Source organism: Bifidobacterium sp. UTBIF-68 (assembly GCF_006408855.1).
GTDB lineage: Bacteria > Actinomycetota > Actinomycetes > Actinomycetales > Bifidobacteriaceae > Bifidobacterium > Bifidobacterium reuteri.
Map to the genome: position 1 here is coordinate 1 of NZ_JFAN01000012.1, position 100,518 is coordinate 100,518.

A 100,518-nucleotide genomic window follows, 5' to 3' on the forward strand; every position below is an offset into this window, starting at 1 on the left:
GGCGGCTGTATGTTCGCGCCTCAACGAATACGCCGCAAACATACAGCCGCTTTGATGGTCATAACAGACCGTATGTTCGCGGCACCTGCGTTTGAACGCGAACATACGGTCGTTTGGCGTTATATCAGTGGCTCTTCCGCCTAGATGTTGGTGGTATGTATGCCGGTCGTATACCTACATACGGAAAAGGTGCTTCCTTCCTCAGTCAGGAGGGAAGCACCTTTTCCGCCGAAAGCGGCTGGTCAATGACACCTGACAGGTATGTCAGTCGATGAGCTTGTAGCCGTGGGACGCCACGACCGACTTGAGTTTCTCAAGATAGGTTTCGGCGGCCTTGGACAGCTTGGCGCGTTCGTTGGTGATCCAGCCGAGCAGCATCGTCTCATCGGATTCCAGCGGGACCGTGACAATCTTCTCGTTGTTGAGGTCGCCGTTGTCGATGCCGGTGCACACCGTGTAGCCGTTCAGGCCGATGATGAAGTTGAGGATCGTGGCGCGGTCGGTCACGTTGATCTGCTTGGGGGAGTACTCCGGCCAGACAGCCTCCTCGTAGAAGTAGAACGAACCTTCCTCACCCTGCTCGTACTGCAGGAACGGGTAGGGCTTCAGATCCTCCATAGTGATGACCTTCTTGGCGGCCAGTGGGTTGTTGCGCGAGATGAACACATGCAGCGGGGCGCGGAACAGCGGATGGAACTCGAGATGCTTCTCGCGCAGCAGCTTGCCGAGCACGTCCTTGTTGAAGTCGGACAGGTAGATGATGCCGATTTCGGACTGCATGTTGGCGACCTGGTTGATGATGTCGCGCGTGCGGGTCTCGCGGATGGTGAACTCGTATTCATCGGACTTGATGGAGTTGATCATCTCCACGAACGCCTCGACGGCGAACATATAGTGCTGCGTGGAGACCTGGCACAGCTGCTTGCGCGGCTTGGCGTGCTTGTAGCGCTCCTCAAGCAGGTCTGCCTGGTCAAGCACCTGGCGCGCGTAGGTGAGGAACTCCGCGCCGTCCACGGTCAGGGCGATGCCCTGCGAGGAGCGGGTGAAGATCTCGATGCCGAGCTCGTTCTCCAATTCCTTCACGGAGGAGCTCAGGGCGGGCTGGGAGACGTACAGGGCGTGCGAGGCCTCGTTCATCGAACCGCATTCGACGATTTTGACGATGTATTTGAGCTGAAGCAGAGTCATAAGCAACGGTTATAGCATCGGGCATGGTCGATGGGTTCGGTTATAGCCAGTTGTTTCCATGTTCCAGTCTGTCCTGTGAGATACGGATAGCGGTGAAACATGCGGTCTGTATGCCGGATGACTGCTAACCTGTTGATGTCGAAATCCACGAAATGGGGGAAGCAGGCCTCGAAATCCGCGGATGACAACGAAAACACGAAAGGTGGAACGGGTGGAAACCGTCAAGGTGCTGATGCGGCACATCGGGGAATTCAGGCGGGATGCCATCCTGACCCCGCTGGTGATGATTGGCGAGGTCATATGCGAGATGATCGTGCCGCTGCTCATGGCCACGCTCATCGACGACGGCGTCGAGAAGGGGGATATGGGCGTCATCGTGCGCACGTCGCTGATTATGCTCGTGGTCGTGCTGTGCGGCCTGACGGTCGGATGTCTCGGCTCGGTGTTCGGCTCGAAGGCCGCCGCCGGCTTCGCGAGGAACCTGAGGCAGGACCAATACGACAACATCCAGACCTTCTCGTTCACCAACATCGACCGGTTCTCCACGCCGAGCCTCGTCACACGCCTGACCACGGATGTGATGAACATCCAGAACGCGTTCATGATGATCATGAGGATGGTTCCGCGCGCCACGAGCTCGCTGATTGTCGCGATGTGCATGGCGTTCGTCGTCTCGGGGCGCATGGCCCTCATCTATCTCGGCGTCGTGATCTTCCTCGGCATCGTGCTCGGCGTGCTCATGAACATCGCCGCGCGCTTCTTCCGCCGCGCGTTCCCCGAATACGATGTGCTCAACGAGAACACCGAGGAGAACATCACCGCCATCCGCGTGGTCAAGGCGTTCGACCGCGGCGACATGCAGAACGAGCTGTTCCGTACGATCTCCAAGCGCATCTACGACATCTTCATGAAAGCCGAACTGACCCTCGCCGCCGTCAACCCGGTCATCCAGCTCACCGTCTGGGCCTCGATGCTGCTCATCAGCTGGTTCGGCGCGAACCTCATCGTCGCGGGCGACCTCACCACCGGCGACCTGACCTCCCTGCTCATGTACTGCATGAACATCCTCATGAGCCTTGTGATGCTGTCGATGACCATCGTGATGATCACGATGTCGTCCGCCTCCGCGCGCCGTGTGGCCGAGGTGCTCACCGAACGGGTCGACATGCCCGTGGCTGAGCATCCCGTCATGGCCGTCAAGGACGGGGCCATCGACTTCAACGACGTCGATTTCAGCTACCCCAAGGTCACGCTCTCCGAAAACGATCCCACCGCCAAACGTCGCGCCAACATGGCCGCGAGGATCACCGGTACGAGACGACGCGAGCGCGTGCTCGACGACATCGACCTGCACATCCCCTCCGGCGCGGTCGTCGGCGTGATCGGCGGCACCGGTTCGGCCAAGACGTCGCTCGTCAACCTCATCCCTCGCCTCTACGATGTGACCGGCGGCGAGGTCATGGTCGGCGGCGTGGACGTGCGCGACTACGACCTCGACACCCTGCGCGACAACGTCGCCGTCGTCCTGCAGAAGAACGTGCTGTTCTCCGGCACCATCGCCTCCAATCTCAAGTGGGGCGACCCGAACGCGACGCTCGAGGACATGCGCCGCGCCTGCCATATCGCCTGCGCCGACGAGTTCATCGACCGGATGCCCGACGGCTACAACACCGTGGTCGAACAGGGAGGCCAGAACCTGTCGGGCGGACAGCGGCAGCGCCTGTGCATCGCCCGCGCCCTGCTCAAACACCCCAAGGTGCTCATCCTCGACGACTCCACCTCCGCAGTCGATACCGCCACCGACGCGCGCATCCGGCACGCCTTCGCCACCGAGATGCCTGAGGTCACCAAGATCATCATCGCCCAGCGCGTCTCCAGCGTGCAGGACGCCGACATGATCGTCGTCATGGACGACGGGCGCATCCACGGCGTCGGCACGCACGCCGAACTCGTGGCGAGCGACGATATCTACGCGAGCATCGTCGAACTGCAGACCAAGGGCGGCGGCGACTTCGACGAGGCCGCGATGGGCGACCATGACGAAGCGCATGACGAATCGCACGATGAATCGGAGGTGAAGTGATGCCGGGGCCAAGGGGCAATGCGGGCAGGAACGCGGCCGCAGCCAAGGACTATCTGAAGATGGGCCACCCGTGGCGCACGTTCACGCGCCTCATGGGCGACCTCTTCTCGCACTACGGCGTGCAATACGCGCTCATCATGGCGTGCATCCTCGCCACCGTGTTCGCCAACGTGCGTGGCAACCTGTTCATCCAAAGGCTCATCGACGACTACATCATGCCGCTCGTCCACGCGAATCCCGCCGCACGCGACTTCGGCCCGCTGCTCGGGGCCATTCTTGGCCTCGCGGGCCTGTATGCGGTAGGTGTCGCGGCGACGGCGGTGCAGTCCGTGCTCATGGCGTTCGTCACCCAGGGATTCATGCGCCGGCTGCGCAACCGCATGTTCGGCCACATGCAGAAGCTGCCGCTGGGTTATTTCGACACCAACTCGCGCGGCGACGTGATGAGCCTGTACACCAACGACATCGACACGCTGCGCCAGATGGTCTCCCAGTCCATCCCGCAGATCCTCACCTCGGTGCTCCAGCTTGCCATGGTGCTTGTATCGATGATCTACCTGAGCGTGCCGCTGACCGGCGTGATGCTCGTCATCGCCGCGATTATGGTGCTGCTCACCAAGGTGCTCACGGGCCGCTCCGGCGCGCATTTCTCGCAGCAGCAGAAATCGGTCGGCAAGCTCAACGGCTTCGTCGAGGAGATGATGAGCGGGCAGAAGGTCGTCAAGGTGTTCACGCACGAGGATGCCGCCAAACGCGACTTCCGCGAAGTCAACGAGAAGCTGTACGACGCCTCCAACAAGGCGAACAAGTTCGCCGGATACTTGGGGCCCATCAACAACCAGCTCGGCTACATCGGCTATGTGATGTGCGCGCTCATCGGCGGGGCGCTCGCGATGACCGGCGCCACGGGACTCACGCTGGGCGCGCTCGTGAGCTTCTTGACGTTCGTCAAGAGCTTCACGATGCCGATCTCCCAGGTCTCCCAGCAGCTCAACTCCATCGTCATGGCGCTGGCCGGCGCCGAGCGCGTCTTCGCGCTGCTCGACGAGCGGCCCGAGGGCGACGACGGCCGCGTCGCGCTCGTCAACGTCACGCGCGACGACTCCGGACGCCCAGTCGAATCTCGGGAACGCACCGACGACTGGGGGTGGAAGGACCCCTCCGACGGGCATATCACGCCGATGCGCGGCGATATCCGGCTCGACCATGTGAACTTCAGCTACGTGAAGGGCAAGGAAGTGCTCCACGACATGACGATGTTCGCCAAGCCCGGCCAGAAGATCGCGCTCGTAGGCTCCACCGGCGCCGGCAAAACGACGATCACCAACCTCATCACCCGCTTCTACGACATCGACTCCGGTTCAATCACCTACGACGGCATCGACATCCGGAACATGCGCAAGGGCGACCTGCGCCGGTCTCTGGGCATGGTGCTGCAGGACACGCACCTGTTCTCCGGGTCCATCATGGACAACATCCGCTTCGGACGGCTCGATGCCACCGACGAGGAGGTGAAGGCTGCCGCGCGCCTCGCCAATGCCGACGCCTTCATCGCCAAGCTGCCCGACGGCTATGAGACGCAGCTTGCGGCAGACGGCGCGGCCCTGAGCCAGGGACAGCGGCAGCTCCTCGCCATCGCGCGCGCCGCGGTCGCCGATCCGCCCGCGTTGATCCTCGACGAGGCGACCTCGTCGATCGACACCCGCACCGAATCGCTGGTTCAGCACGGCATGGACGAGCTGATGAAGGGGCGCACCACGTTCGTCATCGCGCATCGCCTTTCGACGATCCGCAACGCCGACTGCATCATGGTCATCGAGGCCGGGCGCATCATCGAGCGCGGCACCCATGACGAGCTCATCGCCTTGAAGGGACGGTACTACACGCTGTACACCGGGCTCAAGGGGTGATGGAAGGCCGTGCCGGTGGGCACGGCCGAAAGCGTTACAGCGTTATATCGTTACAGCGTTACAGCCGCACGCCGAGGTTGGCGAGGGAGTCACGCGCCGCGATGGCCCCGGAGAAGAGGATGCCGTGAATGCCCACCTCGTTGGCTCCCACGATGTTCTTGGCGGTGTCGTCGAAGAAGACGCAGCGTTCGGGCGTGAGGCCGAAGCGTTCCATGGTCAGGTTGTAGATGTCGGCGTTCGGCTTGTGCATCTTCTCCATGCCGGAGACCACCGTGCCGTCCAGCAGCTGTTCGAGGCGAGGGAACTTCTCGAAGGCCAGATGGAAGGTCTCGTGCGACCAATTGGTCAGACCCCACACGCCGTAGCCGTGGCGCTTGAGGTCGGCGAGCAGCTCGGTCATGCCCGGCAGCGTGCGCGGCAACGCATCCGCGTAATGCTCGATGTAATAGCGGAAGATCGACGCGATGTCCTCGCCCTGCTCGCGCACCACATCCGGGTAGATGCTGTCGAAGTCCTCGCCGGCGTCCATACGGTCCTCATAGCGGAAAAAACCATGCGGATCGTCGGGCGCGCAGATCGCGGACACCACGTCATCCGCGAATCGTCCGGTCAGGCAGGCACGGGTGTCCCAATCGATCAGTACGCCGCAGAAATCGAAGATTACATCAGTGATGGTGGCGGGGGAGTCAGCCATACAAAAGCTCCTTGCATATCCCAAGAAAGGTTCCGGGAACCAGTGTACGGGAGCGACGGATATCGGGGGAGCGGCGGACGGCGTCGCGAGCCTTGCTCACAGTATCCATGGCGGAAAGGATAACTGAGTAGCCTGGTTTGGCCAGCGTCCTCGCCACACTGCATTCCCTCAATGACGCATCGTTCGACTGTTCGCGAACGTCCAGCCAAACGTCCAGCCAAACGTCCTGGCGAACATGAAAACAGTCATCGAATGCTCATCTGACCAAGATAGAAATGAAGGTGTTAGCGATGTGTTAGGAAATCGCCGCAGTGCGATAACGGGCATGTATGTAAGCCGTAAAAACCGTCACAAAACCATCACCGAATTCATAAGCTTGAGAATCGCAATGACCCGATGGTGTAGTCTGGGCTGCCCTGAACGGGGAAGCCGGAATGCTCTATCGGGTTTGTTCGATAATGAAGGAGAAAGCATGCCCTGGTGGGTTGATGTTGCCTATGTTGTCGGCACGGTAGTGTTCTTCGTTCTCGTTGATCTGTTCGGAAAGTGGGTTGACAGACTATGATGACGTTCTTCACTGTGCTGGGTGTCGTACTGGGGATCGTGGGCATCGGCTACATGATCTACTCCCTGTGCCGTCCTGAGAAATTCTGACGACCGAGCCAAAGCAATACAGAAATCCCGATGGATCCAGCCGCAGACAGCCGCAGACAGCCGGAGAGAAGAGCCTGCAATACAGGACGAAGGCTGCACAACAGTCTTGCTGCCTGACATCGGGAAAAGGAAACAAAGGTTCATCGCATGGTATATGTGTTTGCTGTTATGGCGTTCGCGCTGATCGCCATAATCCTCGCGGCCATCTACAAGCCGCTGGGTGATTACATGTTCAATGTGTTCACGTCCGACAAGGATCTCTTCTTCGAGAAGTGGATCTACAAGATCATCGGCGTGGACTCCAAGAAGGGACAGACCTGGAAGGCATACCTGCGCGGCGTGCTCGGCTTCTCCCTCATGAGCGTCTTGGTGCTCTACCTGCTCCAGCGCGTGCAGCAGTGGCTGCCGTTCTCGCTGGGCTTCCCGAACGTCGAAGGCCCGTTGGCGTTCAACACCGCCGCTTCCTTCGTGACGAACACCAACTGGCAGTCCTATTCGCCTGACGTCACGCTCGGCTACACCGTTCAGTTCGCCGGCCTCGCCGTGCAGAACTTCGTGTCCGCGGCCGTCGGCATCGCCGTGGCGATCGCGCTGGTGCGCGGCTTCGCATGGCGCAAGTCCGAGACCATCGGCAACTTCTGGGTCGATCTGACCCGCTGCACGCTGCGCATCCTCATGCCGATCTCCATCGTCATGGGCATCATCCTCATTGCGCTCGGCGTGGCCCAGAACTTCGCCGGCTTCGTCAACGTGACCACCGTCGCAGGTGGCCAGCAGACCATCATGCAGGGCCCAGTGGCCTCCCAGGAGGTCATCAAGGAGCTCGGCACCAACGGTGGTGGCTTCTTCAACGCCAACTCCTCGCACCCGTACGAGAACCCGAACATGTGGACCAACCTCATCGAGATCCTGCTCATGCTGTGCATCCCGGTGGCCCTGACCCGCACCTTCGGCCGCATGGTCGGCGACATTCGCCAGGGTTACGCGCTGCTCGGCGCGATGGTGATCCTCTTCGGCATCAGCTTCCTGTGCGTCGTCACCGCCGAATCCTTCTCCAACGACCCGATCACCTCCCTGACCGGCGGTTCGATGGAAGGCAAGGAGACCCGCTTCGGCATCGTATGGTCCGGCCTGTTCGGCACGACCTCCACCTCCACCTCCACCGGTGCCGTGAACTCCATGCATGACTCCTACACCGCGCTTGGCGGCATGATGTATATGCTCAACATGATGCTCGGCGAGGTCAGCCCGGGTGGTGTGGGCGCCGGCCTGTACGGCATTCTGGTGATGGCCGTCGTGGCAGTGTTCATCGCAGGCCTCATGGTGGGCCGTACCCCTGAATACCTCGGCAAGAAGATCGGTCCTCGCGAGATGAAGATGGCTTCGCTGTACTTCCTCGTCATGCCGATCACCGTGGTCGTGGGCGTCTCCCTGAGCTTCGCGCTGCCGTTTGCCCGCCAGTCGATCTTCGACACGTCGCTCAACAACAGCGGCAACCACGGCTTCTCCGAAGTCGTCTACGCGTTCACCTCCGCTGCGAACAACAACGGTTCCGCGTTCGCCGGCATCACCGCAGACACCCCGTGGCTTGATACCGCGCTGGGTCTCGCCGTGCTGCTTGGCCGCTTCCTGCCGATTGCCCTGGTGATCGCTCTCGCCGGCTCCCTTGCCAAGCAGGACAAGGTGCCGGTGACCGCAGGCACGATGAAGACCGACAATGGTCTGTTCGTGGTCCTTCTGGTGTTCGTAATCTTCCTTATTTCCGCGCTGACGTTCTTCCCGACTCTTGCTCTGGGACCGTTGGCAGAAGGTTTGGTGGCCTGATATGACTTCCGCAATTGCGAATGACGTCGCGAACAACGCGGCTTCCATCGCGGACGACGTCAAGAAATCCAACAACAAGTCGCTGGGTGCCATGCTTGGCAAGAGCCTGCCGGATGCGTTCCGCAAGTTCGACCCGCGCAACATGTGGCACAACCCGGTCATGTTCATCGTGTGGGTAGGCGCTGCATTCCTGACCCTGCTGGGCATCTTCCAGCTGTTCGACGCCTCGCTGGCCAACGGCGAGCCGGTCTACTTCACCTGGATCGTGGCAATCGTGCTGTGGGCCACCGTGCTCTTCGCCAACCTCGCCGAGGCCGTGGCCGAAGGCCGTGGCAAGGCGCAGGCCGACGCATTGCGCAAGACCCGCACCACCACGCCCGCCCACATCGTCAAAGGTTATGACGAGAAGAACGACCCGGATGCCCGTGGCCCGGAAAAGGGTGAAGGCTCCGCCTACATCGAGGAGATCCCGAGCTCCGATCTGAAGCTCGGCGATGTGGTGGTCGTCTCCGCCGGCGAGCTGATCCCGGGTGATGGCGACATCATCTCCGGCATCGCCTCCGTGGACGAGTCCGCCATCACCGGTGAATCCGCCCCGGTGATTCGTGAGTCCGGCGGCGACCGTTCCTCCGTGACCGGCGGCACCCGTGTGCTCTCCGACCGCATCGTGGTCCGCATTACCCAGAAGCCCGGTGAGAGCTTCGTCGACAAGATGATCGCCCTGGTCGAAGGCGCGAACCGCCAGAAGACCCCGAACGAGATCGCCCTGGACGTGCTCCTGAGCTCCCTGACCATCATCTTCCTCGTCGTGGTGCTGTGCATCAACCCGCAGGCATCGTCCGTCGGCGCCTCCGTGAGCCTCACGGTCCTGATCGCCCTGCTGGTCTGCCTGATTCCTACCACCATCGGCGCCCTGCTCTCCGCCATCGGCATCGCCGGCATGGACCGTCTGGTGCAGCACAACGTGCTCGCCACCTCCGGTCGCGCCATCGAGGCCGCCGGCGACGTGACCACCCTGCTGCTCGACAAGACCGGCACCATCACCTACGGCAACCGTCAGGCCTCCGAATTCCATGCCCTGCCCGGCGTGGACCATGACGAGATGGCCAAGGCCGCAGCGCTGAGCTCTCTTGCCGACGCCACTCCGGAAGGCCAGTCCATCGTGGCCCTCGCCAAGTCCGAAGGCTTCGAACTTGATGAAGTGCCGGGAGCCGTGGACGTGCCGTTCACCGCTGAGACCCGCATGTCCGGCCTTGACCTGCCGAACGGCGACCGCATCCGCAAGGGTGCCACCTCCGCCGTCGAGACATGGATCGACAAGGAAGGCGGCGTCATGCCCGTCGAGGTCCGTGACGCCCTGCACGAGAAGGTCAACTCCATCTCCGGCCAGGGCGGAACGCCGCTGGTCGTCGCCGAGCAGTACGCCAACGGCGAGGTTAAGGTCCTGGGCGTCGTCCAGCTCAAGGATGTCGTCAAGAAGGGTCTGAAGGAACGCTTCGCCGACCTGCGCAAGATGGGCATCCGCACCGTCATGGTCACCGGCGACAACCCGTTGACCGCCAAGGCCATCGCACAGGAGGCCGGTGTCGACGACTTCATCGCCGAGGCCAAGCCTGAAGACAAGCTCGCCTACATCAAGAAGGAGCAGGCCAAGGGCCAGCTCGTCGCCATGACCGGTGACGGCACCAACGACGCCCCTGCCCTTGCCCAGTCCGATGTCGGTGTCGCCATGAACTCCGGCACCTCCGCAGCCAAGGAAGCCGGCAACATGGTCGACCTTGACTCCGACCCGACCAAGCTGATCGATATCGTGGCCATCGGCAAGCAGCTGCTCATCACCCGTGGCGCCCTGACCACCTTCTCCATCGCCAACGATGTGGCCAAGTACTTCGCCATCATCCCGGCCATGTTCATGGAGAAGTTCCCCGGCCTTGGCGTGCTCAACATCATGGGTCTGCACAGCTCGCTGTCCGCAGTGCTTTCCGCGATCATCTTCAACGCGATCATCATCGTGCTGCTGATTCCGCTGGCCCTGAAGGGCGTCAAGTACCGTGCCGAAGCCAGTGAGAAGATCCTGGGCCGCAACCTCAAGGTCTACGGTCTGGGCGGCATCATCGCCCCGTTCATCGGCATCTGGATCATCGATCTGTTCGTCCGCCTGATTCCGGGCTTCTGATCGAATCCGCTGAAATAAAGGAAAGATGTCATTATGAAATCATCAATGTCATTGAATCTGCGCAGCTACTGGGCCGGTTTCAAGGCTGTGATCGTCTTCACCGTCATCGTTGTCGTCTACACGTTCGTGTTGGCCGGTATCGGTCAGCTCGGCATGCCGGACAAGGCCAACGGCTCGATGATCACCAACGCTCAGGGTGAAGTCGTCGGATCCTCGCTGATCGGCCAGTCCTTCACCGATGAGAATGGCGATGCTCTGCCGCAGTACTTCCAGTCCCGTCCGTCCGCGGCCTCCGACCCGAACAAGGAGGAGGACAACCAGGGCTATTACGGCGGCGCTTCCTCCGGCACCAACAAGGGTCACGCTGACGAGGACCTCATCAAGAGCACCACGGAACTGCGCAAGGCCATTGCCGAGCGTGAAGGCGTGAGCGTCAAGGATGTTCCCGCCGACGCCGTGTCCGCTTCCTCCTCCGGTCTGGATCCTGAGATCAGCCCCGAGTACGCGGCCATTCAGGTCAAGCGTGTCGCCAAGGAGCGCGGTCTGAGCGAAGAGCAGGTCGAGAAGCTGGTCAAGGAGAACACCACCGGACGTGGTCTCGGCTTCATCGGCGAGTCCACGATCAATGTGGTCAAGCTGAACCTCGCGCTCGACGAGCTCGAGTAACGGTTCGACTGTTCGCAAAACAACAAGTTGCAACCGATCATCAGGGGTGATGGTGTGCATTGCATGCGCCATCACCCCTGATGGTGTTTATCGTATACAGTCATAGATAAGGGATTCCATCATCCATCGGGGGAAGGCAAGGTATGGCAGAGGCAAGGGGTACATTCAGGGTGCTGCTGGGTGCCGCGCCCGGTGTGGGCAAGACGTGCGCGATGCTCAAGGAGGGGCATCGTCTTCAGGAGGACGGCAAGGACGTCGTCATAGCGTTGCTGGAAACCCACGGACGCACCGCCACGGCGAAGGCGGCCCTCGGACTCGAACAGGTCCCGCGCAGGCGCGTCCGGTATCGTGGCATGTGGCTTGAGGAGATGGATCTCTTCAAGATCATCGAACGTCACCCGCAGGTGGCGCTGGTCGATGAGCTGGCGCATACCAACGCGCCCGGCTCGGTGCATGAGAAACGTTGGCAGGATGTCGAGGATCTGCTTGATGCGGGCATCGATGTGATCACCACCATCAATGTGCAGCATATCGAATCGTTGAACGACGTAGTCCGTGAGATCACCGGCAGTACGCAGAAGGAGACCGTGCCCGACAAGGTCCTGCGCTCCGCGACCCAGGTCGAACTTGTCGATCTGCCGCCGGAAGGCCTGCGCGAACGTCTTTCCGCAGGCCTTGTCTATAAGCCGGATCGCGTTGATGCCGCGCTCAGCAACTACTTCCGCGTCGGCAACCTCACCGCATTACGTGAGCTTGCCCTGTTGTGGCTTGCCGGACGCGTGGATGAAGCGCTGAAGGAGTACCGCGACGAGCATCACATCAACGCCAAATGGGAGACGCGCGAACGCGTGATTGTGGCACTGTCCGGCGGACCCGAAGGCGAACAGCTGCTCAGACGCGGCGCGCGCGTGGCCCGGGCTTCGGGAGGTGGCGATCTTATCGCCGTGCATGTGACGCCGGAAGACGGTCTGGCCGGTTCGAACCCTGCGCTACTGATCAAACAACGTCAGCTGGTGGAGGAATTGGGAGGCACCTACCATCAGATCGTGGGCGAGGACATTTCCGATGCCCTGCTGGACTATGCACGGGCGAACAACGCCACACAGGTGATCGTCGGCGTATCGCGGCGAGGCATGTTCGCCAGATGGTTCGGTCGCCCCTCCACGCCGAACGGCATCATAGAGAAATCCGGCGATATCGACGTGCATATCGTCACGCATTCCTTCGTGAGCAAGGGCATCTCCATGCCCTCCACGAATCGTCAGCCCATCGCGTTGAAACGTCAGGCAGCCGGTTTCGCATTCGCCATACTGTCGGTGATGTTGACGGCATTGGCGTTGTACGAGTTCAGCGAACCGTATTTCGCACAGCGGGACGCATTGATCCTGCAGCTGATGGTGGTGCTGTCGGCGGTCATAGGCGGGTTGGTTCCGGCCATGGTGTGTGCAGTGCTTTCAGGTCTGGTGCTTGATTTCCTGTACACGGTGCCCATCGGGACGCTGCACGTCGTGCATGCCTCGGATGTGATGACCATCATCCTCTATGTCATCGTGGGCATCATCGTCTCCGCGGTGGTCGATCGAGCCGGCACCATCGCGCGTCAGGCACAACGCGCCAGCGCCGAGTCGGAGACCCTGGCCAGCGTGGCCGGAGCGGTGCTGCGCAGCGATGACCCGTTGCAGGCCATCGTCCATCGCACGCGGGAGGCGTTCGGTTTCAGCTGCGTGCGCGTCGTGCAGGACAAGCGTGTCATCATTTCGGATGGTGAGCCCGGCACGAGAATGGATAACGAGGACGGCTCGGATGTCTCCTCGCCCATCGAGGAACCCGAGACTGTGTCGCTATCGGATCATGGGCCGAAGCTCAAGTTGTATGGCAAATCCATCGAGGCATCGGACCAGCGCATGCTGCTGGCGATCCTCTCGCAGATCCAGACCGTGCTCGAACATAAGGATCTGGAGCGCAAAGCCAGCGAAATCGGGCCGTTGGCCGCCGCCGAAAAGGTTCGTACCGGCCTGCTGAACGCGGTGAGCCACGATCTGCGCAGGCCGCTCGCCTCGGCCACTGCGGCGGTGTCGGGATTGCAGCGCATGGGCGACACCATGAGCGAGCACGATCGCAAGGAACTGCTCAATGTGGCGTCCAACGGGTTGAAGCAGCTCACCAAGCTCGTCACTGACCTGCTGGATGTCTCGCGCATACGCGAAGGTGCACTGCCCTTGTCTTTGGTCGCCACCGACGTGGGGGAGGAGATCATCCCCCTGTTCGACGAGCTTGGCATCGGACCATGGTCCATCGATCTGGACATCGCGCCGGATCTGCCGCTGGTCGTGGCCGACCCCGCGTTGCTACGCAGGGCGCTGTCGAACGTGGTGGTCAATGCAATGCGATTCACGCCCGCAGGAAAGCGTGTGCGCTTGTCCGCTTCCGCGTTCAACGGTTTGGTGGAGGTCCGTGTGGCCGATCAGGGGCCGGGCGTTCCCGATGCGCGCAAGAACGACATATTCCTGCCGTTCCATCGTCTGGGCGACACCGACAACACGACCGGACTGGGGCTCGGCATGGCGCTTTCCAAGGGATTCGTCGAATCGATGGGCGGGTCCATCAGTCCTGAGGACACTCCGGGAGGCGGATTGACCATCGTGATCACGCTGAGGGAGGCCGACCATGCCCTGCGCGTGGGCCAGATGATTCCGGCGAACGAGCGCCCGAATCCCGCCGAGATTCTCGAACGGGATACATTGAACGTCTCTGGTGCGGTCTCGGATGTGATTCTGCCGTTGCCTGGACACGGCAATTCCGACGAACGCGGTCTTGATCGGTTCATCACCTATGGCATCATGCGCGGCGGCAAAGAAAAACAAGCCAACGGTACTGCAGCCGCCGCTGCGAAGAAGACAAGCACCACGCAGGTGCAACAGGGCGACGGGGAAGCAGCCGACTCGACTCATGCTCCCGTCCCCGTACCGGCAGTTTCGGACGACAAGGGACATGATGATGCAGATTCATCTGCCGGTCATGCACACAACAGCGAAAAGAAGGAGGCCTGACGATGAAGATTCTCGTGGCTGACGACGATCCGCAGTTCCTGAAGGCGCTGAAGATCACCCTGCATTCGCAGGGATACGACATCGTTACCGCACGCGATGGAGTCGAATGCATCACCGTGGCGGTCGAAGAGCATCCAGATCTGTTCGTGCTTGATCTGGGCATGCCGCGCATGGACGGCATGGGGGTGATCCAAGGAGTGCGAGGATGGACGGATGCTCCGATTCTCGTGGTATCCGGCCGTACCGACGCGCGTGAGAAAGTGGCCGCATTGGACGCAGGTGCGGACGACTATGTGACCAAACCCGTATCCATCGATGAACTGCTGGCGCGTATCCGCGCGTTGTTGCGAAGGGTCGCGCAAGAGAACCCTTCGGACAGCGAAACCCCACTGATCCAGTTCGGGGATATCACCGTGGACCTGAACGCCCATGCCGTGTTCCGCGGGCATAAAGGACGCGAAGTGCGTGTCAGGCTCACCCCTACGGAGTGGAAAGTGCTCGAGGTGCTGGCACGCAACACCGGCAAGCTGGTGACCCGTCAGGATCTGCTCACATCCATTTGGGGTTCCCAGCATGTCAAGGACACCGGATATCTGCGCCTGTATATTTCGCAGCTCCGCAAGAAGATCGAGCCGGATCCCGCGCATCCCAAATACCTGAAAACGGAGACGGGCATGGGGTATCGGCTTGACATCGACGGCGAACCCGAGGTGTAGACGGCCGAATCATCGGAACCGGTGTCGGGTTGTATTGGCGACTATCTCTTGCTTGTGGTCACCTATACAACCCGACACGCTAGGTGGATGCCTAAGCCTGGGCATTCACGCGATGATGTCGGCTATTGCCTCGGGAATCGCCTGAATGACATCACTGGCTACAATGGGGTGGCCCAGAGTCATGAATCGCTGGCGATGTGTGCGGCCGATCAGATCAGGTTCCTGCCACCCCTGTTGCTCGGATTCAGACGCGATGGCCGCCGCCTGCCCATGCAGATACGCTCCGGCGGCCGCGGTTTCTGCTGTCGTGATGGCCTCACCCTGCTGGGCGAGCAGAGCGCCGACCATGCCGGCCAGCACATCACCTGACCCTGCAGTGGCCAACCAGGCGGGAGCGCTGCCGGAGACATAGGTGTGGTCCTCGTCCACCACAATGGTTACCGCGCCTTTAAGCAACACCGTGGCACCGGTCAGCTCATGCGCCCTGCGCGCGCAAGCCAACGGATCCGATTGCACATCCTGTGCGGTAAGACGGGAAGCACCACTGGCGGACGCATGTTGCGGACGTCCTGCATGTGAACCGACACCATGCGCAGCATGGGCGCCGTCAGGCGTCGTGCTCCCGGTCCGTATCGACAACGATGACGGTTCGTCAAGAGGTTCGTCCGGTTGTTCATGAGGGAGCACATCCTCATCTGACGGGATATCGCGAGAGATGCTGTTATTGCGAGCAGCATCGGAGGATGCCTCATCCTCCAGTCTGTTCAGCAATGATGCCATCTCGCCGGCGTGCGGCGTGATCACCACCTGCCCCGGCACGCGGGCGGGAAGCAGATCCAACGCACCGGCATCGACCACGACGGGAGGCATATCGTAGACGATATCATCCGTCGCGGCATCACCGTTCAATGCATAATGCTTCAGCAGCGCCGCAATCGTCTCGCGTTGCGCATCGGCATCCGCCCCGGCAGCGCCTGCGGACGGCACTCCGGAACCGATCACCCAGGATTGCACGTGCCCTTTGCCAATCACCACCTCAGGCATGGCGGACAGCACCATGTTCTGTGCACGCTCCGGTCCCAGATACCGGACCATCCCCGTATTCGTACGGGCAGCCGCGCGGGCCGTCAGCACGGCGGCACCGGGATAACGCTGAGAACCGGTCACCAATCCCACAACACCGCGCGAATACTTGCCATCATCGACATGCGGAAGACGGATGGCGTCAGAGGCGAATGCGCCATCCACCACCTCCACGGCAGGTTCGACCTCATCGATGTCGAATCCGAAATCGACCAGGTCGATACGCCCGCATCCGAATGTTGCCGGCGGCAGTACCGCACAAGGTTTCATCGCGCCGAACGTCACCGTCACCGTGGCGGGGATATAGGGACCGGGCAACGCACCATCGTCCACGCCCACTCCAGACGGAGTATCCACAGCCACGATCAGAGGGAAGTCACCGGACGATTCACGCCCGGGCAACGCCGGTTCGTCAGGAATCGCGCCATCTCGGCCCAACGCCTCCGCCAGCGCAGCAGGGATGCCCCGCAATGCGCCATGCACGCCGATGCCGGTCATCGCATCGATGACCAGATGGGCCCGCGAAGCGACTGAGATGGCGGTCTGCAGCCGTTCTCCGGCCTCGCCGGCGGAGAACCCCGAAGCACAGCCGGGGATGTCGGCAGCCGGATCCAGCACTAGGATCTTGCCGCCTGACCGCACGAATTCGGCGAATCCCGACTCATGCAGAGAACGGCCCACGGCAATGGCCGTGACGGAAGCGCCCTCCTGAGCCAACATGGCGGCGCCGAAGAGGCCGTCGCCACCATTGTCGCCGGCTCCGGCCAGCAGAACGATTGACGCATCTTCCAGAGCAAGATCCTCGTCATCGAGCAATCCGGCAGCCACATGCGCCACAGCTTGCGCCGCCATGCGCATCAGAGGCACGCCCCTGTCCAGCAGAGGGCGCTCCATATCCCGTACGGTCTGCGTATCGTAGGCACTGTGCAGCAACAGTGCACGGCGTTCCGCATCATCGGTGTATTCCATGGCAATCCCCCTTGTGAGAACGGCATGACCATGAATCATTCTAGCCGTCACGCCACCATTCTTCACGCCTTCCGCTACCATGGTCTGTTGGTTTATTCGCAATAGTTCAGGATTCGAAGGAAAGCGGCAGGTGAGGCATGGCGATTGATGCACAGGGTCTGGAGATTCAGATCGGCGCGCGGACACTGCTTCACCCCACGGATTTCCACGTGGCCAAAGGGGACAAGATCGGTCTCGTAGGCCGCAACGGCGCCGGCAAGACGACGCTGACGCGCGTCATCACCGGGGATATGCTGCCCACATCTGGCAAGGTGCGCGTATCCGGCAAGCTCGGTTATCTTCCTCAGGACACGCATGCCGCCGACCCTACGCAGACCGCGCTCGACCGTATGATGAGCGCAAGGGACATCGCCACCATCATCAGCCGGATCCGCAAGGCCGAGAAGGAGATGACCGACCCCGACCCGGATGTGATGAGCAAGGCCATGACCCGGTACGACAAGGCCATGCAGGACTTCGAAAAGGCCGGGGGATATGCGGCCCAATCCGAAGCCACTGCGATGGCCGCATCACTGGGTCTGCCGCAGGATGTCATGGAGCAGCAGCTCGGCACCCTCTCCGGTGGCCAGCGCCGGCGTATCGAACTGGCGCGCATCCTCTACTCCGACGCGGACACGCTCATCCTCGACGAGCCGACCAACCATCTGGACGCGGATTCCATCGAATGGCTGCGTGGCTTCCTGAAGAAATACGAGGGCGGTTTCCTGGTGATCTCCCACTCCACCGAACTGCTCGACGAAACCGTGAACAAGGTGTGGCATCTCGATGCCCAGCTCGGACAGATCGACATGTATTCGCTCGGCTGGAAGGCGTATCTGCACCAGCGCGTCGTGGATGAGGAGCGTCGTCGCCGTGAGCGCGAGGTGGCCGAGAAGAAGGCCGAACGCCTGATGAAGCAGGGCATCCGACTGCACGCGAAGGCCACGAAGGCCGTGGCGGCGCAGAACATGATGCGGCGCGCGGAGAAACTGCTGGAGAACACCTCGGAGGCGCAGAAGAAGGAGAAGGTCGCCGACATCCGCTTCCCGGAGCCGGCCGCCTGCGGCAAGACGCCGATCATGGCCAAGGATATCTCCAAGGCGTATGGCTCCAACATCGTGTTCGCCGGTGTGAACCTCGCAATCGACAAGGGCTCGCGTGTGGTGATCCTGGGATACAACGGCGCCGGCAAGACCACCACGCTGCGTCTGCTGGCTCATCTGGAGCAGCCTGACACCGGATCCGTGGACTACGGCCACGGATGCAAGATCGGCTATTTCGCCCAGGAGCACGACACACTGGACCTCAACGCCACCGTGCTGGAGAACCTCACGCATGTGGCTCCGGAGCTCAACGACACACAGGCCCGCTCCATCCTCGGCTCGTTCCTGTTTTCCGGGGATGACGCGATGAAGCCGGCACGTGTGCTTTCCGGTGGCGAGAAGACGCGTCTGGCGCTGGCTACGCTGGTGACCTCGCGCGCCAACGTGTTGCTGCTCGACGAGCCCACGAACAACCTCGATCCGGCCTCCCGCGAGGAGATCCTCAAGGCCATCGCCAAATACGAGGGCGCGATCGTGCTCGTCACCCACGATGAGGGCGCGGTCGAGGCGCTCAACCCCGAGCGCGTGCTGCTCATGCCCGACGGCGACGAGGACCTGTGGAACGACAGCTATCTGGAACTCGTGGCGGAGGAGTAGCTGGCATATCAAGGCTCCCGCGCCAAGCGGAGCTGTGGCGGAGGTTTGCCGCGGAGGAAACCTCCGCCACAACGGACAATCGACAATCCCATAGGAAAATCAAAGGACCAACGGAGCAAAGGAGCCGATCATGGCAACCCCGACAGGACAGAAGATCGCCATCGTCACCGGCAGCGCCATGGGGCTCGGTTACGAGTTCGCCAGCCAGCTTATCGCCAAGGGCTGGCTCGTGGCGGGCATCGACTTCAATGCCGAGCGGCAGGAGGAGCTGTCCGCGCAATGGCCGGCCGAATCGTACCGGTCTTATGTGGGTGACATCACCGACGAGGCGTTCGTGCGCGCTTCCGTAGCCGACATCGCCGCGCTTGGCCACATCGACCTGCTCATCAACAACGCAGGCCAGCCGTCGTTCAAAGTGCCCACCGCCTATGAGGCCTCCGACGTGGACAAGTGCCTCAAGGGTCTCAAGGGCATGATCCTGTGGACCGTGGAGACGTTGAAGGCCTGCGATGAGCAGAACGTGAAAATCGCGCAGATCATGAGCACCGCGGCCACCCGCGGCAATGCGAACGAAAGCGTGTACTGCGCCACCAAGTGGGGCGAGAAGGGATACACCAAGAGCCTGCAGGCCGCGTACAAGGGCACCAGCGTCAAGGTGGTGGCCGTCTACCCGGGCGGCATCGACACCGCCTTCTACCGCGACAGCCATGACTACGTGTCCGAGGCCAAGCAGCACACGTTCATGCAGCCCGGGCCCCTGGCCGAGGTCATCCTGTTCAACCTCGTCAACGAGGCGAACCTCACCGTCACCGACATCGAGATCAACCGCAACAGCTGAAGCCACTTCCTGGCCACCCGACAGGCGAGTCGGCATGCCGCGCACGCAGTGCGTTCCCAATTGCAGGACACGGACCATGTCGCGTCTCAACGCGAGCTAGTGGATTGTCTCGCCAATAACTACGGATTCCAGCTTGTATCTCTCTCCCAAGTCATTCGCTGCCGGCTCGTCCTGCAAACAGCTCCGCTGTATGCTTCGCGGTGAGCTCGACTACTGCAGGTGGTGCAACGCGCGGATGATTGCGCAACGGTCCTGGGCGGTGCCCTCATCGGCGCACATGGTGGCATACCATCGCGGATTGCGTAGGGTCTCCGTGGCTGAGCCGGACGCGGTGCCTTCTGCATGAATGTCGGCATCCGGTTCTCCGCTGACGACCAGCGTGGCGAGGTCATTGGCGTACTGGAAATGCAGATGACTCAGCAGTCCGCCTTCGGTGAACGCCCTGCGCGAGGGCAATGGCGCGATGGCCAGCAGCCAGCGGAACGGACTGTCCTCGGCATTGGGGTCGTCGGTCGTGAACACGAAAGTCGGGGAGCCTTCCAGGCCATGTTCGATCACATGGTCGATGCGGTAGTCGTAGATGTCGAGGCTGGTGTTGTCCTCGGCGAACCATTCGATGCGAATCACAGCGCTGGCGGCGGCACCGGCTCCGCCCGGCTCGCTCACCCGCCACCATCCGATATGGATGATGTTCTCTGGACTTGTGGTGGCGCACGCCATTGACCAGAATGTGCGGATGCCATGGGCGGCCATCGGCGCCATCCGGGGATCTGCGAGCACCGCCTGCTCGGCGGCCTCCCAGGTTTGCTGGATGGTGGGGTCGTCCGAATCAATGTAATGCTCGAAGCTTTCCCAGTCCCCAAGCCAGTCGGCGATGTCGAACGCCGGTGCGCCCGCTGTGCCTGACATGTTTGTCGCATTCATGATTGGTTCCTTTCCAGATTGATGATACGGTCGCACCAGCCGGCGGCCAGCTCCTCGTCGTGCGTAACCACGAGGATCGCCTTGCCGCGGGCGGCCAATTGACGCAGTAGTCCGCCCACCTGCTCCATGTGGTAACGGTCGAGTCCGCTCGTCGGCTCGTCGAGGATGATGAGGTCCTTGCCGCACATCAGCGCGGAGCCTATGGCGACGCGCTGCTTCTGCCCGTCCGATAGGCTCATCGGATGCCGGTCGGCGAACGCGGTGAGATCGAGGTCGTCCATCACCCGGTCAGCCTGCGCGATTACGGCCGGGTCGGTCTCGTCCAACCCGATCATGAGCTCCTCGCGCACGCTGTCGGAGAACAGCTGATAGTTGACGTCCTGCATCACCATGAATCCGGCGCGCGTGAGGTCACGCGGACGGGCCTTCCGACCGTTGAGCATGATGGTGCCGCCGGCCGGCTTGACGAGCCCGGTCAGTGTCTTCACCAACGTGGTCTTCCCACAGCCGTTGTGCCCCATCAGCCCGGTGATTTCACCGGCGCGGAAGGCCATGTCCGGCACATGCCGCATGAAGCCGTCGCGTCCTCGGTAGCCGATGGCGAGGTCGCGTGTGGCGAGCAGAGGCGTCGCCCCGCTGGAAGAGGAGGGGAATGCTCGCCGCCTCTCCAACTCCGCGATCTGCTTGCGGTACGGTTCGAGGTTGAGCGCGCGCAGACCCATCGCGGCGATGCAGCCGGGGGAGAGAGCGAGGAATTCGCTGGCCTCGTACTCCCTGACGATACGGCCGCCGTCGAAAACCACGTACCGGTCGGCCACACCGTTGAGCCATGCTAGCCGGTGTTCGGCGATGATGATGGTGAGCCCGTCGGCCTTCATCCGCTCGATCATGGTACGCATGTCCGCGATGGCGTGAGCGTCGAGATTGCTGGTCGGCTCGTCCAGCACCATCAGCCTCGGATTCAGCACGCTTGCCGCCGCCATGGCGATGCGCTGCTTCTGTCCGCCGGATAGGTGGAAGATGCTGCGTCCAAGCAGCGGTCCGATGCCGAACCGGTCGGACACCGACGCGATGCGCCGGTTGATGTCGTCCGCAGGCAATCCCATGTTCTCGGCGGCGAATGCCAGTTCGTCGGTGACGTTCGCGTTGAAGTACTGGGTCTTTGGATTCTGGAACACGCTGCCGACCAACGGTGTGAGCCGGTCAATCGGCACGGTCGACGCGTCGAGGCCGCAGGTGATCTGTCGGCCGGTGAACTCGCCGTGGAAGAACTGCGGCACAAGCCCGTTGACTATGCGGGAGTAAGTGGTTTTGCCACAGCCGCTTGCGCCGCACAATACGATGCATCGGCTTTGATGGACGTCCAATGAGACATCGTGCAAGGCTGTTTCCTGTGCATGCTCATATCTGAACGACACGTGGTCTGTTATGGATTCCCGGTTCCGCACGCTCATCTCAATACCCCAGCCATGTCAAGGATGATCGGCACGCTCACCACAACCATCGCCAGCCAGTCGAGGACCCCCATGCGAATCCGTGTGCGTGAGGTATGCGCTCCCTCACGACCCAACCCCTTGGTCAGGGCCGCCACGGACAGGTCCTGCGCCACGGTCGTGGCATTCATGAGCAGCGGTATGAGGATGTATTCCAGCGACTGCGCCGGATGCCTCAGCAGTCCCCAGCCGCCAGCCGCGATGCCTCGCAAAGCCATCGCGTTGCGGATCTGACGGTAATCCTCGGCGATGGTGGGGAAGAACCTGATCACCACCACACAGGGAATCACCACTGCCTCCGGCGCATGCATGCGCCGCATCGAACAGATGAACTCGCTGGCCGACGTGGTGGTGAACGCGTAGGCGCCTGTGATGAAGCAGGGCAACATCATCGCCAGCCCTACCGCCAGCGCCGAAACCACATGCAGCCACGGCAGTCCGAGCGCGTCCGGGTCAAGCAGGCCCAGCGCCGTGAACGCGGCATAGGTGATGGCGAAATTGAGCGTGGTTTTCCATCGTCCGGCCGCCGCCAGTGGGATGAGGAACAGGACGACCATGACGATCTGCGTGGTCAGCGCCACATGGAAGAACAGCATGAGATTGGCCGCGAGCAGCAGGAACAGCTTTGTACGCGGGTCGAGCGTGGGCCGGACGGCATATGCGAACGCCCCCGTCGCCGGTGTAGCCGACGGACGTGAGGCGTTCACTGAAGAATCATTCAGGTTGGCCCGCATCAGACGATGCCGGCCTTGACGAAATGCTTCTTGAGCATCTTCTGTCCGAACCAGCCGCCGAGGGCCGCGCAGACCAGGATCGCGCCCATCGCGAGGAAGAACGAGCCGGTGTTGATATTGGCGAAGACGCCATCGATGTACGCCGCGTCCTTGCCGCGGGCCTGCAGGCTCGCCACATAGGCGTCCTTCATGAACCACAATGGCAGGATCGGGCCGGTCAGGCCGTAGGAGAAGACCATGTAGCTGACGAGCAGCAACACCTTGCTCTTGTACTTGCCGGCGCGCGCGATAAGGTCGGCGGCCACGGGGAAGACGATGCTGGCGATGAACGAGAGCACGAAGTGGCCGGAGACGAACAGGAACAGGCCGATCACCACGCCCATGACGGTGATGCCGCCGAACTTGCCAAGACGTGCTGCGAGCAGCATGTACACGCAGCCGGAGATCAACGCGGCCACGGCAGGAAGGAAGATCGAGCCGAAGCCGCCCATGGCGATGGTGCTCACCAGCGTGGCGATGCACACCATCACGAAGTACAGCGCCGCGAAGACGCCGATGGTGATGAGGTCGGCGACCTGGAGCTTGCCGGGCTTCCTGGCTTCCGGTGCGGACTGAGACACGGACTGCGCGGGCTGGTTCGGGGTTTCTGCGGGTGTATTCGGTGAGGTCACAATGATTCCGTTTCGTATGAGTTCGCGTGAATGTTCGTATGAATGGATAATGGTCCTCTCGCCAATGTATCGGTGATTCGGGGGAAAGGCAATACCTGTTTTACCAACGGCACTATCCGGCCTGTCGCGCCGGATAGTGCCGTTGTCTCGGCTCAGAACAGAATCGCAGCGTGGAATCTATTATCCTCAGTTCGCCCCAGTTCCAATGTGGCGCCCATCGCCTTGCACGCGGCATCCGCGATGGACAGGCCCAGCCCCACGCCGGGCACGGCGCTGATACGCGAATTGGTGCCGCGATGGAACGGCTGCATCAGGTCGTCCAAGTCCTCCGGCAAGGTCTCGTCGGTGGTGTTCGTCACGGTCAGGGCGACGGATCTTCCGCCGGCCGTCATCCCAGGGGTGGCGTTGTCGTCTGCTGTCTCGGCGCCGCCCGGCACCTTCCCGTTTCCGTCGCTATCCGCGCCATGATCAACATCGATGGCGACCTCGATAGAGCCGTCCTGCACGTTGTGCACCGCGGCGTTGCGGATCAGATTGCCCACTGCAAGCGCCAGCAGCGACGGATTGACGGGCACTGTGACTGGATCGGCGGATTCGTCTGGACGGTCGACCCGTACAGTGAGGCTTTGCGCCCGGATGTCCGCGCCGATATCCTCGAGCGCGGCGCCCACGCAATCGTTCAGATTCGCGACGGTGCCGTCCGCCACGGTGCGGTCTGTCAGGGTGTCGTCCGTTATGGTGCGGTCGCCGATGACGCTGAGGCTGCTGCCACGATTGCCGCCATTACCGGTGCCATCTCCTGTGCCATCGAACGCCCCGCTCTGGATGCGCGACAGCGTCAATAACGCCTGCACCAAGGCCGCGCCGCGCCGGTTCGCGGCGAGCGCACGGCGCACGGACGGCTCCACGTCCTTGGGGAACCGGCCTTGGGCGAGCGGTGCGTCGAGGTTAGTTTCCACGGCGGCGATCGGCGTGCGCAGCTCATGCGAGGCGTTGGACACGAACCGTCGTTCGGCCTCGGAGGATGTCTGCACGCGGTCGAGCATGCCGTTGATCGAATCCACGAGCCGGTCGATGTCGTCATGGCCGGGCTTCACGTCGAGCCGCGCGCTCAGGTCGTCCGGCTGCAGCGCCGCCACCTGACGGTCCACGGCGGTCACGCGCCGGGAGAGCACCGTGCCGATGAACCATGCCGCCCCGACCGCGAGCAGACCGAACAGGGCGAGCATCACGATGGACACCGTACGCATCATGCCGGTCAGGGAGTCGGTGACGGCGTTCGCAGTGCCGATGATCACGCCGTTGCTCCGATCGAGGATGAGCGGCTTGTCCTGGGATGCGCTGGATTCGACGTCGTCCCATTCCTGCGTGTTCGCCGGGGAGTACAGTGTCGCCCCCTCAAGGTTGCCGCGCGTGCCCGAGTAGCAGGCCATGGGGATGTCGCCCGTCGGGGCGGCGTCCGAATACTCCTTGCGCGTGGAGACGGAGACGCTGCCGTCGGAGTTCATGCACAGCGACATCATCTCATTCTGTCTTGCGGCGGTGCGGGTCACGATGATGTTCTGTGCGACGATCAACGCCGTCATCATCGCGATGATCGTCAGCGCGACGGCCAAGGTCACCTTCGCGCGGAACGATGAGGGACGCAGCCGGCGGGCCAGGGCGGCGAGACGGTTGAGCAAGGGACGGAGTCCTTGCATGCGGCCGCCCGCAGGGGAGGTCGGGGAGAGAGTTGTCATGACAGCCGGTATCCTTCCCCTCGCGTGGATTCGATGGCGTCGCGGTCGCCCAGCTTGCGGCGCAGCGAATAGATGGTGGTCTTGATCACGTCCGCCGGTTCGGCGGCGGACGCATCATCCCAGACCGTCTCATACAGTTCCTGCACGCTCACATACCCGCCGTCCGCACGCATCAGTTCGAGCAGTACGCCGTACTCCTTGGGCGTGAGTTTGACAAGCGTGCGGCCATGGTCGCGGAAGACCAGCCGGCGCGTGGTGTCGAGCGTCAGATCCCCATGCGTCAAGACCACGGCCGTGGCGTCGGCCCGGCCGGCGCGACGCTGCAATGCCCGGAGGCGCGCCAGCAGTTCCGGATAGGCGAACGGCTTGGTCAGATAATCGTCCGCACCGAGATCGAGCCCGCTCACCCGGTCGCTCACCTCGGCGGCGGCTGTGAGCATGATCACCGCCACAGGCAGACGGTTCGCGGCGATCGTGGCCATCACCGCGTCGCCCGACAGCACCGGCAGGTCGCGATCCAGCAGCACGATGTCGATGGTTTGCTCGGAGATGGCCTGCAACGCCTCGGTGCCGGTCGTGGCCATGCTCGTCGCATACCCCTCGTATCGCAGCGCGTCATCCAACGCGTCCGCCAGCTCACGGTCGTCCTCGACGATGAGAATCCTCATGATTCCGCCCCTTCCGCATGGTTCCGCTGGTCGGGTCTGGCCGGAACCATGTACGTCAATTATCCATCCGCCGTTACTCATCCATCGTTGCGGCACCACGGTAAGGCGAAGGTAAGGGATTCTCCCACCATCGCGCCACCGGTCCGGAGGTGTCATGGAAGCGACGCCGCGATGATGCCGTATGTCACGAAGGATGCGATATCCGCTACCGGCGTGGAACAGGAAGCGAGGGAGCAGCCGATGAACACGGGAAACAGGTTTGCAGGCAATAACGCGACGGCCGATGAGTCGCTGGCTTTGACAGCCGACCGCTACTGCCGGGACGCCCGGCCTTTCAGAACACTGCTGGCGGCCGTTGCCGTCATGACCTGTCTGATCGGGCTTGCCGCTTGTTCGTCCTCAAGCGCCGGAGACGGTACAACGGATGCTGCGCGGGACTCCGATCCGGCATCAGAGACCGGTCCTCAGGCTCAATCGGGCATGTCGTCGGACGGCATGGATGCCGACCCTGTCGCGAACCTCACCACGGCCGAACTGGAGACGATCGCCAAACGATTCACGGCCTGCCTGGTGGAGAAGGGCTTCGACGCGAAGGTGGTTGAAAGCAGCGCGCTGGCATCCATCGGCTCTTCGGAGCCGGCCCCCAAGACCACCGTAGTGGTGCGACGGCTCGACGCGGACGGCACCCCCATCATCCCCGGGCCCGGCACGCAGATCTCCGGCGACTCCGACCCGCTCTACCCGGACGTGATGTACACCATCGTATCCGCGGAAGAGGGAGCATGGGTGGGGTTCCAGAATTCCAAGGCGCTCTCCGGCTCGATCTACGCGGACAAGCAGGCCGACTATGCCGCCTGTGAACAGACGAACCCGGACTTCGCGCAGCCTAACTATGCGACGACCGTCGGATCATCCGATGGTACGGCGGACTCCGAGGCGCAACAGATCCTGATCGATTTCGCCCGTCAGGCCCGCGCGGACGGATTCGACTGGATGCCCGACCCCGCGCCGGGCGAGGACAAGATCGTGGAGATCCCCTCGGACGTCTCTTATCAGGAGCTGCGGCGCTTCTTCGACACCTATTCGGGCGACAAATGGCCCACCCATGACGGCATTCCATTCGGCGTCGGCTGCACCGGCGAATGCGAGGCCTACAACCGCATCCTTGCCGAACAGCCGTAAGGCGAAGGTAAGGCGATCGCTCACCGACACGCCACCAGTCGGGCTATTGAATGGACAGCGATGACAACGGGCCGGACAACAGCCCGTACACACAACCCGAGAAGGAACCCATTATGCGCACTGCAATCGTTGTGCCGACAAGCCTGAACGACAACTGCAAGAACAATTCATCAGGTGGCCGCCCGACCCAGTCCGCCGGACGTCCAAACGCCCGCGCAATCCGCCGTACGCTGGCCCTGACACTCGCGTCCGGCCTGTGCATGGCCGCGCTCGCCGGTTGCTCCTCGCCGTTCGCCGCGAACGGCGGCGACGATACGGGCGTCACCGGTATCGATACGTCCACGAACGGCGGCGGCAATGCAGCCGATGCCCTTCCCACAGATGCGACCGCCAAGCGGTTCCTCTCCTGTCTCACCGGCAAGGGTTTCGATGCGCAGGCGAGCGCGGCCCCCGGCATACCGGATGCGGAAGGCAAGGCGAAGGCGGCGACCTCCAAGAACATGGTCATGCTGCGCATGATCGACGCAAGCGGGCAGCCGGTCGCGTCCGGTGACGGCGGCACGAGCGTGAGCGCCGGCGCCGACACCCAGTCGTTGTACGCGAACGCCATGCTCACCTCCATCGACTATGGCACCGTATGGGTGGCGTTCAAGGACGCCACGGCGCTCGCCGGCTCGCCCTACGAATCGAAACAGCAGGAATACGCTGATTGCGAGGCGAAGAACCCGGACTTCACACAGCCGGCTCAGGATTTCACCGCAGGCGCGCCCACCTATTCCGAGGAAGAGCGGCAGGCGGCGCTCGACTACGCCAAGAGGGCGCGCGCCAAGGGCTTCGGCTGGGTCGCCGACCCGGCCAGTGACGAGCCGACGACGATCCTTATCCCCAAGACGGTCGGCGAGGAGGAGCTGCGGCGCTTCCTCAAGGAATGCCCCGTCGGCGACGCACGCATCGCCTTCGGCTTCGATGGCACGGCCGAGGAATTCGGCTACGACTACATGAAGGTGCTGGACGAGGCGACGGGTGCGGTCTCGTGACGGCACAGTGTTGCGACGGCACGATTTCGCGACAGCACAGGCTTGTGACAACACAGTGGCGTGGCGGCATGATTTCGATGCGATACGCGTCTCATGTGTGCGAGTCCCATCAAATCCTGTTTGACCCAGATTCCGACGCAATGACAGTGAAGGAGCCATAACCATGACACGGACGGAAGCCAGACGGTTTTCGAGTAGTCGGCGGATAGCCACGGTCGTCATCGCGCTCGTCGCAGTGACCGCACTGGCCGTGACCTGCGCCGTCATGAAGCCATGGACGCTCATCGGCCACATGACGGCGGATAGCCAGCAGACGACGCAATCATCCGCACCACGGAAGGTCGATGTGACCACGCTGCGCGCCCAGCCGGTCACTAAAGGCGTGCTCAACGCCGAAACCCGGCTGGGCGCCACCCTGACATATGACACGGCATCCGACTTCGCCGAGGCGACCGGCGTCATCACCCAGTTGCCTGTGGCCGGCAAGCAAATCGGCACCGGCGAACAGGTGTACGAGATGGACGGCATACCCGTGGTGCTCTTCCACGGCGAGCGCCCGTTCTGGCGCACGCTCGACACTGGCACCACGGACGGGCCGGACGTGGCCCAATTGGAGCAGAACCTCGCCGAACTCGGCTACTTCTGGGGCGCGCCGGACAACCATTTCGACGGATACACCAAGGAGGCGGTCCGCCAATGGCAGCGGTGGTCGCTCGGCCTCGACGGGGACGTCGCCAACGGCGTCTTCCAGCCGTCCAGTGTGGCCGTGGCCCCTGCGGCGCCGATCCGCATCAAGACCGTGGTCGCCAAACTGGGGCAGACCAATGTGAGTCCGGCCAGCTATACGGGCGTCACCCTGCACGCGCAGGCCACGATCACCGCCGGACAGGCCGCCACGTTCAAGGCCGGCGACAAGGCGAAGGTCGTCCTGCCGGACAACACCACCCTCGACACCACGCTCACCGCGGTCGATCAAGGTGGTCAGTCCTCCGGCGCGTCCACCGGACAATCCTCCGGCCAGTCCAATGGCAAGGACGGGCAGGTCACCCAGCCTTCGGTGCGCATCGACTTTCCCGATCAGACACAGGTGGCGGAATTCGGGGCCACGGCCATCCAGATCATCGTGCCGAACGCGGACGCCGCGACCGAGGAGACGCTTATCGTACCGGTCACCGCGCTCATCGCATCCGCCGGCGACCAGTACGCGGTCGAGGTGATCAGGGGGGAGTCGCTCGAACGGGTGCCGGTCGAGATCGGGCTCGTGGCCAATGCGCAGGTGCAGGTCCTCAAGGCCGACGGCCTGAAGGTCGGGGACAGGGTGGTGGTCTCATGATGCAGGGAGGTCTCATGAGGCGCGATGATGCGGCGATGGGTGTGACGTGGGGTGGCCTCGCGGCGTGCGACGATCCTGTGGCGTATGACAATCCTGTGACGCGCGAGGATTCCGCAATGCACGCCGATCCCGATTCCGACCGGGGCGGGGACGCGGGGCATCCGCCGTTGCTGACGTTGCGGCATGTGACCAAGGCGTTCGTCGGCAAGGACGGCTCTCCGTTGGAGATCCTGCACGACACGTCGCTGGCGATCGGCCGCGACGAACGGATCGCCATCGTGGGCCCGTCCGGCTCGGGCAAATCGACGCTGCTGTCACTGCTCGGCACGCTCGACATGCCCACCTCCGGCATGGTCGCCTACGACGGTGCGGACGTGGCCTCCATGGGGGAGCGGCGTCGCAGCGCGTTGCGCGCCGAACGCATCGGCTTCGTGTTCCAGCAGTTCCACCTCATCGCCACCGTCTCCGCGCTGGAGAACGTGATGACCGGCCTGCAGTACACCACGTTGCCGCGCAGGGAGCGGCGCCGTCTGGCCGTCGAAGCGCTGGAGCGCGTGGGACTCGGCGAGCGCATGCATCACAGGCCCTCGCAACTGTCCGGCGGCGAACAGCAGCGCGTGGCCATCGCCCGCGCATTGGCCAAACGTCCGGACATCATCTTCGCCGATGAGCCGACCGGCGCCCTCGACACCGCCACCGGGCACGCGATAGTCGATATGCTGCTCGCCGCCGGTAAAGCAGGGGCAAGCCTGGTGGTCGTCACGCATGATCCGAACGTGGCCGCACGGTTCCCCCGACGCCTGCACATCCAGGACGGCGTGGTCACGGAAACGGTCAAGGAGGCGGTCGCATGAACAAGCCTGCAAACGTTCTCACCAACAATGCTGCAAACGGTTGCACCCAGGAAGGCGCAAACGATTGCAGAAGGACTCCTGCGCGAAGGACGATCGGCACCCGCGTCCTCGACCTGCTGCGCACGGCATGGTTCGGGGCAACCGGGCGCATCTCGCGTACGATACTGGCATCCTTGGGCATCGCACTGGGGGTAGCCGCCTATGTGGCCCTCTCCGGCATCGCCGCCTCCAATCAGGCGGCCCTGCTCGCCCGGCTCGACGCGCTCGGCGCGAACCTGCAGGTCGTCACCCCCGGTCAGGATTCCAGCGGACAGTCCGTGCCACTGCCCGAATACGCGCCCGAAACCATCGCCCGTCAGAGCGCCGTCGAACGGGTTGGCGTGTTCCTCACCGCGCCGGACGGGGCGCGGGTGTTCAAAAACGAGCTCGTTCCCTCCACCAACGGCAACGCGCTAGCCGTCATGGTCATGCGCCCAGACACGCTCGACGCGGTCGGCGTCGGCATCGCCCAAGGCCGAGGCATCGACCGGAACAACGAGCATCTGCCGGTCGCGGTGCTCGGCTCCGAGGCGGCATACCGGCTCGGCATCAACGAGCCGGGCGACCGTGTGCTCGTCGACGACGCCTGGTACGGGGTCATCGGCATCCTCGAGGCCGCGCCGCAGGCTCAGGACATCGACTCGTCGGTCCTCATCGGCGCCGACTACGCGCTCGCGCACTATGCGGACCAAGCCGACGACATCGGCCGAATCAGCCGGATCTACGTGCGCACCCGCCCCGGTAACGCGGAGGCGTTGCGGCGCATGATCGCCCACGCGGCCAACCTCTCCGGCGGCAACGTGTCCGTGACTGCGTCGGCGAACCTGTCCGAGGCGCGCAACACCACCAACGACTCGCTGACCGCGCTCGGCCTCATGATCGGCGTGATCGCTCTGGCGGTGGGAGGTATGAGCATCGCCAACATGATGGTCGTCACCGTGATGGAGCGGCGCGGCGAAATCGGCCTGAGGCGGGCATTGGGAGCCACGCGCGGCGCCATCCGCATGCAATTCGTCACCGAGGCGGCTATGCTCTCCGCCATCGGCGGACTCGCCGGCGTGACAGTCGGCGCCGTCACAGCCGTCGGCGTCGCGACCGGCATCGGCCAGCCTCCCGCACTCGACTGGCATGGCCTTCCGACCGCCTGGGCCGCCGCCGTCATGGTCGGCATCCTCGCCGGCATCTATCCCGCCTCCCGAGCCGCCCGCATGACCCCCACCGAGGCATTGCGCGGGGTTGTCATCTGATGCTGTATTCGTTTGATCTGCTTTGTTCTGGCATGTTATAATTTATTCATGCGTGTCAAGGAATGGGCGGCTCGTGAGGGTTTGAACGAGCAGACGGTGTGGAAGTGGTGTCGTGAGAATCGCATGCCCGTTCCGTTCGAGCGTTCGGGGAGCGTGTGGCTCATCCATGATCCCAAGTATGAGCAGCAGTCCGCTCCCGTCGTGGGGTCGCGTACCGTATGCTATGCGCGTGTCTCCTCCGCCGACCAGAGGACGGACCTGACGCGGCAGGCGGACCGGTTGAAGGCGTTCGCCATCAATATGGGTGTCGAATCCCCGGAGGTGGTTATGGAGACCGGTTCGGGCATGAACGACAGGCGGCGTAAATTGAACCGCATCCTCGCGGACCCCACGGTCGGCACCATCATCGTGGAGCATCGCGACCGTCTGGCCCGCATGAACGCCGGACTCGTCGAAAGCGCGTTGAAGGCGCAGAATCGCCGGCTCATCGTCGTGGACGACACCGAACCGGACGATGATCTCGTCCGGGACATGACCGAAGCGCTCACCTCGTTCTGCGCGCGCCTGTATGGCAGGCGTGCCGCACGGAACAAGGCGGAGGCCGCGTTGAAGGCGGCGCGTGATGCTTGAGGCCGTCAAGGTCGCGTTGGACCCGACACCAGCGCAGGAGCGTCTATTGTTTGCGCATGCGGGGGCGGCCCGGTTCGCGTTCAACGCTGGCTTGGCGCACGTCAAGGCGACGATCGACGCACACGGGAAACCGGAGTGGTCGCTGTACGCGCTGCGACGCTGGTGGAACGCCAACAAGAACACGCTGGCCGTGGACAAGGACGGCGTGCCATGGTGGCCGGAGAACAGCAAGGAGGCGTACAACAGCGGACTGGAATCATTGTCCGACGCGCTCATGAACTGGTCGAAAAGCCGGAAGGGGCGACGCAAAGGCCGTCGTATCGGCTTCCCCAAGTTCAGGGCGAAGGACCGGACGACACCCCGGTTCGCGTACACGACCGGCTCATACGGTCTGATCGACAATGATCCGAACGCGTTGAGACTGCCCCGGATAGGGCGCGTGCACTGCATGGAGAACATCACCGCCCGGGTCGGCGACGCTCGGGTGCTGCGCATGACCATCACCCGGCATGCGGGCCGCTGGCACGCCTCGCTGACCGTGGAACGCGCCGACCCCACACCGACCATCCCACCCAAGGGCGGCATGGTCGGCATCGATCTGGGAGTCAAGACGCTGGCCGTATTGTCGGACGGCACCATGATCGCCAACCCGCACACGCTCAAGACAGGCGAACGCCGGTTGAAACACGCCCAGAAGGCGTTGTCCCGCAAGGTGAAAGGCTCGAACCGCCGCCGCAAGGCACGCGAACGGGTCTCGCGTCTGCACGCCCACGTCGCCAACCAGCGACGCGACCTGCTGGACAAGCTCACCACACGACTCGCCTCCACCTACTCGGACATCTCGATCGAGGACCTGAACGTGAACGGCATGATCAGGAACCATCGGCTCGCCAAATCGATCATGGACGCATCGTTCTTCGAGATACGCCGCCAACTGGAATACAAGACCGCACGAACCGGCGCGCGACTCCATGTGATCGACCGCTGGTATCCGTCAAGCAAGACATGCTCGAACTGCGGGAGAGTGAAAGCCAAGCTCTCCCTCGACGAGCGCGTCTACCATTGCGACGGGTGCGGTCTCATCATCGACCGCGACCTGAACGCCGCGATCAACATCGAGGTCGCCGGGAGTGCCCCGGAGACCCTAAACGCGCGCGGAGCGGGCGTAAGACCCGCCACCCTCCGGGATGGCGGGCAATCCGCAGTGAAACGCGAACCAAGCAGCCGCACACGCGGCGTGAGACTTGGAGCGGACACTCGCAAGAGCGTCCTGCAAGCCAAAACAAACTAGCTTGCAACGGAATGAGTCTCCGGCTCATGTGCTAGCGTCGATACGTTGCGATCAATGGAACGTAAAGGAGACGCATGGGCGACATCAGGCGGGAGATGGAACGTCTGCGGCCGATCTACGAGACCGGCGTGCTCCGACTGCTGCTGCGCCAGCACGCCATGCTGTATGTGGCGCTGCTTCGCGCCGCGTTCGACCCATTGACCGGCGAGCTGCCCCGCGAAACCGTGGAGGAGCGCTTCGCGCAAAGTCTGCAGCTGTTGGAGAAGACCGGCGACTACGTACTGCACGACCAATCCTATGGCGATGCCGCGCACCGCATCCTCACCGACCTCACGCGTGAAGGGGAGGGTGACTACGCGTGGCTCGCCAATTCCCATGATGCGGCTTCCCACCGCTTCCTCTACCGGCTGACGGCCCGCGCCCATCGTGCCATCGAAGCCCTGAGCCGTCTGGAAGACCAATCCAGCGCATTGTCCGGCGCGCAGGCCAACAGCATCATCATGGAGATCGAGCACGCACGCATGCAACTGACCGCCGATCCCGGCGAGCGCGTCAGACTGCTCAACAAGGAGATCAAGGAGCGGCAGCATGAGATCAGACGGATCCAACACGGTCAGCAGCATGCCACGCTGAACCGGTCGCAGGTGGAGGACATCATCGCCGTGATCCATAATACGTTGCGCGGTGTGCCGATAGACCTGCGTGAACTGGTGCTCACCGAACGGGACAACGGCGATGCGCTGCGCCGCCGCATGCAGGCCGGAGCCATGAGCGTGGACGACACGCTGAACCGCTACCATGAGGACTATCGCCGTTCATTCCGCGAATCCGATGCCGGACGCCGGTTCGAGGACGCCTTCCAGGTGATCATCACCGATGAAGGACGCCGGCAGATCGACTCCGCATTGCGCGATATTGCCAAAACCCCGTATCTGGCCGGAGACTCGGCGACGCTGCTCGGGCAGATACGTGACGAGCTCGCCCGCATCTACGTAGGGCTGGAAGCGGTCCGCAACCAGATGCGCGTTTCGGATGAAGCCATCAGCCGTCTCGTACGCCAGCAGACCGACACCCGCTACCGCACGATGATGAACAGGCTCAACCGTCTGTATGTGAGCCTCAATGCCTCGGCGCAAGCCCATATGGGCGATGCCTCGCGACCATATGCCACCGATACGGCAAACGCGCTGTTCGCCCCGCTGCCGATGCGACCGGCACGGTCCATGACCCACACCGCGACGCCAAAGCTGAGCGGGGGACCATCGGCACCCGACACCGACATGGTGAGCCTCAAGGACATGGTCACCAGCGGAGGTCCACGGCTCAGGCACATGATCGACCTTATCCGGCGCAATCCCGTCATCCAGGACGGTCTGGTGGATGTGGCCGCCAGCTTCAACCGGCTTCCGGAACGCGAACGACGCGAAAGCGAGCTCGTCGGATTCCTCGGAGGGCTGCCCTCGGCTGCCAAGGGGAACGTCGATGACGGACCGGCAATGGACGCAACCTGGCATTGCATCGCACTCGACGGCTCGGATAGGGATTGGCACACCATCCCCTTGTGGGCGACTTTGGAGGAACTTGACGCTATTGCGGAGGAGGAGCAGGCATGAACGAACCAGTGGCCAACCCATACGCCTTGTTCGAAGGCGATTGCGGCGACATGTCCGCAGACGCGCGCATGGCGGCCATCGCCCTGAAACGCGAGCGCTATATTTCCGGCCGGCTATATGATCTGGTGGACGACAACCGTGATGCAGTGCTGCGCTCGCTGAACAACGACCTGTTGGATCTGGTCGTCAACGAACGATACCGCATCATGTATGCGACACCTGTCGCCGGAGACGACGTGTCGCTGCGTTCGCTCAAGACGCGCTCCAGTCTGAAACGCGAGGAGGCGGCGCTGCTCGCCTTCCTGCGCATCCGCGTGCTCGAATACGAGAACACCCGGGTGGGCCGTGACGAATGGCTGGTGAGCTTCGAGGAGATGCGCGCGGCGCTCGCCTCCGGAGCAGGCTACCTGGCCGCGCGCAACGACGAGGAGGGCGTGCTCAAACAGATTGGCGCCGTCGTATCCTCAATGATCACCTACGGGTATCTGAATCGTCTGGACGACGAAGCCATGTATGTGATCACACCGCTGGTGCCGGTCGTGCTCGACCGCGAGCTCGCCGACACATGGCTGGATGCCGCCGCCCATGATCTTGAGGGACGAGACGAAGAGCGGGACGCTGCGGACGGCGACCGGCCTGCGTCGGATTCCACGCCATCCGACGATGCTCCTGACGATGGGGAAGCCATGCCCGATGAGTCCCTGTTCGCCGAACCGCTGTTCGGAGCCACGAATAATGCCACGGATGGCTCCGGCGAAGACCATGCCCGCAATAGCGTCGAACAGACGGATGCCGACACCGGCGCATCCACCGACTCGGACAAGCAAGGGGAGTGACGATGCCATCCACTGAACTGCATATGATCGCCGACCGATGGATGATGACCAGCCGTCGACTCGTCAACTGGGGGTCCTACGAGGGATACCACGAATTCCGTCCTTCCACGGATTCCGCACTGCCCGTGACGCTGCTCGCCGGCGCCAGCGAATCCGGCAAATCCACATTGGTCGACGCACAGATATCGCTGCTGTACCCGACCGGAACCCCATTCAACAAGGCCTCGAACTCCGGGCGTTCCGAACGCAGCGATTACACATACCTGCGCGGCATGATCGGCGTGACCAGCACCGCCCACGGCGACGAGCCGGTGTATCTGCGCGGACGCGACTCGGCCACCGGCGCACCTCAGGCCGTCTGGGGCGCGATTGTGGACACGTACCGCAACCAGACCACCGGCCAAGTGCTGTCCTGCGCCAAATTCCTGTATCTGATGCCCGGAGACGGCCGCGGAGACATGCGCCGCCAGTACGCGGTATGGGGCAAACCCATCGATCCTAGGCTGATGGACCAATACCGAGAATCCCCCTTCACCCCCGCGCAATTGCGGGCGGCGTATCCCGAATGCCTGACCTTCCCCAGCGCGGAATCCTTCCACAGCCATATCTGGTCCGTCATGGGGTTGAGCGAGGAGGCCTGCCGCCTGCTGCACAAAATACAGTCCGCAGACGCCCCATCACGTCTGGACGACATCTTCAAACAAGGCGTGCTCGGCGTACCCGAGGCGCTGGACCTGTCACGAGCCACCGTGCACGACTATGAACGCTATGCCACGAACTTCCATGCCATGCAGGAGAAAACCGAACGCGTGGAGGCTCTGCACGGCATCCAGCGCGCGTATGACGATTACGCCAAGGCTCGTGGACGCGTACATATGTTCGACACCATCCGCCCGATAGGCACAGGCGCATCCGCATCGCTGCACGACTGGGCGACAGCACGCATGGGCGCGGAAGTCAGCGCACAGCTGCCCATCGACCGCGCCGAAGCGCAGGCTTACGAGACCGAAGCGCGCAACGCAAAACGGAAAGCGGAAAACCTGCAAAGCCGCATCGACATGATCCGCGGCCAGATGCAAGGCCTGGACGGCGGAACCCTCTCCCGACTCGAAATGGAACTGAACCAGACCCGACGCTCCTGCGAGGACGCCGAATCGAACCACGCCCGAATGGAACAGGTGTTCGAATCCGTCGGCGAACAGCTGCCCTCCACCGAACAGGCATGGAACGAGCGGCGCATTAACGCAGTGAACTTCAAACGGTCCTACGACGAACGCGCCACCCGATGCGAGGAACAGCTCACCGCAGCCATCAACGCCCGCGCGGACGCACGCAACGCGATGGAACGGCTGCAACATGACTACGACCGTCAGAAATCCCGTCGCACCCGCATCACCCAACAGATGGACGACAGCCGCGCCATGCTCGCACGCGCCACCGGTCTGTCGCCGGACGAACTGCCCTATGTGGCCGAACTCATGGATGTCCGGGAGACAGAGGAATCCTGGCGACTCGCGATGAACGTGGCCTATGCGCCCATCGCGCAAACCATCCTTGTGGATAAACGGCACGAACAGGGATTCGCCGCCAAGGTAAGCGCCATCGACCCGCATGCCATGACCCGCAGAACCTGGCAGTTCATCGACACCGAACGCGAATACGCCGACGAAGCCACGCAGACCGAAACAACATCGCGAACATCATCGCAGGAATGGCTCTCCGACAAACTGCGCTATCGCGAGGACTCACCGTTCACCGGATGGCTGCGCTCGCAAACCCGGTCCGAACGTCTCGACGCCCTGTGCGTGGACGCCATCGACGATGCCGATCGCGATACACGTCAGATACAGGAGGACGGCCAGATCAAATCCGGCTCACGCGGGCAGCACGGCGTCAAAGACCGTACGCCGATCATCGGTTTCGTCAACGAGGCGTATCTCGCCGAACTCGAAGTGCAGATCGAGCAGTCCTGTCAAGCCTTCCAACAGGCCAGCCGCCAGTACGACGACGCCAAACGCGAGTCGGAAACGCTGCACCGCAGGCTCGAGCTCGCCAACCAACTTGCGTACACCTCATGGGAGCGCATCGATGCGGCGGGCCAGCGCAAGGCCGTCGCCGATATCGAGGCGTCCATCGCCTCGATCAAGGAAGACCCCAAGCTCGCCGAGCTCGCCCACCGCAAAGACGAACTCACCGAGGAACTCGAAAGTGTGGAACACGAACGCATGAACGCCAGGCAGTTGGCGACCGCATGCGCGCAGGCCGTCGAGGCCGCGCTCATCTGGATGCAGCGTCACACCACCGACACGGATGATGGCGGGAAAGGCGACGCCCTCCCATCGGCGGCCGACCTGCCGGAGACGGCGGCGGCAGCGTTATCCGAAGCATATGAGAACCGGTTCGCCGGCATCGATGACCCCGCCCTTCGCGCACACATGATCATCGGAGCCGGAACGCCGGCGACCGGCGGGAAAGGAACCCAATCGCCTGCACCGTCCTTCGCCGAACGAATCATCGCCGGACTGTCCAACGACATCGGCACACGCATCGAGGCGCTCGAGGCGCAGGCCGACGCCGCCCGCACCACCGTGGAATCCAAGATGAGCAACTACATCGCCATCTGGGCGGCTGGGGACGATGCGCTTACGGCCAGTGTGGATGATTACCGGTACTATATGGATGAGCTCGCCAGCCTCTCCCAGCTGGCGGCGACCACGGCCACCGACGCCGAATACGAGCGGTGCCTCGACCAGCTGCTGATGAGCTTCCTGACCATCAAACGCGCCATCGACACCGATGCCGACGACATCCACGACCAACTGGATCGCATCAACGCCATGCTCAAGGGGCAGCAGTTCGGCCCCAAACACGGCAGCCTGTCCCTCCATGCCGATGTGCGCAGCCCCGAGAGCACGTTCTCCCGAGAGCTGCAACGCATCATCGCCAAGCTCAATGCATGGAAGACCGGCGGCAAGACCGCGGACGACCAGGCGCGGCGAGACGGCGCCCACAACGCCTTCGCCGCATGCGCCTCGATGATCACACTGCTGAAAGAGGAGCTTGCGGACGTCAAGGACGCCAACGGCATCAAGCAATACGGCGCCCACAATCTCGATCCGCGCTGCCGCTCCTCGTTCTACGCCATCGTGCATCATCAGGACGGCATGGACGAACGCATCACCTCCACGGGCGGGCGATCCGGCGGCGCGCTGCAGGAGCTCACGTCATTCGTCTATGGCGCCGCGCTGATCTATCTGCTTGGCGGCGGTATGGAGAACAGGCTCAAACCCTGTTACACCACATTGTTCCTGGATGAAGCCCTGATCAAGGCCGACGGGCGGTATACGCAACGCGCCCTCACCGTGCTGCCGCGCCTCGGATTCCAAGTCATCGTATCCGCGCCGGAAAGCAAGACCGGCGAAATCCTCGAAGTATCCACCAAAGCGTACGTCACCTACAAGGATCCCGACACCGGGCTCACGTGCTTGCGGGAAGCCACCGTGGACGACTACGACGACTCCTTCGCCGAGGAGCAGCCGCGCATCGGGGAGTGACCATCGACACGTTTCGAACGCCTGTTCGAAACGTGTCGTGGAATCGGGTATCCTGAATACGGATCAGACGCACGCGCGCCCACAACGACAAGGGTCGGCACCACGCGTGCGGACACATGGAATACGACGGAAGGCGGGACAGCGGTGGTGGCATCGCAGAATGGGGCACGGCATGCGACCGGGGGAACGACCTCGAAGACGGGCAAGGGGAGGAACGGCGAGGTCATTGTCGAAAAGGTGATGACCAGCGACTCGTTCCTCGCGCGCGAGATCAGGAAAGCCCCTCTCGTCGAACATGACGGCACGCTCGTCGCCGACATCTCGCATATCCCGAACGACCTCAAGATCACCATTCAAGGCGCACGCGAGCACAATCTCAAGAACGTCGACCTCGCGATCCCGCGCAATCGCATGGTCGTGTTCACCGGGTTGTCGGGCTCAGGAAAATCCTCACTCGCGTTCGACACCTTGTTCGCCGAAGGGCAGCGCCGGTACGTGGAATCGCTGTCCGCTTATGCACGTCAGTTCCTGGGGCAGATGGACAAGCCGGACGTCGATTTCATCGAAGGTCTGAGCCCCGCCGTCTCCATCGACCAGAAGACCACGAACCGCAACCCTCGCTCGACGGTCGGCACGATCACCGAGATCTACGATTATCTGCGACTGCTGTTCGCGCGCACAGGCATCCCGCATTGCCCCGAATGCGGCGAACCGGTGGCCTCCCAGACCCCGCAGCAGATCGTGGACACGCTGCTGGGATACCCGGAGCGCACACGTTTCCAAATCCTCGCCCCAGTGGTCAAAGGGCGTAAGGGCGAGTTCGTGGACATGCTCGAGCTGCTGCGCTCCGACGGCTACGCCCGTGCGCTCATCGACGGCGAGGTGAAGCAGCTCTCCGATGACATCAAGCTCGCCAAGCAGAAGAAGCACACCATCGAGGTGGTGGTTGATCGACTGGTCGTCAAAGACGGCATCCGCCAACGGCTGACCGATTCGGTGGAGACCGCGTTGAAGCTCGCCAACGGCAGCATCGTCATCGATTTCGTGGACGAGGAGGAAGGCTCCCCGGCACGCAGGCAGCCCTTCTCCGAGCACCGCAGCTGCCCGAACGGACATACGCTGGAGCTTGACGAAATAGAGCCCCGCACCTTCTCGTTCAATGCGCCATATGGGGCTTGCCCGGCCTGCACAGGCCTCGGTTTCAAGCTGGAGATCGACCCGGAACTCGTGATCTCCGACCCGGACAAGTCGCTGGCGGAAGGCGTCATCGAACCGTGGAGCGGCACGAAGATGACCTCCCAGTATTATGGCCACATCCTCGAAGGACTGGCGCGGGACATGGGCTTCTCGATGAAGACACCGTGGAAGGACCTGCCGGCGGATGTGAAGCATGACATCCTGTACGGCCATGATTTCAAGGTCGACGTCTCCTACCGCAACCGGTGGGGACGTCTGCGCGAGTACTCCACCGGGTTCGAAGGCGTGGTCCGCACGTTGATGCGCCGCCATGACGAGACCGACTCCCAATCCATGCGCGAATACTACGAATCCTACATGCGCGAAGTGCCCTGCCAGGTCTGCCATGGCCGAAGGCTCAAGCCCGAGGTTCTGGCGGTCACTGTGGACGGCAAGTCCATCTTCGATGTCTGCGACATGCCAGTAGTGCACGAACTCGCGTGGGTGAACGGCCTCAAACTCGAAGGTTCGGCGCAGATGATCGCCGGAGAGGTGCTGAAGGAAATCAAGGCGCGACTCGGATTCCTCAATGATGTCGGACTGGACTATCTGACGCTCTCGCGCGCCGCCGCCACACTCTCGGGTGGCGAGGCGCAGCGCATACGTCTGGCCACACAGATCGGATCCGGCCTGGTGGGCGTGATGTACGTGCTCGACGAGCCGTCCATCGGCCTGCATCAGCGGGACAACGAGCGTCTCATCGAGACCCTGCATCATCTTCGCGACCTCGGCAACACGCTCATCGTCGTCGAACACGACGAAGACACCATACGTCAGGCCGATTGGGTGGTGGACATCGGCCCCGGTGCCGGCGAGCACGGCGGCGAAGTCATCTATTCCGGCCCCGCCAAGCATCTCATCGAGGCGAAACGGTCCATCACCGGCGATTACATCGCGCACCGACGTGAGATCGCCGTTCCTGCACATCGCCGTAAAGTCCACAAGACCAGCATGCTCAAGGTGGTTGGCGCGCGGGAGAACAATCTCAAGAACATCAATGTGAGCTTCCCCCTCGGCGTATTCACCGTGGTCACCGGCGTCTCCGGTTCCGGCAAATCCTCACTGGTCAATACGATCCTCTACCCGGTGCTCGCCGACAAGCTCAACGGCGCCCGCATCGTGCCGGGCAAGCATACGCGCGTCGAAGGTGTCGATCAGGTGCGCAAGGTCATCCATGTGGACCAGAACCCCATCGGCCGGACCCCGCGTTCCAACCCCGCCACGTACACCGGCGTGTGGGACAAGATCCGCACGCTGTTCGCCAAGACACCTGAGGCGCAGGTGCGCGGCTACGGACCGGGACGTTTCAGCTTCAACGTCAAAGGCGGACGCTGCGAAGCCTGCCACGGCGACGGCACACTGAAAATAGAGATGAACTTCCTGCCCGATGTCTACGTGGAATGCGAGACCTGCCACGGCAAACGCTACAACCGTGAGACCCTGGAAGTGACATACAACGGCAAGACCGTCTCCGACATCCTCGATATGCCCATCGAGGAGGCCGCCGATTTCTTCAAGGCATACACCGGCATCTCCCGGTATCTGAAGACCCTGGTGGACGTCGGCCTCGGCTACATCCGTCTGGGCCAGCCGGCACCCACACTGTCCGGCGGTGAATCGCAGCGTGTGAAGCTCGCCACCGAATTGCAGCGCAGATCCGACGGCAAGACCGTCTATATCCTCGACGAGCCGACCACCGGACTGCACTTCGAAGACGTCAACAAACTGCTCAAGGTGCTGCAGTCCCTGGTCGATAAAGGCAACACCGTGATCGTCATCGAACACAACCTCGACGTGATCAAGGGAGCCGACTGGCTGATCGATCTCGGCCCGGAAGGCGGTGACGGCGGCGGCACCATCGTCACCGAAGGCACACCCGAGCAGGTCGCCGAATGCGCGGACTCCTGGACCGGCCGCTTCCTCAAGCCGATGCTGGATCAGCGGTGACGTGATTGTGCTGCATGAGCATTCATGTCGAGTTGACCTTGGCCGGTAGCGTCATCTGTTCGTAGGATAGGAGGAGGATTATGACGAACGATATTGAACGGCATAGTCCGGATGAGTGGCGAAAGACCGCTGCAGCATTGCAGTCGCGAAACAATGGCCAATCCTCCACAGATGAAGCTATGGTGAACGCGAACGGGGCTCCTCTGCTGGGGGATTCCCGCGATCTGTTCCGCCCGAAGACCTCGGACATCCCTGCCAAACCGGGCGTATACAAATGGCGTGACGGGGAGGGACGCGTCATCTACGTCGGCAAGGCGAAGAACCTTCGCAACAGGCTCACCAATTATTTCCAGCCGCTGTACCTGCTACATCCACGCACACAGACCATGGTGCTTACGGCACGAAGCCTGGAGTGGACCGTCGTGGCCACCGAACTCGAGTCACTGACGCTCGAATACACGTGGATCAAGGAATTCGACCCGCGATTCAACATCCAGTTCCGCGACGACAAGACCTATCCGTATCTCGCGGTCAGCACGGGGGAGCGAATTCCCCGCGTGTGGGTCACCCGGTCGCGCAAACGGCGGGATACCAGATATTTCGGACCCTATGCCAAGGTGTGGGAATTAAGGCATAGCGTCGACAGGCTGTTGAAGACCTTCCCCGTGCGTACCTGCACCGCCAACGTGTTCCATAAGGCGCAATTGACCGGCCGTCCTTGCTTGTTCGCGTCAATAGGCAAATGTTCTGCGCCATGTGTGCAACGTATCGGCCCCGAGGAGCATCGACGGCTTGTCGAACAGCTGGTGGGCGTGATGACCGGCCGCCTTGGCCGCTCATATATCGCACAGCTCACCCGGGAGATGAAGGAGGCCAGCGCCGAACTGGAATTCGAACAGGCGGCCCGGCTGCGCGACCAGATCCAGATGCTGGAAACCGTAGTGCAGCAGAACGCCGTCGTGTTCGATCAGGATGTGGACGCCGACGTGTTCGGCTTCGCCAGCGACGAACTCGAGGCATCGGTCCATGCCTTCTACGTACGTGCCGGGTCCATCCGCGGAGAACGCAATTGGAGCGTCGAACGTGTGGAGGATATCGCCGATGCGGATCTGATGGCCGACCTCATCGTTCAGGTGTATTCCGACGCCGCCGCCGCTCGCAACGCCACCACTGGCGGCGCAGCCATCTCGGAGCGGCGCGAAGCCATCGGCTCGACACAGACCATCACCGCCACCGACGCCACAGCCCGTGCGCAAGCCACCCGCGAGCGCAACAGTAGGCAGGAGACCACGGGACGCATTGACCTGCTCGCCCCCATAGCTCCCGTACCGCGTGAAATCATCGTGCCCATCGAACCATCGCGTCGCCAGGAGCTTGAAACATGGCTGTCCGGACAACGCGGAGGAGCGGTGACCATCCGCGTCGCCTCGCGCGGCGACAAGAGACAGCTCATGGACCGCGCCAACGAGAACGCCAGCCAGGCGCTGCAGCGTGCCAAGATGAGCCGCATCTCGGATATGGGCGCCCGCACCCAGGCGATGAACGATGTGGCGAAGGCGCTTGGCATGAGCGAAGCTCCCCTGCGCATCGAATGCTACGACATCTCCAACACCGTCGGCGGGGCGTTCCAGGTGGCGTCGATGGTGGTGTTCGAAGACGCCATCGCGAAGAAATCCGAATACCGTCGGTTCGCCATCCGCGGCAAGGACGGCCAGGGCGCGGTCGACGATTTGTCGGCGTTGTACGAAACCCTGACGAGACGATTCCGGCATGGCAATATCGCCGGCGATTCAGGCGAGAGCATCGACGCCGAGCAGCGGGTGGCTCACGAGACGGCGGCGATGGATATGGGCACCGGCGACGCCAAGCGCGACGACGCGGCGGATGTCATCCAGCAGAACACCGACCGACGCCATTTCGCCTACAAGCCCAATCTCGTCGTGGTAGACGGTGGGCATCCGCAGGTCATGGCCGCGGCCAGGGCGCTTGCGGATTGCGGCGTGGATGATGTGGCCGTATGCGGCTTGGCCAAACGCCTTGAAGAGGTGTGGGTTCCGGACGACGATTACCCGATCATCCTCAAACGCCAATCCGAAGGCATGTATCTGTTGCAACGTGTCCGGGATGAATCGCACCGGTTCGCCATCACCTACCACCGCCAGCAGCGCCGCAAGGGCGCTCTGCGCAGCGCGCTCGACGAGATTCCCGGCATCGGAGCCAGCTATCAGAAACGACTGCTCAACCATTTCGGTTCGGTCAAAGCCATGCGCGAAGCCGATATCGAGGATTTCATGCAGGTCAAAGGCATCGGGCAGGCCAAAGCGGAAGCGCTGTACCAGGCTTTGCATGCCGCCCAATAGCATGAACGATCATGTCGGCTGACGGCATCTGCCCATGATGTCGGCTAGCATAGGAACAGTTGAAGAGGAGGGGACATGATCAACCATCGCTGTGCGGTGCTCGGCAAGCCCATCGCGCATTCGCTCTCGCCCGTGCTGCACAATGCGGCATACGCATCACTCGGATTGCATGATTGGGCGTATGGCAGGCATGAGGTGGGCGAGGACGATCTTGACGGATTCCTCAAGAACCTCGACCCCACATGGGCCGGGCTCAGTCTGACCATGCCGCTGAAACGGACCATCCAGCCGTATGGCAGGCCGACGAACCTGTGGGCGCGAGAGTTGAAGGTGGCCAACACCGCCATATTCGACTGGTCGCATCCCGTCGATGACCCGCAGTGGGCGCATGGCAGGCCGGAGATCAGACTGTTCAACACCGATGTCATCGGCATACAATTGGCGTTCGACCATGCCAATCGGGAACTCGGCCTGCATCACCGCCCCGACCGCGCCGGCACGGCATTGATTATCGGCAACGGCAACACCGCCACATCCGCGGTCGCCGCCTGTTGCATGATGCAGGAGATCGGCCACATCACTGTGGCCTCCCGTCACCCCGGGAAGAACGCCGCGCTGCGTCCCTTGGCGAGCAAATATCTCACTGGCCACGCCCCCTATGAGGAAATCGATATGGCGGATGACCGGAGGCTGACGGCCACCGCTCAGGGGGCTACGTACGTGATCAACACCATTCCCGGACATGCAGCTGACGGCATCGCCTCCATGCTCGATGAGACCATGCACGCCGCGTCGGATTCCGGCCTCTTGCTTGACGTGGTATACGATCCCCGACCCACCAGGTTGATGAATGCGTGGCGCGATCATGGCGGTCATGCCATCGGCGGTGAGGAAATGCTGCTGTATCAGGCTCTGATTCAAGTGCTGCTGATGACAGGAATCTGGGACAACGACCCGCCCAGCGACGCCGACAATCGTATTCAAGACACCACCACCGAGGACGATCAACTTGAGATAGCGATGCGCAACGCATTGGAGGAGGCACTGTGATGGATCAGCAGGCTGTACATGACGCCGGACAGGAGTCCGGTACGCCGACCGCTAACCGTCCCACTCCGGCCGACGCGTTCGAGGTACTGCTCATCACAGGCATGTCCGGGGCGGGGCGTTCGCGTGCCGCCGGCACTATGGAGGACATGGGATGGTATGTGGTCGACAACCTGCCGCCCAAGCTGCTCGTGCCACTGGTCGATATGATGACCACCTCCGGGTCCGACAGCGGCATCCACAAACTCGCCGCGGTGATTGACGTCAGGTCCCGCAGCTATTTCGATGATTTGTCCGCCGTGCTCAGCCATTTGGACGACCTCGGCGTGAAGACGCGGATCCTGTTCCTGGATGCCAGTGACGCCGTGCTGATCAAACGATATGAATCCGTGCGCCGTCCGCATCCGCTCCAGCACGGCAATCGGCTGATCGACGGCATCCTCGAAGAACGGCATCTGCTCGCCAATCTGAAGGAGCGCGCGGATTGGGTGATCGATACGAGCGCGTTGAGCATCCATCAGCTGTCCACCAAACTGTATGAGACGATGCTCGGGTCAGGCCCCACCACCGTCGCCGTGCATATCTTCAGTTTCGGGTTCAAATACGGCACACCCATCGACGCCGATTTCGTGGCCGATGTTCGTTTTCTGCCCAATCCTTTCTGGGTGCCCAGCCTGCGTGAACTCACCGGACATGACAAACCGGTCGCCGACTACGTGCTGTCCAGCAAAGGCGCCGTGGAATTCCTTGACGCCTATGAGAAGGCCATCGAGACCGCACTTGAGGGATATGCACGTGAAGACAAGCATTTCGTGACCATCGCCATAGGATGTACCGGCGGACAGCATCGCTCGGTGGCCATGAGCGAGGAGCTCGCACGAAGATTGCGCATGCACGGCCTTGATGTCACCGTCTCCGCAAGAGAACAGCATGATCGCCGCTCATCATGAGTGATCACACTGCGAGAAGACGGTGGCCAAAAACCATATCGAACGGGTTTAAATGTCCACGAGATTAGGTATCACGGTAACCCGATGGTTGTCGACGTGCGATGGCACGATGCAGCAGAAGCATTGAGAAGAACGAGACTGTAGGAGGTTGGATCTTGGCTCTTCTGGACGATGTCAAAAGCGAGTTGGCAGCTTTTGATGGCGATTCGCCAGCCGCAATCAAAGCCCAGGCGGCGGCCATGATTCGATTCGGCGGCGGACTTCACCGCATAAAGAACTCATACATAATCCAATTCGAATGCGCCTCGCTCGCGGCGGCCGAGTGGTTGCGAGACACGTTGAAGAACGTGTTCGGCCACGAGTCTGAAATCAAGCATCTGACCCGTCAGGCGCCGAACGGCCCGATGAAGACCTACGTGGTGTTTGTCACCCGCAACGTAGTCGCCTTGGCGTTGCAGACCGGCCTCGTCGATAGGCGCAAACAGCAGGTTCAGGGGCTTCCCGCCGAAGTGGTCAATGGTTCCATCGCTCAGATCAAGGCCGCCTGGCGTGGCGCGTTCCTGGCCCGAGGCTTCCTTTCCGAACCGGGCAAGGCGAGTTTCCTAGAGATTGCATGCCCGTCCGAAGAGGCGGCCATGGCATTGTGTGGCGTGGCGCGTCGTCTGGGCATTCAGGCCAAGCACCGCACGCTGCGCAGTTCCGAGCGCGTTACGTTGAGGGACCCCGATGCCATCGAGCGCATGCTCAAGCTGATGGGCGCCACCCGCTCGGCGAGGGAATGGACCGGGAAGCGATCCGATGGCGAGGCCAGGGGCAAGGCGAATCGCCTGGCGAATTTCGACGACGCCAATATGCGCCGCAGCGCCAAGGCCGCCGCAGAAGCCAGCATCAAAGTGCAGCACGCGTTCGAAGTACTCGGTGACAACATCCCCGAGAATCTGAGGCAAGCCGGCCAGCTGCGTGTCGACCATGTGGACAAGAGCCTCGAAGAGCTCGGCAAGATCGCCGAGCCTCAGATCACGAAGGACGCCATCGCGGGCCGAATTCGCCGGCTGCTCCAGCTGGCCGAGAAAACCGAGAAAGCGCGTGCGGCGGAAGGAAAATAGCTCTTCCCGCCCACTGTGCCAGTGAATTGACCACACCGCATTCGCCCTGCGAGGCAATGCGGTGTTTTGTTCTCAAAAGCCTGTATTATGCGAATTGGCAAAACTGGCCACTTTGGCGTCGAACGTCAAGGAAAGGATATTCATGAAGACACTCAAGGATCTTGGAGATCTCAAGGGTAAGCGCGTTCTGATGCGTGCTGATTTCAATGTTCCGCTGGACGGCACCACGATCACCGATGATGGTCGTATCAAGGCCGCCCTGCCGACCATCAAGACCTTGCGCGAAGAAGGCGCCAAGGTCATCCTGATGGCCCACCTCGGCCGTCCGAAGGGCAAGGTCGTCCCCGAGCTGAGCCTGGCTCCGGTCGCAGCGCGACTCGGCGAGCTGCTTGGCATCACTGTGCCGCTGGCCAAGGACACCTACGGCGAGGACGCTCAGGCCAAGGTCGCCGCCATGAACGATGGCGACGTCGTGCTGCTCGAGAACGTCCGCTTCAACCCGGAGGAGACCAGCAAGGATCCAGCCGTGCGCGCCCCGTACGCCCAGAAGATCGCCGCACTCGGCGAGGTCTTCGTCTCCGATGGCTTCGGTGTCGTCCACCGCGCCCAGGGCTCCGACTACGACGTGGCCGCCGATTTGCCGGCCGCCGCAGGCCTGCTGGTCGAGAAGGAAGTCAAGGCCCTCTCCAAGGCCACCGAGAACCCGGAGCGTCCGTTCACCGTGGTGCTTGGCGGCTCCAAGGTCTCCGACAAGCTCGGCGTGATCGAGAACCTGCTTGACAAGGCCAACCGCCTGGTCATCGGCGGCGGTATGGTGTTCACCTTCCTCAAGGCCAAGGGCTACGAGGTCGGCACCTCCCTGCTCGAAGAGGATCAGCTCTACAAGGTCAAGGGCTACATCGAAACCGCTGAGAAGAACGGCGTCGAACTGGTCCTTCCGACCGATATCGTCGTGAACCCCGGCTTCCCGGCCGGCGATACCCCGGTCGCCCCGGAGGTTGTCGCCGCTGACGCCATCCCGGCCGACAAGATGGGCCTGGACATCGGCCCGGAGTCCCAGAAGCTCTTCCACGACAAGATCGTCGACTCCAAGACCGTCGTGTGGAACGGCCCGATGGGCGTGTTCGAGATTCCGGAGTTCGCAGCCGGCACCAAGGCTGTGGCCCAGGGTCTGGTCGACGCGACCGCAGCCGGCGCCTTCACCATCGTGGGCGGCGGCGACTCCGCTTCCGCGGTCCGCAACCTCGGCTTCCCGGAGGATGGCTTCTCGCACATCTCCACAGGTGGTGGCGCTTCCCTCGAGTTCCTTGAGGGCAAGGAGCTGCCGGGTCTGAAGGTACTCGAGTAGTCGAGCCGTAAAGCAACCAGCCCGAAGGGCTGATTACAGGCGAAGGGGCGGCGACAGCCGCCTTTTCGCTTCGTGGGTCTCCCTCTGCATGAGGGGCCCACGCTCCACAGCATAAGAAGGGGAATCATGGCGTCCAAGCGCATTCCGTTGGTGGCAGGCAATTGGAAGATGAACTTCAACCATCTGGAAGCCACATATTTCGTGCAGAAACTGGTCTGGCTGCTGCGCGACGCGCATTTCGACTTCAAACGGTGCGAGGTCGCCCTGTTCCCCTCCTTCACCTCATTGCGCAGCGTGCAGGTGCTTGTCGAAGCGGACAAGCTGCGCATCAACTATGGCGCGCAATCCGTATCCGTGACCAATCAGGGTGCGTTCACCGGTGATGTGTCGGCGGATATGCTGGCCAGTCTCGGTTGCACCTACGTCATCGTCGGTCATTCGGAACGGCGCAAATATCATCCTGAGGATGATGCGAACATCGTCGATCAGGTTCGCGCCGTGCTCGCGGCGGGGATGCAGCCGATCCTCTGCGTGGGCGAGAGCTTTGAAGAACGCCGCCAGGGCATCGAGCTCGATTTCGCAGTAGGGCAGGTGCATGATGTCACCCGCGACCTGAACACCGACGAAGCCGCCAAGCTCATCGTCGCCTATGAGCCGGTGTGGGCCATCGGCACGGGAATGGTGGCCACACCGCAGACAGCGCAGGAGGCCGCCAACGCCATTCGCGACGATCTCAGATCCACGTTCGATGGGCATGTCGCCGATACCGTGCGCATCCTCTATGGCGGTTCCGTCACCTCGAAGAACGCCGCAGAGCTTATCTCCCAGCCGGATGTGGACGGATTCCTGATCGGTGGCGCTTCGCTCAACGCCGAGGAATTGACAAAAATCGCACGCCTTACGTTGAAAAGCACAAATTTCCGGTCATGATGCCGCGTTTTTCTTCCATATGCGCTATGCTGTTCTTCAGTTCGTTCAAACCGGAGGTACCTAGTGACCGCTCTTAAGATCACGCTAGAAGTCATTGTCGTCTTGCTCAGCTGCCTGCTGACGCTGCTCATCCTTATGCACAAGGGCAAGGGCGGCGGCCTGTCCGACATGTTCGGCGGTGGTCTGACGCAGAACGCGGGCACGTCCGGTGTCGCTGAAAAGAACCTGAATCGTTGGACCGTTGTCATCGCCCTGATCTGGGTTGCTCTGATTATCGGCCTTGACATGATGACGAAGTTCAACATCGGCTGAACATCGTGTAGACATAATGCGACCCATGATCGAATACGATCATGGGTCGCATTCGTTTTCGATATCTTGAGCCATACGGCACCGCCATTTCATAAGCCACGTTGCATAAACACAAGTACGAACAGGACAAATATGGTTACGATGAACCGCAACAAAGTCGTTATCGTCGGCACCGGTCAAGTGGGATCCACTGCCGCATACGCGATAGTCACGCATGGTCTGTGCAATGAGCTGGTGCTTATCGATCATTTCCCGGCAAAGGCGGTGGCGGAGGCGCATGACCTCGACGACGGCAGCGAGTTCCAGGACCGTCATGTCAAGGTGCATGCCGGAGACTACGGCGATTGCAAGGATGCCGACATAGTCGTGATCACCGTGGGGCGCAAGCCGCCGACCAACTCGAATCGAATGGCGGAACTCGGCTTCACGGTCGGTCTCGTGGGAGACGTGGTCGATCATGTGATGGCGTCCGGGTTCAACGGCGTCATCGTCATGGTCTCCAATCCGGTCGATGTCATGGCATGGTATGCATGGAAACGTTCCGGTTTGCCGCGTTCGCAAGTGATCGGTACCGGCACCGCCCTCGACACATCCCGTCTCAAGACCATCATCGGCGAGGAGACCGGATTGGATCCGCGTAACGTGGGCGGTTTCGTAATGGGCGAGCATGGCGACTCCCAGTTCACCGCATGGTCCACAGTATCCCTCGGCGGCAAGCCATTCGCCCGATTCCTCGCCGACAATCACGATCGATTCTCCTCGGTGTCCACAGCGGAAATCGAACACAAGACCCGAACCCGGGGTGATGAGATCGTCGCGGCAAAGCATGGCACCAATTACGGCATCGCCTCCACGGTATCCGGCATCGTACAGACCATTCTGTGGGATGAACGACGCATCGTGCCTGTATCCACATTGCTGGACGGCGAATACGGTGAACATGACGTGTTTCTCGGCGTGCCCACCGAACTGCGGGCGAATGGCGCCAACGAGATCGTCGAACTCGACCTGACCGGCGAGGAGCATGCCAAGCTCCATCATTCCGCCGAACTGGTACGCGACCACTGCAAAGGACTGCTGTGACTGAACCCCTGACCACCAACCCCAAACTGCTCGTCGCCGATTTGGATGGCACGCTGCTGCATGACGCAGCAGTATTTGAAGACAGGTCCATCACTCAGCGCAGCATCGAAGCCATCAACCGCGCCCATGACGCCGGATACCTGTTCGCCATCGCCACCGCCCGTCCGGTCAGTACAGGGTTGAGGTTTGCGCAGATGCTGCCTGCCGATGCGGTGGTGTATCTGAATGGCGCGCTGATCGATTTCGCACCGGGGCAATCCGATTTCGCATCATTGACCTCACCGGCAGCGGATGACGATCCCGATCTGGTCAAAATCGGCTTCCCGTCCGAACGGGCCTGCGAAGTATGCCGCATGATGCTCGAGCACATGCCTGGATTGCAATGCGGCATCGTGATGAACGATGTGCGATACACCAACTTCGATGTCCGTCAGTACTGGAAAACCCAGGAATTCCGCTATACGAACTTCCAAGTCGAACCGAACGGCAATGTGCCTGCCGGAATAGCCGACAAAATAACCGTGTTCCCGGACAAGAGCCAGTGGGATACACTGCGTACATTGATCCCCGACGATTTCACCGTCTCCATCAGCGAGGGCGTGATGTGGATGCTGATGAACCCTCAAGCCAGCAAGGAGCACGCACTCACCATCCTGTGCGATCGTCTGGGGGTGAAGCCGGAGGACACGGTGGCTTTCGGCGATGACCTTATCGACATCAACATGATGCGCACCGCAGGCAGGGGAGTGGCAGTGGCGAACGCCAATCCCAAGGTGCTGGATATCGCGGACGAGGTCTGCCCGTCGAATAACGACGATGGCGTGGCCCAATGGATTGAGACGCGTCTACAGTAAGAAGCATGGATAACAGTCTGCTGCAGCGCCGCGCCTATGGTGCGCTGGCTGGTCTCGCCATCGGGGATGCAATGGGCATGCCCACGCAAAGCATGTCTCCCGACCGAATCCGCGCCGAGTATGGCGTCAAGGCCATACGTACGTTCGTGGATGCGTCACCGAACCAGCCGATAGCACCGAGCATGCCGGCGGGAAGCATCACCGACGACACAGAACAGGCGTTGCTGTTGGCAAACCAGCTCATCGCCGGACACGGCGAGCTCGACATCCATCGGTATGCGCAGTCCCTGCTCGATTGGGAGTCGGCGATGAGGGCAAAAGGCTCCTTGGACCTGTTGGGACCGTCCACCAAGAACGCATTGGCACTGTTCAAGGCAGGTGTGGATGTTGCGACGACCGGCATCGCGGGGACCACGAATGGCGGCGCCATGCGATCATGCCCTATCGGCATCGCCGATCGTCCAAACCCGCATCTGGCCGAAATCGCACGTCGCTCGTCAGTCGTAACGCATAACACCGAGCAGGGCATCGAATCCACGATGCTCATCGCCGCGACAGTCAGCTATGCGTTGGACGGTGCCGAGGCGCGTGAGGCGATGCTGTTGGCATGCAATTATGTGACTGCTTATCTGGCCATGAACCGCTTCGAGGGAAGGATCATTGGCCATTGGACGCCGAAGGCCTCGGTGATCGCCCGCACCCGCTGGGCCATCAATTGGGCGCAGGAGCATGCCGGAGAACACGCCGGCGACATATATGACCATGACATGTTCGCCGATCAGCTGCGGGCGGTCATCGGCACCAGCGTCGAGGCGAACGAATCCGTACCTGCGGCGTTCGCCATCGCCACACGCTATGCCGAGCGTCCGTTCGATGCCATCTGCGTGGCCGCGAATCTCGGCGGCGACACCGACACCATCGCGGCCATGGTCGGTGCCATGCTGGGCGCCGCACATGGCGTGCAGGCATTCCCCGAATCATTGGTCCATACCGTGCAGGAGGTCAATGGACTTGATCTCGCCGGAACGGCCGACGCCTTGCTGCGTGTGAATGAAAGGCTGCAAGCATGAATTCCGAAGCCAACGGCGAGGCCTTGGGCGCCACCACGACGGGATTGGCCAGTGAAGGTCGGGTCATCAGTCTGGGACAGATGCTGGTCGATTTGACGATGCGCATCGACAAGGTGCCTGAACCGGGTGGTGACGCTTTTGCCGACAAGGCCGTGGCACAGGTGGGGTCAAGCTTCAACATTCTCCATGCCGTACGGCAGATGGGCGTGCGTGCGGCACATGGCGGCATCATCGGTACGGGACCATGGGCCAATCAGATACGCCAGGCATTGTCCAATGACGGCATCGAGCATATCGGTCTGACAGATCACACCCGGGATTCCGGCATCTGCATCGCCATGACCGACGCACGGGCCGAACGCACTTTCGTCACTGTGCGAGGCGCCGAGACACAGGGCGATGTACATTGCTTCGATGGGATTGAACCCGCTGACGACGATATCGTGCATATCAATGGATATACGTTCGCCCACCCTACTTCCCGCGGATTGCTGGCCTTCCTGCAGCGATACTGTGAGCATCGGTTCACCACGGTATTCGATCCATCCTCAGTGGCGGCCGGTTCGGAGGATCGACTCTTGGATGCCATTGTGGCCCATAGACCGATCTGGTCATGCAACTATGAGGAGTCATTGGCATTGGCTCGGCGCATGGGATTGTCCGGCGATGCCCTGCACGAGGCAAAGGATACGTGCGCGGCACTCAGCAAGCGACTCCTGGCCCCGGTGATCCTGCGGTCAGGCGCATCCGGCGCCTGGCTATGCGCCGCACCAGGCGAGCCGGCGGAACTGGTGCCTTCTCATCACGTACATGCCGTCGATACGAATGGCGCCGGCGACTGTCACGTAGGCGTGATGAGCGCTGAACTGATCCGAGGCGCTTCACTCGTGGATGCCGTCCGTGTCGCCAATGTGGCCGCAGCGGTTTCGGTGACACGCCGGGGGCCTGCCACATGCCCGTCACGTGGCGAAATCAGTTCCCTGTTGCCATCGAAGTGAGTAGCAAGACATACCGCGATTCCCGTATGTTCAATGGAACACACTAGGAATTGAACTTATTTTGAACCGGGCGTATGCTTTGAACCGTTGTTCAATATAAATTGAACTCAGGTTTGGAGGCATGATGAGCGTATCGGTGTTTGCAGAGCGTCTTCGCAATGCGATGACCAGTAGGGGATTGAAACAGATCGACCTGGTTCATGCCGCGGAGCGCCAAGCCGTGAAAATGGGCAAAAGCCACATCAGCCAGTATGTGGCGGGAAAGACCATGCCCCGTGAGGACGTACTGGAGTTTCTGGCCAATGAACTGGACGTGGACGTCAACTGGCTGCGCGGCGCATCCAGCACGCCCGACATCGTTGGATCGGCGCAACCGGTGACGGCCGCTTCAGATGCAGACAGCCATAGCGACTCGGCCACGCCCATGCCATCCAATCCTGCAACTCCGTCGGAATCCGAGATTCCGGCCGGCCGTCGACGCACATTCGGCAAATCCCACAAGCTTGACAACGTGCTCTACGATGTGCGCGGACCTGTGGTGGACGAGGCGGCACGCATGGAGGCGGACGGCACCCACATCCTCAAATTGAACATCGGCAACCCCGCGCCGTTCGGCTTCCGCACACCGGACGAGGTCGTCTACGACATGGCGCATCAGCTGACCGACACCGAAGGCTACTCTCCGTCCAAGGGCCTGTTCTCTGCGCGCAAGGCCATCATGCAGTACGCGCAGCTCAAGAACCTGCCGAACGTGACCATCGACGACATCTACACCGGCAACGGCGTCAGCGAGCTCATCAACCTGTGCATGTCCGCGCTGTTGGATGACGGTGACGAGGTGCTCATCCCGAGCCCGGATTATCCGCTGTGGACCGCCTGCGTGAACCTTGCCGGCGGCACCGCCGTGCATTACGTATGCGACGAGCAGTCCGAATGGTATCCGGACATCGACGACATCCGCGTCAAGATCACCGACCGTACGGTTGCCATCGTGCTCATCAATCCGAACAACCCCACCGGCGCACTGTATCCGAAGGAAGTGCTCCAGCAGATCGTGGATATCGCGCGCGAGCATCAGCTGATGATCTTCTCCGATGAGATCTACGACCGCTTGGTCATGGACGGACTGAAGCACATCTCCATCGCCTCGCTTGCGCCGGACCTGTTCTGCGTCACGTTCTCGGGCCTGTCCAAGTCCCATATGATCGCCGGCTACCGCGTCGGATGGATGGTGCTGTCCGGCAACAAGCGCATCGCCAAGGACTATATCGAAGGCCTCAATATGCTGGCCAACATGCGCATCTGCTCCAATGTTCCCGCACAATCCATCGTGCAGACGGCACTTGGCGGACACCAGAGCGTCAATGACTACATCGTGCCCGGGGGACGACTGTATGAGCAACGCGAATTCATCTACAACGCCATTAACGCGATCCCCGGTCTGACCGCCGTCAAACCGAAGGCCGCGTTCTACATCTTCCCGAAGATCGACGTCAAGAAGTTCAATATCCGCGACGACGAACAGTTCGCCCTCGACCTGCTTCACGACGAGCGTATCCTGATCACCCGCGGCGGTGGATTCAACTGGGGCGAACCCGATCATTTCCGCATCGTCTATCTGCCTCGTATCGAGGTGCTCAAGGACGCCACCAACAAGATCGCCGACTTCTTCAGCTACTACTGGCAGGCATGAAACCGTTCATGCGCAACCGGTCAGCGATCCGCCCACACCTCTTCGGCTATGGAACGGGCCAGAGCGATCTTGGCCCACTGCTGGTCTTCGGTCAGATGGTTGCCTTCCTCGGTGGAGGCGAACCCGCACTGCGTGGACAGGCACAGGCGCTCCAGCGGCACATACTGCGCCGCCTCGGCGATGCGGGCCTTGATGGTCTCGGGGTCCTCGAGCTCCGGCTTCTTCGACGTGATGAGGCCAAGCACCACCTGCTTGCCGTCTGAGACCTTGGCAAGGGGTTCGAAGTCACCGGAACGGTCGTCGTCGAACTCCAGATAGTAGGCGGCCACGTTCTCCTCGCCGAACAGCACATCCGCCACTTGGCCGTATCCGCCGGCGGAGAACCACTGCGACTGATAGTTGCCGCGGCAGATATGCGTGGTGACCACCATGTCGTCCGGCACTGCGGCGATCACCGCGTTGTTCACCGCCGCATACTGGCGCTGCACGGTCTTGGCGTCGACGCCGAACACGGTGTCCTTGAAGTCCTCGGACACGAACGCGCCCCATGTGCAGTCATCGAACTGCAGCGTGCGGCAGCCCGCTTCGTACAGGTCATGAGCCACCTGGATGTAGGCGTTGGCAATCGCCTCGGCCAGAGCGTCATTGTCCTTGTACGGGTTGTTCGCGTCCTCGGCGATGCCCTGCTGCAGCACGAACAGCGTCTGCGCGGGGGAGGGGACGGTCTGCTTGGCGCGGGTGTTGTCATCCTCGAGCGCCTTGACGAACCGGTAATGCTCCACGAATGGGTGGTGTTCGCCGCTGATCTCGCCGTCCACTCCGGCCGCCTCGACCACGGCCGTGCCATCGGAGCCCTTGAACTGGATGGGAGCCGTGCCGCGCTTGACACCCTGCAGATTCCACATGAAATCAAGATGCCAATAGGCACGACGGAACTCGCCATCCGTGATCGCATGCAGTCCCGCCGCCTTCTGCTTGGCCACCAGATCCACGATGGCCTTGTCCTCCACGGACTTCAACGCATCGGCGTCGATGCGGCCCGCCTCGAAGTCGGCGCGGGCGGCCTTGAGCTCGGCGGGACGTAGATAGCTGCCCACCACATCCGCACGGAACGGCGCGTTCTTCGCATAGGTCATAGTCGTTCGTCTCCTTTGAACTGTTGGTATGAACCAGACCCATCAGAATCCGGCTCGTTCGTTCCAGTCAGCCGCTCCGACGATCGCCCTCGTGACAGCGTCATATGAAACGGCATATGTGACGTACCTTACCCGAATACTCCGCGGTGTGCCTTCGTTCATCTCACCAACAATCCCGACCATTCCACCAACCTGACTGCCGAACGTTAGGCCCGACCGTGAACCCGTCCGTCGGCGGCACCACGGACGAACGAATCAATCACGCCGATCGCAATACCTAGAGCAGCCGGGACCAGCCAGCCGAGCTGATAGGACTGCAGCGGCAACAGTCCCAATACTGCAGCGAGCCACGGCAGCGAGCCGCCGAACACCTGCACCAACGATTCGATACAGCCCAGTACCGCCACAATGCCGACCAGCAGAACGGTCCAGAAGTACACGCGCGGGAAGCGTTCACCGAACACATGATGGGTCAGGGCCAGTAGCACCAGCACGATGGCCATCGGATACAGGGCGGAGAGCACTGGCACGGACACCTTGATGATCGCGCTCAGTCCGGCGTTCGACACCACGAAGCTGAACACGGTGAACAGCACCTGCCAGGTGCGGTAGCTCACCTTCCGGCCGGCGACGGTGGGGAACTTCGCATGGAAATAGGTGGCGCATGTGCAAATCAGCCCAGTGCACACATTCAGGCATGCGATGACGAACACCAGACCGAGGAACACCGTGCCGCCCGCGCCGAACACCGAGGACGTGAGGTTGGTGAGCACCGTGGCGCCCGTGTCCGTCGCGGGATCGATTGAGGCAATTGCACCGGAGACCACGCCCACATAGGCGAGTGCGCCATAGATCAGCACCAGCAGCACGCCGGTGCCGAGGCCCGCGAACGCCGTCTCGCGTTGCACCTGCACCTCGTCGTCCACCTGCTGCGCGCGGATGTTCGCCGAGATCACGATGCCGAAGTACAGGGCGGCCAGCAGATCCATGGTCTGATAGCCGTCGAGGAAGCCGCGAGCCAGCTGATTGGACGCATAGTCGCCCATCGGCTTGGCCGGTGTGCCGATGCCATGCACCAGGCAGGACACGAACAGGGCGGCGATAAGGACGAGCAGCAGCGGGCCCATGAAACGGCCCAGTACTTTGGAGAGCTTTTCGGGATGCTGGGCGAAGGCGAACGCCAGTGCGAAGAACACGAACGAGTAGATGAGTCGTGCAATCCAAACGGAACCGTTCGGCGTGAACGGGGCGACCATCATCTCGAATGAGGTGGTGGCTGTGCGGGGGATGGCGAAGCACGGGCCGATGGTCAGGATGATGGCGACTCCCAGGAACAGTGCGAACCTGGGGGAGACGCGGATGGCCAGTTTGTCGAAGCCTCCAGCGAACGTCACCGCCATCACGCCAAGAATCGGCAGGCCCACTGCCGAGACTATGAACCCGATGGCCGCGGGCACCGCGGCGGAACCGGCCTGAGCGCCCACGAACGGCGGGAAAATCAGGTTTCCAGCCCCGAAGAACATCGAAAAGAATGTGAAGGTCATCGCCAACCGCTGGCGTACATCCAGACGGCGTGTATTCAACTGGCGTGCGTTCGATTGCATGGCGGACATCCTCTTCTCGCGTGTTTGTGATTCGTGCGCACTCCACCATACGCATTGAGGCTCCCGACCGTGGGTCGGGAGCCTCAATGGTTCAGCTATTCAGCCGATATATGGACACGCGATGCGCAACTGAAGGAATCTCAGGCGTTCACACGGTCGATGCCGGACTGCACGTCGGCGAGCACGGAATCCCAGGACTTGATGAAGGCGGCGACACCGTCGGCCTCCAGCTTGTCGGTGACATCCTTGAGGTTGATGCCCAGCTCAGCCAGCTTGTTGATGATGGCGTGGGACTCCTCGTAGGTGCCCTCGATGGACGGAGCGCCGTTGCCGTGGTCGGCCAGGGCGTTCAGGGTCTTCTCCGGCATGGTGTTGACGATGTGCTTGGCAACCAGCTCGTCCACGTACTTGCAGTCGGAGTAAGCCGGGTTCTTGGTGCCGGTGGAGGCCCACAGCGGACGCTGGACCTTGGCGCCCTTGGCAGCCAGGTCGGCCCAACGCGGATCCTCGGCGAACTTCTTCTCGAACAGCTCGTAGGCCAGACGGGCGTTGGCCACGGCGGCCTTGCCCTCGAGGGCCTTGGCCTCGTCGGAGCCGTTGGCTTCCAGCAGCTTGTCCACGGCGGTGTCCACGCGGGAGACGAAGAAGGAAGCGACGGAGCCGATGTGCTTGAGGTCGTGGCCGTTGGCAGCGGCCTGGGCGATGCCCTCGATGTAGGCGTCGATGACCTGCTCGTAGCGCTCCAGCGAGAAGATCAGGGTGACGTTCACGGAGATGCCCTTGGCCAGGGTGGCGGTGATGGCCGGCAGGCCTTCGAGGGTCGCCGGGATCTTGATCATGGCGTTCGGGCGGTTGACCTTCTCCCAGAGCTCAACAGCCTGCTTCTCGGTGGCTTCGGTCTCGTGGGCCAGACGCGGGTCGACCTCGATGGAGACACGGCCGTCGACGAAGTCGGTGGCCTCGGCGATCTCGCGGAAGATGTCGGTGGCGTTGCGCACATCGGTGGTGGTGAGCTCACGCACGGCGGTCTCGACGTCGACCTTGCCGAGCTCCTTGAGCTGCTCGTCGTACGGGCCGACCTGGCTCAGGGCCTTCTGGAAGATGGACGGGTTAGTGGTCACACCGACAACGTTCTTGTTGGCGATGAGGTCCTGCAGGGAGCCGGACTCGATGCGGGAGCGGGACAGGTCGTCCAGCCAGATGGAAACGCCGTTGTCGGACGTGCGCTGAGTTGCTTCAGTCATATTGTTTTTCTCCTTGTTTGAGGCTTCCCTCGTAACGAGGGAAGCCAACAGTTTGTTGAATTATCTGGTGATGATCAGATGATCACTTGGCGGCGGCGACTTCGGCCAGAGATGCCTCGGCGGCTTCGGCCAGAGATGCCTCGGCGGCTTCGACCACGTGCTCGGCGGTGATGCCGAGGTCGATCATGTTCTGTGCGCCGTTGCCCTGCAGGCCGAACTGCTCGATGGAGACGGGCTTGCCGTAGGAGCCGAGGTACTTGTACCACGGCATCGCAACGCCGGCCTCGACGGAGACACGGGCCTTGACGGCGGCCGGAAGCACGGCCTCCTTGTACTCGGCGTCCTGCTCCTCGAACCATTCCATGGAAGGAACGGAGACCACGCGGGCCTTGATGTTCTTCTCAGCCAGGGTCTTGGCGGCGGAGACGGCCCACTGGACCTCGGAGCCGGAAGCCATGAGGATGACGTCCGGGGTGCCTTCGGTGTCGACGAGCACGTAAGCGCCCTTCTTGACGCCTTCCTTGGCCTTGGCGGCGGTCTCGGCGAGGGTCGGCACACCCTGACGGGTCAGCACCATGGCGCCCGGCAGCGTGTTCTTCTTCTCGAAGAAGTAACGGTAGGCCTCAGCGGTCTCGAAGGCATCGGCAGGACGGATGACCTCGAGCTGCGGGATGGCGCGGAAGGAGGCGAGGTGCTCGACCGGCTGGTGGGTCGGGCCGTCTTCGCCCACGGCCACGGAGTCGTGGGTCCACACGTACAGGTTCGGGATCTCCATGAGTGCGGCCAGACGGACGGCGGAGCGCTCGTAGTCGGAGAACATGAAGAAGGTGCCGCCGAACGGACGGGTGTGGGAGCCCAGCAGGATGCCGTTGGTGATGCAGCCCATGGTGAACTCGCGCACGCCGAAGTGCAGCTGGCGACCGAACTCGTTGCAGTTCGGCCACTGAACGGTGGCGCACTCGGCCGGAGCGAAGGTGGCGGCGCCCTTGAGATCGGTCTTGTTGGAGCCACCGAGGTCGGCGGAGCCGCCCCAGAGCTCAGGCATGACAGCGGCGATGGCGTTGAGCACGGAACCAGAGGCGCCACGGGTGGCGACACCCTTGCCGACCTCGAAGGTGGCCTCGAGATCGTCGATGGCCTTGTCGAAGTCCTCAGGCAGCTTGCCGGCCTTGATGCGGTCGTACAGGGCGGCCTTGTCCGGGTAGGCCTTGCGCCAAGCGTCGAACTTCTCGTCCCATTCCTTGTGGGCCTCGAGGCCGCGCTCGGCGACCTTGCGGGCGTGGGCGAGAGCTTCCTCGTCGACGTGGAAGGATTCCTCCGGGTCGTAGCCGAGGATCTTCTTGAGGCCGGCGACGGCCTCGGCGCCCAGCTTGGAGCCGTGGGAGGACGGATCGTTGGTCTTGCCCGGGGTCGGCCATGCGATCAGGGAGTGGACCTTGATGAGCTTCGGCTGGTCCGGAGCGGCGGCCTCGGCCTTGGCGATCACGTCGGCCAGGCCTTCGATGTCCTCCTTGTAGGAGCCATCGGGCTGGATGAAGCTGAATTCGTCGGTGTACCAGCCATAGGCCTGGAAGCGCTTGAGCACGTCCTCGGCCAGCACCAGGTTGGTGTCGCCTTCGATCTGGATGCGGTTGGCGTCGAAGATCACGGTCAGGTTGCCGAGCTTCTGGTTGGCGGCCAGAGCGGCGGCCTCGCCGGAGATGCCTTCCTCGATGTCACCCTCGCCGCAGATGGCCCAGATCTTGTGGTAGAACGGGGAGTCTTCCTTCGGGGTCTCCGGGTCGAGCAGGCCGCGCTGGAAACGCTCGCCGTAGGCGAAGCCGATGGCGGAGGCGAAGCCCTGGCCCAGCGGGCCGGTGGTCATTTCGATGCCCGGGGTCAGGCCGTACTCAGGGTGGCCCGGGGTGCGGGTGTCGGCGCCGCCGCGGAAGTGCTTGAGGTCGTCCAGGGTCACACCGTAGCCGGAGAAGTACAGCTGGACGTACTGGGTGAGGGAGGCGTGGCCACCGGAAAGAATGAAGCGATCGCGGCCTTCCCAGTTGGGATCGTTGGGATCATGCTTGATGAAGTGCTGGTACAGGGTGTAGGCAACAGGCGCCAGGGAGATGGGGGAACCGGGGTGGCCGGAACCAGCCTTCTCAACCGCGTCAGCCGAAAGGACCTTTGCCATCTTGATGGCACGCTCGTCGAGCTCGGTCTCCTTGAATTCGGTCATGGATTTACTTTCCTTCCAATTGGTCGGGCCGCGTATCCGGCTTGTGCCGGGCGCATGACGCCCTCACATTGCGTTTTCCATGCTAGCGTCGCAAGACGACGTTTGTGGTGCATATTTGGCGTGTTTTGGTAGTTTGTGTGCTGTTAGCGTTCACAATTCACATCGCTTCGCTACCGACGAACGCGTTAGCACTCGAAACTCATGAGTGCTAATACAATAAGTACAGGCACGTTTGCCGTTGCCATTGCGGCGTATAGCTTGCAAGACACGCCGATAGGTGCCGGAGTCCCCCTCCGCGTGTCGTTGCTTTGGTCGATGGACAACGTAGGGACGTACCACTACATGAATAATCGGTGAATTGTCGTATATATAAGGAGGCGCGCATGGCGCAATCTAGACGCATGCTGGTGCTGCGCGCCGTGGTCGAAGATTACATTCGCTCCCAGGAACCGGTGGGGTCCACCTCATTGACCAGGGACCATGATCTCGGCGTCAGCTCCGCCACCATAAGGAACGACATGGCGGCGCTTGAAGATGAGGGGTATCTCATCCAGCCCCATACCTCCGCAGGCCGCGTCCCCACGGAAAAGGGGTACCGGTATTTCGTGGATCGACTGGCCACGGTAGTGCCTCTCAGCGAGGCGCAGCGAAGAGGTATCAACAGTTTCCTCTCCGGCTCCGTCAGCCTGAAGGACGCGCTGCAACGAGCCGCCCGGCTGCTGTCGGAGATCACAGGTCAGGTCGCCGTAGTGGCATCCCCTTCGCTCGCCAAGGCGACGCTTCGGCATGTGGAAATGGTCCCGGTCGCAATGACGACGCTGCTTGCCGTGGTCATTACCGATACGGGTCAGGTAGCGCAGCATGGCCTTGCCGTGTCCGCCATGCCGGCTGTCGACGACATCAATCGGATTTCTTCGACAGTCAACGAGCAATGCAGTGGGCTGTCGCTGTCGTCGGCGGCGGAGAAGGTACGCTCCATAGCTGAGGAAGCCGAATTCTCCACGGTGCACGAAGTGGCGTGCGCACTGGCGGACGCCTTCGCCTCGATGGCATTGGACGAACGCGCGAACGAGCTGTACATGTCCGGCGCATCCCATCTGGCGCATTCGCGTTCACTGTCCGACCTCGCACCGCTATTTGACGCGCTTGAAGAGCAGGTGGTGCTGATGAAGCTGATGAGCAACCTCAGTGAAGAAACCAACGCCACCGGCGTCGGCGTGGCCATCGGCTCCGAAAGCCATACTCCTGGATTGCTGCATGCCTCGGTGGTCAGCAGCGGATACGGCCACAGCAACGCTGTGGCCGACCACGCACAGGATGGGGAATCATCGTCCAGTTCCACGGACGCCGGTGAGCCAGTGGCCTTCGTCGGATCGATCGGCCCGACGCACATGGATTATCTGGCCACCATGTCGGCCGTCAAGGCAGTCGCCCGATACCTCACGGCGTTCATTTCCGAGAACGGCATACAAGACCGGCCTGCAGCCGATCAGCACCATTCGCACTGACCGAGGGCTGTGGCACAATAACCCGCAGATCATTCGAACACAAAAGGAACATATCAGTGGCAGATTATTACGAAACCCTAGGCGTCGACCGCAATGCCAGCGATGCTGATATCAAGAAGGCCTACCGCAAGCTAAGCCGCAAATACCATCCGGATATCGCGGGGCCCGAGTTCGAGGACAAGTTCAAAGAAGTGAACAACGCCTATGAGGTGTTGTCGAATCCCGATAAGCGACGAATGTATGATTCCGGCGTGGACCCCAACGACCCCAACGCCGGCGCAGGCGGATTCTCCGGCGGATTCGGCGACATGAACGACGTGTTCTCCACGTTCTTCGGTTCGGCGTTCGGCGGGGGAGCGCAGGGACCGGTGCCACGCACCCAGCCGGGGCGGGATGCGCTGGCATCCGCCTCCATCGATTTGAGGACCGCAGTGTTCGGCGGCACCGCCCATGTGAAGATCAATACGTTCTCCCTCTGCCAGGATTGCGGCGGCTCAGGAGCCCAGGGAGGCGCCCAGCCGGTCACATGCCCGGACTGCCACGGTCGAGGATTCATGCAGAAGGTCGTTCGCACCATGCTCGGTCAGATGATGACATCCGCGCCGTGCGAACGTTGCGAGGGACATGGCACCATCATCAAGAATCCATGCCCGAGCTGCATGGGTCATGGACGCGTGCGTTCCACGCGCAATGTCGGCGTTACCGTCCCCGCCGGCATCAGCGACAACGCCCGTCTGCGTCTCGCCAATCAAGGCGAGGTCGGAGAAGGCGGCGGCGCAGCAGGCGACTTGTACATCGATATCCGAATCCGAGCGGACAAACAATTCACGCGCGACGGCGACGACCTCCATTGCTGGATTCAGGTTCCTATGAGTTGGGCGATTCTCGGCCACGACCTCGATATCGATACGTTCGACGGCAAACAGACCGTGAGCATCCCCGCCGGATGCCAGCCGGAGGACACCGTGACGCTCAAGGGATTGGGCGTCACGAATATCCGCAACAACGAAGAGCGCGGCGATCTCATCGCACATGTGAACGTCATGGTTCCGACCAAACTCAGCGACGACGAGCGCAGTCTCATCGAACAGTTCGCAGCATCCCATGATGCTGGCGCCTCACATGTATCCCAGGCATCACGCCCGCAGAACAGCACCCAGAAGAAAGGCTTCTTCTCCAAGCTGAAGGACGCACTCAGCTGAGCAAGCGTTGGAATAAGCCGCTTTCCCTTACGGCAGTAGGGGAGAGCGGCTTTTCCGTTTTCAGGTCTGTACGATCAGCCCAGCAGCGAACGGCACATGGAACGGTATTCGCTCACATAGCCGCCACCGAAGAAAACACAATGACCGGCGATGGGGTAGAGCTGCCACAGCGTCAGACGTTCCTGCCAGCCGGCCTTCAGCGGATGGGCGGTCTGATACCCTTCCATGATCTGCGTAAGGTAACTCATGCCGAACAGGTGGAGCATGGCGAGGTCCTCCTCACGATGGCCGCCATGTGCTGCAGGGTCGATGAGCACGGCCTCGCTATGGCCGGAATCGGCCGTCCACATCACGTTGCCGCTCCACAGGTCACCGTGAACACGCGCCGGCTTGTCGTCAGCGGCACGGCCCATGAGATCCGGCAAGGCCTCAATGACTTTCTCCGTCAATTCCACATCGCGATGGTCAAGCTCACCGCGCTTGACGCCCAGCTCCACCATCGGGCGAAGACGACCGTCGGCGAAATAGCTGATCGGATCACCCCACGTGCCAGTATCCATTTTCACCGGATCCTGCAGCGGCCCGAAATAGCAGGTGCCTTCGTAACCATCAGGGGCGGAACCGAAATACCGAGCTCCGGCATCATGCATATGAGCCAAAGCCACACCGAAATCATAGGCGGCCTTCGCCGTGGGGGAGGAGCTACTCACCCGCTCGATGTCGAGGTAGTCCTTGCCCCAACCATATACCTGAACCACACGGGGGCCTCCCTGCGGACGGGCGGCGCCCAGCCATTCAAGGCCTCGCCCTTCGCACTCGAAGAATCCTTGCGGGGCGAAAAGCCTGCTTTTACGATACGTTGCCATCGCGGTTCCCTTCCTCATGCTGTGTCGAGTCCCATTGTAGAAGCCATGTATGTCAACATTTCTTATTCTTAGCGGTGTTCTACACCCCATTAGGTAGTGTGTTCAACGTCATAACTAGATAAGGAAACAAGAGGGGTTATGAATTTCTTCCAAGCCATAGTTCTTGGCATCATTCAGGCGCTGACCGAATATCTCCCGGTCTCCTCCAGCGCTCATATCCGCATCTTCGGTGACCTGATGCTTGGCTCCGACCCCGGTGCCGCGTTCACCGCAATCATCCAGATCGGCACCGAGCTTGCCGTCATCCTGTATTTCCGCCATGACATCATCAATATCCTGACCCATTGGTTCGCCTGCCTGTTCGGGCGAAACGGCAAAGATTTCAAATCCCGCATGGGCAAGGGCGACTACTACGCCACCATGGGCTGGAATGTGATTGTCGGCTCCATCCCGATCGTCATCCTCGGTTTCACACTGCAGAACATCATCGAGACCACGCTGCGCAACCTGTGGATCACGGTCACCGTGCTGTTCCTCTTCGGCATCCTGCTGTGGATTGTGGATGCGCGCGCACGCCAGTCCAAGACGATGGCCGATATGACCTACCGGGACGCGTTCCTGTTCGGTCTCGGCCAGTCTTTGGCGCTGATTCCCGGCGTCTCCCGTTCCGGCGGTACCATCACCGTCGGTCGTGCACTCGGCTATGAGCGTGAGGCCGCGGTGCGCCTGAGCTTCCTTATGGCCATCCCCGCGGTATTCGGCTCCGGTCTGCTTGAGGCGGTGAAGGCGTTCAAGAACTACAAGTCCGATGCATTGTTCCCCGGCTGGGGGCCGACCATCGTAGCGGCCATCGTCTGCTTTGTCCTTGGATACATCGTCATCATCGGCTTCCTGAAGTTCGTATCGACCTTCTCATACAAGGCATTTGCGATCTACCGCATCGGCCTTGCCGTCGTGGTGGCGATTCTGCTGCTGCTCGGCGTATTGCCCGCCATCGACCCCTCGGTCGCGGCTGCGGCGTAACCGGTGCCGTTCCGCTGTGTCCCGTGAGGAATGCCGGGTAACACATCAGAACAGTCCTGAACACAGGGTGTTGCAACTGTCCATACAGATGCAACACCTTTGTTTTTTACAGAAAAAACAACTGTATGCACGACGCAACGCGCCTCAGGCTGGGGGTACCGCTCAGGCTACGGGTACCGCCTTGATACCGCCGACAGCCTCACAGCCCTTTATGATTGTCCGACGCCTCGAATGTCCGAGCCCTCACAGGCCTTCACCGTCCGGCTAATCGCCGATGTGCCTGAGGAAGTCCTCGGCTTCCTTGACCAATTGTTCTGCCTGAGGCGCTCCCGGCGAGGCCTCATCGTCGGCCTTGCATTTGAGATCGTATTCACGTTCCAAATGACTGACATAGTCACCCAGCTGATCGTTGCACCTGACCAGCACCGACGCCTGGGCCTTCCAATGATCTGCTTTGGCCTGCAAATCACCGGTATCGAACGAGAAACCGATACGCTCGCCCAATGCTCGCAGCAGACGCATGGTCCCTGCGGCGCATTCGTCACTGCCCAGATATTGGGGGATTGAGACCCACATCGAAGCATGCGCAAATCCCTGATCGGCAGCAGACGCATCCAGTACGGTGGGGATGCCCACCGGACCGTTGTATTCGCGATCACCCTCGCATTGGCAAGCCCCATCACTGACCGAGAGCGGCAATGGCCTGGTATGCGGACAATCGGAAAACATCGACCCCAACGTGATGATCTGATTGACATCGAGCTCCTCGGCAATGGCAAGACTCTCACTGCAATACTGCCGCCACCGGTAGTTAGGCTCCGGCGCGATCTGCGCATAGATATGACGGACGTCATCCAGAGCGATGTCATAGAACGTGGTCTGGGGCCATATGAGATTCGCATAACCCGCAGCGTGGCACATCATCGGACGCGACACCTGATAGTCGTAATAGCCATCGCAGTTGATATGGCGGACTTCGCGTGATTCGTATCGGCCGACAAGATGCCGAATGACATTCGTGGCAGCCTGGCACGCGTCATTCCATCCTTCGAACGCCGCGATCAGCACAGGCCCCGTCATATGCGCTTCTTCACTCATACCTTCAGGGTAACGTGTACAAGCCTGACAACATGTGCGCTTCAGCCATAAGCGAGCGTACCGCGAAAGAGACGACACGCCGTGGCTGGACGAATGCGATGCATGTGGGTATAGTAATCACTCGTGCTTCGGCAGGGGAAACCACTGCGGAGAGCATCGCGGACATAGCTTAGTTGGTAAAGCGCAACCTTGCCAAGGTTGAGACCGCGGGTTCGAGTCCCGTTGTCCGCTCTAGGTCCGATGAGTTGACAGACCTTACGGTGGGTTAGCCAAGCGGTTAGGCAGCGGCCTGCAAAGCCGTATAGACGAGTTCGACTCTCGTACCCACCTCTCAGGCATTGGATTATTCCAATGTGTTGACCAAAGACCCGGGCGGTTGGCGCAGAGGTAGCGCACTTCCCTGACACGGAAGGGGTCACAAGTTCGAATCTTGTATCGCCCACTCAAGGCGAAGTGATTCGTCATATATAACTGAATACCGAATTGTTCGGGCGATTGGCGCAGCGGCTAGCGCACTTCGTTCACACCGAAGGGGTCGTAGGTTCGATTCCTACATCGCCCACTGGAAACCGCTTCTCACGGCGGATTCCTCTGCGGACATAGCTTAGTTGGTAAAGCGCAACCTTGCCAAGGTTGAGACCGCGGGTTCGAGTCCCGTTGTCCGCTCCATTGCATAAGGCCTCGATATTACATCGAGGCCTTTTTCATTCCATCACCCCATCACCGGATGCATCTCGCAGACGCCGAAACCGTCGCGGCGTCATTGTCGTACGCCCAACCTATCGTGTCCACTGTTGATTAACCAGTCCAGGCCTGCACATTAGTACCGCGGACCCCGATAGTAAAGGACAAATCATGGCGCAAGCTACCATCTCCATAACAGTCAACGGCGAAGCAAAGGAGGTGGAAGCAACCGCAACCGGTGTCGAGCTGTTCTCTGATGACAAGAACATCATCGCAGTGCGCCTCAATGGTGAACTGCGTGACCTGTACACGCCGCTGTCCGACGGCGACAAGGTCGAATCCGTCGCACTCGACAGCGAGGACGGTCTGGGCATCATGCGCCATTCCGCCACGCACGTCATGGCCCAGGCTGTTCAGGAGCTGTTCCCGAACGCGAAGCTCGGCGTAGGCCCGATCATCAAGGACGGCTTCTACTACGACTTCCAAGTCGACCAGCCATTCACCCCCGATGACCTCAAGAACATCGAGAAGCACATGCAGCGGATCATCAAGTCCGCGCAGTCCTTCCGCCGTCGCACGGTCACCGAGGAGGAGGCGCTGGCCGAGGAGGCCGACCAGCCGTTCAAGATCGAGCTGATTCAGGATAAGGAAGCACACCTCGACCCGTCCACCGCCACTGAGATCTCCGACAAGGAGCTCAGTTTCTACGACAACATCGACCGAGACGGCAACGTGGTGTGGAAGGACCTGTGCCGCGGACCGCACCTGCCGAACACGCACTTCATCAAGGCCTTCAAGATCGAGCGCTCCGCCGCCGCCTACTGGCGCGGCAGCGAGAAGAACCCCACCATGCAGCGTATCTACGGCACCGCATGGGCCACCAAGGAGGACCTCAAGGCCTATCAGACACGTCTTGAGGAGGCTGCCAAGCGCGACCACCGCAAGCTCGGCGCCGAAATGGACCTGTTCTCATTCCCGGAGGAGATAGGCCCGGGTCTGGCCGTCTTCCACCCGAAGGGCGCCGCAGTGATCAACGCGATGGAGGACTACTCCCGCGAGATGCACCGCAAGTATCACTACAGCTTCGTACAGACCCCGCACATCACCAAGGGCGGCCTGTACGAGACTTCCGGCCACCTGCACTGGTACAAGGACGGCATGTATCCGCCCATGCATCTCGATGAGGAATACGACGACGAAGGCAACGTGACCAAGCCCGGCTTCGACTATTACCTCAAGCCGATGAACTGCCCGATGCACAACCTTATTTTCAAGTCCCGCCAGCGCTCCTACCGCGAGCTGCCGCTGCGTCTCTTCGAGTTCGGCACCGTGTACCGCTACGAGAAGTCCGGCGAGGTCCACGGCCTGACCCGCGTGCGAGGCCTTACGCAGGATGATTCCCACATCTACTGCACCCGCGAGCAGATGAAGGGCGAGCTGACCAACCTGCTCACCTTCGTGCTGAAGGTGCTCAAGGACTTCGGCCTGAGTGACTTCTACCTCGAGCTGTCCACCAAGGACCCGAACAAGTACGTGGGCTCCGATGAGATCTGGGAGGAGGCGACCAACACGCTTGCCGAGGTCGCCAAGGAGTCCGGTCTGCATCTCGTGGCCGATCCGGGCGGCGCCGCCTTCTACGGCCCGAAGATCTCCGTGCAGGCCCGCGACGCCATCGGCCGTACCTGGCAGGTCTCGACCATCCAGCTCGACTTCAACCTGCCCGAGCGCTTCCAGCTCGAGTACATCGCGAAGGATGGCACCCACCAGCGCCCGGTGATGATTCACCGTGCCCTGTTCGGCTCCATCGAGCGCTTCTTCGCCGTGCTGCTCGAGCACTACGCCGGTGCGTTCCCTGCATGGCTTGCTCCGGTCCAGGTGCTCGGCGTGCCGGTGGCCGATGAGTTCGCCCCGCACCTCGAGGAGTTCATCAAGTCCCTCGAGGACGAGATGGTCCGCTGCGAGATCGATTCCTCCGACGACCGCTTCGGCAAGAAGATTCGCAACGCCTCCAAGTCCAAGGTGCCGTTCATCCTCATCGTCGGCGAGGAGGACATGAACAACAACGCCGTGAGCTTCCGCTTCCGTGACGGTAGCCAACTCAATGGTGTGCCGGTGGACGAGGCCCGCACGAAGATCCTCACCGTGATCAAGAAGCGCGTCCAGGTCAACTCCGCAGACGACTTCAAGGCCGCCACCGAGGACTGATCGTCAGCATCCTCCAACCCTGTACAGGTAGGCCGGCAATCGGCGATGTCTGATTACCGGCCTACAATCATTTCGTTTGACATCATTCGATTAATCGCTAGGAGCATTAATGTCAGGTCATTCCAAGTGGGCGACCACCAAGCACAAGAAGGCCGCCATCGACGCCAAGCGCGGCAAGCTCTTCGCCAAGCTCATCAAGAACATCGAAATCGCCGCCCGTCTGGGCGGTGGCGACCCGGATGGCAACCCGTCTCTGTATGACGCCATTTACAAGGCCAAGAAGGCTTCCATGCCGGCCGACAACATCGCTCGCGCCGTCAAGCGTGGCGCTGGTGACGAAGACGGTGCCGCCAACTACGAGGACATCGTGTACGAGGGCTATGCTCCTGCCGGCGTCGGCCTCATCATCGAGTGCCTTACCGATAACCGCAACCGTGCCGCGGCCGAAGTGCGATCCACCCTGACCAAGGGCAATGGCTCCTTGGCCACCTCCGGCTCTGTCTCCTTCAACTTCGAGCGCAAGGGCCAGATCGTGGTTCCGTCCGAGGGCGTGGATTACGACAAGCTGTTCGAGACCGCTGCCGAGGCAGGTGCCGAGGATGTGGCCGACGACGGTGAGGTCTACACCGTGATCACCGGCCCGTCCGACCTGTTCGTGGTGCGCAAGGCGCTTCAGGATGCTGGTTTTGATTACGATTCCGCCGATCAGGTCATGCAGCCGAAGAACGAGGTCGAGCTGGGCCTTGAGGATGCCCGCAAGGTGTCCAAGCTCATCGACAACCTTGACGATCTTGATGATGTGCAGAACATCTACTCCAACTGGACCGCTTCCGATGAGGTCATGGCTCAGCTGGATGAGGAGTAATCCGCAGTGATCATCCTTGGCGTCGATCCCGGGCTTACACGTTGCGGGGTCGGCGTGATCGAAGCCGGCGAACATCGCCGGCTTTCTTTTATTCACGTCGACGTCGTACGTTCCTCTCCTGACATTTCCCAAGACCTGCGCCTGCTCGCCATCTACAACGGACTGTCCGAGAAAATGGATCGTTTCGCCCCGGATAGCGTCTCCATCGAACGAGTGTTCGCACAATCCAACCGCAACACGGTGCTTGGCACCGCCCAGGCAGCAGGTCTCGCCATGCTTGCCGCAGCACAGCGTAACATTCCGGTGGCTTTGCACACCCCCACCGAGGCGAAATTGGCCATTACCGGCAATGGCCAGGCACAGAAAGTCCAAGTCGAGCGCATGGTGACGCGCATTCTGAACCTCACCAAGATGCCTACTCCGGCCGATGCGGCCGATGCGCTTGCCTTGGCCATATGCCATGCCCTGCGACCTGCGGGCGCGCTGCAAGGCGGGGAACGTGAGCAGCATCTGACCGCTGCACAGCGTCAATGGGCCGAAGCCGCTCAGCATACGACACGTCGCCGTATTAATCATGATCGCGGCATGTAGTGGAGGGCATATAGTATACTTCGAACAGTTGTTCGAGCGTTTGATCCGAATGCTGAACAGCAGCATTCAGCCGAGCGAAAGGAGATGCGGATGATCGGGATGCTGACCGGACGAGTCGAGTCAGTGGAATCCGATATCGCACTGATCGACGTCTCCGGCGTGGGGTATGAGGTGCGCATGTCGTCAACAGACCTCGGCAGACTTCATGCCGGGCAGGAAACGCGCGTCTACACGTATATGAATATCTCGCAGGACGCTGTATCTCTGCATGGTTTTCTCGACCGCGACGCCAAAATGACATTCCTGCAACTGATCAAGGTCTCCGGCATCGGCCCAAAGGTGGCACAGTCGTTGCTTTCCACACTCACGCCGATTCAGCTGGTGAAAGCCATAGCCGATAATGATGCGACCGCACTCGCCAAAGCACCGGGACTGGGCAAAAAAGGCGCGCAGAAAATCATCCTGGAGCTCAAAGGTTCGATTGACCTGAACACGATTGAAGACGAAAGCGTCCCAACCGCATCGTCGAGCCGCGCAACAGTGGACAACGGTTCCGAACAGGTGGTGGAGGGACTCATGTCGCTGGGATGGCGTCAACAGGACGCCCAACAGGCCGTCGCCGAAGCCATCGCGGACAACGACATAGCGACGCCGCTGTCCGATGACGATGTGCCACGGGTCCTGCGATTCGCTCTCACCTTGATGGATAGGGGACGCTCATGAACGAATCCGTTGATTTCGGCACGTCGAATACTGGGGCCAACGAGGAATCGTTGCGCATGGTGTCATCGCAGCCCATCGGCAATGAGCCGGTCAGCGACGAGGAACTGCGGCCACATGTGCTGGATGGGTTCATCGGGCAGCCACGGCTCAAAGCCCAGCTCCAGCTGTTTCTGGATGCCGCGCGCAAGCGGGATGTGCCGCCTGACCATATTCTGCTGGCCGGTCCTCCGGGCTTGGGCAAGACCACGCTGGCCATGATCGTCGCCAATGAACTGGAAGTGCCGATTCGTGTCACTTCCGGACCTGCGGTGCAGCATGCGGGCGATCTGGCATCCATTCTCAGTTCGCTCGATACCGGCGAGGTGCTGTTCATCGACGAGATCCATCGTCTGCCGCGTGCGGCGGAGGAGCTGCTCTATATCGCGATGGAGGATTTCCGTGTAGACGTCATGGTGGGCAAAGGTCCGGGTGCAAGTTCAATTCCGCTGACCCTGCCGCGATTCACCGTGATCGGAGCAACAACACGCGAAGGCATGCTGCCGAGTCCGTTGCGCGCGCGTTTCGGGTTCACGGCGCATCTGGATTTCTATCCTCATGAGGAACTCGAGAAGCTCATCGAACGATCCGCGAATGTGCTGGGCGTGAATCTGGATGAAGGATCGGCCCATGAACTCGCCCTGCGGTCCAGAGGCACGCCGCGAATCGCCAATCGTCTGCTGCGACGAGTCCGAGACTGGGCCATAGTCCATGATCTGGTCATGGTGCGCCCCTCGGATGTCAAAGAGGCTCTGGCGCTCTACCAGATCGATTCCGAAGGATTGGACCGGCTGGATATTGCGGTGCTGAACGCCATAGTCCGCAATTTCAACGGTGGACCGGTAGGCTTGAACAACCTCGCCGCCATGGTGGGGGAGGAGTCCGAAACCGTGGAGACCGTCTGCGAGCCGTACCTGGTGCGTGAAGGCTTCCTGATGCGCACCCCCAAGGGGCGCGTCGCCACCGAGAAAGCATGGGCGCATCTGGGCATTACGCCCAAGGATGATGTCAGCAAGCTCTTCTAGACTTTAGCCTGTTTGCATAACGTGGTCGGATGTCAACATGGCGGCAGTCAGACGCCTGATGTTTGGATCGCGATGGTTTATTAAAGGAGTGTTCCGTGGATCCTTCATACGCAATGCTTATCGTCATGGTCGTGGTCATCGGCGGCATGATGTGGTGGCAGTCCAAGAAAGCCAAGCAGCAGCAGGCCGAAAAACAGGACTTTCGCCGCAATCTCAAGCCTGGTACTGAGATCATCACCATCGGTCAGGTGATCGGTAAGGTCGTCGAGGTCGATGAGCAGTACGAGGAAATCGTCATTGACTCCGAAGGCTCCAAGATGCGTTTCTCCTTCAACGCCATCGCCCGTGAATACACTCGTCCGGCTTATGTATCCGACGACGAAGTAGACGAAAACGGCAACCCCCTGCCGGACAACGCCAATGAGACCCCGACGGACGACGCCGAGGCGCAGAAGCCGATTGAAGGCGTCACTGCCGAGGTCGAGACCAAGTCCGGCGATAACGGCGAGGCCAAGTAACACATCGAATCCGCAAGGCAACAGTCCGTGCGGTAACGTACGGCGAAGAACCCGGTCAGGACCAAAGAGGCAAAGCAACATGGCACAGTCGGACATCACTATCGAGGCATTGAACACCGTAGGCAAGGAGGATGCCGAATATCTGGTATCACTGGTTCGTTCCGTACCAGGTTTTCCCAAGGAAGGCATCATCTTCCGTGATTTCATGCCGGTTATCGCAGATCCGCGGGGCTTGCAGATCCTGATTGCCGCGATCGCCGAAACGCTTCCGGTCGCCCCCGAACAGTTTGATGCGGTAGCAGGTCTTGAGTCCCGTGGTTTCCTGTTCGGGCCGATTCTCGCCGCGCAGCTCGGCAAGGGATTCATCGCAGTGCGTAAAGCCGGCAAGCTGCCGCCCGAGACCATCGGGGAATCCTATGACCTCGAATACGGCACAGCCAGTGTGGAAATCGAAACCAGCGCGGTCGCCCATGGCGAGCGAGTGCTCATCGTGGATGATCTCATCGCGACCGGCGGCACTGCCAAAGCCGCCGCAGACCTCATCGAAAAGGCCGGCGGGAAGGTGGCCGGATTCAGCTTCGTCATGCGTCTCAACGGATTGGATGGCATCGACAAGCTCGGTGACGTGCCGGTGACTTCCTTGATTTCGATGCCAGCGTGAGCAATATGCACAAGAGGCCCGTCTGGGCGTTTCGTTGATATCTCAGACAATAGACTCGGTTTTTACTCTTCCGGCATGTAGCATGTACAGTTACATGCCGGATTATTCATTTCAGCAGGGAAGGATCCATGGATCTTTACGAGTATCAGGCGCGAGAGTTGCTGGAAGAACAGGACATCCCCACTCCGGGTGCCATCTTCGCACAGAACTCCCATGAAGTCGCTGAAGCCGCAGATAAAATCGGATACCCGTGCGTCATCAAAGCACAGGTCAAAATAGGTCACCGCGGCCAGGCTGGCGGCGTGAAGATAGCGCACAACCGGGATGAAGCCATCCTGGAATCAGAGAGCATTCTTCCGATGACCATCCATGGTCACAAGGTCTCTGGCGTGCTGGTGGCCGAAGCGAAGAACGTGCTGCACGAATACTATGTCTCCATCTCGGTGGATCGCACCTCTCGAGATTTCGACGTGCTGGCGACCGCCAATGGCGGCACGGAAGTCGAGGAGATTGCCAAAGAGCATCCCGAATCGGTCAAAAGGCTGCACATAGAAGCATTGGGCGATTTCGATCTTGAGGCGGCCACCAAGATGGCCGAAGCCATCGGCTTCTACCACGCTGATGTGGATCAGGCCGCTCAGATTCTGCTCAAGATGTGGAAATGCTTCAAGGACAACGACGCCACATTGGTGGAGATCAATCCTCTGGCCAAAATCGGTGACCCTGATGACGAATCCACCAAGCAGCTTTGCGCGTTGGATGCCAAGATCTCATTGGACGACAACGCGTCATTCCGCCATGACGGCTGGACCCGTTTCATCGACCCGGTCGTTCCCGACCCATTCGAGCAGAAGGCGCGCGAGCATGGCCTGCACTACGTGCATCTGCATGGTGAAGTCGGTGTCATCGGCAACGGTGCAGGCCTGGTCATGAGCTCGTTGGACGCCGTCTCGGGTGCGGGCGAAGAACAGGGCACCGGCATCAAGCCGGCGAATTTCCTGGATATCGGCGGCGGCGCCTCAGCGACGGTCATGGCCAACAGCCTCGAAATCGTGCTCTCCGATCCGCAGGTGGAATCCGTGTTCATCAACGTCTACGGTGGCATCACCTCGTGTGTCGAGGTCGCCAATGGCATTCTCGAGGCGGTCAAGACGCTGGGAAGCCCCAAGCCCATCGTGGTGCGTTTCGACGGCAATGCGGCGGCGGAAGGACTTCATATCCTGGCTGAAGCCGCAAGACCGACCATCCACGTATCCGAAACCATGGAAGGCGCAGCCTACAAGGCGGCACAGCTCGCCGCCGAATCCACCCATTCCAAGGAGGTCCGCTGATGCTGTTCATTGAGGATGGCGCACCGGTCATCGTTCAGGGTATGACCGGCCATCAGGGCATGACCCATACTGCACGCATGCTGAAGGCGGGCACCAATATCGTCGGCGGCGTGAACCCGCGTAAGGCTGGGACTTCGGTCACATTCTCCGCCGCTCATGACGGCCAGGATGCGAGCATCCCCGTATACGCCAACTGCGGTGAGGCGCGGGAGGCCACCGGAGCCAAGGCGAGTGTGGTGTTCGTGCCGCCGCGTTTCGCCAAGAGCGCTGTAGTGGAAGCGGTCGAAGCCGGCATCGAGCTCGTCGTGGTCATTACCGAAGGCATTCCGGTATCCGACTCCGCATATTTCGTGGAGCTGGCCCAGCAGAAAGGCGTTCGCATCATCGGACCGAATTGTCCCGGTCTTATCACGCTCGGCAATCCCGGAGTCAATCTGGGCATCATCCCGGATGGCATCGTCGCCCGCGGGCCGTTGGGACTGGTGTCCAAGTCGGGTACGCTCACCTATCAGCTGATGGGCGAGCTCTCGGACATCGGCTTCACCGCATGCCTGGGCGCTGGCGGCGACCCCATCGTGGGTACCACGCTGCTGGAGGCATTGGAGGCATTCGAAGCGGATCCGAACACCAAGGCCGTCATGATGATCGGTGAGATCGGTGGTTTTGCCGAACAAGAGGCCGCCGCATGGGCCAAGGAGCATATGACCAAACCCGTCGTGGCATATATCGCCGGATTCACCGCACCCGAAGGCAAGCAGATGGGTCATGCAGGAGCCATCGTCTCCGGAGGCAAGGGCACTGCACAGGACAAGAAGAAAGCCTTGGAGGCAGCTGGCATCCCGGTGGGCAAGACCCCGGGTCAGGCTGCGCAGATCATGCGCGACCTGCTCGCCAAGATCGACCTGGCCTGATCGCCCGAATAGCCAACAGAACGGTCTCCATGAAAACAGTGATACGCCAATGGCTGCGAGGAATCGTCGTGTCCCTTGCAGCCATGGCCGTGTATGCCATCGCATTGGGATGCTTCATAGCGTTGATGCTTCTCGTCATATCCATGGAAGAGGGCGGCGATAACCTCACGTCCAGCACTGTGCCCCTTACGCAGGCCATAGTGCTGCTGAGCGAGGGATCCGGTTTCATCACCGACGCGGTGACCCTTACCATTACACCGTTGTTGCTCACCATCCTGCTCATCTGGCTCATCGATGCCCTTGCGATACGACTGCAGGCCGTCAGCATCCATGCCTTTCTGCCCGGACTCATCACATGGCTGATCATCAACCAGTGCTTCCAGCTGTCGCTGGGCGGGGGATTGGTGGATGCCGGCTGGCTTGTGCTCGTCAAATCGGCGTTGGTGTATGCGCTGGGCTATGGACTCGCCGGCATTATGCATTCGTCCATCATCGATGCGGTCTCCCGGGCAGCCGGAACCGTGCTGTCCCCGCAGGCGACCCGTTGCGTCAAGCTCGGCGGATTGGTCAGTGCGTTGATCATGGCATTGTATTTGCTGGCCGGAACGATAACGGTGATCATCTGGATTGTCTTGAACCATAATGCCGTGGGTTCCATATTCGCGATGTCCGGTATGGAGAACGGGTCGCGTATCCTCACCACCATCGCGATGATCATATGGCTACCTAACCTGGTGATATGGGCGATGTCGTGGCTCTTCGGAGCTGGATTCTCAATCGGCGAACTGGCCAGTTTCACCCTCTGGGTCGGTCAATCGAACGACTTGCCGGCGGTCCCGGTGTTCGGTATTCTTCCCGAACCGGTCACCAGCGAATTGTGGCGGACAGTGGCCATGAGCATTCCATTCGCCACCGCGCTGGTGGTCGGCCTGCTGGTGCTGTTCCTCCCTCAGGGATTCCGTTACAGGCCTTTGGACGTCCGAGATGCGCAATTGCGCGGTTCGGTGGCGATCCATCTGGCGTACCCCGCAGCCACGTTCTGCATCAGCGCAGCGCTGCTCTCCCTTGGTGCGACGCTCCTGTTCACCGTGTCCAACGGATCGCTTGGGCAGCATCGCCTCGCACACGTAGGCGTCGACGTGATGGCTTCGACCCAGACCATCGGCCATGCAGCGGCGTTGGGACTTCTCGCAGCCTGGCTTGTCGCGCTGATTGGCACAGCACTTGTTTTTTCGGTATTCTGGATTGTTGGAAAAGTCAAGTCTTCCAGCACCACTGTTCCTGCAGCTGTCCGTTCCACGTCTCAGCCGCGCTCACATATGTCTCAACCCGAACAATCCAAGGAGGAACAAGGATGACAAACACGAACAGGCCGATACGACGGGCACTGGTTTCCGTCTTCCACAAGGAGGGAATCGAAGTACTCGCCGACGCGTTCGTGAAGGCAGGTACAGAGGTCGTCTCCACTGGTTCGACCGCCAAGAGGCTCATGGAACTGGGCGTCAAGGTCACTGAGGTGTCTCAAGTCACCGGATTCCCTGAATGCTTGGATGGTCGCGTCAAAACCCTTCACCCGTATATTCATGCAGGGATTCTGGCTGACATGACGAACCCCGAGCATGCGAAGCAGCTTGAGGAGTTTGGCATCAAGCCGTTCGATCTGGTCGTCGTCAACCTCTATCCGTTCGCCGATACCGTACGTTCCGGCGCCAACGAAGCGGATACCATCGAGAAAATCGACATCGGCGGCCCCTCCATGGTCCGTGGCGCAGCCAAGAACCATGCGACTGTGGCCATCGTCACCGATCCCGGCGATTATGCACTGGTCGCAGCCCGTGTGGCTGACGGCACCGGTTTCTCGCTGGAGGAACGCAAGTGGCTGGCGGCCAAGGCATTCGCGCACACCGCCGCCTATGACGCCACCATCAATGAGTGGGCCGCCAAGCATTGGACGAAGCCGGCTTCCCTTGCCGACACGGAGATCGATACGGACGATCAGGGCACGGAAGTCGATTCCGCGAAGTTCCCCGCCCAGTACACCCGCACCTGGGATCGTGCGCATACGCTGCGCTACGGCGAGAACTCCCACCAGCAGGCCGCCCTGTACATCGATCCGCTGAATCAGACCGGTTTCGCCCATGCTGAGCAGCTAGGCGGCAAGCCGATGAGCTACAACAACTATGTGGATGCGGATGCGGCATGGCGCACGGTATGGGATATGGCTCCGGCCATCGCCGTGGCTGTGGTGAAGCACAACAATCCATGCGGACTGGCCATCGGCGCCACAGCTGCCGAAGCCCACAAGAAGGCCCATGCCTGTGATCCGATGAGCGCATACGGCGGCGTGATCGCATGCAACTCCAAGGTCACGCTGGATATGGCCGAAAGCGTACGTCCGATCTTCACCGAGGTGATCGTAGCTCCGAACTATGAGCCCGAAGCATTGGAACTGCTGAAGACCAAGAAGAAGAACCTGCGTATCCTCAAGGTGGCGGAACCGCCTAAGGGCCATGAATCCGTACGCCAGATCGATGGGGGACTGCTGGTGCAGGACACCGATCTGATCAACGCCACCGGTGATGATCCCGATGCATGGAAGCTGGTGTCCGGCGACCCCGCCGACGAGTCCACGCTCAAGGATCTGGTGTTCGCATGGCGTGCCATCCGCTGTGTGAAGTCGAACGCCATCCTTCTGGCGCATGACCAGGCGACCGTCGGCATCGGCATGGGTCAGGTGAATCGTGTGGACTCCTGCCATCTGGCCGTCGAGCGTGCAAACACGCTCGCTGATGGTGCGGACCGTGCCACCGGCTCAGTTGCCGCATCCGATGCGTTCTTCCCCTTCGCCGATGGCGCCCAAGTGCTTATCGATGCCGGCGTGAAGGCCATCGTGCAGCCTGGAGGATCCATTCGCGATGAAGAGGTCATCGAAGCCGCCAAGAAGGCCGGCGTGACCATGTACCTGACCGGTACCCGCCACTTCTTCCACTGATCCTCTGCCGTTCCCCTCGAACGGAACCATGACAACACCATGACAGCGGCTGGGTTTCTGAAAGTTTGCGATGCAAACCGGCAGAAACCCAGCCGCTGTTGTTTACCTGCTATTCTGTTCACGTACCTCATGTACCTCAAGCGACACAAGGAAGCAACATGCGCAATCATCCTTTCGTATCCGAAGCCCACGAAGGCAAACCTTGGTTCGAATGGATCGTGCTCGGCATCGTTGTCGTCATCACGGTGATTGCCGCATCCGGATACACGATGGCCGCCACAGTATTGCTTGCTGTGACGGCCATCGGCACCGGGCTTATTCGTCTTGTGCTACGGGAGAAAAGCCCTTGGAAAGTACGCTCAGTGGCGTTCGATTCCTTCATCGGCATCGCGCTGGGAATCGGCTTGCTGATCACGTACTTCAGCTTCTTCGGCCCGCTCGCCGGCACCTTCCTGCACTGAGTCCTGTACGGTCTGGTCTGCGACGTCCTCTTGGACATCCGCAGTCACCTGGCCATCAGCCTCATCAGCCACGGAATCATAGGCCTTGGGCTTCGGCGTAGTAGCCATCTGCACGACGATCATGACCAACGCCACGATTGCGGCGGCCAGCACCGGAGCGATCCAGAACACCCACAGCTGCTGCACAGGGTTCTGGGTCAAGCCCTCGTTTATGGCAGCCAATGCGATACCCGTGGAGCGTGCCGGATTCAGGCCAGCGCCGGTCACCGGATAGCTGATCGCCACGGCGATGCCGTACGCGCCGCCCATGGTCAGCGCATAGCGATCGGAATTCGTGCCATCTGCGCTCATGGACGACATGGCGGCGGCCACCACCACCAGCGAGCCGATCACCTCGACCACGATCGCCAAAGTCACCGAGAACGTGATGCCGTACTGGGTCAGCAACGAATATGACACCGAACCTTGCTCGAAACCGTTGACGGCGGGGGAGAGCCACACCTTGGCTGCGACCTGCTCGGAAGTGGGGAGCAGCTTCACCACAGCGAACGCCGCGGCGATGGCGCCGATTACCTGCGCGATGACATACAGGATGCCGTCCGCCAGTTTGGTTTTCGCGGTGAGCACCGCTGCCACGGTGACGGCAGGGTTCAGTTGAGCGCCGGACACGCGTGCGAATAGCGCGGAGATGACCGCATAGGACAGACCTGTGGCGAGCGGCGCGAACACAACGTTCACACCATATACGGCGGAGCCCCAGGTGGAGAACGCGTAAATGGCAAAGCACAGCAGAAGGCTGCCGGCCAGTTCTGCGCATACGCGCAGGGCCAGCGGCTGTTGCTTGGTTTTTTCCATGATTTATTTCCTTTTCATCTGTTGGAAGGCGAGCGAACCCGCACAAACGGTTGCAAGTCTATCAGCAGTCCAACGATGCGGTATTATGGATAAGTTGAAAAAGGCTGTGAATGTCAGCCTGTCACTGATACAACTCACTGATATAACACCATAAAGATGAGATCAGGCCGCATATGGCGGCCTGCCCGGCCACGTTGGGAGAACGATGCCAAACGCATATTCCCGCGCCCAGATGGCGCATGATGATACCGATTCCATTCGACTCCAGAAGCTGCTTGCCCAAGCCGGTTTCGGATCCCGCCGCAAATGCGAGCTGATGATCACCGAAGGCCGTGTCGAGGTGGACGGCGAACTGGTCACCGAACTCGGTTCACGAGTCAATCCGAAGACCCAGCAGGTACGCGTGGACGGTTCACGCGTACGTGTGAATCCGAACCATGTCACGCTGGCGCTGAACAAGCCGCGCAGGGTCCTTTCCGCCATGGAGGACCCGAAAGGGCGTTACACGTTGCGCGACATCGTCGGCGACAAGTATGAGCGCATCTTCCACATGGGCCGCTTGGATTATGATTCCGAGGGCCTGATTCTGATGACCAATGACGGCGAGCTGTCCCAGCACGTCATGCATCCCAAGTATGAAGTCGAAAAGACCTATATCGCCACGGTGGAGGGCCGGCTGTCCGGCACCGTATGCCGCCGTCTCGTCAAGACCGGCGTGCAGCTCGATGACGGCTGGATCAAGCTCGACCATTGCGCGATCATCGACGCGACCCGTGATTTCACCATGGTCAAGGTCGTATTGCATTCCGGCAAGAACCGCATTGTCCGTCGTATCTTCGGCTCGATCGGTTTCCCCGTCAAGCGCCTGGTACGCACGCAGATCGGCCCGATCAAGCTCGGTGAAATCAAGCCCGGCTCGTATCGCGTGCTCTCCCAGACCGAGGTTCGTGCACTGTCCAAGGAGGTCGGCCTGTGATTCGTGTCGCCATTGATGGACCAGCCGGCGTGGGCAAATCCTCCACGTCCAAGGCGCTGGCCAAATATTTCGGATATGCCTATCTGGATACGGGAGCCATGTACCGAGCCTGCGCTTGGTGGTGTCTGAAGCAGGGCATCGATCTGGACTCCGAACAGGTCGATGAACGGACTGTGACCGAGACGGTGGGTGATTTCTTCACCGGCGATCATTTCGACATCTCCGTGAACCCCGACGATCCGCGCGTCTTCGCCGACGGCGAAGACATTTCCGATGCCATCCGCTCCTCGGAAGTCTCTTCGCATGTGTCGAAGGTGTCAAATGTGATTCCCGTGCGTAATGTGCTCATCGCTGCGCAGCGTGCCTACATCGCCCGCGAAGCCGCTCCCGACTCCTTCTCGGAGGGGCTCGGCATTGTCGCGGAAGGTCGTGACATCACCACCGTGGTGGCTCCTGACGCCGAAGTGCGCGTGTTGCTGACCGCCCGTGAGGAGGTGCGTCAGGCACGTCGCAGCGGTCAGGCCGCTGCGGGAGTGGGAGCGGAGAATGTCGTCGCACGGGACAAGGCCGACTCCAAGGTCACCAGCTTCATGACCGCCGCCGATGGCGTCACCACCATAGACAACTCGGATTTGGATTTCGAGCATACGCTGGACATGCTGATCGGCATGGTGGAGGATGCCATCGAAAACCAGGAATACGAGCAGTATGCCGCCAATCTCGAAGGCTATGACCTTGATGAGGCGGACAAGGCGCTGGTCGAGGGACGTGGCCCAGCCGCGGGTTCCGTCAAATCAGGGCCAAAACCTGTCGGCGTGCTTGCCATTGTGGGACGCCCGAACGTGGGCAAATCCTCGTTGGTGAACCGTATTCTCGGTCGTCGTGCCGCAGTGGTGGAGGATACTCCCGGCGTGACACGTGACCGTGTCAGCTACGATGCGGAATGGGCCGGTACCGACTTCAAGCTGGTCGATACCGGTGGTTGGGAAGCCGATGTCGAAGGCATCGATTCGGCGATTGCCTCGCAGGCGCAGATGGCCGTGCAGCTGTCCGATGCCGTGGTGTTCGTGGTCGATGCACAGGTGGGCATGACCGATACCGATGAACGTATCGTCAAGATGCTTCGTGCGGCCGGCAAGCCGGTGACCTTGGCGGTCAACAAGATCGACGATCAGGCGAGCGAATACATGGCCGCCGAATTCTGGAAGCTTGGTCTCGGCGAACCATATGCGGTGTCCGCCATGCACGGCCGCGGCGTGGGCGACATGCTTGATGTCGCGCTCGACAAGCTGAAGAAGGCCGAGAAGACCTCCGGATTCCTCACACCGTCGAACCTGCGTCGCGTGGCTCTGGTGGGTCGGCCGAACGTGGGCAAATCCTCCCTGTTGAACCAGCTCGCTCGCGAGGAGCGTTCCGTGGTCAACGATCTGGCCGGCACCACTCGTGACCCTGTCGATGAGATCATCGACATCGACGGCGAGGATTGGCTGCTCATCGATACGGCCGGCATCAAACGCCGTCAGCATAAGCTGACCGGCGCGGAATACTATTCTTCGTTGCGTACCCAAGCCGCCATCGAGCGTTCCGAGCTGGCGCTAATCCTGTTTGATGCCTCACAGCCTGTTTCGGATCAGGACCTGAAGGTCATGTCCACGGCCGTGGACGCCGGTCGCGCGATTGTTCTGGTGTTCAACAAATGGGACGCGATGGACGATTTCGACAAGCAGCGCCTCGAACGACTGTGGACCACCGAATTCGATCGCGTGACCTGGGCGCAGCGTGTGAACCTGTCCGCCAAAACCGGCTGGCACACCAATCGTCTGGCAAGCGCCATGCGCTCGGCGCTGGAATCCTGGGATCAGCGTGTTCCCACAGGAAAGCTCAACGCCTTCCTCGGCAAGATCCAGGCCGCGCATCCGCATCCGCTGCGCGGTGGCAAGCAGCCGAGAATCCTGTTCGCCACGCAGGCATCCACGCGCCCGCCGCGCTTCGTGATCTTCGCCACCGGCTTCCTCGATCACGGATACCGCCGCTACATCGAACGCTCGCTGCGCGAGGAGTTCGGCTTCGAAGGCACTCCGATTCAGATTTCGGTGAACATCCGCGAGAAGAAGGGCAAGAAGAAGTAGCGAATACTGCTCGATGGCGCCTCTGCTTTTGCAAAGATGCTGCAGAGGCGCCATCGAAGCGTTATGCCATCAATGTCATGCGGCTGAATGTTCCGTGTTTTGCGGTTCATGCCGTATACATCAGTTCACGATTGTGATATACGGCGTCACACGATGCCACACACGGGCGGTAACCCGGTTGTGCAGTCGCATGGCACGAATACCGAGCCATACATTCATGACGTATCAGCAGGCATGCCATCACGGTTATACCAATCACGGTTATGCCAGCCATGGTCATATGCGGCGCGACTCAGATTCGTCTCAACTCGGCCATGGCCGCATAATGCAATACCTCAAAGCGAGGCGGCGCGATGCGTTCCAGCAGTGCCATATGCTCACGCTCCCATGCGGCAACCTGCGCCGAATCAAGCGATGCACCGACACCCCGGCACGCTTTCATCCTTCCGTTCCAACTCTCCCGGGTGAATGGCACCTCCAGCTTGCGCTCCTCATGATGGACCAGCTCGAAACCACGGAGATAGCAACCCGGCACATCGATTGGATGCATGCGTTCGCCAGCACCGCTCCAATGAGGACTGTACTTGAGAATGAGACGCTCGCTCGCACCGGCGACCGGGTCCTCGAACGGCAGCCACTCCATCACCATGACCAGGAATGTGCCACCCGGTTTGAGCAGACGATGCAACCTCTCGCATACCATCTCATGGTTGAAATACCAGAAGCATTGGCACGCTGTGACGACATCGAACGAACCATCCGGAAAAACGGCATCTTCAGCCTTCGATACGCGGTATTCGATGTCCATTCCCTTGGAAAGCAGACGCGCCTGTTCAATCTGAGGCCCGGAAACATCGATTCCTGTCCACGAAGCGCCATACCGCGCCATGTTGCGTGGCAACACACCAGTACCTGTGCCCAAATCAAGCACGTGCTGCCCATCCCTGCACAATCCTCGATTGAGAATCATCCGGTAGAACTCCGGAGGATAAATATCACGGTATTTTGCGTAGTCGGCCGACACTTTTCCCCAGTCGAACGGCGTGCCGCCATCTATGCGTTCATCAACAATCATCAGGCATCACCTTCTTAAGTCTCACCCCATCTTTCCACGCATGGACAGTATCTCGACATGGGATGTATCTCTGGGCATACGAGAGCCTCCGAGCGCATTCCCGACTTCGAGGATGTCACTCCCGAAGACATGTTTCAGAAACATACCACTGTCGAAGTAGCTGGCAATGTCATTATTGTCAATGATGCTGCATTCCTCGGATCCATAATCTACTGGACGGCCGTATGGCTGCCCCATTGCAGCACGATGATGCCGACAATCATGATTGCCATGCCCAGCCACATACGCCAGTTCAACGGATCCTGGAAGGCGAAATGCGCGATGATCGCGGTGGCAATGATACCCACGCACGACCATACGCCGTACGCCAGCGCGGTCGGCATGCCACGATCCAGTACCTTGGCGAGCAGGAAGAAGCAGACGCCGTATCCAAACACCACAGGAGCCACCCAAGCAAGTCTGCTGAACCCCTCCGATGCGCGCAGCGACAGCGTGGCAGCCACCTCGCAGAAAATAGCTCCGAACAGCATCAACCACGTCAGCGCCATAGTCATCTCCTCCTCGCGATTATATGCTCCGATCCGGCTGAATCGGTCGATTCGGCCACAACCTATCATCCCGCGCAGGACAAAACATCATCGTCTCGATATCGCAAAAACGCAAACACCTTGTCATGGTTGCCGTGGTTCGCCTATGTCCACCCACCGTGACTGTCTCGTCCTGATGTCGCCATCGTTACCGCCCGCAAGGCACATGCACACCAAACCGCGAAGAGCCATGAAACCGCATGGCCCTTACACACCAAAATCGGAAGAGCCGGATAAGCCCCCATTCCGGCCGGAATACGAAAAAGCCCGGAATCGTTGAAATTCCGGGCTTTCTGGTCGGACCAGCGGGATTTGAACCCGCGACCCCTTGACCCCCAGTCAAGTGCGCTACCAAACTGCGCTATGGTCCGATGTTGCAAAAGCAACAGTTGAATAACTTACCATATTCGCTTGCATTCGCAAAACAGCGTGTCGCGTTGAAATCTCAAACGGACCACTAGTAAGCCTCGCCGTAAGTTCGTTGATTAATTCACTACCCCTCAGTCCCGCTTCGCGGGCCAGCTCCCCTGACAAGGGGAGCCCCCATTTTATTCAATGAATATCTGACGCGGGATACTAGTGTCTTGCACCAGATATTTGCCGACAAAATGACTTTCCCCTCAGTCCCTCGTCCCGCATGCAAAAGGTGACCGGCAATCGACTCGCAGAGGAGCAATCCTCATACCGGTCCATCATGTGCATCCGATGGCATCATCGCTCTGGCACCATCGTTACAATGAGGCGCGGCGGCATCATATGCGGCACACGCGGTACCAAGCATATAGACGGCACCAAGCATACGGACGAACTGGGGGAGAGGGAGACGATCATGGCATTGTCGTGGTGGGAGAGGCCTATCGCGCTAACGGAGGCTGTGGTCGCTCAGCATACGGTGAAGCTCGCGCCGGAACCGGATGGCGAGCGCCGCGGATCCGTGCCAATGCCCCATGACGCGGATGCGCAGCATGCAACAACCTCTGATATCGACAATGGAACTGTGAGTCCCGAGGCATCAGGACCAACCGTCCGAACGGCAGCGCCGTTCTCCCTGGTCGTCGTCGGCGATTCGCTGACCGTGGGATGCGGTGTCGACGACCAGCAGGAAGGTCTGGTGCCCGACATGGCCCGCACGCTGGCCTCCATAATCAATCGTCCCGTGCAATGGGCGACGTACGGCAGACTCGGTGCCACCATGCGCCGTGTACGCTTCCGTCTGCTGCCGCAGGTCAAGGAACAACCTGATCTGCTGGTGCTTTGTGCCGGGTCCAACGACGTGATGGCCAGACGCAGTGCCAAGGAGTGGCGCTCGGATCTGACTGCTGCCATCGACGAGGCAAAGGCTCTGTGCCCGCATGTCGTAGTCATCAGCTCCGGACAGGTGTACCGGTCTCCGGCGCTCGGACGGGTCCTGCGCAAAGCCATTCTGGACATGACCGACGCGCAGACGGCCATCAGCAAACGCATCTGCGCCGACAAACAGGTGCGATTCGTGGATATGACGCATTACGATACCGGCCTGACCGATGACGAATTCTGGGCTTATGACAACTTCCACCCATCGAAGCGGTGCTATCAGATGCTGGCGGACGGCGTCATCGCGCAGGCATCGACTGATTTCTGATTCCTTACTTCCAAGTACGGCTCCTCACACTTGGGACCTCATACACATCTCCATTCGGTATGCTGTTCACGTGTTGTTCATCAGAAAAGCATCCCGTTATCCCATCTGACACCCTTGTTACAGGGTATTCTGCTTGTTCAAGCGATAGACTTGTGCCTTGTAGTTTTGACGAAAGGGATTTGAATGACCGAACCGACCAACGGCACGCAATCAGGCGACGAGGAAGACAAGATCGAAAACACTCGTACTACTATCGACGTCACACCCTCAAGCGGCGAAGAGAACGCCGATGATGCGCTGTTCGAACGCTCCGCCGTCAAAATGCGCGAACATGGCATGAGCGAAACTGCCATCAACCAGTTCCATCACCTGTTCAATGTCTGGCGCCATGAGGAATCATCTAGTTGGATTCGCGAGGAGGACGTCGAGCCGCTCGAAAAGGTGCCGAGCTTCCATGACGTGTATGAGACCATCAACCACGACAAGGCCGTAGACGCTTTCGCCAAGACCGCTTTCCTCAAGCTCAACGGCGGACTTGGCACCTCGATGGGTCTCGAATGCGCTAAGTCCCTGTTGCCTGTTCGTCGCCATAAGGCCAAGCAGATGCGTTTCATCGACATCATCATCGGCCAGGTGCTGACCGCCCGCAACCGTCTTCACGTGGAACTGCCGCTGACCTTCATGAACTCCTTCCGCACTTCCGCGGATACGATGAAGGTGCTCAAGTACAATCGCAAGTTTGAACAGACCGAAATCCCCATGGAAATCATCCAGCATCAGGAGCCGAAGCTGGTGGCGGCCACCGGAGAGCCGGTCAGTTTCCCGCAGAACCCCGAACTGGAATGGTGCCCGCCGGGACATGGTGACCTGTTCTCCACTATCTGGGAGTCCGGTCTGCTGGACGTTCTGGAGGAGCATGGGTTCAAGTACCTGTTCATCTCGAACTCTGACAATCTGGGCGCGCGCCCCTCGCGCACCCTGGCACAGCATTTCGAGAATACCGGAGCGCCGTTCATGGCCGAAGTGGCCATCCGCACGCCTGCCGACCGCAAGGGCGGCCACATCGTGAGGGACAAGGCCACCGGCCGCCTCATGCTCCGCGAAATGAGCCAGGTGCATCCGGACGACAAGGAAGCGGCACAGGACATCTCCAAGCATCCGTATTTCAACACGAATTCGATCTGGATTCGCATCGACGCGCTGAAGGCCAAGCTTGCCGAATACAATGGCGTGCTGCCGCTGCCGGTGATCCGCAACAGGAAGACCGTGGACCCCACCAACCCTGATTCCGAGAAGGTCATTCAGCTGGAAACCGCGATGGGCGCCGCCATCGGACTGTTCAACGGGGCCATCTGCGTGCAGGTCGACCGCATGCGGTTCCTGCCGGTGAAGACCACGAACGACCTGTTCATCATGCGTTCCGACCGCTTCCACCTGACCGATACCTATGAGATGGAGGACGGCAACTACATCTTCCCGAACGTCGATCTCGATCCACGGTTCTACAAGAACATCCATGATTTCGACGAGCGTTTCCCCTATGCGGTCCCATCGCTGGCCGCCGCGAATTCGGTGACCATCAAGGGGGATTGGACGTTCGGACGCGATGTGGTCATGTTCGCCGACGCCAAACTCGAAGACAAGGACGAGCCGAGCTACGTGCCCAACGGCGAATATGTTGGCCCGCAAGGCATCGAGCCTGACGACTGGGTGTGATGGCACTGCGGAATTTGGCGGCTCCGGCAAAAAAGAGCCGCCAAATTTCGTGAAATGGCGCATAATACAGAAAAAACCCTCTAATATAGAGGGAGCGTGAGGAAAAAATCTCACACACTTATAACGAAACAATAATTACACGTGAGGACTAATGGCAGAAGGTACAAGCGGGCGTCGGCGTTTTTCCGACAAGTGGGGTAAGCACGAGCTGGATGTACTGGCCGTGTTGTCGTCCGCGTTCCCGCAATGGCTGACTTCCCGCCAGATTGCACAACGAGTCAAGGCCTACGCCGATTCGTATGGGGAACTCGCCGATCAGGCGGCAAAGGCGGCATTCGCCAAACAATTCCAGCGCGATCGCGCCAAGCTTGCGGCCATGGGCATTGCCATCGAATCACGCCAGCCGGAATACTCTTCGAAGTCCGAAGGCCAAGATTTCGCATCATATCGTCTGCAATTGGGTGATGAGCCTCGCATACGCCTGATGTTCGAGCCTGAGGACATGCCTGTTCTGGCCGCAGCCAATTATCTTGCACGCTCCATGGCGATTTCCTCCGAGCCCGACCAATCGCAGATCGCTCAGAGGGCATCCCGCACCACCCCCCGCGTCCCGCAGACACCCATTCCGGGCTTGGGTCTGGATTCCATCGCTCCGGGGCTTGGTACGCAGCACATTCCGGACTCGCTGGTCAAGGTGATCGACTCCCGTCGCTTCGCAGCCACGGTGGACGTTGATGGCGAACAGCTGAATGTGGCGTATACGGATTCCGACGATCTGGCCATGTACGTGCTGGAGCATCCCGGCGCCATGATTGTCAGCCCCCAGGAGGCGGTGGACGCCTATCACCGTCGTCTGCACGCCGCCAGCCAGTTCGCCTTGGCCGACGAATCCGCCGGTCCGGTCAGCGCATCCGTCGTGTCTCCCTCGATCAGCCGCGAAGTCAGCGAGCCAGGCGACCCGGAATCCATCAAGGCCCAGAACAAGAAAAGCAGCTCGGCGTTCCAGACGGGCAGCGAGGTCGATCGACGCCTGCGCCTGATGCTGTTCCTGTCTGCGCATCTCGGCGAGGAATTCTCGATGAGCGAGCTTGCGGTCCGCTTCATCGGCAAGCCCAAGAACGATGATGAGTTGAAGAAGTTCGTCAACATCATCCACAAGGACATCAATACCCTTACCACGGTGTCCGATGACGGCGAAATGGCGGGAAGCCAGTTCTTCGACATCGATTGGCCGCTGCTGGACTCGGAAGGCATCGTCTCTGCGACGAATTCCCTGGGCTTGGAGCGTCTCGCGGGCATCTCGCCCCAGTATCTGAGCATGCTGACCGCATCGGTGAGCTATCTCGCCCATTCCCCGCTGCTGCCCGACAAGCAGCGCGCCCAAGCCGAATCGCTGTATATGAGGCTCCGCCGTCACGTGACTCCCGGGCAGACACCGTGGCTGAGCCTGACCGGCTACGAGCTCGAGCCGCGCAGCTTCTCCGTGGTCAAGCGTGCCATCAACACCGAATCCCTGCTCGACATGGAATACACCGATGGCACCGGTCGCACCCGGCGCAAGCTGGTGGCGCCGGCGAAGATCTTCATCGATGAGGGCGTCTACTATGCGGCCGTCTATACGGACGTCGAATCCGCCGCCCCCAAGGAGAAGAAGGCATACGTCTCCAAAGACAAGACCATCGACAAGGCGAACGGAAAGCCTCGCACCTGGCAGGTGCTCCGTTTGGCCCGCATCGAAAAGGCCGAGGTCGTCAAGCCCGTCCAGGCCATCGATGTGCCCAACATGCCCGTCAGCGAACTGCGCAAGTGGAGCTTCGACAATGGCACGGAAGCGGTATTCATCACCGACCAGGCGGATCTGCCGTTCATCAAGACGCTGCCGGGTGCCACTGTGGAACAGTGCGGAGCGGGGGAGAAGGTGCATCTGACCGTTTCCTCCGACTCTTGGTTCGTCGCCTTCTGCATTGCGCACGCAAGACATATCACGGCGGTCGCCCCGGAAACGCTTCGCACCATGATCATCGCCCGCGCTGAACGGGAATTGAGCCTCAGCGCCAATGCATCCAAATAAGTAAGGAGTCGCCATGCCTTGGTGGATATGGCTGATATTGGCGCTGTTCATGCTTGCCATGATCATCTGCGGACTGGCATACGCAGGTATTCATGGAATCCGCGCATTGCGCGATGCAAGCGAAACGGGTGACCGCATCGGCGAAAAACTGTCGGCAATGGGCGAGCCAGATTCGGTCGGGCACACGCCTGAGCCCGCCATCTTCACCCAGCCGTTGAGCGTCGCGCAGGATCGCTATGCCGAAGCGCATGCGGAGGTCATTCGACGTAGGACGGCAAAACGTGAACGCCACATCCGGGCCTGGAACAGGTGGAAGCGGTTCAACGACTAAACGAAAGACATCATGGCACGTCACCATCATCAGAAGGCTGATTCATCGGAAACGAAACTCAGTCCTGCACAACGGTACGCATCATTCCAGAAAACCAAGCAACGTCGTTCAACGATTGCCGCACGGTTCGCGGCGACGCTGCCATTCGACTTGGATGATTTCCAGCAGGACGCCAATGAGGCTCTCGAGGCCGGCAGCAATGTGCTGGTGGCCGCACCTACAGGCGCAGGAAAGACGGTAGTGGCCGATTTCGCCATCTATCTGGCTCAGGACCGCAACGTCAAAGCCTTCTACACCACTCCGATCAAGGCGCTGAGCAACCAGAAATACCATGATCTGGTCGCCGTCTACGGGCCTGACAAGGTGGGACTGCTCACCGGAGACACATCCATCAACTCCGAAGCGGACATCGTGGTGATGACCACCGAGGTATTGCGCAACATGATCTACGAGCGGTCGACCACGCTCAGCGCATTGCGGTATGTCATTCTCGACGAAGTGCATTATCTGGCGGATCGTTTCCGGGGACCCGTGTGGGAAGAGGTCATCATCCATCTTCCCCAAACCGTTAAAATCGTGGGGCTTTCCGCAACGGTATCGAATGTGGAGGATTTCTCCCGGTGGATAGCCTCGGTGCGCGGTGAGACCAAGCTGGTGATCAGTGAACATCGGCCTGTACCTTTGGAACAGCATGTCATCGTTCAGCAAGACGACCATACCGAGCCGGAAGTCATCGACCTGTACCGGCGCGATGGCCAGGGGCAGCAGACCACCAAGCTCAATCCGGAACTGATCAACACCCTTGACCGCTTGGATCGCAAAGCCGCCAGAAGGCGCGGCGAGCAGCGTCCCGACAAACGCAAGGGATTCAAAGGCAAGGGGCCTAAGGGCCGTGAGCCGAAGCCACAACGCCATACACCACGCCGCTGGGCAGTGGTGGATGAACTGCATTTCCTAGGCATGCTGCCGGGCATCTATTTCATCTTCTCCCGTAACGGCTGTGATCAGGCCGTCGAGCAATGCATCAACGCTGGTCTCGAATTGACCACGGATGAGGAGGCCATCAAGATCCGCCGCATCGTGGACGACATGGTGGCCGGACAGCTCAGCCAGGAGGATCTCAAGGCCCTGCAGTTCTCGAAATTCCGTTTCGCGCTGGAAGAGGGCTTCGCCTCGCATCATGCCGGCATGATCGCGCTCTTCCGGCAAATCGTCGAACGCCTGTTCGAGGAAGGTCTGGTCAAGATGGTCTTCGCCACCGAGACGCTGGCCTTGGGCATCAACATGCCCGCCCGCTGCGTGGTGGTCGAAAAACTCGAGAAGTACAACGGCACCGGACACGTCGCGCTGACCCCGGGCGAGTTCACCCAGCTCACGGGACGAGCGGGACGCCGCGGCATAGACACCATAGGCCATGCCATCGTGGTCGATCATCAGGATTTCATCCCCGCCACGGCGGCGGCATTGTCATCCAAGCGTGTCTACCCATTGCATTCCAGTTTCCGCCCGACCTTCAACATGGCGGTGAACCTGCTCAACGCCAGCGACTATCAGACCGCACGCATCACGCTGGACCAGTCCTTCGCGCAGTGGGAGGCCAACGAGTCGGCATGGCAGTTGGAATCGCAGATCACCACGCTGAACAAGGCGCTGGATGGCTATGAGCAGGCATTCCAATGCAGCCATGGCGATTTCAAGCAATTCATGACCATCCGTATGCAATTGAGCGACATCGAGAAAGAAGGGCGGAAGAAGCTCAAGCACGAAGTGTTCCTGACCGACCACGACCGTTCCCAGGCGTTCCGGCAACTGGAAACGGACATTCAAACCCTCCGCAAGGCCGAGCATGAGCATCCGTGCCGGGACTGCCCGGATCTGCAGCAGCATCTCAAGTGGGGGCATCGCTGGGCGCGCGAGATGCGTGAGCTCAATCGTGTGACCGATCGCTACAACTCGCGCACCGGTTCCGTGGCACGCCAGTTCGACCGCATCTGCGATATCCTGTGCCAGCTCGGATATCTCGATCGGCGGGACCGCGGCGACGGTCAGGTGGATATGACCCTTACCGACAAGGGACGCATCCTGCGACGTATCTACAGCGAACATGACTTGGAACTGTGCGAGGCGATGCTCAGCGGCATGTTCAACAAGCTCGACGCCAAGGGCCTTGCGTCGGTGCTCTCGTCGTTGGTGTATGAACCCCGCCGTGGAGCGCAAGGCGAGCCCAGACACTATCCAGGCGGTGTTTCCGGACATATCGCCATCGCGGCCTCGCAATTGCGAGGCGTGTGCGCGAATATCGGCGAACTGTGCACGGATCATGGTCTTGAGGAACCCGAACAACCCGACTGCGGCATCGTGGACGTCATGTTCGAGTGGGCTGACGGCAATTCGCTGGCGTCGTGCCTATACGGAACGGATATGACCGGCGGTGATTTCGTCCGAACGGCCAAACGTCTGGCCGACGTGCTGCAGCAGATTGCCGCAGCCGGCCCGTTGCCGTTGAACGGGGGAGAGGCGTTGCAGGATATCGCCCATGAAGCCGCCGATCGAGTCAATCGCGGCATCGTATCCTACTCCGGAGTGGAATGAGCGTGAGCGCGCATGCAGGGATGGACCGGAATAGAAGTCTAGTCCGAACTGTTGCGTAAATTAGTACGGTTACTGAATTTGCAAGGGAGGATGCCGATATGGCAGAACGTAGCCTCAGGGGCATGAGCATCGGCGCGAAATCGCTGGAGTCCGACGACAATGTGGATTTCGCAGCCAGAAACGATGTGGCATACGTATGCCCGAAGGGACATCGCACCATCCTGCCGTTCGCCGAAGGCGCTGAGGTGCCCGACGAGTGGGAGTGCCGCTGTGGCGCTGTGGCCCACCGTGAGGGCGATGACGACCGTGAGGCCGATGAAATCAGCAAGCCGAGTCGTACACACTGGGATATGCTGCTGGAACGCCGCAGCGAGGAGGAACTCGCCAAGCTGCTGGAAAAGCGTCTGCAGATGCACCGTGACGGCTGGATTCCGGATTACGAGTGAGTCACAGTCCACGGAATACTACGTAAGTTGAACAACACGTGAATCGATGCCCAGTCAAAGCGACTGGGCATAATCATTGCTGAGGTATGGTTGCCGATGCATGAGAGTGTGCCTTGTCGCAACGCCATCGGCAACCTCACGATTTGACATGACAGGGGAGTACCTTCAATGGCACAGCATCCGAGAAATGTAGTTCTTCTCGATCTCGACGGCACGCTGACCAAGTCGGACGGCGGCATCATCGCATCCGTGGTCAAGACGTTCGAGGCGCTTGGGCGTCCGGTGCCGGATGACGAAGAACTGCATCGTTTCATCGGACCGGCCATTGTCGAATCCCTGCAACGCAACCATGTTCCCGAGGACGAGCTGGATCATGCGGTGGAGATCTACCGCAGCTATTATGCGGACAAGGCTGTGTTCGACGATCCGAACGAACCGGGGAACAAGGTGCCGGGCCGTCTGGTGAACGTCGTGTTCCCCGGCATCCGCGAACAGCTGGTCAAACTGCGTGAAGACGGTTATTATCTGGCTTTGGCCAGCTGCAAGCCCGAATACCAGTGCGTGCCGATCTGCGAGCATTTCCATCTGACCGAACTGCTCGACGGCATCTATGGCGCCTCCAAGGACAACTCACGACTCGACAAAGATCAGGTCATCCGATACTGCTTCGACAAGATCGGCTTCGACGCGGCACAGGGGGATAAGGCTGTGATGGTCGGCGACCGGTACACCGACATCGACGGCGCGCACGCCTGCGGCTTGGACACCATCGGATGCCGCTGGGGCTACGCGCCAGCCGGCGAAATGGAGGAGCACGGCGTCTACGAGATCATCGAGACCGTGAATCAGCTCGAAGATGCAGTGAACCGTTACTTCGCCTCGCATTAAGCGATTGTCGCAGTACGTGTCACGCTGACACTGTCCCTGCTTGTTCTTTCTCTCCGTCTATGGAGCGGGGACAGAAGGCATCATGCCATTGCCCTGACGGAATGATGCCTTCTGAAGCACATCGGCTATGATTGCTCAGCCAATCACGCCGAGCGCCGCACAAATCACAACTGCCAAACCGGCCGTAGCGTCAATCAGCCCTGCTCCGATGAATGCATACAACAGGCATCCAGATCCGCGCTCACTTTGAACATAGGCATCCGACGGATCTAACGGATTATAGCCCACAACCACATGTTCTCCGACTTGGTATTGGGCAGGGCGAGAGGACACCGGAGACACGATGGTGTAGTTGTCCTCACCTACGGTATAGGAGAACACCGGTTTCCATAACGTCCCATCATTGTCTTCCTCTTCGATGAGCCGAGATACCACGCCTGGCACAATCGCAGTGCATTGAGCTTTGCTCTCATTGGCTTCATTGCTTGCTCGCAGAAAGAGAGCAATAACGATAACTCCGACAACTACACAAACCAAGCCGATGAACATCAACAATTCTTGATCGCTCATTGCCAATAGCCTTTCCCCAAGCACAACGTGGCTTGCATCGGCCTTCGTCGGCCGGGCATTGCAACACGTCATCACCTCTCTGGCTCCGATATGAGCAACAACCATCGGCGCCCATCACGATTATCTCATAGTGAAAGGAACAAGCAAAAGACAGCGAAAGTACAACAGTGGATGTTGTCCATAGGTCGCATGCCGAAACCACCCCATTCGATGAGCTGCAGGGGAGTAAGATAACTCATGTCAGAGACGACAACTACCCCCGTTAGGGTTGGCAGAGACGAGACAGAGAAACGAGGAGGATTCTCATGGCAAGCAAACTCATGAAAGCCGGTGTCGCCACATTGGCGACCGCGGCAACCTTGGCGGCTCCGGCCGTGGCGATGGCCGACGAGACCGCGACCACGCAGACCGACATGGCAGCACAGGCGATCAGCCAGGCACAGGATGCCGTGCAGGCGGCGCAGGAGAGCACGGCTCAGGCCGTTCAGGCCGCGCCGACCGGTGTGACCGAAGCGCAGGCAAAGGCCGATGCGGCCGCCGGCGCATTTGATACGGCCAAGCAGAACCTGGATGCCGCACAGCAGGCGCAGCAGCAGGCGGCGCAGGAGCAGACGAACGCGCAGCAGGCGGCCGATCAGGCCGGTGTCGAACGTGATCAGGCCGCGAAGGATGTGCAGGACGCGCCCGGGAAGATCGAGCAGGCGCAGCAGGCGGTCAGCCAGGCGCAGCAGGCGATCAGCCAGTCCCAGGAGGCGATGAAGCAGGCGCAGGCCGACCAGCAGTCCGCCGAATCGGACAGGACGCAGGCCCAGTCCGAGCTGGATCAGGCGAAGCAGGAGTCCGCCGGGCATCAGTCGGATGTCGGCAAGGCCCAGGAGAAGATCGACGCCGCTTCCAAGCAGGCCACCATCGCACAGTCGAAGGCCGATGATGCGGACAAGACCATCACCGCCGCCCAGTCGAAGGCCGACAAGGCCGACGAGGCGCTGAAGCAGGCCGAACAGGCCCGCAGGCAGGCCCAGACGGACCTCGACAAGGCGAAGGCCGGGCAGGCCGCGGCCAAGGGCGACAAGGCGCAGGCCGACGAGCAGGTGAAGACGGCGCAGGCGGCTTTGTACAAGGCCAAGCAGGCGGAAGCGGCGGCGAAGGCTGCGAAGGAGAAGGCGGACGCCAAGGTCGACCAGTTGTCGAAGGATGACGGCGGCCTGTCGGATCTGCTCGTCCAGTTGAAGGCCGCCCAACAGGCGGAGCAGGCGGCGAAGGAGGCGCAGGCGAAGGCGGATGCGGCTTCCAAGGCGGCGGCCGACACCGTGAACGCCTCGTCCAAGGATGCGGCCGCCAAGCAGCAGGCGGCCGACCAGGCGAAGCAGGACGCGGACGCGAAGAAGCAGGTCGCGGACGGCGCGCAGGCGAAACTCCAGCAGGGCGCGGTCGCCTACTTCGGTGACAAGGGCGCCACCGACGCGGTCAAGACGCTCACCGACCCGACGGTCACCTACTATCTGCAGTACGTGCATAACGGGGCCAAGGGCGACGCGACCACGTTGGACAACATGATCGCCGCGGTCAAACTCATCCGGGAGGCGAACGAGCTTCGCGCCAAGGACGGCGTCGCCCCGTTGAAGGTGTCCGATACGCTCATGGCCCAGGCCATGGCCGACACGGACTACGCCAACCACAACATCCGGCACCCCATGCAGTATAACGTGGCCGAAAACCTCGCCTGGGGGTACAACGACCCGTTCAACGGCTGGTACACGCAGGAGAAGGCCGAATACGAGAAGGACATGACCGACGGTGTCCTCAATGGAAAGGACAAGAACGGCAGCACGGTCGGCGAGACCGGCCATTACGTGAACCTCGTCAACCCGGACTACACGGTCACCGGATTCGGCGTCAGCCAGAACGGCGACCAGTACGGCGTCACCCACGGGCAGGTGTTCCTGTGGAATTCCTCCAACGACGGCCGGGTCATGGACGCGGATGACTATCTGAACGACCTCGTCTCCTACAAGACGGGCCTCGAGAATGCGGGCTCCGTCTATCAGGATGCGTTGGCGAAGAGCCAGACCGCCGCCCAACAGGCGCAGGAGGCCGCCGACAAGCTGGCCGCCGCCAAGACCGCTGCAGACAAGGCCACCAAGGAAGCCCAGGAAGCCAAAGCGAAGGCCGACAAGGCGGCGCAGACCGCCCGGGAGGCGCAGGCCGCGTACGACGAGGCCGTCAAGGCCCAGGGCGACAAGGCGCACGCGTTGGAGCAGGCCCGCAAGGACCAGGACGCCAAGACCAAGGAGTACGAGACCGCCAAGCAGACGACCGCGGCCAAGCAGACCGGCGTGGATCAGGCGGTGAAGGCGCAGCAGGCCGCGCAGTCCAAGGTGGACGAGACGGGCAAGGCCGTCCAGACCGCGCAGACAGACGTGGACAAGGCCGCCGCCCAGGCCGAACAGGCGAAGCAGGACAAGACCCAGGCGTTGGCCGCGATCAGCCAGGCGAAACTGGACAAGGCGCAGGCGTTGAAGGACCTTGACGCCGCAAAGTCCGCGAAGGCGAAGGCCGAGGCCGCGAAACGGCAGGCGCTTGACGCGAAGGCCGGTTCCGACCGGAAGGCCGCCGAAGCGCAGACCCACCTCGACGCCGCGCAGAAGAAGGTCGACGAGGCGCAGAACCGCTACGACACGGCAAAGGCCACATACGACAAGGCCACGGCCGACAAGAAGCAGGCGGAGGACACCATCACCTGGTACGAGGACGCGCAGCAGCGTCTCACGGTCAAGCAGACGGCATACCAGGCCGCGAAGACCCGTCTGGAAGCCGCGAATACAGCGAAAGCCAAGGCCGACAAGGCGTATGGGACCGCGAAGGCCACATACGAGTCGGCCAAGGCGGACAAGGATCGGGCCGACAAGGAGCTCGCCGCCGCTCTGAAGGCCCAGGCGGATGCGGACAAAGCCAAGCAGGACGCCGAAGCAGAGAAGGACCGGGCCGACAAGACGGCCGACCAGGCGAAGCAGGACGCGGCCGCCAAGCAGGCCAAGGCCGACCGGCTGTTCGGCGCCGACCCGCTCGCCACGACCGGCACGGACACTGCCACAGTCCTCACCCTGACCGCTATCCTCACCCTGGCTGGCGCCGGATGCGTGCTCACCCGCGTCCGCACCGCCAAGCACGCGGACGGATGGAGCCTCAGCCACAAGTGAAGCCTGCCGCCGGTGGGGGAGATGACGCACCTCTGCCGGCGGATTCAAGCTGAGACCCAGACGGACCGACACGCATTCAATTCAAACGGAATACGGTATCTGTGAGCACCATACGACAAAGACCCCCGACCATGAGCAAGCAACTTTGGCCCGCGATACCAGCGAATTCGTAGAAGCCGAAGAGGATATTACT

75 protein-coding genes, 6 tRNA genes and 2 pseudogenes are annotated in these 100,518 nt (G+C 61.1%); 63 read left to right on the forward strand and 20 right to left on the reverse strand.

Annotation, left to right across the window (positions count from 1 at the left end; genetic code table 11):
- Positions 1 to 264 precede the first annotated feature (264 nt).
- Positions 265 to 1,188: a LysR family transcriptional regulator gene (locus tag BW14_RS03605; protein WP_044088263.1), complete on the reverse strand. Its 924-nt coding sequence runs from the start codon at positions 1,186 to 1,188 to the stop codon at positions 265 to 267.
- Between the two features lie 181 nt (positions 1,189 to 1,369).
- On the opposite strand from BW14_RS03605, the gene BW14_RS03610 reads away from it, so the two are divergent.
- Together BW14_RS03610 and BW14_RS03615 are read left to right on the forward strand one after the other, a co-directional pair.
- Positions 1,370 to 3,271 carry an ABC transporter ATP-binding protein gene (locus BW14_RS03610; protein ID WP_181161764.1) on the forward strand — a complete coding sequence of 634 codons (1,902 nt, stop codon included), beginning with the start codon at positions 1,370 to 1,372 and terminating at the stop codon, positions 3,269 to 3,271.
- Positions 3,271 to 5,181, forward strand: a complete 1,911-nt coding sequence (locus BW14_RS03615; protein ID WP_223847874.1) for an ABC transporter ATP-binding protein — start codon at positions 3,271 to 3,273, stop codon at positions 5,179 to 5,181. The genes BW14_RS03610 and BW14_RS03615 overlap by 1 nt, the downstream gene beginning before the upstream one ends.
- A 58-nt stretch (positions 5,182 to 5,239) precedes the next feature.
- Here the strand turns inward: BW14_RS03615 and BW14_RS03620 are convergent, their stop codons facing one another.
- Positions 5,240 to 5,875 carry an HAD family phosphatase gene (locus BW14_RS03620; protein ID WP_140464704.1) on the reverse strand — a complete coding sequence of 212 codons (636 nt, stop codon included), beginning with the start codon at positions 5,873 to 5,875 and terminating at the stop codon, positions 5,240 to 5,242.
- A gap of 235 nt (positions 5,876 to 6,110) precedes the next feature.
- On the opposite strand from BW14_RS03620, the gene BW14_RS11870 reads away from it, so the two are divergent.
- The 6 genes from BW14_RS11870 (at position 6,111) to BW14_RS03650 (ending at position 14,961) form a co-directional block, all read left to right on the forward strand.
- Complete coding sequence (locus BW14_RS11870; protein WP_140464702.1) at positions 6,111 to 6,440, forward strand: hypothetical protein; 330 nt, start codon at positions 6,111 to 6,113, stop codon at positions 6,438 to 6,440.
- Positions 6,441 to 6,676: 236 nt separating this feature from the next.
- Entirely contained in the window at positions 6,677 to 8,353 is a 1,677-nt protein-coding gene (kdpA, locus tag BW14_RS03630; RefSeq protein WP_044088261.1) for a potassium-transporting ATPase subunit KdpA, read from the forward strand.
- Positions 8,354 to 8,444: 91 nt separating this feature from the next.
- The gene (gene kdpB, locus BW14_RS03635; RefSeq protein WP_375137672.1) at positions 8,445 to 10,529 is read left to right on the forward strand and encodes a potassium-transporting ATPase subunit KdpB; all 2,085 of its coding nucleotides are present in this window, start codon (positions 8,445 to 8,447) and stop codon (positions 10,527 to 10,529) included.
- A gap of 33 nt (positions 10,530 to 10,562) precedes the next feature.
- A complete protein-coding gene (kdpC, locus tag BW14_RS03640; RefSeq protein ID WP_140489276.1) occupies positions 10,563 to 11,195 on the forward strand; it encodes a K(+)-transporting ATPase subunit C in 633 nt (210 codons plus the stop codon).
- Between the two features lie 143 nt (positions 11,196 to 11,338).
- On the forward strand, positions 11,339 to 14,245 hold the full coding sequence (locus BW14_RS03645; RefSeq protein WP_140489277.1) for an ATP-binding protein: 2,907 nt from the start codon (positions 11,339 to 11,341) through the stop codon (positions 14,243 to 14,245).
- A gap of 2 nt (positions 14,246 to 14,247) precedes the next feature.
- Complete coding sequence (locus tag BW14_RS03650; RefSeq protein WP_044088256.1) at positions 14,248 to 14,961, forward strand: response regulator; 714 nt, start codon at positions 14,248 to 14,250, stop codon at positions 14,959 to 14,961.
- Positions 14,962 to 15,066: 105 nt separating this feature from the next.
- On the opposite strand, the gene BW14_RS03660 is transcribed toward BW14_RS03650, so the two are convergent.
- Complete coding sequence (locus BW14_RS03660) at positions 15,067 to 17,013, reverse strand: bifunctional ADP-dependent NAD(P)H-hydrate dehydratase/NAD(P)H-hydrate epimerase (protein ID WP_044088255.1); 1,947 nt, start codon at positions 17,011 to 17,013, stop codon at positions 15,067 to 15,069.
- A gap of 137 nt (positions 17,014 to 17,150) precedes the next feature.
- Between BW14_RS03660 and BW14_RS03665 the strand changes: the two genes are divergently transcribed.
- Together BW14_RS03665 and BW14_RS03670 are read left to right on the forward strand one after the other, a co-directional pair.
- On the forward strand, positions 17,151 to 18,752 hold the full coding sequence (locus tag BW14_RS03665; RefSeq protein WP_044088253.1) for an ABC-F family ATP-binding cassette domain-containing protein: 1,602 nt from the start codon (positions 17,151 to 17,153) through the stop codon (positions 18,750 to 18,752).
- 130 nt (positions 18,753 to 18,882) lie between these two features.
- The gene (locus BW14_RS03670) at positions 18,883 to 19,590 is read left to right on the forward strand and encodes an SDR family NAD(P)-dependent oxidoreductase (RefSeq protein ID WP_140489278.1); all 708 of its coding nucleotides are present in this window, start codon (positions 18,883 to 18,885) and stop codon (positions 19,588 to 19,590) included.
- Between the two features lie 210 nt (positions 19,591 to 19,800).
- On the opposite strand, the gene BW14_RS03675 is transcribed toward BW14_RS03670, so the two are convergent.
- The 6 genes from BW14_RS03675 to BW14_RS03700 all read right to left on the reverse strand — a co-directional run bounded on the left by BW14_RS03675 (position 19,801) and on the right by BW14_RS03700 (position 25,819).
- Positions 19,801 to 20,514 carry a hypothetical protein gene (locus BW14_RS03675; RefSeq protein ID WP_140489279.1) on the reverse strand — a complete coding sequence of 238 codons (714 nt, stop codon included), beginning with the start codon at positions 20,512 to 20,514 and terminating at the stop codon, positions 19,801 to 19,803.
- Positions 20,511 to 21,968, reverse strand: a complete 1,458-nt coding sequence (locus tag BW14_RS03680; protein WP_044088250.1) for an ABC transporter ATP-binding protein — start codon at positions 21,966 to 21,968, stop codon at positions 20,511 to 20,513. The genes BW14_RS03675 and BW14_RS03680 overlap by 4 nt, the downstream gene beginning before the upstream one ends.
- Positions 21,965 to 22,714, reverse strand: a complete 750-nt coding sequence (locus tag BW14_RS03685) for an energy-coupling factor transporter transmembrane component T (protein ID WP_044088452.1) — start codon at positions 22,712 to 22,714, stop codon at positions 21,965 to 21,967. The genes BW14_RS03680 and BW14_RS03685 overlap by 4 nt, the downstream gene beginning before the upstream one ends.
- 26 nt (positions 22,715 to 22,740) lie before the next feature.
- Positions 22,741 to 23,412 carry an MptD family putative ECF transporter S component gene (locus BW14_RS03690; protein ID WP_052382000.1) on the reverse strand — a complete coding sequence of 224 codons (672 nt, stop codon included), beginning with the start codon at positions 23,410 to 23,412 and terminating at the stop codon, positions 22,741 to 22,743.
- A gap of 152 nt (positions 23,413 to 23,564) precedes the next feature.
- Positions 23,565 to 25,151: a HAMP domain-containing sensor histidine kinase gene (locus BW14_RS03695; protein ID WP_052381999.1), complete on the reverse strand. Its 1,587-nt coding sequence runs from the start codon at positions 25,149 to 25,151 to the stop codon at positions 23,565 to 23,567.
- Positions 25,148 to 25,819, reverse strand: coding sequence for a response regulator transcription factor (locus tag BW14_RS03700; RefSeq protein ID WP_044088249.1), 672 nt, complete (start codon positions 25,817 to 25,819; stop codon positions 25,148 to 25,150). Before BW14_RS03700 ends, BW14_RS03695 begins: the two co-directional genes overlap by 4 nt.
- A gap of 171 nt (positions 25,820 to 25,990) precedes the next feature.
- Here BW14_RS03700 and BW14_RS03705 point away from each other — a divergent pair, with 171 nt between their 5' ends.
- From BW14_RS03705 to BW14_RS03815, 23 genes and pseudogenes are all read left to right on the forward strand, one after another.
- Positions 25,991 to 27,001 (forward strand): hypothetical protein, encoded by a 1,011-nt coding sequence (locus tag BW14_RS03705; RefSeq protein ID WP_044088248.1) that lies wholly within the window; start codon positions 25,991 to 25,993, stop codon positions 26,999 to 27,001.
- 113 nt (positions 27,002 to 27,114) lie between these two features.
- On the forward strand, positions 27,115 to 28,038 hold the full coding sequence (locus tag BW14_RS03710) for a hypothetical protein (protein WP_140489280.1): 924 nt from the start codon (positions 27,115 to 27,117) through the stop codon (positions 28,036 to 28,038).
- A 163-nt stretch (positions 28,039 to 28,201) separates the two neighbouring features.
- The gene (locus BW14_RS03715) at positions 28,202 to 29,371 is read left to right on the forward strand and encodes a peptidoglycan-binding domain-containing protein (RefSeq protein ID WP_044088246.1); all 1,170 of its coding nucleotides are present in this window, start codon (positions 28,202 to 28,204) and stop codon (positions 29,369 to 29,371) included.
- A 116-nt stretch (positions 29,372 to 29,487) separates the two neighbouring features.
- Positions 29,488 to 30,225 carry an ABC transporter ATP-binding protein gene (locus tag BW14_RS03720; protein ID WP_044088449.1) on the forward strand — a complete coding sequence of 246 codons (738 nt, stop codon included), beginning with the start codon at positions 29,488 to 29,490 and terminating at the stop codon, positions 30,223 to 30,225.
- On the forward strand, positions 30,222 to 31,511 hold the full coding sequence (locus BW14_RS03725) for an ABC transporter permease (protein WP_052381998.1): 1,290 nt from the start codon (positions 30,222 to 30,224) through the stop codon (positions 31,509 to 31,511). Before BW14_RS03720 ends, BW14_RS03725 begins: the two co-directional genes overlap by 4 nt.
- 48 nt (positions 31,512 to 31,559) lie before the next feature.
- Positions 31,560 to 32,141, forward strand: a complete 582-nt coding sequence (locus BW14_RS03730; RefSeq protein ID WP_044088245.1) for an IS607 family transposase — start codon at positions 31,560 to 31,562, stop codon at positions 32,139 to 32,141.
- Positions 32,134 to 33,432: an IS607 family element RNA-guided endonuclease TnpB gene (gene tnpB, locus BW14_RS03735; protein ID WP_044088244.1), complete on the forward strand. Its 1,299-nt coding sequence runs from the start codon at positions 32,134 to 32,136 to the stop codon at positions 33,430 to 33,432. The genes BW14_RS03730 and tnpB overlap by 8 nt, the downstream gene beginning before the upstream one ends.
- A 74-nt stretch (positions 33,433 to 33,506) precedes the next feature.
- Entirely contained in the window at positions 33,507 to 35,045 is a 1,539-nt protein-coding gene (locus BW14_RS03740) for a DUF3375 domain-containing protein (RefSeq protein ID WP_044088243.1), read from the forward strand.
- Positions 35,042 to 35,671: pseudogene (locus tag BW14_RS03745) on the forward strand (DUF4194 domain-containing protein); the annotation flags it as partial. The gene BW14_RS03740 and the pseudogene BW14_RS03745, both read left to right, overlap by 4 nt.
- 212 nt (positions 35,672 to 35,883) lie before the next feature.
- Positions 35,884 to 39,435, forward strand: a complete 3,552-nt coding sequence (locus BW14_RS03750) for an ATP-binding protein (RefSeq protein WP_044088241.1) — start codon at positions 35,884 to 35,886, stop codon at positions 39,433 to 39,435.
- Between the two features lie 240 nt (positions 39,436 to 39,675).
- The gene (gene uvrA / locus BW14_RS03755) at positions 39,676 to 42,618 is read left to right on the forward strand and encodes an excinuclease ABC subunit UvrA (RefSeq protein ID WP_375137544.1); all 2,943 of its coding nucleotides are present in this window, start codon (positions 39,676 to 39,678) and stop codon (positions 42,616 to 42,618) included.
- An 80-nt stretch (positions 42,619 to 42,698) separates the two neighbouring features.
- On the forward strand, positions 42,699 to 44,978 hold the full coding sequence (gene uvrC / locus BW14_RS03760) for an excinuclease ABC subunit UvrC (protein WP_044088238.1): 2,280 nt from the start codon (positions 42,699 to 42,701) through the stop codon (positions 44,976 to 44,978).
- Between the two features lie 75 nt (positions 44,979 to 45,053).
- Positions 45,054 to 46,028, forward strand: coding sequence for a shikimate dehydrogenase (locus tag BW14_RS03765; protein ID WP_044088237.1), 975 nt, complete (start codon positions 45,054 to 45,056; stop codon positions 46,026 to 46,028).
- Positions 46,028 to 46,975 carry an RNase adapter RapZ gene (gene rapZ / locus BW14_RS03770; RefSeq protein ID WP_044088236.1) on the forward strand — a complete coding sequence of 316 codons (948 nt, stop codon included), beginning with the start codon at positions 46,028 to 46,030 and terminating at the stop codon, positions 46,973 to 46,975. The genes BW14_RS03765 and rapZ overlap by 1 nt, the downstream gene beginning before the upstream one ends.
- Positions 46,976 to 47,130: 155 nt before the next feature.
- A complete protein-coding gene (gene whiA / locus BW14_RS03775; RefSeq protein WP_044088235.1) occupies positions 47,131 to 48,081 on the forward strand; it encodes a DNA-binding protein WhiA in 951 nt (316 codons plus the stop codon).
- Positions 48,082 to 48,223: 142 nt separating this feature from the next.
- Entirely contained in the window at positions 48,224 to 49,429 is a 1,206-nt protein-coding gene (locus BW14_RS03780; protein ID WP_044088234.1) for a phosphoglycerate kinase, read from the forward strand.
- A gap of 126 nt (positions 49,430 to 49,555) precedes the next feature.
- Positions 49,556 to 50,359, forward strand: a complete 804-nt coding sequence (gene tpiA, locus BW14_RS03785; protein WP_140462746.1) for a triose-phosphate isomerase — start codon at positions 49,556 to 49,558, stop codon at positions 50,357 to 50,359.
- A gap of 63 nt (positions 50,360 to 50,422) precedes the next feature.
- Positions 50,423 to 50,671: a preprotein translocase subunit SecG gene (secG, locus tag BW14_RS03790; protein ID WP_044088232.1), complete on the forward strand. Its 249-nt coding sequence runs from the start codon at positions 50,423 to 50,425 to the stop codon at positions 50,669 to 50,671.
- A gap of 132 nt (positions 50,672 to 50,803) precedes the next feature.
- Complete coding sequence (locus tag BW14_RS03795; RefSeq protein WP_044088229.1) at positions 50,804 to 51,754, forward strand: L-lactate dehydrogenase; 951 nt, start codon at positions 50,804 to 50,806, stop codon at positions 51,752 to 51,754.
- Positions 51,751 to 52,608, forward strand: a complete 858-nt coding sequence (locus BW14_RS03800) for an HAD family hydrolase (protein WP_044088228.1) — start codon at positions 51,751 to 51,753, stop codon at positions 52,606 to 52,608. The genes BW14_RS03795 and BW14_RS03800 overlap by 4 nt, the downstream gene beginning before the upstream one ends.
- A 5-nt stretch (positions 52,609 to 52,613) precedes the next feature.
- Positions 52,614 to 53,678 carry an ADP-ribosylglycohydrolase family protein gene (locus BW14_RS03805; RefSeq protein WP_044088226.1) on the forward strand — a complete coding sequence of 355 codons (1,065 nt, stop codon included), beginning with the start codon at positions 52,614 to 52,616 and terminating at the stop codon, positions 53,676 to 53,678.
- Positions 53,675 to 54,676 (forward strand): PfkB family carbohydrate kinase, encoded by a 1,002-nt coding sequence (locus tag BW14_RS03810; protein WP_044088225.1) that lies wholly within the window; start codon positions 53,675 to 53,677, stop codon positions 54,674 to 54,676. The genes BW14_RS03805 and BW14_RS03810 overlap by 4 nt, the downstream gene beginning before the upstream one ends.
- 124 nt (positions 54,677 to 54,800) lie before the next feature.
- Positions 54,801 to 56,369 carry an aminotransferase class I/II-fold pyridoxal phosphate-dependent enzyme gene (locus tag BW14_RS03815; RefSeq protein WP_223847878.1) on the forward strand — a complete coding sequence of 523 codons (1,569 nt, stop codon included), beginning with the start codon at positions 54,801 to 54,803 and terminating at the stop codon, positions 56,367 to 56,369.
- A 20-nt stretch (positions 56,370 to 56,389) separates the two neighbouring features.
- Here BW14_RS03815 and BW14_RS03820 read toward each other — a convergent pair whose 3' ends face one another.
- The 4 genes from BW14_RS03820 to tkt all read right to left on the reverse strand — a co-directional run bounded on the left by BW14_RS03820 (position 56,390) and on the right by tkt (position 62,568).
- Entirely contained in the window at positions 56,390 to 57,505 is a 1,116-nt protein-coding gene (locus tag BW14_RS03820) for a 5-methyltetrahydropteroyltriglutamate--homocysteine S-methyltransferase (RefSeq protein WP_044088223.1), read from the reverse strand.
- Positions 57,506 to 57,711: 206 nt separating this feature from the next.
- Complete coding sequence (gene brnQ, locus BW14_RS03825; RefSeq protein WP_081977821.1) at positions 57,712 to 59,109, reverse strand: branched-chain amino acid transport system II carrier protein; 1,398 nt, start codon at positions 59,107 to 59,109, stop codon at positions 57,712 to 57,714.
- Between the two features lie 140 nt (positions 59,110 to 59,249).
- Complete coding sequence (tal, locus tag BW14_RS03830) at positions 59,250 to 60,353, reverse strand: transaldolase (protein WP_044088221.1); 1,104 nt, start codon at positions 60,351 to 60,353, stop codon at positions 59,250 to 59,252.
- Positions 60,354 to 60,435: 82 nt separating this feature from the next.
- On the reverse strand, positions 60,436 to 62,568 hold the full coding sequence (gene tkt, locus BW14_RS03835) for a transketolase (protein ID WP_140489281.1): 2,133 nt from the start codon (positions 62,566 to 62,568) through the stop codon (positions 60,436 to 60,438).
- Between the two features lie 383 nt (positions 62,569 to 62,951).
- Between tkt and hrcA the strand changes: the two genes are divergently transcribed.
- Together hrcA and dnaJ are read left to right on the forward strand one after the other, a co-directional pair.
- Positions 62,952 to 64,076, forward strand: coding sequence for a heat-inducible transcriptional repressor HrcA (hrcA, locus tag BW14_RS03840; protein ID WP_140462742.1), 1,125 nt, complete (start codon positions 62,952 to 62,954; stop codon positions 64,074 to 64,076).
- Positions 64,077 to 64,132: 56 nt separating this feature from the next.
- The gene (dnaJ, locus tag BW14_RS03845) at positions 64,133 to 65,278 is read left to right on the forward strand and encodes a molecular chaperone DnaJ (protein ID WP_044088217.1); all 1,146 of its coding nucleotides are present in this window, start codon (positions 64,133 to 64,135) and stop codon (positions 65,276 to 65,278) included.
- A 74-nt stretch (positions 65,279 to 65,352) separates the two neighbouring features.
- On the opposite strand, the gene BW14_RS03850 is transcribed toward dnaJ, so the two are convergent.
- Positions 65,353 to 66,144: a fructosamine kinase family protein gene (locus tag BW14_RS03850; protein WP_140462741.1), complete on the reverse strand. Its 792-nt coding sequence runs from the start codon at positions 66,142 to 66,144 to the stop codon at positions 65,353 to 65,355.
- Between the two features lie 138 nt (positions 66,145 to 66,282).
- Between BW14_RS03850 and uppP the strand changes: the two genes are divergently transcribed.
- A complete protein-coding gene (uppP, locus tag BW14_RS03855) occupies positions 66,283 to 67,167 on the forward strand; it encodes an undecaprenyl-diphosphatase UppP (RefSeq protein WP_044088215.1) in 885 nt (294 codons plus the stop codon).
- A 264-nt stretch (positions 67,168 to 67,431) separates the two neighbouring features.
- Here the strand turns inward: uppP and BW14_RS03860 are convergent, their stop codons facing one another.
- Positions 67,432 to 68,265 carry a PAC2 family protein gene (locus BW14_RS03860; protein WP_044088214.1) on the reverse strand — a complete coding sequence of 278 codons (834 nt, stop codon included), beginning with the start codon at positions 68,263 to 68,265 and terminating at the stop codon, positions 67,432 to 67,434.
- A 158-nt stretch (positions 68,266 to 68,423) separates the two neighbouring features.
- On the opposite strand from BW14_RS03860, the gene BW14_RS03865 reads away from it, so the two are divergent.
- From BW14_RS03865 to BW14_RS03945, 17 genes and pseudogenes are all read left to right on the forward strand, one after another.
- Positions 68,424 to 68,496, forward strand: a tRNA-Gly gene (locus BW14_RS03865).
- A 28-nt stretch (positions 68,497 to 68,524) separates the two neighbouring features.
- Positions 68,525 to 68,595 (forward strand) — tRNA-Cys (locus tag BW14_RS03870).
- Between the two features lie 40 nt (positions 68,596 to 68,635).
- A tRNA-Val gene (locus BW14_RS03875) sits at positions 68,636 to 68,707 on the forward strand.
- Between the two features lie 47 nt (positions 68,708 to 68,754).
- A tRNA-Val gene (locus BW14_RS03880) sits at positions 68,755 to 68,827 on the forward strand.
- A gap of 31 nt (positions 68,828 to 68,858) precedes the next feature.
- Positions 68,859 to 68,934 (forward strand) — tRNA-Gly (locus BW14_RS03885).
- A 186-nt stretch (positions 68,935 to 69,120) separates the two neighbouring features.
- Complete coding sequence (thrS, locus tag BW14_RS03890; protein ID WP_140462740.1) at positions 69,121 to 71,154, forward strand: threonine--tRNA ligase; 2,034 nt, start codon at positions 69,121 to 69,123, stop codon at positions 71,152 to 71,154.
- Positions 71,155 to 71,263: 109 nt separating this feature from the next.
- Positions 71,264 to 72,019, forward strand: a complete 756-nt coding sequence (locus tag BW14_RS03895; RefSeq protein WP_044088211.1) for a YebC/PmpR family DNA-binding transcriptional regulator — start codon at positions 71,264 to 71,266, stop codon at positions 72,017 to 72,019.
- Between the two features lie 6 nt (positions 72,020 to 72,025).
- Entirely contained in the window at positions 72,026 to 72,610 is a 585-nt protein-coding gene (gene ruvC / locus BW14_RS03900; RefSeq protein WP_044088210.1) for a crossover junction endodeoxyribonuclease RuvC, read from the forward strand.
- A gap of 90 nt (positions 72,611 to 72,700) precedes the next feature.
- Positions 72,701 to 73,333: a Holliday junction branch migration protein RuvA gene (gene ruvA / locus BW14_RS03905; RefSeq protein WP_044088209.1), complete on the forward strand. Its 633-nt coding sequence runs from the start codon at positions 72,701 to 72,703 to the stop codon at positions 73,331 to 73,333.
- Positions 73,330 to 74,394 (forward strand): Holliday junction branch migration DNA helicase RuvB, encoded by a 1,065-nt coding sequence (gene ruvB, locus BW14_RS03910; RefSeq protein ID WP_140462739.1) that lies wholly within the window; start codon positions 73,330 to 73,332, stop codon positions 74,392 to 74,394. Before ruvA ends, ruvB begins: the two co-directional genes overlap by 4 nt.
- Positions 74,395 to 74,507: 113 nt before the next feature.
- Positions 74,508 to 74,912: a preprotein translocase subunit YajC gene (gene yajC, locus BW14_RS03915; RefSeq protein WP_140462783.1), complete on the forward strand. Its 405-nt coding sequence runs from the start codon at positions 74,508 to 74,510 to the stop codon at positions 74,910 to 74,912.
- 79 nt (positions 74,913 to 74,991) lie between these two features.
- The gene (locus tag BW14_RS03920) at positions 74,992 to 75,573 is read left to right on the forward strand and encodes an adenine phosphoribosyltransferase (RefSeq protein ID WP_044088204.1); all 582 of its coding nucleotides are present in this window, start codon (positions 74,992 to 74,994) and stop codon (positions 75,571 to 75,573) included.
- Positions 75,574 to 75,701: 128 nt separating this feature from the next.
- Positions 75,702 to 76,904 (forward strand): ADP-forming succinate--CoA ligase subunit beta, encoded by a 1,203-nt coding sequence (sucC, locus tag BW14_RS03925; RefSeq protein WP_044088203.1) that lies wholly within the window; start codon positions 75,702 to 75,704, stop codon positions 76,902 to 76,904.
- The gene (gene sucD, locus BW14_RS03930) at positions 76,904 to 77,815 is read left to right on the forward strand and encodes a succinate--CoA ligase subunit alpha (RefSeq protein WP_140489282.1); all 912 of its coding nucleotides are present in this window, start codon (positions 76,904 to 76,906) and stop codon (positions 77,813 to 77,815) included. Before sucC ends, sucD begins: the two co-directional genes overlap by 1 nt.
- A gap of 29 nt (positions 77,816 to 77,844) precedes the next feature.
- A pseudogene (locus BW14_RS03935) lies at positions 77,845 to 79,216 on the forward strand (DUF6350 family protein); the annotation flags it as partial.
- Positions 79,170 to 80,807 carry a bifunctional phosphoribosylaminoimidazolecarboxamide formyltransferase/IMP cyclohydrolase gene (gene purH, locus BW14_RS03940; protein ID WP_044088201.1) on the forward strand — a complete coding sequence of 546 codons (1,638 nt, stop codon included), beginning with the start codon at positions 79,170 to 79,172 and terminating at the stop codon, positions 80,805 to 80,807. The pseudogene BW14_RS03935 and the gene purH, both read left to right, overlap by 47 nt.
- A 158-nt stretch (positions 80,808 to 80,965) precedes the next feature.
- Entirely contained in the window at positions 80,966 to 81,268 is a 303-nt protein-coding gene (locus BW14_RS03945) for a DUF3017 domain-containing protein (protein ID WP_081886515.1), read from the forward strand.
- Here the strand turns inward: BW14_RS03945 and BW14_RS03950 are convergent.
- On the reverse strand, positions 81,167 to 82,123 hold the full coding sequence (locus BW14_RS03950) for an MIP/aquaporin family protein (protein WP_044088200.1): 957 nt from the start codon (positions 82,121 to 82,123) through the stop codon (positions 81,167 to 81,169). The two genes, BW14_RS03945 and BW14_RS03950, sit on opposite strands and share 102 nt — an antisense overlap.
- Before the next feature lie 205 nt (positions 82,124 to 82,328).
- On the opposite strand from BW14_RS03950, the gene BW14_RS03955 reads away from it, so the two are divergent.
- The gene (locus BW14_RS03955; RefSeq protein ID WP_044088199.1) at positions 82,329 to 83,099 is read left to right on the forward strand and encodes a pseudouridine synthase; all 771 of its coding nucleotides are present in this window, start codon (positions 82,329 to 82,331) and stop codon (positions 83,097 to 83,099) included.
- Positions 83,096 to 85,228 carry a bifunctional cytidylate kinase/GTPase Der gene (der, locus tag BW14_RS03960; RefSeq protein WP_044088197.1) on the forward strand — a complete coding sequence of 711 codons (2,133 nt, stop codon included), beginning with the start codon at positions 83,096 to 83,098 and terminating at the stop codon, positions 85,226 to 85,228. Before BW14_RS03955 ends, der begins: the two co-directional genes overlap by 4 nt.
- Positions 85,229 to 85,520: 292 nt before the next feature.
- On the opposite strand, the gene BW14_RS03965 is transcribed toward der, so the two are convergent.
- From BW14_RS03965 to BW14_RS03975, 3 genes are all read right to left on the reverse strand, one after another.
- Positions 85,521 to 86,303, reverse strand: coding sequence for a class I SAM-dependent methyltransferase (locus BW14_RS03965; RefSeq protein WP_140462737.1), 783 nt, complete (start codon positions 86,301 to 86,303; stop codon positions 85,521 to 85,523).
- Between the two features lie 209 nt (positions 86,304 to 86,512).
- Positions 86,513 to 86,851, reverse strand: a complete 339-nt coding sequence (locus BW14_RS03970; protein ID WP_044088195.1) for a multidrug efflux SMR transporter — start codon at positions 86,849 to 86,851, stop codon at positions 86,513 to 86,515.
- Positions 86,852 to 87,184: 333 nt separating this feature from the next.
- Positions 87,185 to 87,261 (reverse strand) — tRNA-Pro (locus BW14_RS03975).
- Positions 87,262 to 87,626: 365 nt separating this feature from the next.
- Here BW14_RS03975 and BW14_RS03980 point away from each other — a divergent pair.
- The 7 genes from BW14_RS03980 (at position 87,627) to BW14_RS04010 (ending at position 96,555) form a co-directional block, all read left to right on the forward strand.
- Positions 87,627 to 88,511: a GDSL-type esterase/lipase family protein gene (locus tag BW14_RS03980; protein ID WP_241451277.1), complete on the forward strand. Its 885-nt coding sequence runs from the start codon at positions 87,627 to 87,629 to the stop codon at positions 88,509 to 88,511.
- 183 nt (positions 88,512 to 88,694) lie between these two features.
- A complete protein-coding gene (locus tag BW14_RS03985) occupies positions 88,695 to 90,227 on the forward strand; it encodes a UTP--glucose-1-phosphate uridylyltransferase (RefSeq protein WP_375137541.1) in 1,533 nt (510 codons plus the stop codon).
- 151 nt (positions 90,228 to 90,378) lie between these two features.
- Positions 90,379 to 92,298 carry a YafY family protein gene (locus tag BW14_RS03990; protein ID WP_044090257.1) on the forward strand — a complete coding sequence of 640 codons (1,920 nt, stop codon included), beginning with the start codon at positions 90,379 to 90,381 and terminating at the stop codon, positions 92,296 to 92,298.
- A gap of 13 nt (positions 92,299 to 92,311) precedes the next feature.
- On the forward strand, positions 92,312 to 92,629 hold the full coding sequence (locus BW14_RS03995) for a hypothetical protein (protein WP_140489283.1): 318 nt from the start codon (positions 92,312 to 92,314) through the stop codon (positions 92,627 to 92,629).
- Between the two features lie 12 nt (positions 92,630 to 92,641).
- Entirely contained in the window at positions 92,642 to 95,221 is a 2,580-nt protein-coding gene (locus BW14_RS04000) for an RNA helicase (RefSeq protein ID WP_044090255.1), read from the forward strand.
- Positions 95,222 to 95,319: 98 nt separating this feature from the next.
- Positions 95,320 to 95,667 (forward strand): RNA polymerase-binding protein RbpA, encoded by a 348-nt coding sequence (locus BW14_RS04005; protein WP_044090254.1) that lies wholly within the window; start codon positions 95,320 to 95,322, stop codon positions 95,665 to 95,667.
- A gap of 168 nt (positions 95,668 to 95,835) precedes the next feature.
- Positions 95,836 to 96,555, forward strand: a complete 720-nt coding sequence (locus tag BW14_RS04010) for an HAD hydrolase-like protein (RefSeq protein WP_044090253.1) — start codon at positions 95,836 to 95,838, stop codon at positions 96,553 to 96,555.
- A 135-nt stretch (positions 96,556 to 96,690) separates the two neighbouring features.
- On the opposite strand, the gene BW14_RS04015 is transcribed toward BW14_RS04010, so the two are convergent.
- Positions 96,691 to 97,125 carry a DUF3592 domain-containing protein gene (locus BW14_RS04015; RefSeq protein ID WP_044095869.1) on the reverse strand — a complete coding sequence of 145 codons (435 nt, stop codon included), beginning with the start codon at positions 97,123 to 97,125 and terminating at the stop codon, positions 96,691 to 96,693.
- A gap of 305 nt (positions 97,126 to 97,430) precedes the next feature.
- On the opposite strand from BW14_RS04015, the gene BW14_RS12410 reads away from it, so the two are divergent.
- Positions 97,431 to 100,325 carry a CAP domain-containing protein gene (locus BW14_RS12410; RefSeq protein WP_140489284.1) on the forward strand — a complete coding sequence of 965 codons (2,895 nt, stop codon included), beginning with the start codon at positions 97,431 to 97,433 and terminating at the stop codon, positions 100,323 to 100,325.
- Positions 100,326 to 100,518: the final 193 nt, after the last annotated feature.

Bases quoted from the DNA above. Each gene is read 5' to 3' on its own strand.
- sucC (WP_044088203.1), top strand. From the start codon at position 75,702: ATGGATCTTTACGAGTATCAGGCGCGAGAGTTGCTGGAAGAACAGGAC.
- uppP (WP_044088215.1), top strand. From the start codon at position 66,283: ATGAATTTCTTCCAAGCCATAGTTCTTGGCATCATTCAGGCGCTGACC.
- BW14_RS04015 (WP_044095869.1), bottom strand. From the start codon at position 97,125: ATGAGCGATCAAGAATTGTTGATGTTCATCGGCTTGGTTTGTGTAGTT.
- BW14_RS03820 (WP_044088223.1), bottom strand. From the start codon at position 57,505: ATGACCTATGCGAAGAACGCGCCGTTCCGTGCGGATGTGGTGGGCAGC.
- BW14_RS03950 (WP_044088200.1), bottom strand. From the start codon at position 82,123: ATGGAAAAAACCAAGCAACAGCCGCTGGCCCTGCGCGTATGCGCAGAA.
- BW14_RS03795 (WP_044088229.1), top strand. From the start codon at position 50,804: ATGGTTACGATGAACCGCAACAAAGTCGTTATCGTCGGCACCGGTCAA.
- BW14_RS03815 (WP_223847878.1), top strand. From the start codon at position 54,801: ATGAGCGTATCGGTGTTTGCAGAGCGTCTTCGCAATGCGATGACCAGT.
- BW14_RS04000 (WP_044090255.1), top strand. From the start codon at position 92,642: ATGGCACGTCACCATCATCAGAAGGCTGATTCATCGGAAACGAAACTC.
- ruvA (WP_044088209.1), top strand. From the start codon at position 72,701: ATGATCGGGATGCTGACCGGACGAGTCGAGTCAGTGGAATCCGATATC.
- tal (WP_044088221.1), bottom strand. From the start codon at position 60,353: ATGACTGAAGCAACTCAGCGCACGTCCGACAACGGCGTTTCCATCTGG.
- BW14_RS03615 (WP_223847874.1), top strand. From the start codon at position 3,271: ATGCCGGGGCCAAGGGGCAATGCGGGCAGGAACGCGGCCGCAGCCAAG.
- BW14_RS03620 (WP_140464704.1), bottom strand. From the start codon at position 5,875: ATGGCTGACTCCCCCGCCACCATCACTGATGTAATCTTCGATTTCTGC.
- BW14_RS03860 (WP_044088214.1), bottom strand. From the start codon at position 68,265: ATGAGTGAAGAAGCGCATATGACGGGGCCTGTGCTGATCGCGGCGTTC.
- tpiA (WP_140462746.1), top strand. From the start codon at position 49,556: ATGGCGTCCAAGCGCATTCCGTTGGTGGCAGGCAATTGGAAGATGAAC.
- BW14_RS03990 (WP_044090257.1), top strand. From the start codon at position 90,379: ATGGCAGAAGGTACAAGCGGGCGTCGGCGTTTTTCCGACAAGTGGGGT.
- BW14_RS03725 (WP_052381998.1), top strand. From the start codon at position 30,222: ATGAACAAGCCTGCAAACGTTCTCACCAACAATGCTGCAAACGGTTGC.
- BW14_RS03810 (WP_044088225.1), top strand. From the start codon at position 53,675: ATGAATTCCGAAGCCAACGGCGAGGCCTTGGGCGCCACCACGACGGGA.
- BW14_RS03715 (WP_044088246.1), top strand. From the start codon at position 28,202: ATGACACGGACGGAAGCCAGACGGTTTTCGAGTAGTCGGCGGATAGCC.
- sucD (WP_140489282.1), top strand. From the start codon at position 76,904: ATGCTGTTCATTGAGGATGGCGCACCGGTCATCGTTCAGGGTATGACC.
- brnQ (WP_081977821.1), bottom strand. From the start codon at position 59,109: ATGCAATCGAACGCACGCCAGTTGAATACACGCCGTCTGGATGTACGC.
- BW14_RS03720 (WP_044088449.1), top strand. From the start codon at position 29,488: ATGCACGCCGATCCCGATTCCGACCGGGGCGGGGACGCGGGGCATCCG.
- BW14_RS03985 (WP_375137541.1), top strand. From the start codon at position 88,695: ATGACCGAACCGACCAACGGCACGCAATCAGGCGACGAGGAAGACAAG.
- BW14_RS03660 (WP_044088255.1), bottom strand. From the start codon at position 17,013: ATGGAATACACCGATGATGCGGAACGCCGTGCACTGTTGCTGCACAGT.
- BW14_RS03980 (WP_241451277.1), top strand. From the start codon at position 87,627: ATGAGGCGCGGCGGCATCATATGCGGCACACGCGGTACCAAGCATATA.
- BW14_RS04005 (WP_044090254.1), top strand. From the start codon at position 95,320: ATGGCAGAACGTAGCCTCAGGGGCATGAGCATCGGCGCGAAATCGCTG.
- BW14_RS03610 (WP_181161764.1), top strand. From the start codon at position 1,370: ATGACAACGAAAACACGAAAGGTGGAACGGGTGGAAACCGTCAAGGTG.
- BW14_RS03740 (WP_044088243.1), top strand. From the start codon at position 33,507: ATGGGCGACATCAGGCGGGAGATGGAACGTCTGCGGCCGATCTACGAG.
- BW14_RS03665 (WP_044088253.1), top strand. From the start codon at position 17,151: ATGGCGATTGATGCACAGGGTCTGGAGATTCAGATCGGCGCGCGGACA.
- yajC (WP_140462783.1), top strand. From the start codon at position 74,508: ATGCTTATCGTCATGGTCGTGGTCATCGGCGGCATGATGTGGTGGCAG.
- uvrA (WP_375137544.1), top strand. From the start codon at position 39,676: ATGACCAGCGACTCGTTCCTCGCGCGCGAGATCAGGAAAGCCCCTCTC.
- purH (WP_044088201.1), top strand. From the start codon at position 79,170: ATGACAAACACGAACAGGCCGATACGACGGGCACTGGTTTCCGTCTTC.
- kdpC (WP_140489276.1), top strand. From the start codon at position 10,563: ATGAAATCATCAATGTCATTGAATCTGCGCAGCTACTGGGCCGGTTTC.
- BW14_RS03710 (WP_140489280.1), top strand. From the start codon at position 27,115: ATGCGCACTGCAATCGTTGTGCCGACAAGCCTGAACGACAACTGCAAG.
- rapZ (WP_044088236.1), top strand. From the start codon at position 46,028: ATGGATCAGCAGGCTGTACATGACGCCGGACAGGAGTCCGGTACGCCG.
- BW14_RS03730 (WP_044088245.1), top strand. From the start codon at position 31,560: ATGCGTGTCAAGGAATGGGCGGCTCGTGAGGGTTTGAACGAGCAGACG.
- BW14_RS03850 (WP_140462741.1), bottom strand. From the start codon at position 66,144: ATGGCAACGTATCGTAAAAGCAGGCTTTTCGCCCCGCAAGGATTCTTC.
- BW14_RS03945 (WP_081886515.1), top strand. From the start codon at position 80,966: ATGCGCAATCATCCTTTCGTATCCGAAGCCCACGAAGGCAAACCTTGG.
- tnpB (WP_044088244.1), top strand. From the start codon at position 32,134: ATGCTTGAGGCCGTCAAGGTCGCGTTGGACCCGACACCAGCGCAGGAG.
- BW14_RS03965 (WP_140462737.1), bottom strand. From the start codon at position 86,303: ATGATTGTTGATGAACGCATAGATGGCGGCACGCCGTTCGACTGGGGA.
- BW14_RS03670 (WP_140489278.1), top strand. From the start codon at position 18,883: ATGGCAACCCCGACAGGACAGAAGATCGCCATCGTCACCGGCAGCGCC.
- BW14_RS03705 (WP_044088248.1), top strand. From the start codon at position 25,991: ATGATGCCGTATGTCACGAAGGATGCGATATCCGCTACCGGCGTGGAA.
- uvrC (WP_044088238.1), top strand. From the start codon at position 42,699: ATGACGAACGATATTGAACGGCATAGTCCGGATGAGTGGCGAAAGACC.
- ruvB (WP_140462739.1), top strand. From the start codon at position 73,330: ATGAACGAATCCGTTGATTTCGGCACGTCGAATACTGGGGCCAACGAG.
- BW14_RS11870 (WP_140464702.1), top strand. From the start codon at position 6,111: ATGAAAACAGTCATCGAATGCTCATCTGACCAAGATAGAAATGAAGGT.
- thrS (WP_140462740.1), top strand. From the start codon at position 69,121: ATGGCGCAAGCTACCATCTCCATAACAGTCAACGGCGAAGCAAAGGAG.
- BW14_RS03895 (WP_044088211.1), top strand. From the start codon at position 71,264: ATGTCAGGTCATTCCAAGTGGGCGACCACCAAGCACAAGAAGGCCGCC.
- BW14_RS03605 (WP_044088263.1), bottom strand. From the start codon at position 1,188: ATGACTCTGCTTCAGCTCAAATACATCGTCAAAATCGTCGAATGCGGT.
- BW14_RS03920 (WP_044088204.1), top strand. From the start codon at position 74,992: ATGGCACAGTCGGACATCACTATCGAGGCATTGAACACCGTAGGCAAG.
- BW14_RS03680 (WP_044088250.1), bottom strand. From the start codon at position 21,968: ATGAGCGTGCGGAACCGGGAATCCATAACAGACCACGTGTCGTTCAGA.
- kdpB (WP_375137672.1), top strand. From the start codon at position 8,445: ATGCTTGGCAAGAGCCTGCCGGATGCGTTCCGCAAGTTCGACCCGCGC.
- tkt (WP_140489281.1), bottom strand. From the start codon at position 62,568: ATGACCGAATTCAAGGAGACCGAGCTCGACGAGCGTGCCATCAAGATG.
- BW14_RS03765 (WP_044088237.1), top strand. From the start codon at position 45,054: ATGATCAACCATCGCTGTGCGGTGCTCGGCAAGCCCATCGCGCATTCG.
- BW14_RS03805 (WP_044088226.1), top strand. From the start codon at position 52,614: ATGGATAACAGTCTGCTGCAGCGCCGCGCCTATGGTGCGCTGGCTGGT.
- BW14_RS03650 (WP_044088256.1), top strand. From the start codon at position 14,248: ATGAAGATTCTCGTGGCTGACGACGATCCGCAGTTCCTGAAGGCGCTG.
- kdpA (WP_044088261.1), top strand. From the start codon at position 6,677: ATGGTATATGTGTTTGCTGTTATGGCGTTCGCGCTGATCGCCATAATC.
- BW14_RS03955 (WP_044088199.1), top strand. From the start codon at position 82,329: ATGCCAAACGCATATTCCCGCGCCCAGATGGCGCATGATGATACCGAT.
- BW14_RS03970 (WP_044088195.1), bottom strand. From the start codon at position 86,851: ATGGCGCTGACGTGGTTGATGCTGTTCGGAGCTATTTTCTGCGAGGTG.
- BW14_RS03645 (WP_140489277.1), top strand. From the start codon at position 11,339: ATGGCAGAGGCAAGGGGTACATTCAGGGTGCTGCTGGGTGCCGCGCCC.
- hrcA (WP_140462742.1), top strand. From the start codon at position 62,952: ATGGCGCAATCTAGACGCATGCTGGTGCTGCGCGCCGTGGTCGAAGAT.
- BW14_RS03695 (WP_052381999.1), bottom strand. From the start codon at position 25,151: ATGACAACTCTCTCCCCGACCTCCCCTGCGGGCGGCCGCATGCAAGGA.
- BW14_RS12410 (WP_140489284.1), top strand. From the start codon at position 97,431: ATGGCAAGCAAACTCATGAAAGCCGGTGTCGCCACATTGGCGACCGCG.
- BW14_RS04010 (WP_044090253.1), top strand. From the start codon at position 95,836: ATGGCACAGCATCCGAGAAATGTAGTTCTTCTCGATCTCGACGGCACG.
- BW14_RS03700 (WP_044088249.1), bottom strand. From the start codon at position 25,819: ATGAGGATTCTCATCGTCGAGGACGACCGTGAGCTGGCGGACGCGTTG.
- BW14_RS03750 (WP_044088241.1), top strand. From the start codon at position 35,884: ATGCCATCCACTGAACTGCATATGATCGCCGACCGATGGATGATGACC.
- BW14_RS03675 (WP_140489279.1), bottom strand. From the start codon at position 20,514: ATGAATGCGACAAACATGTCAGGCACAGCGGGCGCACCGGCGTTCGAC.
- BW14_RS03995 (WP_140489283.1), top strand. From the start codon at position 92,312: ATGCCTTGGTGGATATGGCTGATATTGGCGCTGTTCATGCTTGCCATG.
- BW14_RS03780 (WP_044088234.1), top strand. From the start codon at position 48,224: ATGAAGACACTCAAGGATCTTGGAGATCTCAAGGGTAAGCGCGTTCTG.